Consider the following 112,957-nt stretch of genomic DNA (forward strand, 5'->3'; position numbering starts at 1 on the left):
CGATGCTGACGCTGATTGCGGTCACGCTGATCGTGGTCCGGCTGTCGCGCGGCCAGCGGCGCGAGCTGCGGCGCGAGGTGCTGGGCCTGTCCGAGGGCCCGCGCTTCGCGGTGGTCGACGCCATGGTCCATTGCGTCTGGCGCGGCGGCGAGATCAACGAGGACCGCCTGGCCCGCGCGCTGCAGATCGCGCGCGAGGCGATCGGCATGGACTTTTCGGAGGCGCATCTGCGCGAGGCGGCGCTGCGGGCGGACCGCCTGATCGGGCCGGGCACCTTCTGGCACATGCGCGACGGCATGACCCGCGGCGAGCGGATGGTGGTGTTCAACGCCGCGCTCTCGGTCCTGCTGGAGGACGGGCCGCTGACGCCGGGCGACCGCGCGATGCTCAAGTCGCTGTCGCGCGGGCTGCGGCTGCGCCGCGACGACCTGCGCGATCTCGGGCGTCTGATCCCGCAATGACCTGGTCGAGCCCCTTCGCCGCGGTCGTCGCGGCGCTGCTCCTTCTCCTGCTGCCGCTCTCGCCGGCGCAGCTGCTTCTGTCTGACGGGATGACGACCGAGCTGCGCCGCGTCGCCACGCTGGACGGAACGCCCGACCTTGCGCTCTGCCGTCGGGTCGAGACGCGCAGCGTCGGCATGGTGCCCTACTGGGTCTCGTCCGGCGGCTACGTCCTGTCGGAGGCGGAGTGCGACCTGCAGAGGCACTGGGCGCCGCCGGCCCCGATCCCGGTGCTGAAGGCCGAGGGACAGCTGTCGCAGGCCGTGCCCGACGTTCCGCGCTTCTCGATCTGGGAGCGGATCCGGGGCCATCTGGGCCTGCTGATCCTGGCGGCGTTCGGCCTGGTCTCGGCCGGGATGTCGCTGGCGCGGTGGCGGATGCGGCTGGTCAGGATGGAGATCCTGGGCCTGCAGGACGGCCCGGTCTTCCGCCTGCTCGACGCGATGTGCCACGCCGCCGCCCTGGCCTCGCCGCCGGACCCGGACGTGGTCCTGCATATCCGCGACCTCGCACGGGAGCTGACGGGCCTGGACTACACCGGCGCCCATATCGAGGCCGCGATCGAGCGGACGGAGCCCCTGCGCAAGCCGGGTGACTTCCACCGCTTCGGCGTGTCGCTGAAGCCGCGGCAGAAGGCGATGCTGCTGGAAGGCGTGCTGAGCGTGGTGATGGTCGACGGGCGGCTGCGCGAGGCCGAGGCGCGGTTCTGCGCCGACATGGTGCGCGGGCTGGGGCTGGCGCGGTCGGAGGCCTGGGCGGCGCGATCCCGCGTGCTCAGGCGGCGAGCAGGCGCAGTCCCTGCGTGACGTCGGCGCGCACGGCAAGTCGCAGCCCGGGCTCGTCCCCCGCGCGCAGCGCGGCGACGATCAGGCGATGGTTGCGCGGCAGGTCGGTGCGATTGAGCCGGCCGTAGAGGCTGCGCATCGTGGGGCCGAGCTGCAGCCAGACAGTCTCGGCCATGGCCAGCATCGCGGGTGCCTGCGCACGCAGGTAGAGCGTCCGGTGGAATTCGAGGTTGGTGCGGATGTAGCCCGAGGCGTCGTGCTTGGCGATCTGCTCGGCGATGGCGGTATTGATCTTCTCCATCCGGTCGATCAGCGCGAAATGCGCGCGCGGAAGGGCGCGGACCGCCAGCTCCGGCTCGAGCAGGGAGCGGAGCGCGGCGAGCTCCTCGATGCGGTCGTTCGACAGCGCCGGCGTGGTGATTCGCCCCGAGGCGGAGAGCGACAGCGCCCCCTCGGCCACCAGCCGGCGCAGCGCCTCGCGCACCGGGGTGACCGAGACGCCGTAGTCGCGGCCGATGCCGCGCAGCGTGAGCGACGCCCCGGGCTCCAGCTCTCCGTGCATGATGCGGGCGCGGAGCGACCGGTAGAGCCGGTCATGCGCGGCGCCCGCGCCCTCGGGAAGGGGGTTGAGAAGCATGGCGCCCAGTGTCGCCTTTGCCGAGGCCGGGTCAACAGGTGGCATCACTCCGCCGGTTCTGGAACCGCGTCGAAGCGGATCGCATGGAGCCCCGCGCCCTCCCTGCGCAGCCAGTCGCGGCGGGGCTTCCAGTCCGGGCAGATCGCGCCGACCTGTGCCCAGAAGCGCGGGGAGTGGTCCATGTGCACCAGATGCGCGACCTCATGCGCGGCGACGTAGTCCAGCACCTCGGCCGGCGCCATCACCAGCCGCCAGGAGAACATGAGGTCCCCCCGCGACGTGCAGGAGCCCCAGCGCGAGCGCGTATCCCGCAGCGTGATCCGGCCCGCGCTTCGCCCGATGGCGGCGGCGTGGCGGTCCACGGCCTCCGTCAGGTGCGAGCGCGCCATCTCGCGCAGCAGCGCCTGGACGCGGGTGCCGGCCTGCGGGTCTTCGGGGACGGCGATCTCGGTCCCCGTCCAGCGCGCGGCGCGGCCCTGGCCCGCGACCACCGGCACCTCCCTGCCCAGAAGCGGCACGACCCCGCCGATGGCGACGCGGCGCGGCGTCGGGGCGGCGGCGACCTGCCGCGCGATCCAGCCCGCCTGCGCGGCGACGAAGGCGCGGCCCTCGGCCAGCGGCGTCCTCGCCGGCAGCGTCAGCGTGACGGCTCCGTCGGTCCGGCCGACCCGGAGCGACAGCCGCCGGGCCCGGCCCGACCGGCGGATGGCGACGGTCACGCCCGGCAGGCCGGGCAGCGCGATCGTGTCGGGCATCGGACGCCTTTCCTCGGGGTTGCCAGGACGGGGGGGCTGTGGCATGGCATCCTATTCCCCGACCGGCGGATGGTGCCGGTATGCTGTGAAGGATGCGACATGCCCAAGGATGAATGGGGCGTCAAGCGGGTCTGCCCGACGACCGGCAAGCGCTTCTACGACCTGAACAAGGACCCGATCGTCAGCCCCTACACGGGCGAGGTCGTCACCGTCGACACCGGCGCCAGGACCCGGATCCTGACGGCCGACAAGGACGACATCGACGCCAAGAAGAAGGGTGTCGAAGACGACGATCTGCTGCTCGACGATGACGACGTCGATATCGAGGACGACGACGACGCCGCCGAGACGGGCGACGACGTGCTCGATGACGAGGACGACGAGACGGTCTCGTTGGACGATCTCGCCGATGTCGACGCCGACAAGGACGACGACTGAGATCGCGGCCGATGCGCCGGACGACGATATCGACCCGCAGGGGCCCTGCCGCGCTACGCGCGTGCGGGGGCTTTTCGGGACCTCTCGGCTGGGCGATTTCGTCCGACGTTTGAATGGCTGGCGCGGGCGGGTTTTTCCGCTTGCGCCGCCCCCGCCGCGCCTTTAGGACGCGGCGCACGGATGGGGCCTTAGCTCAGTTGGTAGAGCGCTTGCATGGCATGCAAGAGGTCAGGGGTTCGACTCCCCTAGGCTCCACCATATCCTCCTTATGATTCAAGATCAGTCATTCGTCGGCCTCGTTTTGACAGGCTGGCCAGGGCATTTGGCCGACTCCTTCGTCTGCTCGTGAGGCGCTACAAGCGGGACCACGGCGGCGCCTGTCGCTTGGAGGCCATCAGGGGCCTGTGTGACGGCCTTTCGGCTCCCGGAGGCCGGGCAGGGGGCAGTTGGCAGGGACGCGTGGAATGACTTCGCGAGAATCGGCATCGTCGGCAAAGGAGCCCTCGAAAGGCCGCTGACCGCTGCGTCCGTGAAAGGCAGCTCGCCCTCTCTCTCGATCAAAGGCAAAGGGGCATCAGCATGACGGGCAGCAGCGTCCAGACGCTGGCGATCAGCGCGGCGATCCCCAGCACGAGGCTGATCCGGCGCAGGGCGGGCACGCCGGAGCCGAAGCGCTGTCCTTGCAGCGCGACGAGAAGGCCTGCCTGGAGCGAGACGGCCAGCACCATCGCGGCGACCAGCGCCGCGCGGCCAGCGCCGGAATCCAGCTCCAGTCCCGTCCAGGCGTCGGAGCAGACGAGCCCCTCCAGCCCGTAGACCGCGCTGAACGACGCGAGCCAGAGCGAGAGGGGCGCCGCAATCCGCAGAAGCTCGGTCATGTCAGCCAGCCCGGCAGCCAGATCGCCACAAGGCCGATCACCGTCACCGCGGCCGCGTGGTCGGTCCAGAGGCGCAGCACGTGGACGGGTCCGGACCGCGCCGCCGATAGGCGCGCGCGCAGCGCCGCCGCCAGGACGACCAGGCTCATCAGGCCCGGGACGCCCGCGTGCAGGATGGCGTGCCCGGCCAGGACCCAGGCCACGGCGTCATAGGCATGCGCGTCGTGGGACGTGCCGGCCATCACGGTGACCGCGGCGGCGACGAGCGCCCCGCACCCCGCCGTCACGGCGCCTAGGGGCACCAAGGGAAGCCGGCCGCGCCGCAGCCTCCGTTGGGCCAGGCGAATGCCGAGGCAGGCGAGCAGCGAGCCGATACCGGCCAGTGCCGGGCTCGCCCATCCGGAGTGAAGGTAGCTCGGCGGCGGCCAGTTCGGCGCGACGGTCCAGAGGAAAGCGTATCCGAAGAGCAGCGAGCCGAAGAGCGTGAGGCTGGTCCCGATCAGGAACAGGGAGCCCCACCAGCCTGGCGGATCGGCGGAATCCGAGGCCAGCGGCAGCCGGAGCCCGTGCCCCACCGCCTGCGGCCCGGCGTCCGCGTCGGTGCCCAGGCACCAGACCCAGCGTATGGCCATCGCCGCGACCACGAGCGCGGCCAGCGGTACGAGCCAGTAGGTCTTGAGCAGGAGGCCGAGGAAGATCCCCCCCGTCGCCGCCGACATCGCGATCGGCAGCGCCGTGTTCCCCGGAAGGACCACGACCTGGACGGGCCGTCCGCTCGCCACGTCGACCGCGAGGATCTCCCGCCGGCCTCGCTCGGCACCGGCGAGGTAGCCCTCGCCACGCGCGATGCGGACCGGCAGGTCCGGGTCGGCCCAGAGCGGATCGCGGTCGGCCACCTCGGGCAGGCTGGCGAAGTTGTAGGCGGCGGGCGGCGTCGGCATGGCCCATTCGAGCGTGCCGGCCCCCCAGGGATTCCGTGTTCCGCGGGCGGCGATCAGCGCGTTGACGAGGACGTCGAGGATCACCAGCGCGAAGCCGATCGCAAGGACGAAGCTGCCGATCGAGGCGACGAGGTTGAGGAGGCTCCAGGCGTCGTCCGGCCCGAAGGTGAAGGTCCGCCGCCGCTGGCCCAGCAGCCCGGCCCAGTGAACCGCGAGAAACGTGACGTGGAACGAGACCGCGACCAGCCAGAAGGCGATCTCGCCGATGCGGAAGAAGCGCCGCCGCCCCGTCAGGTGCGGCAGCCAGTAGTAGAGCCCCGCAAGCATCGGAAAGACGAAGCCCCCGACCAGGACGTAATGCAGGTGCGCCACGATGAAGTGGGTGTCGTGGACCTGCCAGTCGAAGGGGACGACCGCGACCATGACGCCCGTCAGCCCGCCGATGACGAAGGTGGCGAAGAAGGATAGCAGCCACAGCATCGGCAGGCGCAGCGCCGGCCGGCCCTTCCAGAGCGTGCCGATCCAGGCGAAGATCTGCACTGCCGTGGGCACCGCGACCAGCGTCGATGCGGCCGAGAAGAAGGCCAGTCCCATATGGGGAATGCCGGTGGTGAACATGTGGTGCACCCAGAGCCCGAAGCTCAGCACCCCCAGCGACACAGCGGCCGCCACGATCCAGCCGTAGCCCAGAAGCGTCGTGCGCGCGAGCACGGGCAGGACGGTCGAGACGATGCCCGCCGCGGGCAGGAAGATGATGTAGACCTCGGGGTGCCCGAACAGCCAGAAGAGGTGCTGCCAGAGCAGGCTGTCGCCGCCTTCCGCGACCTGGAAGAAGGGCATGCCGAAGGCGCGCTCGAGCTCCAGCAGGATCGAGCCGAGGATGAGCGGCGGAAATCCCGTCAGGATCATCACCGCCGTGACCAGCGCGTACCACCCGAAGATCGGCATCCGGTCGAGCGACATGCCCGGCGCGCGGCAGCGCAGCACCGTCACCGTGATCTCGACCGCGGCGCAGATGGCCGAGATCTCGACGAAGGTGATCCCGATCAGCCAGAAATCCGTGTTGATCCCGGGCGCGTAGATCGGGCCGGTGAGGGGCGGGTACATGAACCAGCCGCCATCCGGCGCGATCCCGGCCAGCAGCGCGAAGATCAGCATCGCGCCCCCGAAGGCGTAGCACCAGAAGCCGTAGGCGGTGAGGCGCGGGAAGGCGAGGTCGCGCGAGCCCAGAAGCTTCGGCAGCAGGTAGACCGCGACCCCCTCGAAGAGCGGGATCGCGAACAGGAACATCATGATGGTGCCATGCATCGTGAAGACCTGCGCATAGACCTCCGGCCCCATGAAGGCCGAGCGCGGCGAGGCGAGCTGCGCGCGGATCAGCATGGCGAGGATGCCGCCGATCACGAAGTAGAGGGCCGCGACGAACAGGAACATGCGGCCCAGATCCGTATGGTTCACGGTCGTCAGCCAGCCGCGCCAGCCCGGCTCGGAGGCCCAGACCCGCCCGAGCGCCTTGTGCAGGCGGATTGCGCTCATGTCGGCGCGTCCGCCAGGAAGGCCCGCCATGCCTCGGGATCGTGGGCCCTCACGATGAAGCCGTGCCCCAGATAGCCCGGCCCGTTATATTCCGAGCTCGCCCCCGCATAGTCGCCCGGCGCCCAGGCCTCGAGGCGCAACACGTTCACATGGCCGGGAATGGCGTCGATCTTGCCGGCCAGGCGCGGCGCCCAGAAGCTGTGGATCACGTCCTCCGTGGTGATCCGGACGTCCACGGGACGGCCGGCAGGGATGTGCAGAACGCCACGGGTCACGCGGCCCGGCGCGTCGTCGTAGGTGAACCGCCAATCCCACTGCCGCGCCACCGCGCCGACGCCGACCACCTCGGGCGCGGGCCGGGGCAGCAGCCGCTCCCCCACCCAGAGCGCGGAGGCGAGCAGCGCCGCCAGGACGGTCAGCGGGAAGCCCAGCCCGAGCCCGAGGATCCAGACGCGCTCGCGCCTCGCCCCGGCTCCGGCCTCGGCCCCGCTTTCGCGGAAGGCCAGCAGCAGGAGCGCCATGACGAGGACGAAGATGGCGCCGCCCCCCGCGAGCATGATCCACCAGAGACGGGCGATCGTCTCCGCCGCCGGACCCGCCGGATCGAGCATCGAGAAGGCCCCCTCGCAACCGGCCAGAGCCGCCGGCGTTGAGACCCAGACAAGCTGGCGCGGAAAGGAGATCCGATGGCACGCAAATCGGTGCGCAAACGGATAGAGGAACTCCAGGATCCGATCGAGGAACACCCGGGATACGAGGAGACCGAGTCGCGGGTCGGGCTGTGGGGCCATCCGCTCCACGCGATGAGCGTCGCCTTCCCCGTCGCGCTGACCTTCTGCACCTTCGGGGCGGATGCGCTCTACTGGCTCTCCGGGGAGCCGTTCTGGGCCAAGGCCGCGCTCTGGGCGGCCGGGACCGCCTTCCTCTTCGGGCTCGCCGCCGCGGCTACCGGCACGGCGGAGATCCTGCTGGTGCCGGGCATCCGCATCCGCGCGGCCGCCTGGACCCATTTCGTCATCGCCGTGCTGCTGCTGGCGCTGCTCGGGGCGAACTGGGGCTATCGCCTCTACGGCTGGGAGACGGCGGTGCTGCCCTACGGCCTGCTCCTGTCGGGCTTCAACACCGTCGTCGTGATGGTGACGGGCTGGCATGGGGGCGCGCTCGTCTTCCATTACCGCCTCGGCACGTCGAAAGGCAGCTGAACGTCCCGCGGCGCGACCAGCCAGTCCGGAAACGGAATCTCTCCCGGATCGGGTTTCGCGAGCACCAGCGCCAGGATGGCCAGGATCGGCAACGACAGCAGCAGCGTCGGCACCAGCGGCCTGGGCGGCTCGTGCGCCTGGGGTTGTTCGGCCACCGCCGAGATCGTGTGCCCGACCCAGGCGTGGGACACCACCAGGAGCGCCACGAAGATCAGCTTGGCGAACATCCAGGGCACGAAGGCCTCGCGCAGGAACACCAGAAGCGCTCCGGACGCGATCGCCAGAACGGCGGCAGGCGTGATCACGAAGATGTAGCCGTAATGCGTCGCGCGGCGGACGCGGCCGTAATCCGACTGGCTGATGGCCCGGTCGTGCCGGGACAACATCAACGGCAGCGCGAAGAGACCCGCGCACCACAGCACCAGCATCGAGATGTGCAGCGCCTTGAGATGCGCCGTCGCGGGCGACAGCCAGTCGATCAAACCGTCCCCTCCGTCAGCCCGCGCCAGCCCCGGCGCATGATCAGGGCGGCCCAGGCGAGGAACGGGATACCGGCCGGAATCCACATCAGCAGCCCGCCGAGCTGCTGGTCGCGCAGGGGCGTCAGGTCCCATTCGAAGGGCGCGAGCGCATGCGCCTCATAGAGCGGCCCCGGCGCCAGCGTCAGCAGCGCGCCCAGCAGGGCCATCTGCATCCAGGAAACGAAGATCAGCGCGAGCGCCGGACCCACGGGCCGACCCGGCGGGAGCACCGCGCGCCAGAAGGCGGTGAAGGCCCAGAGCAGCGAGAGCTGCATCGCCCAATAGGCAGGCACCCATGACAGGGCGAGATCGTAGGCCGCCGGCAGGTGCCACGCCCAGAGTATCAGCGTCGAGGCGAGAAGGGCGACGCTGCCCGCGCGCGGCACCCCCGCGGGCCAGGCCCGCGCCAGGAGCGGCGCCGCGACGCCGATCAGCAGGACATGGTGGACGACCCGCGCCGAGAACAGCGCGGCCGAAAGCGCGCAGAGAGGCGAGACGAAGGCCAGGACCAGCGCGGCGACCGCCAGCAGCCCCGAGCGGGAGCGCCTGAGCCAGAAACCGAGCGCCCCCAGGGCCAGGAGAAGCACCGGATCGAGGTTCCAGCGCAGCCAGAGCTCCGCCGGAACCGGCGCGGGGCCGCAATAGATCGTGTTCCAGGTCTCCGGCATCATCGCGGCGTCTCCGCGCTTCGGCGGATCATCGGCTTCGGCCGAATGGCATCGCGGCGAGAAGGCCGTGGGTCCCGTCCCGGCCCCGAAAGGCCCGGTTCGACCCGCCGGCATGCGCCGCCCGATCCTCCGTCATGGCCGCGGCCCGGCCCCGCCCGACGACCCGTCGTCGCGAAGGGTCCTGGGGGAGGCACGTCCGAGGCTTCCTGTGTCGAAAGGACCTGGCGCCGGATGGCGCAGGGGCCGGTGAACGGGTGGATGAACACGACTCTCGCTCGTCCCGCGCGTCAGGCGAAGGCCATGTGGATCGCCGCGAGCGCGGTCAGGACGGAGCCGGCGCTCACCGCGGCCCACCCGCGCGTGACGACGGCGGCAGTTATCCCCGCCTTCGCCCCCTTCGGAATTCGATCGGCCTGCGGCATGGTTGCGTCCTCCAAGGCGGTCCTTGCCGCGCAGGACACGCCATCCGCCTCCGCGCCCGCGACTCCTGCGCTCCATTAGGAAACGGTGGCGACCTGAAGCGGTTCCCGGTGGCGGACGCCGTAGGAGAAATTACTGCGGGCGCCGGGGCCCGCGCAACTTGCCTCGCCGAGGATGATGGCGTCCCGTCAGATCGCGAGGAGCGGCAAGCCGGTCTCCGGGTCGGTGCGACGCCGCAGGTGGTCGGGTGCGACCGTGACGAGGACCTCGAGCGTCGGATGGACGCGGCCCTCGAGGAGGTGGCCGCCATAGGCGCGCCCGTCCCGCTTCGACACGACGATATGGGGATGCAGCTTCACCTCGTCGCCCATGACGGCGAAGTCCCCGACCAGCGTGGCGACCTCGACCTGCTCGTCGAGGACGGTGCGGACGTAGTCCTTCTTCTGGAAGTCGAAGAAGCCGAGCACCACCGACGAGAAGGCGCCGAGGCCGGTGAAGCGCCCGGCGGTCACATCATGGGCCCGGGCGAAGGCGAGGAGGCTCTCGACCGCCTCGTCCCCGTCGTCGAGGGCCACCACGAAGGACGTCTCGCCCCGGGCATCGAGTTTCTTGCTGCGCATCGCCGGTCCTCCCATGATCCGAGCCTCTGCCCGGAAACAATGACCGAGCCGGAGAAATCGTTCCCTGGGGACGGGGCGCCTCAGTCGGGCCGATGCGACGATGCCGGGCCTCCGGCTCGCGCCTCCGCCGAGGCAGGCGCGCCGCCCCCCTCGCTTGCCTGCGGGGCCGCGGCGGGCGGACCGTCTCCGAGGGCGTAGAGATAGGCGGCCATGTCGCGGGCGACCGGCTCCGCGACGCCGAGATCCGGCATCGCGCTGAGCGGATCCACGGCCTGCGGGTCCATGATCCAGCGCACCATCGCCTCCGGCCGGTTGGGCAGGACGCCGGCGATGTAGCGCCGTTCGCCCGCCTCGCCCAGCGGCGGGCCGACGCGCAGGTCGGATGTCCCGACGACGCCGGGGATCACGTGGCAGGATCGGCAGCCATGCAGCCGCATCGCCATCCGCCCGCGCTCCGGGTCGGCATCCGCGAGGACGTTGGGGCCGATGGACGGAGCGGCCTCCCCGTCGGGCGGCGGCAGGGCACCCGCCTCGGAGAGCAGGGAACGATACTCCGCGGGGGACAGCGTCGGCAGCGCCTCGACCAGTGCCGTGAGCCGCCACATCTCGGCCTCGGTGAGCCGGAACCGCCAGGAGGGCATGCCGCTCATCTTCAGGCCGTCGCGGATGAACCAGAAGATTTCCCCGGGGGGACGTTCCCGCGCGGCGGCGACGAGGTTGGGAGGGGCCGGAACCATGCCCAGGGCGAAGGGGGCGGGCGGCAGGCCCGGCGCGCCGTGGCAGGTCGCGCAATGCGTCTGGAACAGGGCCGCGTCCTCCGCCGCCGCCTCGGGCCGCCAGTCCTCGGGCAGTTCGACCTCCGAGGCGTCCGCTGCCACCACCGCGTCGCGCACGAGGCCCAGGCCGCGATAGAGCCAAGGCGGATGCTGGCGCGCGGCGGAGAGGTCGTGGAACCCGCCGAGCACGAACGCGCCCGCCCCGGCGAGGACGAGGGTGACGGCGGCCGTGACCGCGATGAGGCGCAGCCGTCCGCTCATCGCTCGCCCGCCGCATGGAGATAGACCGCAAGCCGCCGGGCCTCCTCCGGCGAGAGGCCCAGATCGGGCATGGCCGAGAGCGGGTCGACTTCCTGCGGGTCGGCGATGAAGCGGGCGAGCCCCTCGAGCGTGTTCGGGATGACGCCGGCCACGTAGACCTGCCGCGCCATCGCGTCGAGCGGCGGACCGGTGCGGCCATCGGCGCCCGGGACGCCGGGGATGACGTGGCAGGTCCCGCAGCCGTGCCGGGCGATCAGGGCGCGGGCGGCCTCCTCCGCATCGGCCGGAGCCGGGGCGGCCAGCGCGGCAAGGATGAGCACGGCCCTCACGGCGACCGCTCCGAGCGGGCCTCGAGGTCGCGCAGGAGGGCTGCCACGATGGCCACGGCCGCGCCGACGAGGACCGCGCAGCACGGCACCCACATGATGAGCCCGGCCAGTTGCTGGTCCTGCAGGGGTGACAACCCCCAGGCGCCGCCCTCGTAGACCGGATACCAGAGCGTGCGCGAGGTGGTCAGAAGGGCCGCGAGCGCGCAGGACTGGACGGCGGTCGCGAACACGGCGAGCAGCGCGCGGGCGCGGCCCTCGCCTCGGGAGGGCTCGATCACGGCGGACCAGAACAGGAGCGCCGCCGCCAGGAACGACGCGTGCTGGAGGACGTGCAGGCGGAGGTCGAGTACGGCCGCCTGGTGCAGTGGCGGGGCGTGCCAGACCCAGAGCGTGACGAAGTAGACGGCCCAGGCCCCGGCGGGGGTCGACGCGACGCGCCACAGGGCCCCGATCGGTCCGCGCGCCGGGACGCTGCGCCATCGCGCCGGCAGCACCCAGAGCAGAGCGAGGCCCGGCCGGCCGAGCACGAGGAGCGGCGCGGCCAGGAGCATGAGCCCGAAATGCTGGATCATGTGCGCCGACAGGAGCCGGTCCGCCGCCCGGTCGAGCGGCGACAGCAGGAGCATGGCGGCGAGCGCGAGGCCGGCGGCGAACAGCGCCGCCCGGGTCCGCGTGACGCCGCGCCACGCCCCCGCCTGGCGGCGCAGGCGCATGAGGCCGGCGAGATAGAGCGTGCCCGCCGCGAGGATTGCCGCGGCGGCGAGAAGGTCCGGGCCCACGGCCGCGCCGCCGTCATGCGCCATGGCCGGGCCGGTGGAGAGGAGGAGCAGGGGAAGGGCATGTCTCATCGGTCGATCCCCGCGCAGACAGAAAGCCAGAAGGACGCGCCGTATTCGATGGCGATGCCGGTCAGGGCCGCGGCGCAGAGCATGAGCCCGACCAGCGCCATCATCCGCAGCCGGCCCTCCGAGCGCTCCGAGCGGACCCGGCCCGAGCGGCGCAGGGCATGCAGTGCGGCCCAGGCCCCGACCATGCAGAGGCCTGTCGAGACGACCGTGAGCAGATGGTAGGGCCAGCGTGTCCCGAGGTCGCAGAGCCAGGGCACCATCGCGTAGCCGATCCCCTGATGCAGCGCCCAGGCCGCCGGGCCGCAGACCCAGCCGAGCCAGGGCGTCAGCGCCTCGCGCCCCTCCTGCGCGGCGCGCACCTTCTCGCGTCCGTCCTTCGGGCTCGTGTCGCGTCCGAGGTGGAAGATGTCCGGCATCGCCCGCCCTCACAGCAGCCGCGGCGCCCAGTAGAGCACCAGGTAGATCGGAAGGAATACGCCCGCGACGAAGTACCAGTAGAGCGTGTCGACGACGACGCCGAGCTGCCGCTCGGGCGTGAAGTAGCCGCGCCAGGCCAGGACGGCGACGACCGCCGTGCCGACGATCGCCGAGACGACATGCGTGTAGTGGAACCCGGTCACGGCCCAGAGGATCGAGCCATAGGCGTGCTCGTCCCAGCGGATATCGAACTCGGCGATCTGGATCGAGCGGAAGACGAGGGCGAGGGAGGCGAGGCCGACGCTCGCCGTGACGCCGAGCGCGAGCTGGCGCCTGCGCCCGGCATCCGACCCCTTGCCGGCCCACCACATCGTCAGGCTGCTGAGCGGCAGCACGAACAGGACCAGCGTCGGCCAGAGCAGCGCCGGCGGGTCCACCCCGTCGGGCGGCCAGGCCTCGGCCTGCGCGGCGAGGTAGAAGTAGCTCGTCAGCAGGTTGGCCACCACGGCGGCCTCGATGGCCACGGCGCCGAGGATCCCCCACCAGAGCGGGTGATCATGCGGCGCGAAGCGGCTCAGCTCGGCGGCGTCGACCTCGATACGGTGTTCCATCCCGGTCAGTCCTCCCTCCAGGGGCGCCGCGGCCAGAACCACAGCACGAAGGTCACGAAGGCGGCGAAGAACCCCAGGACGTAGGCCCAGGGCGTGAAGATCAGCCCGAGGAACGCGGCCGAGGCCACAAGCGCGCTGACGAAGGGCCAGGGCGTCGGGCCGGGCAGGACCTGCACCGCATGCGGCCGCGCGTCGAGCACGGTGGTCACGATCGTCTCGCGCCGGTCGGTCCGCAGCCCCCCGACATGGGCGCTCACCTCCGCGCGGCGGCGGTCCCAGACGGGATTGCCGCTCTGCACGACCGCCTGCCGGGCGAAGTTGCAGTTGAGCGGCGGCGAGGTCGTGGCCCATTCCAGCGTCGGCCCGTCCCAGGGGTCGTCGCCCGCCGGCGCGCCCCGGCGCAGGCTGAGCGCGGCGTTGGCGAGCGTGATGGCGAAGCCGAGCGCCAGGATCGCCGAGCCGGCCGTGGCGAGCTGGTTGAGCAGCGTCCAGCCGGTTTCCGGCAGGTAGGTGTAGACCCGCCGCGGCATTCCTTCGAGCCCGAGCTGGTGCATGGGGAAGAAGGCGAGGTTGAAGCCGACGAAGACCAGCCCGCAGCTCCAGCGGCCAGCCCGCTCGCTCATCATCCGGCCGGTGGCCTTCGGGAACCAGTAGTAGAGCCCCGCGAGCAGCGGGAAGACCGAGCCGCCGACCAGCACGTAGTGGAAATGCGCGACCACGAAGTAGCTGTCATGGACCTGCCGGTCGAAGGGCACCGAGGCCACCATCACGCCGGTCAGCCCGCCGGCGATGAAGATGGCGAAGAAGCCCAGCACGAAGAGCATGGGCGTCGCGAAGCGGACCCTCGCGCCCCACATCGTCGCGATCCAGCAATAGACCTGCACGCCCGAGGGAATGGCGATCATGGCCGAGGCGGCCATGAAGAAGGACCGGCCCATCAGCGGCAGCCCGGTGGTGTACATGTGGTGCACCCAGAGCCCGAAGCTGACCATGCCGATGCCGACGATGGCGAGCACGAGCGCGGCGTAGCCGAAGACCGAGCGCCGGGTAAAGGTCACCACGATGCTGGTGACGATCCCCAGGGCGGGCACCAGGATGATGTAGACCTCCGGGTGGCCGAAGAACCAGAACAGATGCTGCCAGAGCAGCGGCGAGCCGCCGAGCGCGGCGTCGAAGAAGGCGGTGTCGACCAGCCGGTCCATCATCAGCAGCGCGCTCGCCACGATCACCGAGGGCATGGCGAAGAGGATCATGAAGCTCATCACCAGCACCGCCCAGACGAAGATCGGCATCCGGTCGAGCGACATGCCCGGCGCGCGCAGCTTCAGGATGGTGACGATGAGCTCGACCGCGGCGGTCAGCGCCGAGACCTCGATGAAGGTGATCATCGTGGTCCAGACGTCGATGCCGTATCCGGCGGAGAACTCCTTCGACGAGAGCGGGACGTAGTTGAACCAGCCCGCGTCGGGCGCGAGGCCGAAGGGCAGCGACAGGAAGAACACCGTGCCGCCGATCAGGTAGACGTAGTATCCGAAGGCGTTGAGCCGCGGGAAGGCCATGTCGCGCGCGCCGACCATCAGCGGCGCGAGGTAGATCGCCGCCCCCTCCATCGCCGGGATCGCGAAGAGGAACATCATCGCCGTGCCATGCACGGTCATCACCTGGTTGTAGGCCTCGGGTCCGAGCACGTCGTTCAGCGGCTGCGCAAGCTGGAGCCGCATGGCCAGCGCGAGGAGACCGGCGAGCGCGAAGAAGACCAGCGAGGTGATGATGAAGCGCCGCCCGATATTGGTGTGGTTGACATGGGTGAACCACGCGAGGAAGCCGGGCGGCGATTGCCAGGTCCGTTCCAGCTCGGCGAGCTCGGCCTCGCCCAGCCCGTCGCGGCCGCCGCGGACGTAGTCGGGCAGGCCCTCCGGCTCGGCGCCGTGGCCCCTGGCGCCGCCGGCGCCGCGGCCCCTCGTGCCGTCGGGGGCGGTCGCATCGGTCATTCGAGGGACTCCAGGAAGTCGAGCAGCGCGTGCAGGTCCTCGGGCTCGGGGATGCGGGACGGCATCTTCGCCCCGGGCTTGATCGTATGCGTCGAGGTGATCCAGCCGCCGAGATTGCCGCGGGAATTGGGGATGGTCGCCGCAGCCAGCGTCTGGCGGGACGCGAGGTGGGTCAGGTCCGGCCCGTCCTCGCCATCGGCAGAGGTGCCACGCACGGTATGGCACTCCGCGCAGCCGATCCGGTCGAACACGGCGAGGCCCTCGGGCTCGGTGACGCGATGCGGCTCGGCCTGGGCGGCGAGCCAGCGCGCGAAGTCGCCCGGTGGCTCGGCCACGACGACGAAGCCCATCAGCCCGTGCTGGAGACCGCAGAACTCGGCGCATTGCCCGCGCCACGTGCCGGGCGTTTCGGGCTCCGCGTAGAGGAGGTTGACCTTTCCGGGGATGAGGTCGGTCTTGCCCTGGAGGTTGGGCGCCCAGAAGCTGTGGATCACGTTGTCGGAGACGAGCCGCAGCCGCGCGCGCCGTCCGACGGGAAGGTGCAGCTCGTTGGCGGTGACGGCCACCACCTCGCCGTCCTCGTCGAGATAGCGGAACTCCCACCACCAGAGCTCGCCCCTGACCTCGATCCAGGGCCCGTCGGCGCCGCCCGGCCCCTCGACCTCGTCGCCGATCACGACGCCGGAGATCGCGACCGCCACGATGGCCAGAAGCGGGGCCGCCACCCCGCCCGCGACCACGAGCAGGACCGAGGCCCGGAACGAGATCCGCCGCGGCTCGCCCCGGCGGTGCAGGTTCGCGCCGACCAGCACGAGGCCGAGCGTCACGATCAGGACGAAGATCGCCGAGGCGAACATCCACCAGCCGAGCGATGCCACGAGCCGGGCGTCGGGGCTCGCGGGAGCCAGGACGCCCCCCGCACCGTCGCACCCGGCAAGGGCGAAGGCGGACGCGACAGCCGCGAGGCGGCAGACGCGCATCGGCTCAACCCACCGGATGAGCCGCCGCGCTGAGCAGCGCAAACCGTTCCGGACGACTGTCGAGGCGCGTGTGCTGGACGACGACGGGCGCGTCCGACTGGATGAGCACGGCGTAATCGGTGTCGCGCGGCACCGGCTCGGGATCGTCGAGGTCGTTGGCGCGCAGATGCAGCGTGCGCTGCGCCGGGACGGTGGCGCGGTAGGGGCCGACGGGCGGCCGGTCCGCGAAGTAGAGCGTGATCTCCAGATGCGCAGGGCTGTCGCCGGCATTCAGGAGGCAGAAGGCCTCATGGCTCTCCAGCGCCCGGTCCCCCTCGATCCCGCGGCTGGGGATGAAACCCTCCGCGATGACCCATCTTCTCGATCCGATCTCGACCATGTCGCGCTCCGCTGTTGGCCCCGCCGGTGGCCCTGCGGGACGCCTCGGCAGGCACGTCGCGCGCGCCCCGTATCCGTCCGGGTTCCAACGGCGGACCGCGCGCTCGCGTTCCGAAAAATCCGAAAAACTTCGGACCCTGACCGGGCCGGAGGGGGTTCCAGTCGCAACAGGCCGAGACAGTGCGGCACGAGGACACGGCCGCCTGCATGTCGAAGGCGAGCGCGGCTCGCATCGCACGAAGGGAGGACTGAATGGCGAAGACAACCGCAGATTTCATGCTGGAGCGTCTGTCCGCATGGGGGATCCGGCAGATCTACGGCTACCCCGGCGACGGCATCAGCTCGACGCTGGAGGCGCTGGAGAAGAACCCCGATCGGTTCACCTTCGTGCAGGGCCGTCACGAGGAGGAATGCGCCTTCATGGCCTGCGCCCATGCCAAGTGGACGGGCGAGCCGGGCGTCTGCCTCGCGACCTCCGGTCCCGGGGCGATCCACCTTCTCAACGGGCTCTACGACGCGAAGCTCGACCATCAGCCGGTCGTCGCGATCGTGGGCCAGCAGGACCGCGCCGCCCTGGGCGGTTCCTACCAGCAGGAGGTCGACCTCCACACGCTCTTCAAGGACGTGGCGCATGAATTCGTCCATGTCTGCCAGTCGCCCGAGCAGATGCGCCACCTCGTCGACCGCGCCCTGCGCATCGCCAAGGCCCGCCGCTGCGTCACCGCCATCATCCTGCCCGACGACGTCGGCATGGAGAAGGCCGTGGAAAGCCCCCCGCACGAGCATGGCACAGTCCATTCCGGCATCGGCTACGCACCCGAGCCGCGCATCCTGCCGCCCGAGGAGGAGCTGCGCCGCGCCGCGGCCGTGCTCAACGACGCGAAGCGGCCTGCGATCATGATCGGCGCGGGCGCGCTCGGCGCCGGCGCCGAGGTCCGCGCGGTCGCCGAGCGGATCGGCGCGGGCGTCTGCAAGGCGCTGCTCGGCAAGGCGGCGCTGCCGGACGACCTGCCCTACGTGACCGGGCAGATGGGGCTTCTCGGCACGACCCCCTCCTATGACCTGATGATGGATTGCGACGCCTTCCTGATGGTCGGGTCGGGCTTCCCCTATTCGGAGTTCCTGCCCAAGGAGGGCAAGGCGCGGGGCGTGCAGATCGACATCGACCCCGGGATGCTGTCGATCCGCCATCCGATGGAGGTCAACCTGCTCGGCGACGCGCGGACCACCCTGGCCGCGCTGCTGCCGCTCCTGGAGGAGGCGCGCGACCGCTCCTGGCAGGAGGGGATCGAGCGGGACGTCGCGAAATGGTGGGAGGGCGTCGAGAAGCGGTCGCTGCACGAGGGCGATCCGATCAACCCGCAACGCCTGTTCTGGGAATGCTCGCCACGCCTGCCCGACGGGGCGATCATCTCCGCCGACAGCGGCAGCTCGGCCAACTGGTTCGCCCGCAACATCCGCATCCGCGAGGGGATGAAGGCGTCCCTCTCGGGCACGCTGGCCACGATGTGCCCGGGCGTGCCCTACACGACGGCCGCGAAGTTCACCCATCCCGACCGCGTGGCGGTGGGGTTCGTGGGTGACGGCGCGATGCAGATGCTGGGCAACGCCGCGCTCATCACCATCGCCAAGTACTGGCAGGCGTGGTCCGACCCGCGCTGCGTCATCGCCGTGCTGAACAACGGCGACCTCAACCAGGTCACCTGGGAGATGCGCGCGATGGGCGGCTTCCCCCGGGTCGAGGAGACGCAGAAGGTGCCGCCCTTCGACTACGCCGCCTATGCCCGCTCGCTGGGTCTGGGCGGGATCCGGGTCGAGCGCCCGGAGGATGTCGGGCTGGCCTGGGACGAGGCCTTCGCCGCGGACCGGCCGGTGGTCATCGACTGCCTGTGCGATCCCACCATCCCGACCCTGCCGCCGAAGGTGACGCTCGACCAGCGCATCAACTACTTCAAGACGCTGATGAAGGGAGACCCGGACGAGCGCGCGATCGTGAAGAACTCGTTCAAGCGCTACTTCACGACATGAGCCGGCGCGAAGCCCCGATCGTGGGCCTTCGCGCCGCCGCCTACCGGGTGCCGACCGAGGCGCCCGAGGCCGACGGCACGCTCGAATGGGATGCGACCACGATGGTGACGGTCCATGTCGAGGCGGGTGGTGCGACGGGCTTCGGCTACAGCTACGCCTCCCGCGCGGCCGCGGTGCTGGCGGTCGAGCTGCTCGTCCCCGTGCTGGAGGGGCAGGAGGCGCTCGACACCGCGGCGCGCTGGCGCGACATGATCGATGCGCTGCGCAATCAGGGGCGCATGGGGCTTGCGGCCTGCGCCGTCTCGGCCTGCGATGCGGCGCTGCACGATCTGCGGGGAAAGCTTCTGGGGGCCCCGCTTGCCGACCTTCTGGGCCGGCGCCGGGACCGCGCCCCGCTCTATGCCAGCGGAGGCTTCACCAACTGGGTGGACGACCGCCTGCGCGACTGGACCGACGAGATGCGCGAGGCCGGTTTCGAGGCCATCAAGATCAAGGTCGGTGCCGAGATCGGGCGTGAGGCGGCGCGCCTCGCGACCGCGCGGCAGGCGGCCGGGGAAACCGCGCTGATGGCCGATGCCAATGGCGCCTGCGACCGGAAGGGGGCGCTCCGCCTCGCGGAATGCCTGGCCGATCACGGGGCGGTCTGGTTCGAGGAGCCGGTCTCGTCGGACGACCTCGACGGGCTGCGCCTGCTGCGCGACCGCGGGCCCGCGGGGCTGGAGATCGCGGCGGGCGAATACGCCTACGATGCCTGGGGCTTCCGCCGGCTGCTCGAGGCCGGGGCGGTCGACGTGCTCCAGGCCGACGCGACTCGCTGCTGCGGCATCACCGGGCTGATGCAGGCCGATGCGCTGGCCTGGGCGCATGGCGTGCCGCTGTCGATCCACTGCGCCCCGGCGCTGCACCTCCAGCCGGCGCTCTGCCTCCAGCGGCTGCGCCATGTCGAGTGGTTCCACGACCATGCCCGGCTGGAGGCGATGCTGCTCGACGGCGCGCCGGAGCCCGAGTCGGGCATGGCGGCGCCCGATCCCGGCCGGCCGGGCCTCGGGCTGGAGCTGCGGGAGGCCGATGCCGAGCATTTCAGCGTCTGGCAGGGCAGGGCGGCATGAGCCCGGCGGCGGCCCCCCCGGTGCCGAGTCGGAGCGCCCCGGTCGAGGGGTACCGGCCGCTTGCGCAGGCCACGCTGGTCCTGGCGGGCGCCGCCGGGCTGGTGGCGCTCGGGGCCCTCCTGCCGCGCCTCGCTCGGCGCGCCCGCCCGGCCCCGGCCCCGGCCGCCCGCCTGCGCCGCGGCGCCGCGGTCCTTTCGGCCAGCGTCCTTGCCGACAGCGCGACCGAACATTACCGCGGCAGCTACCACCACCGCGCCATGTTCGCGGCACCCGCCATGGCGGGCGCGACCCTTGCCTCTCTCGGACCCGGAACCGGGGGGCCGGGCGTCCGGAGGGCGACGCAACGCAGCGCGATCGCCACCGGCCTTGCGGGCAATCTCTTCCACCTGCGCAACGCCATGCGCCGCCCGGGCGCCCCGTCCTGGGAGACGCTGTTCTACGCCGCCCCCCTCGGCGCCCCGGGGGCGCTCGCGATGGCGGGCATCGGCGGCCTCGTCGCCAGCGGGCTTGAGCAGGCCCCGCCCGGGGGCGAGACGGCCCGGCGCCTCGGCCGGCGCCTCGCCCTCGGCACCTCGGCCGGTCTGGCCGCCACCTCGGCCGAGGCGGCGCTGCTGCACTTTCGCGGCGCCTTCCACGCGCCGGCCATGTGGCTTCCGGTGACACTGCCGCCGGTCGCGGCGCTGGCGCTGGCGGGGGCCGCGTGGCGGCCCGGCGAGCGCGGCATCGGGCGGGCCCGGGGACTCCTGCGGGCGACGGCGGCGATGGGGCTGCTCGGCATGGCGTTCCACGCCCGCGGCGTGGCGCGGAACATGGGCGGCTGGCGCAACTGGAGCCAGAACCTGCAGGTCGCGCCGCCGATGCCAGCGCCCCCCGCCTTCGCCGGGGTCGCGCTCGGCGGCCTCGCCGCGCTGGACCTGATGGAGGCGCCGTGACCCGCTATCCCGGCTATGACGTGCTCGCCAAGCGCGACACCCCGTCCTGGGACGAGGCGACGCGCCGCGTCGTGGACGCGCGCCTCGCCGGGCCCGCTGCACGGCCTGTCCTCGAGGAGCGCGACTACCGGACGCTTGCGGCACTCTGCGACGCGGTCGTCCCCCAGCCGGACCGGGCCGAACCGATCCCCGTGGCGCCCGTCGTGGAGGCTGCGATCGCCGAGGATCGCACGACCGGCACGCGCTTCGAGGGCCTGCCGACCATGCGCGAGGCGTGGGGCCGGGGGCTCGCCGCGCTCGAGGCCGAGGCGCGGCTCCGGCACGGCACGGCATTCGCGGACCTGACGCCCGAGACGCGCGAGGCGCTGCTGCACGCGGTGGATGCGGAGGAGGTCGAGGCGCCCGAATGGGACGGGCTCGCGCCCCGGCGGCTGTTCCGGGACGTGATGGCCGACGAGATCCTGCGGGTCTACTTCGCCCATCCCGCGGCCTGGAGCGAGATCGGCTTCGGCGGCCCGGCCTCGCCGCGCGGCTACGTCCGGCTGGGCGCCGGCCGGCGCGACGCCTGGGAGGCGCCGTTCGCCCCTCCGCCGGACGGGGGGGAGAGGTGAGCCGGCCGCTCGGCACCCTGGATCCGTCGGCCGAGACCGCCCCGCGCGCCGCCGGCGGGCGGGCGCCCGACGTCTTCTCGCGCGAGGGCTGGGTGCCGATGCGGTGCTTCCGCGACGAGGACGAGGTCGACTTCGCCGTGATCGGCACCGGCGCCGGGGGCGGCGTGCTCGCCGCCAGGCTGGCCGAGGCGGGTTTCTCGGTGGTCGCCCTCGACGCCGGGCCGTTCTGGCGCCCGCTCGCCGACTTTGCCTCCGACGAGCGCGAACAGGACAAGCTCTACTGGAGCGAGGAGCGCCTCAGCACGGGCGGGGACCCGCTGCAGTTCGGCTCGAACAATTCCGGCCGCGCCGTGGGCGGCTCGACGGTCCATTTCCAGATGGTGACGCTGCGCTTCCGGCCCGAATGGTTCCGCGCGCGCTCCGACCTCGGCTACGCGCGCGACTGGCCGGTCGATCCGGACGCGATGTGGCGCTACTACGCGGAGGTGGAGGCCGAGCTCGGGATCGCCGGTCCCGTCCGCTACCCTTGGGGGCCCCGCCGCGGCCGCTATCCCTACCGGCCGCATGAGGTGAACGCCGCCGGGCACGTGCTCGCCCGCGGCGCGGAGGCGGTCGGGATCGACTGGTCGCCCACGCCGCTCGCCACGGTCTCGGCGCCGCGCGGCAAGGCGCCGCCCTGCGTCTATCGCGGCTTCTGCAAGATCGGCTGCTCGACCAACGCCAAGCAGAGCGTGCTCAACACCTTCATTCCCCGGGCCCTGGCCGCGGGGGCGGAGGTTCGCGACCTGGCGATGGTAGGCCGCATCGAGACCGACCGGACGGGCCGCGCCACCGGGCTGCACTACCACCGCGGCGGCCGCTGGCGCTTTCAGCGCGCGCGCGCCGTGGCCGTGGCGGGCTACTCGATCGAGACGCCGCGGCTTCTGCTCAACTCGGCCGGGCCGGCCCATCCGGACGGCATCGCCAATGCCGAGGGGCTGGTGGGGCGCCATCTCATGCCGCATGTCAACGACGCGGTCTGGGGCGTGATGGACGAGGAGATCCGGTGGTACAAGGGACCGCCCTCGATGGCGGTTTCCGAGCACTGGAACTACACCGACGACCACCCCTCCAAGGACTTCCCCGGCGGCTACGCCTTCATGAGCCAGGGGCCGATGCCGGCGGATTTCGCGACCTCGCTCGTCTCCAACACCGGGATGTTCGGGCAGGCGCTGCGCAACCGCATGGCCCTCTACAACAACATGGCCGGGCTCAAGTCCGTCGGCGAGGTCCTGCCCGATCCCGACAACCGCGTCGAACTGGCCGAGGAGCGCGACGCGCTCGGCCTGCCGCTGGCGCGCGTGACCTTCTCCTACGGCGAGGAGGACCGGGCGCTGTCGCGCCACGCCCGCGCCTTCCAGCGCGAGGTGCTGGAGGCCGCTGGCGCACGGGATCTCTTCGAGACCACGGGCACCGCGCATCTGATGGGGGGCTGCGCGATGGGCGCCACGCCCTCCGAAGGGGTGGTGGACGGCGACGGGCGCGCCTGGTCCTGCCCCAACCTCTGGGTCTGCGACGGTTCGGCCATGCCGACGGGCGGCGGGGTGAACCCCGCGCTGACGATCATGGCCAACGCGGCGCGCATCGCCGACACGATCATCGCCGAGCGCGCGCCAGACCGCAGAGGGTGAGGGGCCCCGGTGCGATGATCGCCCGTCTCCCGGGTCGCCATTCCCCGCGGTCAAGCGCACCGAGGAGGGCAGGGGGCGCCTCCGCTTCCGCCGGCGCGGCCCGGCGATCGGGGCGAGGGCGGTCGCGTCACGTCTCGAAAGACCGAGGAACAAGGCCGGCCCGGGCAACCGCGTCGTCGTGATCCGACCCGCCCCTCAGGATTGGCCTGCCGTAATCGGGCCAGAGCGTCCCGCCCCTGACGAGTTGCGCCTCGCCTGCTGCTGGTCCTACGCGCCCGTTCCCCGCAGCCGCTCGGACCGGCGGCGGAGCACCTCCAGCGTCAGAAGCAGGGCGATCGACAGGACGACCAGCAGCGTCGCCACGGCCAGGATCGTCGGGTTGATCTGCTCCCGCAGGCCCGAGAACATCTGGCGCGGGATCGTGCGCTGCTCGGGTCCCGCGAGGAACAGGACCAGCACGACCTCGTCGAAGGAGGTGACGAAGGCGAAGAGCCCGCCCGAGATGACGCCCGGCCGGATGAGCGGGATCACGACATCCCAGAACACCTTGACCGGCGACGCCCCGAGGCTCAGCCCCGCGTTGAAAAGCGACCGGTCGAACCCGGCCAGCGTCGCCGTCACGGTGATGATGACGAAGGGCACGCCGAGCGCCGCGTGGGCGATGATGAGGCCGAGATAGGTCCCGACCAGCCCGAAGCTCGTGTAGAAGAAGAACATGCCCGCCGCGATGATGATGAGCGGCACGATCATCGGCGACAGCAGCAGCGCGGTGATCAGCCGCTTGAACGGCATCCAGGGCGAGGCGAGCCCCACCGCCGCCACCGTCCCGAGTAGCGTGGCGAGCAGCGCGGCCGCGATGCCGATGAGGAAGCTGTTGCGGATCGCCAGCGTCCAGCGCTGGTCCGTCGCGACCTCCTGGTACCAGCGCAGCGAGTAGGCCTCGGGCTCGAGCGCGAGCATTCCCGGCGTGAAGGTGAAGAACGGCTCGGCGTTGAACGAGAGTGGGACGATGACAAGGATCGGCAGGATCAGGAAGGCCAGCACGAGCCAGGCGACGAGGCGAAGCCCGTAATGCCCCGCGATGTGCCAGATGGTGAAGTATTCGGGGAATCGCCGCATCGTCCTTATCCGAACTTGATGTTCCCGGCCCCGACGAAACGGTCGTAGAGCCAGTAGAGCGCGACGATCAGGAACAGCAGCAGCGAGCCGAGCGCGGCCGCCAGTTCCCAGTTGTTCGACTGCTGCATGTGGAAGGCGATGATGTTCGAGATCATCTGCCCGTCGGTCCCTCCCACGAGCGCGGGCGTGATGTAGTAGCCGACCGAGATGATGAACACGAGCAGCGCCCCGGCCGAGAGGCCGGGCAGGCTCATGGGAAGGTAGATGCGCAGGAAGGCCGGGATCGGGCGGCTGCCCAGCGACATCGCGGCGCGCATGTAGCTCGGGTCGATCCCGCGCATGACCGAGTAGAGCGGCAGCACCATGAAGGGCAGCAGGATATGCGTCATGGCGATGATCGTCGCGAACTGCGTGTAGAGCAGCTCCAGCGGGTCGCGCGTCAGGCCGAGCGTGATCAGCGTCGAGTTGACCACCCCGTTCGTCTGCAGGAGCGCGATCCAGGAGGTCGTGCGCACCAGCAGCGAGGTCCAGAAGGGCAGCAGGACAAAGACCATCAGGAAGTTGGCATGCGCCGTCGAGCTGTGCGCCATGTGGAAGGCCAGCGGGTAGCCCAGCACCAGCGTCAGCACCGTGATGATCAGCGCCATCCAGAGCGTCTTGCCGTAGAGCTTGAGGTAGATCTGCGTGTCCCGCGGCTGGATCGTGCCGTCGCGGGTCATCTCCAGGTCCAGCGCCGTCAGGTAGTAGCTGGCGGTGTAGACCTGCCCGGACTTCCGGAGCGCGCGCCAGATGCCCGGCTCGCCCCAGGCATCGTCCGCCTCGAGCAGAAGGTTTGCGCCGCCCTCGGCCAGCGCGGCGTCGTCGGCGCGGCGCAGCGACCGCGCTGTGGACTTCACCACGCTCGACGTGCCCGGCAGGTAGCGGTTGACCTCCTCGGCGAGCTGGCCCGAGGTGCGCTCCTCCGCGAGGCGCTTCAGGTCCACCGCGAAGCGCGTGAGCACCGCGTCGGGGGGGCGCGCCTCGCCGTCCCAGTCCTCCAGCGCCTCCAGCGTGGCGGGCACGAGATCGGCCACGGTCGGGTTGTAGGCGCTGCGGAACAGCATCGAGGCGATTGGCGCCACGAAGGCGAAGAGGATGAACGCCAGGAGCGGCGTCACGAACAAGAAAGCACGCAGTCGCTGTGCGCGCACCTCGCGCGCGGCGTTCCGGGCATCCTCGGGGGCGAGGCGTCGCGCCGCGCGGGGCGGCGCCGCCGTGATCTCGGCCATGCGCGTCTCCTGGGGGTCGGGGTCCCGCGCGCGAGGGCCGCGCGCGGGACGTGGAGCGTCAGCGGCTTACTGCAGCAGCCACTCGTTGAACTTCTCGCCCAGCGACTCGCCGTAATCGGCCCAGAAGATGCCGTCGGCCTTGATCCCTTCCTCGAGATGCGCGGTGGGCAGGTTCGCCTTCACCTCCTCGGGCAGGAGCGCCTGCGCCGACCGGCGCGTCGGGCCATAGGCCACGTCCTGCATCCCCGAGAGCGGGACGGTCCGCGTGGCGAACTTGATGAAGTCCAGCGCGGCCTCCTCCTGGTCGGTGCCGTTCATCACGGACCAGACGTCGAGGTCGTAGACATGGCCGTCCCAGACCATGGTGAAGGGCGCGTCCTCGTCCTCGATCGCGGCGTAGATGCGGCCGTTGGCCGACTGCACCATCTGCGCGCCGCCGTCGTTGAGCAGCACGGGCGCCTGGGACCAGCTGTCGAACCAGACGATGTCGTCCTTGATCGTGTCGAGCTTGGCGAAGGCGCGCTGCTGCCCCTCTTCGGTGGCCAGCAGCTCGTAGACCTCCTCGGGCGCGACGCCGTCGGCGAGCAGCGCCCACTCCATGTTGACCTGAGGCCGCTTGCGCAGGCCGCGCTTGCCCGGGAAGGCCTCGGTGTCGAAGAAGTCCGCGATCGTCTGCGGCCCGCCGTCGGCGAAGGCGTCCTCCCTGTGGGCGAAGATGACCGACCAGACGATGTTGCCCACGCCGCATTCGTGCAGCGCCTCGGGGATGAAGTCCTCCTCGGCGGGGGTGCCGTCGTCGCCCGGCGGCAGGATCGAATGGTCGATGACCGCGACGTATCCCTCGGAGCAGGCCCGCTCGAGGTCGATCACCTCGATATCGACCACGTCCCACTGGATGTTGCCCGACTCGCTCTGGGCCTTCATCTCGGCGACGCCGCCGCCGTAGTCCTCGAACAGGATGTTGGCGCCCGTCTCGGCGACGTAGGGGTCGATCATGTGTTCTTTCTGGGCGGCGCCGTAGGCCCCGCCGAACGAGGTGACCGTCAGGTCCTGCGCCGCCGCGCCCTGCGCGCCAAGGGCGAGCGCGCTCGCCAGTAACAAGCTGCGGTGTTTCATCTTCGTCCTCCTTGTTGGTCCCGGGATGAAGTCAGGGCCCGGGTTACCCTGCGACGTCCGGCATCTTCCCGCCATGGGGAAAGGCGATGCAGTCGGACGTGAGCCAGTGAAGGCGCGCCGTGTCCCCTTCCGCGAACTCGGGCGCGGAGAGGTCGTTGAGCACCTTGACGACGATCTCCGACCCGTCGGGCAGCCGGAAATAGTAGCGGATGAAGTCGCCGACATAGATCCGGGCGACGAACCTGACCTCGATCTCGTGGTCATGCGCATGTTCGGAGGGGTGAATGAACAGCTTTTCTGGCCTGATCGAGACGATGCAGCGCCCGCCCGCCTCCAGCCCCGCCGCCGCCTCGGCCGTGACCGTCCCCTCGCCCCGGATCGAGACGACCGCATGGCCGCCCTCGATCCGCTCGACACGACCGTCGATGAAGTTGTTCTCGCCGATGAACTCCGCGACGAAGGCGTTGGCGGGCTTCTCGTAGAGCTGCGCCGGCGGCGCGCATTGCTGAACGACGCCGTCGTTGAAGACCGCGATCCGGTTCGACATCGACAGCGCCTCCGCCTGGTCGTGGGTGACGTACATCACCGTGAAGCCGAGTTGCTCGTGCAGGCGCGTGATCTCGTACTGCATCTGCTCGCGCAGCTTCTTGTCGAGCGCGCCCAGCGGCTCGTCCATGAGGATGAGCGTCGGCTCGAAGATCATCGCGCGCGCCAGCGCCACGCGCTGCCGCTGCCCGCCCGACAGCTGCCCCGGATAGCGGTTGCCGAAATCGTCGAGCTCGACGAGGCGCAGGTACTCGGCGATGCGCGCCTTGCGGTCGGCCGCCCCCATGCCTCGCACGCCGAGCGGGTATCCGAGGTTCTCGGCCACGGTCATGTGCGGGAACAGCGCGTAGTTCTGGAACACCATCCCGATGTTGCGCTTGTAGGGCGCCGTTTTGTTGATCGACCGCCCCTGGATCGAGATCGTGCCGGAGGTCACGCTCTCGAAGCCGGCCAGCATCATCAGCACCGTCGTCTTGCCCGACCCCGAGGGCCCGAGCAGGGTGATGAACTCGCCCTGCTCGACCGAGATGTCGAACCCCTTCACGACGAGCGACCGCTGGTCGTAGCTCTTCTTGACGTCGTTGAATTCCAGGAAGGTGCCGTCGTAGGTCTTCGCCATGCCCTCTCGCGTCCCCAGCGGCGGCGTCCGGCCATCGCCGACGGCCGTCGTCCCTCGAATGCCCTCGTTCGGGGCCGATCCTAGGCGCCGAAGCCCTTGATCCGCAATCGGGGAGTGCGCGATTGCCTCGAATTCCGGCGCGGCGGGCGCGTATCCTGCGGCATCAGCACGATGATCCGTCCGGGAGCCCGGGGCTCCACCTTGCCCGTGTTTCCGTTCGCTCCCGATATCCGCCTCGGGGCGTCGGATGGCCGCGGCCCCCAGAGTTGCGTTGCCGGACGGCGCCGGCTTGCTAGCTACTGCGGGATCGGGCGCCTCGCCCCCTCGGAGACCCATGCAGGACCGACCCGCCCTTGCTTGCGCGACATGGAACGTGCATCGCGCCGTCGACATGGCCGGCCGGCGGGTGCCGGACCGCTGCCTCGACGCCATTGCCGAGGTCGTCATGCCCCAAGGCCCGCGCGTGCTGGCCCTGCAGGAGGCCGACTCTGACGACCCGCCGCATGAAGCCCTGCTCGACCCCGCGCGCCTGTCCGCGATCACCGGCCTGCGCAGCGTCCATGACGGCGACGACATGCGCTGGACCCGGGAGGGCGGCGGCTTCCTCGGCAACGTCCTGATGCTCGACCCGGCCATCGAGCTCCGGACCCGGCGCATCGTCGACCTGCCCGGCGCGGTGCCCCGCGCCGCCGTGCTGGCCGAGACCGTCACCGACGGGGCGCCGCTGCGCATCGTCTCCTGCCATTTGTCGCTGCTGCAGGCCCTGCGCGCGGTGCAGCTTCGGACCCTCGGGCAGGTGATCGCGCGGGCACCCGCGATGCAGACGATCCTGCTGGGCGACCTCAACGAATGGCGGCCCTGGGGCGGGCTGGCGCTGTCGCGGCGGATGACGGGGCTCGCGCTCTCGGGGCCGGCGCGGCGGACCTTCCCCTCGCGGCGGCCGCTTCTGCCGCTGGACCGGATCCTGACGGATCGCGGCGGGCGCGTGGAGGGGCTGCGCGTGCTCTCGGTCGCCGGCTGGCGCGACGTCTCGGACCATCTACCGCTCATCGGGCGGGTCACGCGCGGGGCGGCATCGTGACGCTGCGTGCGGACATGCCGGTCCTGCCGCAGCAGCGGCTCGCCCTTGCCGGTCTGGCGATGGGGCCGCTGCTGGCCCTGCTGGTGCCCGAGCCGACGGTGCGCAGCCTGCTGCCCGCCCTGCTGGGCTATGCGCTGGGCCTCTGGCTTGCCGTGCGCGCGATGGCGGGTGCCTATCCCCATGGCCGGATCGGGTGGTGCAACCTGGTGACGACGCTGCGGCTGGCGCTGGTCGGCGCCATCGCGGCGGCGGGGATCGGCGCGGCGCCTGGTGCGCCCGGCTGGACGATCTTCGCGCTGGCTGCGGTCGCGCTCCTGCTCGACGGGGTCGACGGATTCGCGGCGCGGCGGCAGGGGCTGAGCTCTGCCTTCGGGGCGCGCTACGACATGGAGGTCGACGCCGCGCTGGCTGCGACGCTCGCCGTGATCCTGCTGGCGACGGGCCGCGCGGGGGCCGAGCTGCTGGTGCTGGGCTTCGCCCGCTACGCCTTCGTGGCGGCAGCCGCCTGGTGCCCCTGGCTCGCCGCGCCCCTGCCCGAGAGCGTCGCGCGCAAGACCGTCTGCGTCCTCCAGATCGGCGTGCTGGCCGCGCTGACCGCCCCGGCCTTTCCCGAGGCGCTGGCGCGTCCGCTGGCCCTGACTGCGGCGGCGCTTCTGCTCTGGTCCTTCGGCCGCGACATTCGGTGGCTGGCGGCGCGGCGATGAGGGCGGCGCTCCGCCTCCTGCTGCCGGTCCTGCTGATCGGCCTGTGCCTCTGGGCCTTCGAGGCGGCCGAGATCGGCACCCGTCTCGCCGCCGCCGACCCGGTCTGGATTGCCGCGGCGGTCCTCCTGCTGCTGGGCCAGACCGTGCTGATGGCGCTGCGCTGGCGGCTCGTCGCGCGCTGCCTCGGGATCGGGATGCCGCTGGGCTGGGCCTTACGCGAATACCTGGCGAGCCAGGCGCTGAACGCGACGCTTCCCGGCGGCGTGCTGGGCGACGCGGCGCGGGCCGTCCGCACGCGCGCCGGCCCGGCGGGCCTGAAGGGCGCCGCGCAGGCCGTCGTGGTCGAGCGGGCGGCGGGGCAGGTCGGGCTGGCCGCGGTGCTGGCGATCGGGCTGGCGGTGGCCACCGCGAGCGGGGCGCTGCCCGGGATGTGGCTCGCCGCGCTCGCCGCGGGGCTCGTCACCCTCGCAGTCGCCGCGGTCCTGGCCGCCTCCAGCACGCGCCTCGCCGCCCTGGGTCGGCGCTGCCTGCCGACGCGGAGGGTGGCGGCGGTGCAGGCGGGGCTGTCGCTCGGCGCGGCGGTTCTGAACGTGGCGGCCTTCGCCGCTTGCGCGAAGGCGACGGGGACGGACCTGCCCGCCGGGTCGGTGCTGGTGCTCGTGCCTCTGATCCTGACCGCCATGCTGATCCCGCTGACCGTCGGCGGCTGGGGCTGGCGCGAGGGCGCCGCCGCCGCCCTCTTCCCGCTGGCCGGCGCCGCGCCGGAGGCGGGCGTCGCCGCCGGGATCGCCTTCGGCGCGACGATCCTGCTGGCGACGCTGCCCTTTGCCGCAGTGGCGCTTTCGGGTCGACCCTCCCGGGGCGTCCGGTCTATCGATGACGCGGGCAAGGCGAAGGTGGCCAGATGATCCGAGAGCGCGCGCTGACGATCCTGGCCTTCGCCGGGGCCTTGCTGCTGCTCCACGCGATCCTGGTGATGCCGTCGCACCCGGCGGGCCTGTCGCTGGCGCGCATGATCCGCCCCACCTGGGAACTGCCGGCGATCGTCCTCGCGCTGGCCTTGGCGCGGGGGCCGTGGATGCGCGGGCTGGTGGTGGCGCTGGCGCTGGCGCTGGTGGTGTTGCGCGCCGCCGATCTCGGCTCCTTCCTCGCCTTCAGCCGCCCCTTCAACCCGCTGCTGGACCTTCACCTGATGGTGTCGGGCTGGGCGCTGCTGTCGGGCAGCGTCGGCCGCGGCGAAGCGCTGGCGATGATCGCCGCCGTGCTGGTCGTGCTGGGTGCGCTGGGCCTTCTGCTCTGGCTCTGCCTCGCGCGGGTGGCGCGGACGGCATTCCCCTGGCGCGGCGGCGTCGCGGCGCTGCCGCTGGCGGTCGCGCTGGTGGCGATGACGGTGCCGGGCTGGTTTCCGCTGGCCGTGACGCCCGCGGTGGCCAGCCAGATCGCCCGGATGAGCGACGGGGTCGCCGATCTCGCCGTCTTCACCGCCGCGCTCGACCGCGCGCCGGAACGGAGCCCGGGCTTCGCGGCGCTCGAGGGCCGGGACGTGATCCTGGCCTTCGTCGAGTCCTACGGCCGCTCCTTCGTCGAGGACGCGGAATATGCCGCGGTCTCGCGCCCCCGGCTCGCCGCCGTCGAGGCGCGGCTGGCCGAGGCGGGATGGTCGGCGCGCAGCGCTTGGCTCGCCGCGCCGACGCGGGGCGGGCAGAGCTGGCTCAGCCACGCGACGCTGCTGTCGGGCCTCTGGGTCGACGGGCAGATCCGCTACGACCGGCTGATGGTGTCGTTCCATCCCTCGCTCAACAGGCTGTTCCGCGAGGCGGGTTGGCGCACCGGGGCGGCGATGCCCGCCATCACGCTCGATTGGCCCGAGGGGGCCTGGTACGGCTATGACGTGACGCTCGACGCGAAGGGGCTGGATTACCGGGGCCAGCCCTTCGAATGGGTGACGATGCCCGATCAGTATACCTGGACCGCGATGGACCGGAAGCTGCGCGGCGGCGCGCCCGCGATGATCGAGCTCGCGCTCATCACCTCGCACGCGCCCTGGACCCCGCTGCCGGAGATCGTCCCGTGGGAGGCGGTCGGCGACGGGGCAATCTTCGACGGCACGCGGCGCAAGGGCGGCACCCCGCGCGAGGTCTGGTCGAACCCCGAGACGATCCGCAGCCAGTATGCCCTGGCACTCGACTACGCGCTGGAGGTCATGGGCCAGTACATCGCCCGCGAGGGGCGCGGCGCGCTGTTCGTCGTGCTGGGCGACCACCAGCCCGCGCCGCTGTTGACCGGGCAGGACGCCTCGCCCGACGTGCCGATCCACGTCATCTCGCACGACCCGCGCCTGCTGGACCGCCTGCCCGAGACGCTGTTCGGCCCGGGCCTCGTCCCGGGTCCCGACGCCCCGACCCTGCCCATGCAGGATTTTCGCGCCATCTTGACGACCATCTACGAGACCCCGCTTGCCAGCCGATAGGAGATCACCATGAGAACGACCGCCCTCGCCGCAATGGCCCTGACCGCGCTGCCGCTGGCCGCGCCCGCGCAGGACCTGGTGACGCGCAACCGCGTTGGCCTGCCGGACGCGCCGAACACGATGACCTTCCGGCTGACGCCCTACGACCTCTACTCCGCCGATCCCGCCACGGCCGAGAAATTCGCGGAGCTCTTCTCGGACTTCATCCGCACCCGCCCCGACTGGAAGATCGAGACCCAGCTCCAGACCGGCAATATCGGGCAGGAGCAGGCGCGGCTGCTGCAGCAGACGCAGGCCGGGCGTGGGCCGGACTGCGCGATGGTCGATTCGAGCCAGCTCGCCCTCTTCAAGGAGAACGGCGTGCTGAAGCCGATGAACGCGACCTTCTCCGACGAGGAGGTGGCCGACCTGTTCCCCTATGTGCGCGAGGCGATCACGAACGAGGCCGGCGACGTGCTGGCCTGGTGGTGGTTCACCGACCTGCGCGTCCTCTATCGCGACACCTCGGTCGTGCCGGATGCCCCGCAGACCTGGGCCGAGACGCAGGAGGCTGCGCTGGCCGCCGCCGAGGCGGGCAAGGAGGGCATCCTGTTCAACGCCGGGCGTTGGGAGGGCACGGCTTTCGACTGGCTCGCCAATTTCTGGGCGCAGGGCGGCGAGCTCGTCGACGCGGAGGGCGCCCCCGTCTTCGGCGAGGGCGAGAACCGCGACAGGATGCTGGCCGCCATCGTCTATGCCGAGAACCTGGTCGAGAGCGGCGCCGCCCCCAGCCGCGTGACCTCGATCACCAATTACGACGCCTTCAACGCGGCCGCCGCCGCAGGCACGGCGGCGATGTTCGTTGGCGGCAACTGGCAATACGGCCAGCTGCGCAACACCCTGCCCGAAGAGCAGTTCGCCAACTGGGCCGTGTCGGAACTGCCCGGCCCCACAGCGGACCAGCGCGCGACCGGCACCGGCGGCTGGGCCATCGCCGCGCTGACCGACGACCCGCAGAAGGCGGCGCTCTGCGGCGAGATGGCGAAGGAGATCTATGCCGGCCCCGGCAACGCCTATCAGGGCCTGCTGCCGACCTCGGCCGCGCTCTATGACGAATACGACGCCTACGAGGGGCCGGAGTTCAATCTCTTCGCCGAGGCGCTGCAGAATGGCGTGGCCCGGCCCGGGGCGGCGATCTATCCCGAGATCTCGAACCAGATCCAGATCATGCTGGGCGACGTGCTGTCCGGCGCGGCGGAGCCGAAGGCCGCGCTCGACGCCGCCTTCGCCGCCGCGCAGGCCGCCTACGAGCGCCAGTGAGCGCACGCGGCCCGGCGCCCGCCGACGGACGGCCGCTGCCCTGGCTGGTCCCGGCGGTCGCGATGCTGGCGCTGTTCTACGCGGTGCCGGTGCTGGACGTGGCGCGGCTGGCCTTCAGCGACGCGACGCTGGTCCGCGCGCCCGAGGGCTGGTCGCTCGCCGCGCTGCGCGCGCTGCTGGCCGATCCGGCGCTGGGCCAGGTGCTGGGCACGACGCTGATCTTCACGGCGATCAACGTCGTCGCGCTGCAGGTCTTGGGGTTGGCCATCGCGCTGACCGTCGTGCGTGGCGAGGCGCGGGGCCTGAGGGGCATGACCGCCTTCCGCACGCTGGTGCTGGCGGCCTGGGTCGTGCCCGGCATCGCCAACGGGCTGATCTGGCAGATGCTGTTCGACGAGGCGCCCTACGGGACGCTGAACTCCATGCTGGGCGCGGTGGGGCTCGGGCCGGTGGCGTGGTTGTCGGACCCGAACATGGCGCTCGCCTCGGCGACGATCGCGAACCTGTGGCAGGGCACGGCCTTCTCGATGATCGTGTTCTACGCCGCGCGGCGGGGCATCGACCCGGTGCTCTACGAGGTGGCAGCACTGGACGGGGCCTCGCCTTGGCGGACCTTCCGGTCGATCACGCTGCCGCTGCTGCGCACGGCCATCGCGGTCAACACCGTGCTCGTCAGCGTGCAGACGCTGAACACCTTCGACTCTATCCTGGCTTTGACCGGCGGGGGGCCGGGACGGGCGACCGAGGTGCTGGCGCTGTTCACCTTCAACACCGTCTTCCAGAACCTCGACCTCGCCGGCGGGAGCGTGCTGGCCCTGCTGCTCTTCGCGATCAGCATGGCGCTGGCGGCGCTGGTCCATGGCTGGCTCGGGCGGGCCCCGGCATGAGCGGGCGGGCGGGCGATGTCCTGACCTATGCCGGGCTGGGCCTGCTCGCGGTCTTCTTCGCCACGCCGTTCGTCTGGCTGACGAGCCTCGCCCTGCGCACCCCCGCCGAGATCTATCTCGGCGCCGCCCGCCTCATTCCCGAGGCGCCGACGCTGGACAACTTCGCCCGGATCCTCTCGGACCCGGCCTTCCTGATCTATCTCTGGAACGGGCTGAAGCTGTCCACCTTGGGCGGCGCGCTGGCCGTCGCGCTGGCGGTCCCGGCGGCCTATGCCTGCTCGCGCCTCGACTTCCGGGGCAAGGGCGCGGTGCTGGTGGGGATCCTCGCGGTACAGATGATCTCTCCACTGGTGATCCTCGTGCCGCTCTACCGCTGGATGGAGGCGCTGGGCCTGCTCAATCTCCACGCCTCGGTCGTGGCGATCTACGGGGCGCTGGGGATGCCCCTGGCGGTCTGGCTGCTGAAGGTCGCCTTCGACGCCATCCCGCGCGAAATCGAGGAGGTGGCGATCGTGGACGGCGCCTCGCGCTGGCAGGTGCTGACGCGGATCACGCTGCCGCTGGCGCGGCCCGGCCTCGCCTCGGCCTTCGTGCTGGCGATGGTGATGAACTGGTCGCAGTTCCTCGTGCCGTTCATCCTGCTGGAGCGGGACGCGGACTGGCCGATCTCGGTCGCGATCTTCAGCTTCGCGGGCTCGGTCAGCGCGTCCACGACGCAGCTTCTGGCCGCAGCCTGCCTTGTCGCGGTGGTGCCGGCCGTTCTGGTCTTCGTGGCGCTGCAGCGGATGATCGTCTCGGCGCTGATCGCGGGGGCCGTGAAGGGGTGAGCACCGGTCCGGGCGAAGCCCGGCGAAAGGTCCGGGGGACCTTTCGAGGTGCGAAGGGGCGGAGCCCAGGGAGAGCAGCGATCGATCCCGTCGGTCAGACACCGTCGGGATGGTTGGTCAAGGATGCCCCGGGCGGGTCCGGGCGCGCGCATTGCCGGGCCGCGGCGCGGCGAGCCGACCGCCGAGCGGCGCGGTTTATCCCGGCCAGGTCAGGACGACCTTCGAGCTACGCCCTGAGCTTCACCAGATTGCCGTGCCGTCCGGGCGGCCCGGCGATGCGCGGCATCCGCCTTTGGCGGATGCTGTTTTCGCGCTGGGTTCATGGCTTGAGGTCGCCGTCCCCGTCACTCCACCCGCATCGCCTCCGTCTCGATGATGAGCGAGACCTCGTCGCCGACCAGCCCGTTCTCCACGCCATAGGTCATCCCCCAGTCGCTGCGGTTCAGCGTCCCGCGGACGGTCAGGCCTAGGGTGAAGCGGCGGTGCCCGAAGGGATACTCCTCGGCCTTGTTCAGCGTCACGTCCAGCGTCAGCGGACGGGTCTCGCCGCGCAGCGTCAGCTCGCCCTCGACGGTGCCGGTGGTCTCGCCCGTGGGCGTGCCGCCCGAGGCGGTGAAGACCATCTCGGGATGGGCCTCGGCATCGAGGAAGTCGCCGGAGCGGACGTGATTGTCGCGCGCGTCGTTGAAGGTCTCGAGGCTGGGAAGGTTCACCCTGACCTCGACCTCGCCCAGTTCCTGCGTCTCAGCGTCGTAGACGAAGCCGCCCGAGACCTCGGTGAAGAAGCCCAACGTCGCGGCGTAGCCGACATGGGACACGAGGAACGACACGGTGGTGTGCTCGGGGTCGAGTTCGTAGCGGGCGGGCTCCGCCAGGGCGGCGGTGGACGCGACGAGGAAGGGGAGGGCGGCGAGGAGGGGGCGCATGACGGAAGCCTCATTGGTGCGGTGCGCGCCATGAGCTAGCTGCCCGCGCCTGCCGATCCAGACGGCTCACGCGGGCGTCATCCCGCCCGGCCCCGAGGAAGGGGCGGGCGGGACCTTTGGCCGGGTCAGGCGACGGCTTCGCCCTGCATCATCTCGCGCACGTCGGTCAGGCGGCCGGTGACGGCGGCGGCGGCGGCCATCGCGGGCGACATCAGGTGGGTGCGGCCTCCACGGCCCTGCCGGCCCTCGAAGTTGCGGTTGGAGGTGGCGGCGCAGCGCTCCCCGGGGGCAAGCTGGTCGGGGTTCATGGCCAGGCACATGGAGCAGCCCGCCAGCCGCCATTCGAAGCCCGCCTCGCGGAACACGTCGGCCAGCCCCTCCTCCTCGGCCTGCGCGCGCACGAGCCCCGAGCCGGGCACGACCATGGCGCGCATGCCGTCCTTGATCTTCCTGCCGCGAAGGATCTCGGCCGCGGCGCGCAGATCCTCGATCCGCCCGTTCGTGCAGGAGCCGATGAAGACCGTGTCGATCGGGATCTCGGACAGCGGCGTTCCCGGCGTCAGGCCCATATAGGCCAGCGCGCGCTTCGCCGCCTCGACCTTGCCGCCCTTGAAGTCCGACGGCGCGGGGACGGAGGCCGTGATCGGCAGCACGTCCTCGGGCGAGGTGCCCCAGGTCACGACCGGCGCGATGTCCTCTCCGGCGATGGTGACGACCTTGTCCCAATGCGCGTCCTCGTCGGACCTGAGCGTCTTCCACCACGCCATCGCGGCTTCCCACTGGGCGCCCTTGGGCGCATGGGGCCGGCCCTTGCAGTACTCGAAGGTCTTTTCGTCGGGGGCGATGAGCCCCGCCCGCGCGCCGCCCTCGATAGCCATGTTGCAGACCGTCATGCGGCCTTCCATCGACAGGTCGCGGATCGCCTCGCCCATGTATTCGATGACGTAGCCGGTGCCGCCGGCCGTGCCGGTCTTGCCGATCACCGACAGGGTGATGTCCTTGGCCGTGACCCCGGGGCGCAGCTTGCCGGTGATCTCGACCTTCATGTTCTTCGACTTCGACTGGATCAGGGTCTGGGTGGCCAGCACATGCTCCACCTCGGACGTGCCGATGCCGTGGGCCAGCGCGCCGAAGGCGCCGTGGGTGGCGGTGTGGCTGTCGCCGCAGACCACGGTCATGCCGGGCAGGGTCCAGCCCTGCTCGGGCCCGACGATATGGACGATGCCCTGCCGGATGTCGGAGACCGGGTAGTAGTGGATCCCGAATTCCTTCGCGTTCCGGTCGAGCGCGGCGACCTGGATGCGGCTGTCCTCGGTCATCTGCGCCGGGTCCTCGCGGCCCATCGTCGTCGGCACGTTGTGGTCGGGCACGGCGATGGTCTGCATCGGGCGGCGCACGGTACGGTTCGACATCCGCAGCCCCTCGAAGGCCTGGGGGCTGGTGACCTCGTGCACCAGGTGGCGGTCGATATAGAGCAGGCTGGTGCCGTCCTCGGCCTCGTGGACGAGATGGGCGTCCCAGATCTTGTCGTAGAGCGTCTTGCCAGTTTTCGTTTGGCCGGTCATCGGAGCGGTCCTCGAAAGGGGAATGTCGGTGGGTGTGTCGGGCAGGCTGTCCGGGCGGCGGGCCTCAGCCCCGGGCCGTGACCCCGTGGGCACGGCCGTAGAACCGCCAGGGCAGGAACGCGTGATCGCCGAGGTCGTGCATCCGTCTCATGGCCCGCAGGGATACGCCCGGCAGCGCCCGGTCGCAAGGCGAAGCGCACGGGCTGCGCGATCGGCGCGCATTGCTCAGCGCCGCCCGGCTGGCCCATAGAGGTCCGATGGACCCGACGCTTCTCGAAAACCTCGCCATGCAGGAGGAGCTGGCCCGCGTCTGGGCGCAGCTCGTGCTCTTCGCCGAAGGGCTGCTGCGACCCCGGGCGCTGTGGCAGCTTCTGGTGATCGCGCTCGTCGGCGGGCTGGCCTGGCTGCTGCGGCGCTGGGCGGCGGACCGGATGACCGCCTGGATGCGGACGCAGACGGGGCGGCCGAAATGGCAGCTGCGCGCGCTGGTCATCCTGCGCAACCGGCTGGGGCTCGTGTTCTTCGCGACGCTCGCCTGGGCCGCCTATTTCCTGATGCTCAACATCTTCCGCTTCCCGTCCTGGAGCTATTACGTCGAACTGGCCGCGACCATCGCCACTGCCTGGATGATCGTCAGCTTCGTCGCCCGGCTGGTCCGCAACCCGTTCCTGCGCAAGATCGTGACCTGGGCGCTCTGGGCCTATGTGACGGTCTTCTACCTGGGCCTTCTGGACGAGGCGGAGGCCGCGCTCGACAGCCTCGCGCTGGAGATGGGGGAGTTCCGGCTTTCGCTGCTGGGCCTTCTGACCGGCCTCGTCGCCATCGGCATCTTCCTGACGGTCGCCCGCTTCCTGTCGCGGACCACGACGGCGCGGCTCCAGAGGAACGAGGATCTCAGCCCTTCGATGAAGGTGCTGATCGTCAAGATGCTCCAGATCGTCCTCTATGCGGGGGCGTTCTTCCTCGGGCTGAAGGTGGTGGGCTTCGACCTGACCGGCCTCGCCGTGCTGTCGGGCGCCATCGGCGTGGGCCTCGGCTTCGGTCTCCAGAAGGTCGTGTCGAACCTCGTCTCGGGGGTGATCATCCTGCTCGACAAGTCGATCAAGCCCGGCGACGTCATCTCGCTGGGCGAGACCTTCGGCTGGGTGACGACGCTGACGGCGCGCTACGTCTCGATCACGACGCGGGACGGGAAGGAATACCTGATCCCGAACGAGGACCTCATCACCGGGCAGGTGGTGAACTGGTCCCATTCCAACAGCTTCGTCCGGCTCGACATCTATTTCGGTACCGCCTATGGCGACGACCCCCACCTCGTGCGCCGCGTCGCGGTGGAGGCCGCGGCGGCGACGAGGCGCGTGCTGTCGAGCAAGCCGCCGGTCTGCCACATCGTCGGCTTCGGGGATTCGTCGGTGGACTACATCCTGCGCTTCTGGATCAGCGACCCGACCGGCGGGCTGACGAATATCCGGGGGAATGTCTACCTGGCGCTCTGGGACGCGTTCCAGGAGCACGGCATCTCGATCCCCTTCCCGCAGCGCGAGGTCCGGCACCTGAACCAGCCGCCCGCCGCCGAGGCGCGCGACGCGACGGAGTGACGGCGGCGCAGAGTTCCTTTGACCGCATGGAGACGGCAGGGCTACCGTGCCGCAGGGTTAACCATTTGAGCGGGATATTTTCGACATGACCGATTTCGTTGTCACGACGGCCGAGGACGAGGTCGCCGACAATGGCCTGCTGAGCCTGCGAGAGGCGGTCGCCGCGGCCGCCCGCGACGGGGGAACCGTAGCCTTCGCGGAGGGCATCACGGGCGTGAACCTCTCGCGAGAGATCGAGATCGAGTTCGGCCGGGTGATCGTGGATGGCGACACGGACGGCGACGGCATCGCCGACGTCTACCTCAACACCGACGCGCATCACTTCACCGTCGGGGACGGCGCGGTCGTGACGCTGCGCGATCTCGAACTGTTCGGCGGCAGCAAGTTCGCCGCTGCGGGGGATCGGGGCGAGAGCGGCCCGCAGGTCGCCGAACCGGCGGCGGACGGGCTGGATGGGGAGACGGTCGTGGCGGACCCGATCCCGGACGACGTGAAGGGTGAGGACGCCATACGAGCCGCGGACCGTGCCCGGATCGAAAAGGCCGCTGGCGAACTCGCCTTGGCTCGGCTGGATGGCCTGCCGGGACAGGCGGGCGCCGACGGAGTCGATGGCGCCATCGGCCAGAATGGCGAGACGGCGGCCGGGTCCATCGAGAATTTCGGCGACCTGACACTAGAGCGGGTCGGGTTCTACGCCAACAACGCATTCGGCGGGAATGGCGGCGACGGCGGGACGGGCGGGCGCGGCGCGGCGGGCGGCAAGGGGGGCGACGGCGCTAGGGGCCGGTGGGAATGGCCCGGCCGCGACTTCGAGTTCGTCGATCCCCGGAATCGCGATGGGGGCGATGGCGGTCGCGGCGGCAACGGCGGCGACGGGGGCGACGGCGGAGCGGGCGGTCGCGGAGGCGACGCCGCCGCGGCCGTGCTGAACTACGGCTCCGGCACGGTCAAGCTGATCGACGTGGCGGTCGGCGGGCGCACGCCCTTCGGATCCCTGACGGACCAGTTCGGCATGACCGCGCGTGCCGGGGATGGCGGCCAGGGCGGCAACGGCGGAGTCGCGGGGATCGCAGGCCTCGGCGGGCGCGGCGGCGATGACGCCATCACGAAATGGCCCGTCGGCGAGCGGGCTGCCGTGGACCAGAGCCTCCGGACGGGGGACGTCTACCAGTACTACAACAGGGGCGGCGGCACGAGCGACCCGCTTCTGTTCTACCGGACATGGCAGGACGGCACCTATCGCGAATGGCTGGCCCAGGCAGAGGTTGTCCGTCTGGAAACCACCGCAGGCGGCACCGGCGGCGGCGGGGGCAGCGGCGGATCCGGCGGGTCCGGCGGCGCGAACGGCGGGGGCGGCAACGCAGCGATGATCGTGAACTACGGCACGATCACCGGAAATCTCGCCCGGGGCACCGCCAACGAGGCGGAAGCCGGGTTCGGTGGGAAGGACGACCTTCTGTTCACGGTGTCGGAGGGTCAGGACGGACGATCCGGCGAGGAGGGCAATGTCGGCGGCGACGAACAACGGGACTGGCGCACCTTCGATCTGAGCCACGAGGGCGAGCCGGTCGTGAACCAGTTGACCGGGACGTTCATCAAGTCGTCTTCGGGGCGGTTCATCGAGGAGCGCGTGCTCCGGCCGAACCCGGCCGACACCTGGGACGGACCGCCGAACGCCCAAAGCGGCGGCCGCGGTGCCGATGGGGAAAACGGCGAGGACGGCGCGCTGGGCAAGCTCGGCCAGGCCCGGAGCGGCGTCTACTCCGATGGCTCGGCCTCGGTCGAGGAGGCGGATGGCCTCGTCTACCTCACCGGCCTGCGGCAGTCCGACGACCTCACGAAGCTGCTCTTCTCGATCGTGCGGGTGGGCGACACGTCGGACGAGGTGACGGTCCGCTACAGCCTGGCGCCGGGCGAGGGGAACAGCGCGGGGCGCGAGGATTTCTCGGACCTCCGTCAGGCCCGGGGCGAAGTCACCTTCGCGGCCATCGACCAGGGCGCGAGTACCTTCGACGCTTCGGGCGCCGGCGTGCATCACGTCGAAATCGACATCGCCGCCGACGGTCTGTCGGAGGCGCCCGAGACCTTCGGCGTTCGGCTCTTCTCCGACGGGGCCACTCTCGGCACGTCGCGCCTGTCGGGCACCCTTCTGGATGCCGACGTCGCCGTCACCGTCATCGATGGAAGCGCCGAGGATGACCGGGACCTGGAGGGCACGTCCGGCGACGACCTGATCCGGGGCTTCGACGGCAGCGACCGTCTGGATGGCAGGAACGGAAACGACATCCTGCAGGGTGGCGCCGGCGACGATCTGCTTCGGGGTGGCGCGGGCGACGACACACTGACCGGCGGGGAGGGGGCGGACACCTTCCTCTTCACCGGCGCGCGGGGCGACAACGTCGTCACCGATTTCGAGGACGGGGACACGCTGCTGCTGGACGTGCCCGAGGGGATCACGGCGCAGGACCTGCTGCCCTTCGTGTCGGTCACGGGGAACGGCGTGCTGCTGGAGGCGGGCGGCTTCTCGTTGCTGCTGGAGGGGACCACCAGCCTTCGCGGCCTCGCCGACGACGTGGAGCTGATGTGACCGGCGACGAGGCCGCCGACCGCTCCGCGCTCTGGCAACTGACGGCGATGCGCACGGCGCGGCTGGACGCGCGAGACCTGATGGACGCGACCCTCGCCCGGATCGCGGTCAGCGACCTCAACGCCATCGTCTCGCTGCGCGAGCGCGACGCGCTCCTGGCCGAGGCCGCCTCACCGCGCCCCGGCCCCCTGTCGGGCCTGCCGATGGCGGTGAAGGACCTGGCGGACACGGCGGGCATCCGCACGACCTACGGCCATCCCGCCTTCGCCGACCATGTGCCCGAGGCCGACGCGCCCATGGTCGCGCGGCTGCGCGCGGCGGGCGCCATCGTCATCGGCAAGACCAACACACCGGAATTCGGCCTCGGCTCCCACAGCTACAACCCGGTCCACGGCACCACGCTGAACCCCTTCGACCGGACACGCAGCGCCGGCGGATCGTCGGGCGGGGCGGGGGCGGCCCTGGCCGCGCGGCTTGTCTCGCTGGCAGACGGGTCGGACATGATGGGCTCCTTGCGCAACCCGGCCGCCTGGAACGACGTCTTCGGGATGCGGCCGAGCTGGGGGCTGGTGCCGCCCGCGCCGCAGGGCGACCCGGTCCTTCACGCGCTGTCGACCGACGGCCCGATGGCGCGCGACCCCGACGACCTGGAGCTGCTTCTGTCGGTCATGGCCGCGCCCGATCCCCTGGTGCCCGGCTCCGGCCCCTACCGCCCCGCCGCGCCGCGCCCGCTCCGGATCGGCTGGCTGGGCGACTGGGGCGGCGCCTACGCGATGGAGCAGGGCGTGCTCGCGCTTTGCGAGGCGGGCCTCGACGGGCTGGCCGAGCCGATGGCGCCGCCCTTCCCGGCCGAGGCCCTCTGGGAGGCGTGGACAACGCTCCGCTCCTTCGCCATCGCGCAGAAGATGCGGCCGCTCTGGACGGATGCCTTCGCCGCCGCCTCCAAGCCCGCCCTCGTCTGGGAGGTGGAGCGGGGCAGGGCGCTCACCCTCGACGCCGTCGCCCGTGCCTCGTCGATCCGGGCCGACTGGACCCGCGCCATGGCCGCCCTGCCGGTCGACGTGATCGCCCTGCCCTCGGCGCAGTGCTTTGCCTTCGAGGCGACGCTCGACTGGCCGAAGCGGATCGCGGGCCGCGAGATGGATACCTACCACCGCTGGATGGAGGTCGTGGTGCCCGCCTCGCTGGCCGGGCTTCCGGCGATCTCGGTGCCGGTCGGGTTCCATGACGGCCTGCCGATGGGCGTGCAGCTGATCGGGCGGCGCGGCGCCGACGGGGACCTGATCGCGCTGGCCCGGCGGCTCTGGCGGGCGGCCGCAGGCGAGCGCCGCATCAGCGGCGCTTGAGATCGCCTTCAGGAAATCTGATTTGACGCGGCGCGGGCGGGCGGGAATGTCTTCCGCCGAGGAGACCGCCATGACCGACGCCCGGACCGCTTCCACCCCGCTCATCACCCCCGTCCTGATCGGCGGCTGCATCGTCCTGATGATCGGCTTCGCCATCCGCGCCAGCTTCGGCGTGTTCCAGATTCCCATCGCGGAGGAGTTCGGCTGGCTCCGGGCCGAGTTCTCCCTGGCCATCGCCATCCAGAACCTAGCCTGGGGCATCGGCCAGCCGATCTTCGGCGCCATCGCCGACCGCTTCGGGGACCGTAAGGCCATCGTGCTGGGCGTTCTGTGCTATGCGGCGGGGCTGGTCGCGTCCTCCTTCGCGGTCACGCCCGGGGCGCATCAGCTGCTTGAGATCCTCGTGGGCTTCGGAATCGCCGGCATGGGCTTCGGCGTGATCCTCGCCGTGGTGGGCCGCGCCGCCTCGGACGAGAACCGCTCGATGGCGCTGGGCGTGGCGACTGCGGCGGGCTCGCTGGGGCAGGTCTTCGGCGCGCCCCTGGCCGAGGCGCTGCTGGCCGTCTATTCCTGGCAGCAGGTCTTCGTGATCTTCGCGGGGATCGTCGGCCTGTCGCTCTTCGCGCTGCCGATGATGCGCGCGCCGGTCGCGTCGAAGCCCCAGATCGCCGAGGCGATGGGACCGATCCTAGCCCGCGCGATCCGCGATCCGTCCTTCGGGCTGATCTTCATCGGCTTCTTCTCCTGCGGGTATCAGCTGGGCTTCATCACCGCCCACTTCCCCGCGATGGTGACCGAGATGTGCGGCCCGATCGACCCGAACGGCGTGCTGTATTCGCTGGGGATCACCTCGACCTCGGCGCTGGGCGCCATCGCCATCGCGCTGATCGGTGCGGCGAACGTGGCCGGAACGCTCTATGCCGGGTGGCTGGGCAAGCGCTACAGCCGCAAGAAGCTGCTGGCGGGCATCTATCTTGGCCGGACGGTCGCCGCCGCGCTGTTCATCGCCATGCCGATCACGCCGACCAGCGTGATCCTGTTCTCGGTGGCGATGGGCGCGCTGTGGCTGGCCACGGTGCCGCTGACCAGCGGTCTGGTCGGCTATATCTACGGGCTGCGCTACATGGCCACGCTCTACGGGCTCGTGTTCTTCAGCCACCAGCTCGGCTCGTTTCTCGGCGTCTGGCTGGGCGGATCGCTCTACGACACGACCGGCAGCTATGTCGCGGTCTGGTGGATCGGGGTGGGGGTCGGGCTGCTGTCGGCCATCGTTCATCTGCCGATCCGGGAGGTGCCTCTCGACCGTCGCACAACCTCAGGGGTTGTTCCCGCGTGATCCTGGGTCATGATCGGGAAACCTGACAGGAGGACTTCCGATGCGTATCCTACTCGCAATCAGCCTCGCGGCCTCGTCCGCGCTGCCTCTCGCGGCGCTGGCGCAGACGGCCGCCGACGCGGTCGCCCCCGAGGCCGCGACCGGCCTCGCCCCCGAGGCGCCCGCCCCCGTCACCTCGGATGACTGGATGGTCGCCGCCGCCAACCCGCTGGCCGCCGAGGCGGGCGCCCGCGTCCTGCGCGAGGGCGGCACGGCCGCCGACGCCATGGTCGCCGTGCAGGCCGTGCTGGGGCTCGTCGAGCCGCAGAGCTCGGGCCTCGGCGGCGGCGCCTTCCTCGTCTGGTACGACGCGGAAACCGGGGAGCTGACCACGCTCGACGGGCGCGAGACGGCGCCGCTGGCCGCGACGCCGACCCTGTTCCAGGTCGACGGGGAGCCGATGGGCTTCTTCGACGCCGTCGTCGGCGGCCTGTCGGTCGGCACGCCCGGCACGCCCGCGCTGATGGAGGCGGCGCATCGCCGCTGGGGCCGCGCCAACTGGGGCAGCCTGTTCGAGGAGGCCATCGCCCATGCGGAGGACGGGTTCGAGGTCTCGCCCCGGCTCGCCACGCTGGTCGCGGACGACATGGACCGGCTGACCGTCAGCCAGGCCACCGCCGACTATTTCTATCCGAACGGTGAGCCCATCGCAGAAGGCTCCACGCTGGTGAACCAGGCCTATGCCGACACGCTGCGCGCCCTCGCCGCCGAGGGGGCCGAGGCCTTCTATACCGGCGAGATCGCCGAAGGCATCGTCGCCACCGTGCGGGGCGCGGCCAAACCGGGCCTTCTGTCGATGGAGGACCTCGCCCTCTACGACGTGGTCGAGCGCGACGCGGTCTGCGCCGCCTATCGCGGGGCGGAGGTCTGCGGCATGGGCCCGCCCTCGTCGGGTGCGCTGACCGTGGGCCAGATCCTCGGCCTGATCGAGCCCTACGACATCCCCGGGATGGGCCCCGACAGCCCCGAGGCCTGGCGCCTGATCGGCGACGCCTCGCGCCTCGCCTTCGCCGACCGGGGCCGCTACATGGCCGACAGCGATTTCGTGCCGATGCCCACCGATGGCCTCGTCGACCCGGCCTACCTGGCGGAGCGCGCGCGACTGCTCGAAGGGGACGACGCCCTGCCCGAGGTCTCGCCCGGCTCGCCGCCCTGGGATCACGCGATGCTGCTTGCCGACGACCGGAGCCTCGAGCTGCCCTCCACCTCGCACATCTCCATCGTCGATGCGGAAGGCAACGCGCTCTCCATGACGACGACCATCGAGAACGGCTTCGGCTCGCGGCTGTTCACGCCCGGCGGCTTCCTCCTGAACAACGAGCTGACCGACTTCTCGTTCAGCACCCATGACGAGGGCGTGCCCATCGCCAACCGGGTGGAGCCGGGCAAGCGGCCCCGGTCCTCGATGGCGCCGACCATCGTGATGCGCGACGGCGCGCCCGTGCTGGTCGTGGGTTCCCCCGGCGGGTCGCGGATCATCGGCTACGTCGCGAAGACCATCGTCGCGCACATGGACTGGGGGATGGACGTGCAGCAGGCTGTCGCCCTGCCGCATCTGGTCAACCGCTTCGGGACCTACGACCTGGAGGCGGGCACGGCGGCCGAGGCGCTCGCCGGGCCGCTGGGCGAGATGGGGTTCGAGACGAACGTCACCGACCTGACCTCCGGCCTGCACGCGATCGCGCTGAGCGAGGACGGGCTGACCGGCGGGGCGGACCCGCGCCGCGAAGGCGTGGCCATCGGCGACTGAGGGCAAGCGGGGGACTTCGGTCCCCCGCACCCCCTTTGGAATATCCCGGGAGTATTTTCGTCCCTTGGAAGGAGGCTACGGCGCCCCGCAGTCTTCTTCCCCGCGCAGGCAGGCGAGCGCCTCGTCCAGCGCCTCGGGCGTCGCCGTCAGGGCGAATTGGGGGCAGGGGCCTTCCAGCAGGACATAGGTGTCGCCGCGCTTTTCGAGGAAAAGCAGCACCTCGCCTTCCGGCACGCCGCCGCACCAGGGGCCCGCGCAATAGGTCTCGACCTGCACCGGCACTGAGATCGGGCGGTCGAAGCCGCTCAGCGAGGCGAGATGGCCGTCGAGCCGCGCGCGTTGGACCGAGGATACCTGCAGCGACTCCCTCGGAACCGGCCTGGCCGTGCCGGGAAGCGGTGTCATCCGCCCGGTCGCGAGGACGTAGGTCAGCGGGCTTTCCTGCGCATGGCCGAAGCTGGAGGCGACCGAGGGCTGCAGGCAGGACAGGGCGGCGGCGGGCTGGGCGAGGGTGGCCGCCATGAGGGCGGCGAGGATCGTGCGCATGAGGTCTCTCCGGATTGCAGGCGCCCCGAGGATAGGGCGGCCCGGCGCCGTCATGCGATGACGCGACCTTGTCAGAGCAGGCCGAACCGCGTCAGCACCGCCCGGTAGATGTCGCGCTTGAAGGGAACGATGGCGTTCAGGATGTCGGTCGCCGGCATCCAGGCCCAGCGGGAGAATTCGCGCTCGTGGTAGTCGAGGTCGACCGCCTCGTCCGGCCCGTCGTAGCGCATCAGGAACCAGTCCTGCATCTGCCCCCGGTAGCGGCCCTTCCACATCCGGCCCACCAGCTCGGGCGGCAGGTCGTAGGGAAGGGGCGCGTCGAGCCGGTCGATGAGTTCGACGGAGGCGGCAGGCAGGCCCGTCTCCTCCGTCAGCTCCCGCCAGGCGGCGGCCTCGGGCGACTCGCCCGGGTCGATGCCACCCTGGGGCATCTGCCAGGCGCCGGGGAAGTCGAGACGTTCCCCGGCCCAGATCAGCCCGTCCGGGTTCAGCAGGCAGACCCCGGCGCAGGGCCGGTAGGGCAGCGCCGCGATCTTGTCCGGGGTCACGTCGTCAGCCCTTGTCGCCGTCCCGGGCCCGCTCCCGCTCGATGGCCGAGAGGCCCTTCAGGATGTCGATGGCATAGGCGAGCTGGTAGTCCTCGTCCCGCAGCCGGGCGACCTCCTCGGCCTGCTCCTGCTCCAGCCGGATCTGCTCCTGCTGGTCCTCGGTCAGGCTGTCGTTCGTCAGCGAACCGCGCAGGTTGCGCTCGGTCCGGCGCAGGGCCGCGGACGGGGTCTCCTCCTCGGTCGCGCCCTCGGCCTCGGCCTCGGGATCCCGGGGCGGCTGGACCACCACGATGTCGGGAGAGATGCCGAGCGCCTGGATCGAGCGGCCCGACGGCGTGTAGTAGCGCGAGGTCGTCAGGCGGATCGCGCCGTCGCCCTGCACCGGCATGATCGTCTGGACGGAACCCTTGCCGAAGCTCTTGGTGCCCACGACCACCGCGCGGCGATGGTCCTGCAGCGCACCCGCGACGATCTCGGAGGCGGAGGCCGAGCCGCCGTTGATCAGCACGACCATCGGCAGGCCCTCGATCGCGTCGCCGGGCTTCGCGCCGAAACGGTCGCCGTCGACCACGTCGCGGCCGCGGGTCGAGACGATCTCGCCCTGCTCCAGGAAGAAGTCGGCAAGATCGACGCCGGCGTTGAGCAGGCCGCCGGGGTTGTTGCGCAGGTCGAGCACGACGCCGTTGATCGCGTCGAGTCCGCCCATTTCCTCCAGCACCTCGTCGAGCCCCGTCTGGACGTTCGGCATGGTCTGGTCGTTGAAGGTCGAGACGCGGACGACGACGCTGTCACCCTGCTGGCGGACGCGGGCCGCGGTCAGCTTGATCGTGTCACGGGTGATCGCGATGTCGATGGGCTCTTCCAGCCCCTCGCGGACGACGGTGATCAGGATCTCGGAGCCGATCGGCCCACGCATCATCTCGACCGCCTCTTCCAGGGTCAAGCCCAGCAGGCTCTCGCCATCGACGGCGGTGATGAAGTCGCCCGCCTCGACGCCCGCCTCGAAGGCGGGGGTGCCGTCCATGGGCGTGATGACCTTGACGTAGCCTTCCTCCTGCGTGACCTCGATGCCGAGGCCGCCGAACTCGCCGCGGGTGTCGACCTGCATGTCCTCGAAGTCGCGCGGCGGCAGGTAGGAGCTGTGCGGGTCGAGCGAGGTCAGCATGCCGTTGATCGCGGCCTCGATCAGCTCGCCCTCGTCGACCTCCTCGACATACTGGTTGCGGATGCGCTCGAACACGATGCCGAACAGGTCGAGCTGTTCGTAGACCGACGCCTGCCGCGCCTCCTGGGCGAGCAGAGGACCCGCGACCTGCGTGGTCGCGAGGATGCCGGCGACGACGCCGCCGGTGGCGGCCAAGGCGAACTTTCTCATGTCTCTTCCCTACTCCAAGGCGAACCATTCGGACGGGTCCGCGGGCGTGCCGCCCTCTCTGACGTCCACATAAAGCGTCTTCCGCCGGGATGCGCCAGCACCTGCGGCACCGTCGCGCAGGGCCTCCGCGGCGCCGGGCGGTCCGTCGCCCATCGCCGCCAGCCGCGCCCCGGCGGGTACGACCTGTCCCGCCGATACATAGACCTTCGCCATCCCGGCGAAAACCAGAAGCACGCCCGGCCGGGGCTCCAGCAGGATCACGAGATCGTAATCGAGCAGCGGGCCGGCATAGCGGATCGTGCCGCCGGCGGGGGCCGTGACCTCGGCGCCGGGCGCGGTGGCCAGGATCGCGCCGGGGCGGCGGATGCCCGCGGCATCGGCCTCGCCCGGGCCGCGCAGCAGCGTGCCCTCGACCGGCAAGGGCAGCGGCAGGGCAAGCGGCGCGGCGTCGGCCTCGGGCAATTGGGCGAAGCTGCGCGAAACCTCCTCCAGCGTGTCGATCCGGGCGCGCAGCGCGTCGAGATCGGCGCGCCGGTCGGGCAGCTCGGTCCGGTCGGCCATGGCCTGCGAGACGGCGAGCCGGGCCTGCTGGATGCCGTCGAGCCCCGCGCGCAGCTCGGCCGCGGCGCTTTCCTCGACCTCGCGGATCGCGTCGAGCACGGCGAGGTCGCGGCGCAGCGCTTCGGCCTCGGCGCGCAGCGCGGGGGCCGCGTCGGTCAGCATCATCGCCGCACGGGCGGCCCCGCGTCCGCCGGAGGGATGCAGCAGAAGCCGCGCCTCGGGGTCCTGGCCAACCGCTGCCAGCACGCCCAGAAGGCGCGCGACCTCCTCCTCGCGGGCGGCGAGATCGGCGGTCAGCGCCCGCTCCTGCGCGGCGACCTGGCGCAAGCCGTCGCGCAGCGCGGCAAGCCCCTGCTCGTAGCCCCGCACCACCTCGGTCAGGGCGGCGACCCGGTCCGAGGCGCCGCGCGCCGCCTCCAGCCGCACGGCCGCGTCGGCCAGCATCGCGGCGGCGCGGCGTGCGGTCTCGGCGCCGTCCTGCGCGGCGGCGGGCGTCGCCAGCGCCATCAGGAGGAGCGCGCGCCGGATCATGCGATCAGACTCTGCCCCGTCATCTCCGCGGGCGGCTCGATCCCCATCAGCGCAAACAGCGTCGGCGCAAGGTCGGCAAGCCGGCCGTCGCGCAAGGTCGCCCCCTTCGGCCCGCCCCAGAGGATCACCGGGACGGGGTTCAGCGTGTGCGCCGTGTGCGGCTTGCCCGTCTCGGGATCGACCATGGTCTCGCAATTGCCGTGGTCGGCGCAGATCAGCAGCGCGCCATCGGTGCCTTCCAGCGCGTCGAGCACCGCGCCGAGCCCCGCATCCACGGCCTCGCAGGCGGCGGCGGCGGCCTTCAGGTCGCCGGTATGGCCGACCATGTCCGGGTTGGCGTAGTTCACCACGATCAGGTCGTAGCCCTTGCCGATGGCTTCGACGAAGCGCTCGGTCACTTCGCCCGCCGACATCTCGGGCTGCAGGTCGTAGGTCGCCACGTCGGGCGATTTCGGCATGTAGCGGTCCTCGCCCGGCTCCGGCTCTTCCTTGCCGCCGTTGAGGAAGAAAGTGACGTGAGGGTACTTCTCGGTCTCGGCCAGGTGGAACTGCGTCAGCCCCTTGCCGGCAACCCAGTGGCCCAGCGTGTTCTCGACCGGTTCCTTCGGGAAGACGCTGGTCATGTAGGCATCGTGCTTCGTCGAATAGTCGACCATCCCCAGCATGTGCAGGGTCGGGCGCTTGCCGGTGGCGAACCCGTCGAAATCCGGGTCGGCCAGGGCGGCCAGGATCTCGCGCGCGCGGTCAGCGCGGAAGTTGAGGCAGAAGACGCCGTCACCGTCCTGCATCCCCTCGTAGTCGCCGATGACGGTCGGCTGGATGAACTCGTCGCTCTCGTCCCGGTCGCGGGCGGCGGCGATGGCGGCGGCGGGGTCGGCGACCGCCTCGCCCTCGCCCCAGACCATCGCGGCCCAGGCGCGCTGCACCCGGTCCCAGCGGTTGTCGCGGTCCATCGCGAAGTAGCGGCCCGTGACGGTGGCGACGGTCACGCCCTCGGGAAGCTCGGCCATGAGGTTGCGCACGAAGCCCTCGGCCGAGCGGGGTGAGACATCGCGCCCGTCGGTGATGGCGTGAAGCGCGACGGGAACGCCTTCGCGTGCGACGGCGCGGCAAGCGGCGATGACATGGGCGAGATGCCCGTGCACCCCGCCATCCGACATCACGCCCATGAGGTGCGCGGTGCCGCCGCTCTCCTTCAGCTTGGCGATCCAGTCGGTCAGCGCGGTGCGTTTCTCGAATTCGCCGGTCTCTATGGCGTGGTCGATCAGGCCGAGATCCATGCGGACGACGCGACCCGCGCCGATATTCATGTGCCCGACCTCGGAATTGCCCATCTGCCCCTCGGGCAGGCCGACATCGGGGCCGAAGGTGGTCAGCGTGGCGTGGGGGCATTCGGCCATCAGGCGGTCGAAATTGGGCGTGTCCGCGACGTCGGGGGCCGATTGCTCGGGCCGGTCGGAAATTCCCCAACCATCGAGGATGCACAGGATCACGGGTTTCTTCTGCATGGGCGCCTCCGCTGGTCCGGCCCCTTCTAGGGCGGTCTCACGCGCGATGGTAGGGCGACCCGGCCAAGATCGAGGCCGCGCGGTAGAGCTGCTCGGCCAGCATGACGCGGACCAGCATGTGCGGCCAGACCATCGCGCCGAAGCTGATCTGCAGGTCGGCGCGGGCGCGCAGCTCGGCGGTCAGCCCGTCGGCGCCGCCGATGACGAAGGCGACGTCGCGGGCCGCGTCGCGCCAGCCGCCCAGCCGGTCGGCAAAATCCGGCGAGTTGATCGTCGCGCCCCGCTCGTCCAGCAGCACGAGGGTGGCGCCCTCGGGCAGGGCGCGCGCGATGGCCTCGGCCTCGCCGCCCTGTCCCCGGCCCTCGACCTCGGCCAGGGTCACCGGCGGCAGGCCCAGTCCGCGCCCGACCTTCGCGAAGCGGGCGAGGTAGTCGTCGACCAGCTCCCGCTCCGGCCCGCGCCTGAGGCGGCCGACCGCAACGAGCGTCAGGCGCACCCTAGTTCGGGCGCTTCGGGGCCTGCTCGGGGTCCTGCCACATCTTCTCGATCTGGTAGAACTCGCGCACTTCGGGGCGGAAGACGTGGACGATCACGTCGCCCGCATCCACGAGCACCCAGTCGCCCTGGTCCTTGCCCTCGGTCCGCGCGGCCTGGCCCAGGATGGGCTTGAGCCGTTCGGACAGCTTCTCGGCGATGGACGTCACCTGCCGGGTCGAGCGCCCGGAGCAGACCACCATCCAGTCCGCGACCGAGGACTTGCCACGCAGGTCGATCTGCGCGACGTCTTCGGCCTTGTCGTCATCGAGGGATTGAAGGACGAGTTGCAGGATCTCGTCGCTGCGCCCGGCCTGGGCGCGGAGATTGGTCGTATTGGCCTCCTGGGCCAGCAGGGTGTCGGCGGTCAGCGTCCGATCCTCCGGTTTGGGCGGGCCATGCGGCCCTTGGAAAAGCGTAGCACCGGGGTCATGGCCGGGCAATCGCGTCCCTTTCAGATAGGGTGGCCGCCTGTGGCATTCAAACAGCGGAAAATGGCCGAGTGACGGCGCGGCGCCGCGTGGCTAGGCTCCGCCGCGACTCGCCTATGTCAGGAAGCCGCTTGCCCGCCGCCCCGCCCCCTTCGGACCTGCACGTGGCCCAGTTCGGCCTGTGCTATTCTCCCAATCTCGGGGACGGCGTGATCGCCGAATGCCTGGGCCACGGGCTGCGCGCGCGCCGGCCGGGCGTCGAGGTGACGCATGTCGACATCGCCGGACGGCAGGACTTCGGGCATGTCACGATCCGGGGGCGCCGGCTGATGCTGGCGGCGCTGCACCTGCTGCCGCAGGCGCTGCGCCAGCCCCTGGCGGAGCGGAAGCTGAACCGCATCGTCGACGGCGTGGCCCCGGAATGGCGCGCGGCGGCGCGCGCCGACCTGGCCGTGATTGGCGGCGGGCAGGTGCTGTCGGACGCCAACCTGAACTTCCCGGTCAAGATCGGCCGCGCCGCGCGGATGATCGCCGAGGCGGGGACTCCGGTCGCGATCCATGCGGCGGGCGTGTCGCGCAACTGGACGCCGCGCGGGCGGGACCTGTTCCAGGCGCTCGCCGCCTGCGACCTGCGCCTGGTCGGCACGCGCGACGCGGCCTCGGCCGAGGCGTGGTCGGCGCAGTTCGAGGGCGGCCCTGCGCCCGAGATCGTGCTCGATCCGGGCCTTCTCGCCGCCGATTGCTACGGGCCTGTCGCGGCGGAGGTCGGGCTGGTCGGGCTCTGCGTCACCGATTTCGCCCTGCTCGGCCACCATGCCGACGGCGTGGTCGCGGGGGGCCAGGACGGCGTCCGCTTCTACGAGCGGGTGGCGCGGGCGCTGATCGCGTCGGGCCGCAAGGTCCGGCTCTTCACCAATGGGGCGGCCGAGGACCGGGCGGCGCGGGTCCGGGTCGTCTCGGCGCTGGGCGACGTGGCCGACCGGCTGGACCTGCCCCCGGACGCGGAACGCCCGGCCGAGCTGGTCGCGCAGGTCGCCGGCTGCGAGGTGGTGGTGGCGCACCGGCTCCACGCCTGCATCGTCGCCTATTCCTACGGGCGCGGGATCGTGGGCTTGGGCTGGGACCGCAAGCTGCAATCCTTCTTCGAGACGGTCGGGCGCGAGGACGCCTTCGTCGCCGAGGCCGACAGCCCGGCCAATATCGCGACCCTCGTCCAGGCGGCGCGGCCCGCCGACGACGACCCGCGCCATGCCGAGGTGATCGCGGGCGCCTGGGCCGGGATCGACCGGCTTCTGGCCTGCGTCAGGGACGCCGAAGGGTGAACCGGTAGGCGGTCACGTCGCCGCCGGCCGTCGCGCCGGGGCCGACGGCGATGTCCAGCGTCTCGCCCGCGGAGAGCGCGATCGGCAGGCTTTCGGCCAGCGGGTCGGTCACGATCCGGTCGAGGCGCGTCGCGTCGCCCGCCGTCACCGTCAGCCGCACGCCGTCCGCGCTGCGCCGGGCGGGGGCGAGGCTCAGGTCGAGCGCGAGTTCCATCGCCTCGGGCGCGGTGAAGCGGTGGACGATCTCGACCGGGAAGTCCCCCGACCCGGCGGGCAGCAGCGTCTCGGACAGAAGCCGCACGCCCGGGTCGTCCGGTCGGCCCAGATAGGGCGTCCAGGGCACGCCCGGGCGGCCCTGGCCCGGCATCGTAACCAGCGGCTGCTCTCCGTTCAGGGTGCGGGCGAGGCGGGCGAAGCCGGTGCCCGGGTAGCCGAATTGGAGGAAGCTGTCGGCCACGCGGTCGCTCGGCCCCAGCACCGGATCGGGGCCTAGGACGATCAGCGGGACATCTTCTGACAGGACGGCGGGTGCGGGTTTCCCCTGCGGCGTGACGGCCCGCGCGCCCTGGGGCAGGGTGACGGGCCGGGGCGCCCCCCAGATCACCGTCGCCGCGTCGCCGTAGCGGCAGCCCCGCGCGAAGGCATCCGGCGTGGCGTCCGAAACCGGCAGCCCGGCCAGCCTGTCCTGCACGAACAGGTAGGCGCGGCCCAGGTCGGTCACCTCGCCCTCGCGGGTCAGGACCGGCACGAAGCCGTCGCCGCGCGGATGCAGCGGGTACCAGGCGAGCCGCGTCACCCCGGAGAGCGCGGCCATGCAATGCGCCTTGAGCAGCAGGCCCGGCGCCGCCGCGTCATCGGGCGTCCCGTATTCCGTGATCTCCAGCGGCATCGTCGCCAGCGCAGGCAGGCGCCGCAGCTCGGCCACCTCGGCGGGCAGCATCTCGGGCGGCGTATCGTAGGGGTGGAAGGCGAGCGCATCCATATGCGCGAAGGCCCCGGCCCGGTCCAGCAGCGCGACATAGCCCGTCGGCACCGAATGGAGCCCGCCGCCGAGGATCCGCACCTCGGGGCGCGCCGCGCGGACCTGCCGCGCCACGCTTTCGAGGAGCGCGGTATAGCCCTTCGCCCTCCGCTCCAGCCCTCCCTCCCGCAGGGGGCCGGTGACGAAGTTGGCGGAGTTGACCTCGTTGCCGACCTCGACCGCGTCGATCGACGGGAAGCGGGCGACGGTCTCGGCGGCGTGGCGGCCGAAGGCGGCGATCCCCTCGGGCGTGACCGGTGTCGCGCCGTCCTCCCATGCCGGATGGCCATTGTTGACCGTCAGGCTCATGCGCGGCAGGCGGGCGGGAAAGACGTCGCGGGGACGGCTGAAGTCGAAGCGCCCGTCCGCCCCCTCGACCCGGTCCCAGTAGACCGCGTCGCGGAAGTCGCGAATCCCGGCCTCGACCGCCGCGCGCAGCAGGCCGGAGGGCAGGCCCTGCCCGAAATTGGAGGCCACGGCGAGGTCCGGGCCCCGCATCTCCTGCGCGTCGGCGGCGAGGGCGGAGGCGAGGAAGATGGCAAGGGCCCAACGCATTTCGATCTCCGGTCACCACGAGGTCCGAAAACACTTGCCCAAGGAGGGCGGCTGAGGCCAGCAGGTTCTCATGCAGCTCTTCCCCACCTCGCTTCTGGTCGCGCTTGCGCTGGCCGTGCTTGTCACGCGCGGGCCGCTGCGCGGATTCTGGGCCTTCATGGCCCTGATCCCCTTCGCGGCGACGGCGGCCTTCAACCTGCCCGCGGTGGGCGGGGCATCGATCCTGCTGGCCGATATCGGCGCGATGGCGATGATTGCCTTCCTGCTGGCGCGGCCCGGTGGGCTGGCCGCGGTCGCGGGGACGATGCGGCCGGGCCAGCCGGGCTTCTGGCTCGCGCTGCTGACGCTCTGGGCGATCTTCGCGACGCTGACCCTGCCACGTCTCTTCGCGGGCGAGACGCAGGTCTTCTCGATCGCGCGGGCGGGGAACGAGAACGGCGTCGTGTCCTCGCCGCTCCGTCCCAGCACCGGCAACCTGACGCAGCTTTTCCGGCACCTGCTGGGCGTCAGCATCTTCCTCGCCGCCGCCACCGTCTTCCGCCTGCGGCCCGATCCGGGCACCGTGCTGCGCGCGCTCGCGGTGGCGACCGTGCTGCACGCCGTGCTGGGCGTGGCCGACGTGCTGACCTATCACGCGGGGCTCCAGGCGCTGATGGAGCCGTTCCGGACCGCCAACTACGCGATCCTCTGGAACCACGAGATGATCGGCATCAAGCGGATGATCGGCGGCTTCCCCGAGGCGTCGAGCTTCGGCTACCTGAGCCTCGGCCTGATGGCGGTCTGGCTGCATCTGTGGCTCGAGGGGGTCCGCCGTGTCCTGTCGGGCGCGCTGCTTCTGGTCTCGCTCGGCTGCCTGCTCCACTCGACCTCGTCCTCGGCCTATGTCGGACTGGTGGCGTTCCTGTCGCTCTACGGGACGGTGCGGATCCTGTCGGCGCTGGGGCGTCGGGTGTCGCGGCGCGGCGCCTCGATCGCAGGGATGGCGATCGCGGGCCTGTGGCTCGGGGTCGTGGCGCTCTATGCCGCCTACATCTTCGTCGAGCCGGTTCAGGCCTTCTTCGACCGCGCGCTGTTCGACAAGCTGGAGGGCGCATCGGGGCAGGAGCGGGGCAGTTGGAACGCCCAGGCCCTGGTCAACTTCGCCGACACCTGGGGCCTCGGCGCGGGGCTGGGCAGCGTGCGCGCGTCCAGCTGGATCGTGGCGGTGCTGTCCTCGCTCGGCGTGATCGGCGCGGTGCTCTACGCAGGATTCCTGCGCGGGCTGTTGCTGGGGCAGGGCGCGTGGCGCGGCGGCGACCGGCAGGCAGTGACGGCGGACGCGATGCGCGCGGGCTGCGTGGCGCTGCTGGTCTCGGCGGTGCTGACGCTGCCGACGCCGGACCTGACGCTTGCGTTCTACGCGATGGCTGGCGCCGCGGCGGGGCTCGCCCGGGGTGCGGCGCTGGCGCGCCGGGCAGCCGCGTCGCCACGAAGCCTTCACCCTGCCGCCTGAATTCCCACATGGAAACGGTGTTTGTGGTAATCGTCGGTAATGGAGCCGTTTTGGACATGGTAGAGGGAGTCACCTGGGCGAGTCCGTTGCCTGCGATGCGTGTCATCGGGGGGTTCCCCGCATGAAGACGTTCAAGGGCCGCAGACGCGCGCGCCGCGTCACGCCCGCCCGCCGGGCGCCACGGGAGGTGAGCCGCATGACCCACGAGGTCGCCGATTTCGAACGCGAGGGACTGTCCATGTCCCGCTTCGTCCCCCGGGGCGAGGAGCTGTTCGACGGCATCGACCCGCGCGAGCTTCTGTCCGGAATCTGGGCGGGGCGCTGGATCATCGCGGGCTGCGCGCTGGCCTTCGCGGTCGTGACGTATTTCCTCGTGTCGCAGATGACGCCGGTCTATGGCTCGATGGCCAAGATCCTGCTCGACCCGCGCGAGAGCACCTTCGTCAGCGATGATCAGGTCGTCGGCGATCTCGACCTGTCGAGCGAGGTCGTCGCCTCCGAGATCTCGATCCTGCGCTCCAACGTCCTGCTGGAGGACGTGGTGCGCACGATCCTCGAGACGCGGCCCGACCTGCTGGAAGCCCTGATCCCGTCGAGGCCGAAGGACGCGGGCGGCGGCTGGTTCGGCTTCGGCGCGTCCGAGCCCCCGAGCGAGCTGCAGACCGAGCTGTCCGACGCCGCGCGTGTCGACGCGCTGGTCTGGGCGCTGCGCAAGGCGACCGAGGTCTGGCGCGACGGCGACGCCTACATCATCTCGGTCTATGCCGAGACGCCGGATCCGGTCCTGTCGGCCACCATCGCTGGCACCCTGGTCGAGCGCTACATCGAGCAGCAGGTCGAGGGCCGGCAGGAGACGGCAAGCCAGGCCACCGCGCGCATCGAGGCGCGCATCGCCGACCTGCGCGAGCAGGTCGAGCAGGCCGAGCAGGCCGTCGAGGACTACCGCGCCTCGACCATCGCGACCAACGGCTCTAGCATCGACATCCTGTCGCAGCGGCTGATCTCGCTCAACGACGAGCTGGTGAACGCGCGCATCGAGCGGGTCGCGGCCGAGACCCGGTTCGACGAGATGCAGCGCCTCGTCGAGGCGGGGGGGGGCGTGGCGCTGGCCAACATGGTCACCTCCGACGCCATTGTCGAGCTGAACGCCCGTCGCCTGGAATTGCAGGCGCAGGACGCCGAGTGGACCCGCCAGCAATACCGCGAGGATCACCCCGAGCGCCGCAAGATCCTCGCCCGGCTGCGCGAGGTCGAGCAGAGCATGGAGGTGGAGGTCGCCCGCGCGCTGGACGCCCAGCGCAACGAGGCCCGGATCGCCCGCGTCCGCGAGGAGACCATGGCCGAGGCCCTCGAGGAGGTCGAGGCGGACTACCTGGAGGCATCGCGCTCCACCATCGGGCTGCGCCAGCTGGAGCGCGAGACCGAGGCCGTGCGCGACGTCTACAAGGAGCTTCTGACCCGCGTCGCCGAGACCCGCACACAGGAGAACTTCCAGCTCGCCGACGCCCGCATCATCGAGCGGGCGACCGTCCCCGGCGCGCCCGCCGCGCCCCGGCCCAAGCTGCTGTCGGCGATGGCGCTGGTCGTCGGCGGCGCGCTGGGCTTCGCGATCGTCCTGCTGCGCCGCCTGACCAGCCGCACCTTTCGCGACCTCGACGAGGTGGAGCGGGCGACCGGCCTGCCCGTCGTCACCGTCCTGCCCGAGAGCAAGTTCTCCTCGATGCAGGCCGCCGTCGACGAGATCGTCTGCAACCCGATCGGCCATACCGCCGAGGCGGTGCGCGCCCTGCGCAACCACCTGAACGCCGGCGCGCCCGACGCGCTGAGCCGGTCCATCGCGCTGGTCTCGCCGCTGTCCGGCGATGGCAAGACGACGGCCACGATGCTGCTCGCCCGCCTCGCGGGCCTTGCCGACGAGCATGTCGTCGTCGTCGACATGGACCTGCGCCAGGATACCATCGCGCGGGAGTTCGGGCTGGGCCGCCGCGCGGGGGTGGGCGACCTGCTGCGCGGCGACTGCGCGCTGGACGAGGCGATCCACAGCTCCGACGATCTCGACTTCGACGTCATCACCGCGGGCCGCCCCGGCGCCCGCGCCACCGATGCGCTCCGGATGGGCAGCCTTACCGCGATACTCGACGAATTGAAGGAGACCTACGACGTCGTGCTGGTCAATACGCCCGCCCTGCTGCAGGCCCCCGACGGCGCCGTCATCGCGCGGGCGGTCGATCAATGCGTGCTGCTGGTCCGCTTCGACCAGACCCAGCATTCCGCCGTGCGCCGCTGCATGTCGGTGCTCAACTCGCACGAGGCCCATGTCGAAGGGGTCGTCATGACCCGCGCCGATCTGGAGCATGTGCCCGACGGATACCTGTTCAGCTACGGATATGCGTGACGTTCCGCGCGTCGCGCTGATCCATTACTGGCTGACGGGGATGCGGGGCGGCGAGAAGGTGCTCGAATCGCTCTGCCGGATGTATCCGCAGGCCGACATCTTCACCCATGTGGTCGACCACCCGGCCATCTCGGACACGCTGCGGGCGCATCCGATCCGCCAGACGTGGATCAGCCGCCTGCCCGCCGCGAAACGGCGCTACCAGGCCTATTTGCCGCTGATGCCCCGCGCGCTGGAGGCGCTGGACCTGACCGGCTACGATCTGGTCATCTCGTCCGAGGCGGGTCCGGCGAAGGGCGTGATCGCGCCGCCCGACGCGTACCACCTGTGCTACTGCCACTCGCCGATGCGTTACATCTGGGACCAGTATCACACCTATCGTGACGACACCGGACCGGTGCAGCGCGCCGCGATGTCGGTTTTCGCCCACCGGCTGCGGCAATGGGACGTGACCAGCGCCGCGAGAGTCGACGCCTTCGCTGCGAACTCCAACCACGTCGCCGCGCGGATCGGGAAATACTGGCGCCGGGACGCGACCGTCGTGCATCCGCCCGTCGCCGTCGAGGACTTCGCACCATCGCCCGAGACCGGGGACTTCTACCTCTGGGCCGGAGAGCTGTCGTCCTACAAGCGCCCGGACATGGCGGTGGAGGCATTCAACCGTCTCGGCCTGCCGCTCGTCGTGATCGGCGGGCCTGACCCGACGGTGGAGAGGCTGAAGGCCCGGGCGCGATCCAACGTCACCTTCCTCGGCCGCACCCCGTTCGCGACGCTCAAGGACCATCTCGCCCGCTGCCGCGCCGTGATCTTCCCCGGAGAGGAGGATTTCGGCATCGTTCCGGTGGAAGCCATGGCCTCCGGCCGCCCGGTCATCGCCTATGGGCGCGGTGGCGCGCTCGACACCGTGGTCGATGGCGAGACGGGGCTCCTGTTCCCCGAGCAGTCGGTCGACGCGATGGTCGCCGCCATCGAGCGGTTCGAGGCCGAGCGTCTCTGGGACGTGGACCCGGCGCGGCTTGTCGCCCATGCGCAGGGGTTCTCGGAAGACGCCTTCCGGCGCGGCATCCGCGCCATGCTGCCCGCGGGGCTGGGCTGAGCGTCCGTCTCTATCTCTGGCGGCTGGACCAGTCTGCCGCCGAGGTGGCGCGGCTCGCCGCCCATCTCTCGCCCGCGGAGGCTGCCCGCGCCGCCCGCTTCGCGCGCGCCGGGCTGGGGAATGCCTTCCGCGTTGGGCGCGGGCGGATGCGCGAGATCCTGGCGCGCTGGACCGGCTCCGCCCCCGACGCGTTGCAGTTCGAAGAGGGCGCGGCGGGCAAGCCGCGCCTTCAGCAGGGGCCCTGCTTCAACCTGAGCCATTCGGCCGGGATCGCCTGCCTTGCCGTCCATCCGGACCGGCCGCTCGGCGTCGATATCGAGGCGCCCCGCCCGGTCGAGGAGGGGGTCGCCGCGCGTTTCTTCTCGGCAGCCGAGCGGGCCGAGCTGGCGGCGCTGTCCCCGGAGTTGTGGCGGGCAGGCTTCTTTCGCTGCTGGACGCGAAAGGAGGCGGTGGTCAAGGCGCTGGGCCTCGGCATGGGCGCGCCGCTCGACCGGTTCGACGTGACGCTGACGCCGGGTTCGCCCGCGCGCGTGACCCGCTGCGAGATCGGGCCGCCGGGCGACTGGCACCTGACCCATCTGTCGCTTCCCCAGGGCATCGTCGGCGCCGTCGCCCTGCGGGGCGCGCCCCTGCCGGTGACGGTCGCCGAGGCGCCGCCGGAGCTATGCTGCACGCCCTGCGCGGGGGCCTGAGCCCCGTCAGGCCATCGGCCGCCCGGCCCGCGCATCCTCGCAGAACCGCGTCAGTTCGGCGCCGAAGGCATCGACCCCCTCGCGCCTGCCCTCTCCGACCGAGACCCAGGGCAGGTGGACCGTCCGCAGCAGCTTCGGCGGAACCACATCCTCCCATCCGATGGAGGGCTTCCAGCGGGGGCCCCGCGGCGTGGCCCGGGTGACGACGTGCAGCACCGGGAAGTCAACCGGGCCGGGCCGGTAGACGTCGCGCGCCCGGCAGAGCTCGACAACGAAGCGCTCGAAATCCGCCTCCAGGTCGGTGAGCCGCCCATGCTCCATCAGGCCCGAGGCGGCGAGGGCGCGGACGACGCCGGTGCGGTGGAAGATGGAATAGCTGCGCAGGAAGGCGGTGGGCGACATCTCTCCGGTGCGGACCGCCCGCAGGCGCAGGCGCAGGTGATGAAGGCGGTTCTGGCGCCGGAGGCCCGCGTCGGCGGCGACTTCGGCGGCGAAGGCTGGGGCCCAGACCTCCTTCATGGCGACGCCGGTGATCTCGGCCCCGTCGGCGGCCAGGTGGCGGGCCGCCTCCAGCGCGAGGTTGCCGTGGACGCAATGGCCGTACAGGAAATAAGGCCCCTGCGGCTGGTAGAGGCGGATGCGGTCGGCGAAGCCGCGCGCGACCTCCTCGAAGCTGGCGTCGCCGATGCCCGCGCCCGGATCGGCCGCGACGACGCAGCCGATGGGCCGGTCCTGACCCGGCAGGGTCGAGAGCGCGGTGGCCGTCGCCCTGTTGTTGACGATGACCAGCGGATGGTTCGGCCCGTCGCTGCGGATGCGCAGCAGGCCCGGAACGGCTCCGGGCGCGCGGCGTCCGCTCCGTGCCGTCGCGATCCTGGTGGCGAGGTCGCGCAGGCGCGGCGCCTCATAGACGTCGGTGAGGTCCAGCGGCACGCCCCAGCGATCGCGCACACGGGCCAGCAGCCGCATGACCAGCAGAGAATGACCGCCCAGGTCGAAGAAGTGGGACGCGCCGTCGACCTCGACCCGCAGCAACTCTGCCCAATCTCGGGCCAGCTCCGCCTCGGTCTCGGCCTGGAGATCGGCATTCGCGGCCTCGGCCGGGGCGCGGAGCATGGACCGGTCGACCGTGCCCGTCGCCGTGCGGGGCAGGGCAGCGAGGACGCTGACCCCCGCCAGCCCCAGCCCCGGCAGGTCGGCGCGGAGCGTCTCCGGCAGGGCGTCGAGCGGCAGCAGCCCGACCGCCCCCGGCGTGACGAAGGCCCAGGGACCGGAGGGGCCGTCGATCAGGACGGCCTCGCCCACGAGCCGGTGCGCCGCCAGCGTGGCCTCGGCGGGCGCGACCTCGGGGGCGCCGCCGGGCCGGGCGGCGCGGACCAGCGCCGGCAGCGCCGAGATCGGCGTCTCCGGCGCGTCGAAGGCCTGGGCGAAGGCGTCGGCGGTGGCGCGGGTCAGGGCCTCGGCTGTCTCATGGGTGAAGAGAGCGGCGGCGTATTCCAGCACGATCTGCCAGCCACCGGGACGCTCCATGACCGACAGGTCGAGATCGTGCAGTGTGCCCGGCGCGTGCGACGCGACGGAGCGGAAGCCGAGGCCGGCATAGGTCCGGCTTTCCATGAAGACGCGCTGCAAGCTGAAATTGGTCGAGACAAGCGGCGTGCGGGCCGGGTCGCGGGGCGGGTTCACCGCCTCGACCACGCGTTCGAAAGGCGTCTGCTGGTGGATCAGCGCGGCCTCGACGGTGCGGCCCGTCGCGGTGGCATGTTGCGCCAGGGTCAGCCCCGGCTCGGGGCGCAGGCGCAGCACCAGCCAGTTGATGAAGACCCCGATAAGGGGGTCGAGCTCCGCCTCCAGCCGTCCGGCGACGGGTGTGCCCAGCGCGATGTCGCGCGCGCCGGTGGCGCGGTGCAGCACCGCCGAGAAGACCGCCGCACCGAAGGCGAAGGGCGACACGCCCGCCGCCCGCGCCGCCGCGCCGAGCCGCGTGCCGAACCCCTCGGGCAGGTCCAGAGCGACGCGGCCCACCGCCGTATCGCGGCGGGGGCTGCGCGGCCGGTCGGCCTCCAGCTCGAAATAGGGCACGCCGTCCAGCGTCTGCCGCCACCAGTCCAGGTCGGCACTCCCGGCCTCGGCCTGCGCGGCGCGTTCCCAGAGCACGTAATCGCCGTAGTGCAGTTCCGGCTCGGGCAGGGCGCGGCCTTCAAGGGCGGCGCCGACCTCGCGCCCCAGCACGCCGATCGAGGCGCCGTCGAAGACGATGTGATGCGCGGTCAGGCAGAGGATGGCGCGCTCTCCGGTAAGCCGCACGAGCGTCGCGCGCAGCAGGCCCGGCCGCGACAGGTCGAAGGGCCGCGCCGCCGTCTCGCGCGCGATGTCGTCGAGCCGGGCCATCTGGTCCGGCTCGGGCACGCGGCGCAGGTCGACCAGCGACAGCTGGAACGGCGCCTCGGCATGGACGCGCTGGACGGGTCCGTCCTCGCCGTCCTGGAACGAGGTCCGCAGGATCTCGTGCCGGGCGATGACCTTCCGGAAGGCCGCTTCCAGGTCGTCCTCGCGCAGCGGGCCCGTAATCTCCCACCGGACGGCGATGTTCAGCGTCTCGGTCCCCGGGCTGGCGCGGTCGACGATCCAGCACCGGGTCTGGCTGGCGCTGAGCGGGAACTCGGCGACCGGCTCGGGGGTGGGCAGGGGGTCGCGCTCGCTCATGACGCGGCACTGCCGGAGCGGCGTGCGCCGCGGCGGAAGTCCGACAGCCGCGGGCGGCTGGGCGTGGACGGGCCGCGCGTCTCGTGGAAGGTGGCGAGCGCGCGGACCGTCGGATGCTCGAACAGGTGCCGCGCCTCGATCTCGTAGCCTTCGGACAGCAGCCGCGCCGCAAGCCGGAAGATCGACAGGGAGTCGGCGCCGAGTTGCATCAGCGTCGCCGTCGCGTCGCTCACCTCGCGGCCCAGCACCTCGGACCAGACCCTGGCGAGCCGCTTCTCGGTCTCGCTCTCGGGCGGGGTCAGGATCGCGGCGACGACCTGCAGCGCGACGGGCGCGGGCAGCGCCTTGCGGTCGAGCTTGCCGTTGCCGGTCTGCGGCAGGGCGTCGAGCCCGACCCAGGCCGTCGGCACCATGTAGTCGGGCAGGACGGCGCGCAGCCCCTCGGCCAGCGCCATCCCGTCGGGCGCGCCGCCGGTGACGTAGCCGACCAGCTGCGGGTCGCCGTCCGCCCGCTTGTGCAGCGCGACGGCGGCCTGCGTGACGCCCGGCAGGGCGCGCAGCGCAGCCTCGATCTCGCCCAGGTCGATGCGGTAGCCGCGCAGCTTGATCTGCCCGTCCCGGCGGCCCAGCACCTCGATCTCGCCATCGGCGCGGCGGCGGGCCAGATCGCCCGTGGCATAGAGCCTGCGGGCCACACCGCCGATCTCGACATCGCGGAAGGCCTGCGCCGTCCGCTCCGGCTGGCCGGCATAGCCGATGGCCAGCCCGGCGCCGCCGATGTTCAGTTCTCCCTCGGCGCCGACCGGGCAGGGGCGGCCCTGCGGGTCGAGCACGTGCAGTTCGGTCTTCGCGACGGGCTGGCCGATGGTGATGACCGCGCCGGGCGTCAGCCGCTTGGCGGCGGACCAGATCGTCGTCTCGGTCGGGCCATAGAGGTTCCAGAGCTCCGCGCCCTTCGCCATCAGCTTGCCGGCGAGGTCGGAGGCCAGCGGCTCTCCACCGGCCCAGGCATGGAAGCCTGCGGGCGGGGTCCAGCCGGCGATGTCGAGCATCGCCCAGAGCGTCGGCGTCGCCTGCATGTGGGTGACGTCGCCCCGCTCCAGCCGGTCAGCCAGCTTGAAGCCGTCCATGACGGTCTCGGCGGGTGCGATCTCGACCTGGCCCCCGGCGAGCAGCGGGCCGAACATCTCGAGGATCGAGATGTCGAAGGCCGGCGTCGTGACCGAGAGGAGCTTCGTGTCCCCGTCCATTCCCGGCGCCTCGGTCATGCTGTCGAGCAGGCTCGTCAGCGCGCCATGCGGCACCTCCACGCCCTTAGGCGTGCCGGTCGAGCCGGAGGTGTAGATGACGTAGGCAGGCGCGTCCTTGGCGAGCGTGACCGGCGCCGGGGTGCCTTCGGCGCCCCCGGGCGTCAGCCCGGGCAGGTCGAACCGGTCCGGCGTGTCGGTGACGATCAGCGCGGGGGCCGCGTCGTCGAGGATCTTGCCCAGCCGCGCATCCGGCTGATGCGGGTCGAGCGGCACGAAGGCGCATCCCGCCCGCATGACGCCCAGCGTGGCCGCGACCAGTTCGGCCCCCCGGGGCAGGCAGATCGCGACGCGGGCGCCCGGCGTCGTGCGCGCCTGAATGGCGGCTGCGAAGGCGCCGCTGCGCTCCCAGAGCCGGGCATGGGTCAGCGCTCCGTCCTCGCCGGTGACGGCGGGGTGGTCGGCGCGGGCGCGCGCCACCTCGGCCAGACGGTCGGGCAGGGGCGCGCCGCCCTCGGTCGGGGCGGGTGCCGCCGCCTCCGTGCTCATCGGCAGGGCGGAGAGCGGCGTGGCGGGCGCGGCGGCCATGGCCCGCAGCAGCGCCTCGTAGGAGGCCGCCCAGGCCCGCACCGTGGCCGCGTCGAACAGGTCGCTCGCGTAATGCGCCTCGATCCGCAGGCCGGTTTCGTCCTGCGCGAGGTTGAAGAACAGGTCGAAGGTGACGGCGGCCTTGGGGTTCGTCTCGAACCGGGCGGTGGCGCCATGCCACTCGGTCGCGCCCGCCTGCTCCAGGTTGAACTCGACCGAGGTCAGCGGCGTGCGGTCGAGGCTGCGCGGCACCTGCGCCAGTGTCAGGATCTCGCCGAAGGTCAGCCCGTCATGGTCGAGCGCCTCGCCCACCTTGCCCGACATGGCGCGCAGATGCGTGGCGACGTCGGCCTTGGGGTCCAGCCCGGCGCGGATCGGCAGGAAGTTCACCAGATGCCCGGCCAGGTCGGCTGGCGCGGTGCTCTGCTGCGTGGCCGTCGGCACGCCCAGCACGATGTCGGTGGCGCCGGTCAGGCGGTGGACCAGAAGCTGCATGCCCGTGAAGGCTGCGGCGAAGAGGGTGCAGCCGTTCTTCGCGCCGACTGCCTTCAGCCCCTCGATCACCTCGACTGGCATGTGGTGGACGATCGTGGCGCCGGGCCGGTCGGCTGCGGGCAGGCGCGGCCGGTCGCTGGGCAGGTCCACCGGCGTGGGCAGGTCGGCATAGACGCCCTTCCAGTAGGTGGCATGGGCCTTCGGCGCCGGGGCCACGGTCCGCGCATGGTCGGCGAGGCTGGGCACCGGGGGCAGGCCGGCGTCCCGGCCCTGCACGGCGGCCGCATAAAGCGCCGACAGGTCGTCCACGATCAGCCCGAAGGACCAGCCGTCGAGCACGATGTGATGCGCCGTCAGCACCAGCGCGTGCCGGTCGGGCGCGAAGCGGACCAGCTTGACCCGGAACGGGGCCTCCGCCGTCAGGTCGAAGGGCGTCGCGGCGTCCTCGGCCAGCAGCGCCTCCAGCGCGGCGGCATCGGGCAGCTCATGCTCCTCGACCGGCACCGGCGCGGGGTCGGCTACGGTGAAGCCGCTGCCGTCCCGCGCGAAGCGGGCGCGCAGCGCATCGCGACGCGCCTCCAGCCCGTCGAGCGCAACCTGCAAGGCGGCGCGGTCCAGCGGCCCCTCGATCCAGAGCGTCCCGCTCTCGTTGAAGCTGGCCGCGGCCAGTCCGCCCAGCTGGTGGCGCATCCAGATCTCGCGCTGGCCGGGCAGCAGCGGCGCAGGGCCCGCGACCCGGGCGGGCAGGGGCGGCGCGTCCTTGGCACGCTCGTCGGCGAGGATGCCGACCGAGAGCAGCTCGTCGAGCGATTCCTCGAAGGCGCGGACGACATGGTCGACCTCGGCCTCGCCGTGCTCGGTCGTCAGGAACCAGCAGAAGCCGTCCATGACGTGTACGTCGCGCAGACGCATCAGCGGGTAGAGCAGCGTCGCCCGCGGATCGCGGTCCGAGGCGTCGACATAAAGCCAGGTCGAGTAGTCCTCGATCATGTCCGGCAGGCCGCGGGCGGCGAGCGCCGCGCGCATCCGGGTCGCCATCCCGGCAAGACGCGCCGGGGCGTGGACGAAGAGTTCGTCGCCATTCGCCTCCAGCTCGTCCAGCACGGACTCGACGGCGGCCAGGACCAGCGGATGGCGCACGAAGGTGCCGGCGACGAAGGTGGGCATCGCCTCGGGGCGCGAGTCGTCGCCATAGCGCCAGGTGCCGCCGTCCAGCGCATCCATGAAGCGGGCGTCGCCCGCGACCACGCCGATGGGCATGCCCCCGCCGACGACCTTGCCGTAGACCGCGATGTCGCCCTGGATGCCCCAGACCCCCTGCATCCCGCGCGGGCCGGTGCGGAAGCCGGTCACGACCTCGTCGATGATGAGGGCGGCGCCGCTCTCTCGGGTGATCTCCTTGATTCGGCGCACGAAGGCTTCGGGGCGGCTGGCCGGATAGCGCGAGCGCACCGGCTCGATCAGCACGGCGGCGACCTCGTCCGGGTTGGCCGCGATCCAGTCGAGCGAGGCGGGGCTGTCGTAGTCGAGCATGACCACGTTGCCCATCGCCCCGCGCGGGATGCCGGGCACCGAGGGCAGGGCGGCGGCGTTCTTGCCGGGCTTGGCCAGAACCTCGTCGTGCTGGCCGTGATAGGACTTGTCGAACAGCACGACCTTGTCGCGCCCGGTGGCGGTCCGGGCGATGCGGCAGGCGGCGATGATCGCCTCGGTCCCGGTGTTGCAGAAGGTGACCCGCTCGTGGCCGACGGCCCTGGCGAAGCGTTCGGCCAGGGGCCCCGCGCGCTCGGCCTGCGGGCCGATGGCATAGCCCTTTTCCATCTGCGCGGCGACGGCGCGGCCGACGAAATCCGGCGCGTGGCCGAAGGCGGTCTGGCCGAAGCCGTTGACGAGGTCGATGATCGCGTGCCCGTCGAGGTCGTGGATATAGGCCCCCTTGGCGCGGTCGGCGACGATGGGGAAGGCCAGCTCCTTCCAGTCGGCATGGAAGCCCGCGGCGGCGCGGGGGTCGGCGAGGCGCGTGCGGTGCCGGTCGGTATAGGCTTTCGACGACGGGAAGCGGTCGGAATAGCGGCGGGCGAGGTCGCGGGCGAAGACCTTCTGCTCGGGCGTCAGCTCCGCGTTCGACTGCAACTTTGCGCGGCGCCGGACCTCGGGCTTCGGCGCGGGGGCCTCGGGCTCGGCGGCCTGCGCTGCCGCGGGCTGCGGGACGGGCGCCGCGACGGGCTGCGGGGCGGCTTGCGCGACGGGGGCGGGCTGCGGGGCGGGCGCGGGCTGCGCCCCGCCCAGCGCGGCGAGCTGTTGCGCGAACAGCGCCTGCATCGTCTGCATCTGCGCCTGCATCACGGCGGCCACGTCACCGGTGGCCTGCGGCGCCGCCGGCAGCAGCGGCGCGGGGGCTACCGCTTGCGGAACCGCCAGCAGGGCCGGTGCCGCGGTCGCCGCGACAGGGGCAGGCGCGGCGGCGGGCGCGGCCTCGGGGTTCTCGGCCAGGATGAAATCGGCCAGCGCCTGCGGCGAGCCCAGGTCCGAGGTCAGCCGCCGGAAGCCGAAGCGGACCTTGAACTCCTTCCCTACTTCCTGCGTGAGTTGGCCGAGGAACAGCGAGTCGAGTCCCAGTTCGAGGAAGCTGGTCGAGGCCTCCTCGGGCGTCAGGTCCAGCCCCGACATCTCGGAGACGAGATCCATCACTTGCGGCAGGACGGAGGGAGCGGAAGCGGTCATGACATCACCAACGGGCAAAGGCGGCGCGGCAGGCGCCGGAAGGGAAACAGGAAGCGCGGCGGGTGCGGAGGGCACGGCGCGGGGCGCGTCGATCCAGCAGCGGATCCGCGCAAAGGGATAGGCGGGCAGAGGCACCTTGCGGACGCCCTCGGGCAGGCCGGCGGACAGGTCCACCGCGACCCCCGCGCGCCAGAGGCGCAGGGCGGCCTGCGCCGCGATGGCCTCGCCCTCGGCGGCCTGGGCGGCCTGGGCGGCGTCGGCGAGGGTCTGGATCGCGTCGAGACAGGCCTCGGGCGCAAGGCTCTGTGGCGCGAGCGCCGAGAGCGTGCGGCCCGGCCCGACTTCCAGCAGGACCGAGGGCGTCCCGTCCAGCGCGGCCAGCGCGCCGGTGAAGTCGACGCAGGCGCGGGCTTGGCCGGCCCAATAGTCCGGATCGGTCGCCTGCGCGTCGGTCATCGGCTTGCCGGTGACGGTCGAGATCAGCGGGATCGTCGGGGCGTGCAGGTCGAGACGACGCGCCACCTCGCGCAGGTCGGCCACGATCGGGTCCATCATGCGCGAATGGAAGGCGTGGGAGCTGCCGAGGCGGCGCGACTTCACGCCCTCCGCCTCGAGCCGTGCGGCGAGCCTGTCCAGCGCCTCGGGCGGCCCGGCGACGACGCTCTGCTCGGGTGCGTTGCGCGCCGCGAGGTCCAGGTCGGCGCCGAGATGCGGGGCAAGCTGCGCGGCCGAGGCGGCGACGGCCAGCATCCCCCCCGGCGGCTGCGCCTGCATCAGCGCGCCGCGCCGGGTGACGAGACGCAGCGCGTCCTCGAAGGACATGACGCCCGCGATCACGGCGGCGGCGATCTCTCCGACGGAATGGCCGATCAGCAGGTCGGGTGTGACGCCCCGGCTGCGCCACATCTCGGCCGTTGCGATCTCGAGGATGAGCAGGGCGGGCTGGGCGAGCCGGGTCTGGGCGAGGGCGCGCGCCTGCTCCTCCGACCTGGCATCGCCCATCATGAGGGGGCGCAGGTCGGCCGCGACCTCGGCGGGCAGCGCCGCGAGGCCGCGCGCCAGAAGCTCCGCGAAGACGAGGTCGCGCGTGGCGCGGCCCATCCCGGGGAACTGCGCGCCCTGCCCCGGCATCAGGAAGACGCGGCGCGGCGATCCCTCGACCGCCGGACCCGGCCGGAGGCGCTTGAGCGCGCGCACCGCCTCGGCGGGATCGCGGGCCACGACGCCCGCCCTCAGGTCCCAGGCGCGGCGCCCGGTCTGGAGCGTGTGAGCGACGTCGGCCAGGGCGGGCGCGTCCGGCCCCTCCAGCAGGTCGGCGAGCTCCGCGCCCATCCGCTTCAGCGCCTCGGGCGTCTTCGCCGAAAGCGGCAGGATAACCGGCGCCTCCGTGGCGGCGGCGGGCACCCGGGCGGGTGCCTCTTCCAGCACGACATGGGCGTTGCTGCCGCCGACGCCGAAGGCGCTGACCCCCGCGCGGCGGGGCGCGTCGGAGACCCAGGGCGCCGGCGCGGTCGGGATGCGGAAGCCGGTGCCCGTGAGGTCGATCTGGGGGTTCGGCACGGCATGATGCGCGACCGGCGGCACCGTCCGGTTCCGCAGGACCAGCACCGCCTTGATCAGACCTGCGATGCCGGCCGCCGCGTCCAGATGGCCGAGGTTTCCCTTCACCGCCCCCAGCGCGCAGGGGGCGGTCGCTCCGGCGAAGGCACGCTTCAGCCCGGCGATCTCCACCGGGTCGCCCAGCGGCGTGGCGGTGCCGTGGCACTCGACATAGCCGATATCGTCGCCGGTCAGCCCCGCATCGGCCAGAGCCTCGGCGATGGCCTCGGACTGGCCCGTGGCCGAGGGCGCGGTGAAGGACATGCCTCGCCCGCCGTCGTTCGACTGTCCGGTCCCCCGGATGATCGCGTGGATCGTGTCGCCGTCCCGCTCCGCATCGGCCAGCCGCTTCAGCACCACGACCCCGGCACCGTCGCCGAAGATCGTGCCGTTGGCGCGCGCGTCGAAGGGACGGCAGGTGCCGTCCTGCGAGACCATGCCCCCTTCCTGCGAGAGATAGCCGCGCTTTTGCGGGAAGGTGATCGACACCCCCCCGGCCAGCGCCGCGCCGATCCGCCCCGCCCGCAGCGCGTCACAGGCCGCGATCACGGTGGCGAGCCCGGTGGAGCAGGCCGTGGTGATGCTGATGGCGGGACCGGTCAGGCCCAGCTTCTGCGCCACGCGGGCGGGAATGTCGTCGCCCCCGTTCCCCGCGAGGTTGGTGTAGTCGATCTGGAACTGGCTGGTGAAGTCGCGCAGCGCGCCCGGCTCGCCCAGCAGGTTCTCCAGCAGATAGGTCGACATTGACGCGCCGGCATAGACACCGACCCGGCCCGGCGCCCGCTCGGGGTCCAGGCCCGCGTGATCGAGTGCCTGCGCGCACAGCTCCAGGAACAGCCGCGCCTGCGGGTCGGTGCGCGCGGCCTCGCGCGGGGTCATGCCGAAATGCTTCGCGTCGAAGAGGTCCACGTCGGACAGGATCGGCCGCGCCGCGACGAAGTCGGGACGGGCGCGGGTGGCGGCGTCGAAGCCGTCCTCCAGCTCCTCGGGCGAGAAGCGGGTGATCGTGTCGCGCCCCTCCAGCACGGCCTTCCAGAACGCGTCGAGATCCGTGAGGCCCGGAAGGCGCGCGGCGAGCCCGACGATGGCGATGGCGTGGTCGGTGGCCCGCGCGGACGGGGCGGCGACGGCGACCGCGCCGTTAGCGAGGAACGCGGTCAGCGCGCCGAGCGAGGGATGATCGAACATCGCTGCCACGTCGAAGCGGCGGCCGAGGGCCGTCTCGATCCGCGCATGCGCCTCGATCAGCTGCAGCGAGGTGCCGCCCAGGTCGAAGAACCGGTCGCGCGGGCCGGGCCTGCGGCCGAGCAGGTCCTGCCAGATCGCGGCGACCGTCTCGGCCGGATCGGCGGCGGGGGCGGCGGGCGTGGCCTCGCCGGAGGGCAGCGACGCCAGCAGCGCATCCCTGTCTACCTTGCCGTTGGGGCGCAGCGGGAAGCTGTCGCAGGCGATGATGTGGCGCGGGAAGACATGCGGGTGGATATCCGCGGAGGAGGTCTGTTCGCGCAGCAGCGCGGGCAGGTCGCCCGGCCCGGCGGGGATGACGAAGGCCACGAGCGCGTCGCCGACCTTCTCGACCACCGCATCGGCGGCGGCAGGCGCGGCGCGCAGCGCGGCCTCGATCCCGTCCAGTTCCACCCGGCGGCCCGCCAGCTTGACCTGACGGTCGGCGCGGCCCCGGAACTCCAGCACGCCGTCGGGACGCGCGACGCCGAGGTCGCCGGTCAGATAAAGGCGTCCCTCGCGTCCCGGGCGCGGGTCGGGGATGAACTTCTCGGCCGTCGCGTCGGGCCGGTTCAGGTAGCCCAGCGCGAGGCCCGTGCCGCCGATGGCGATCTGCCCGGCCTCGCCCGTCCCCACCGGAACCAGGTCCGGGCCGAGCAGCACGACCTCCTCCCCGGCAAGCGGACGACCGATGGGCAGCGGGCCGCCCAGATCGTCAGGCGTGACGCGATGGGTAAGGCTGACGCAGCAGGTCTCGGTCGGGCCGTATTCGTTGATCAGCGCGAGCTTCGGATGCGCCGTGAGCACGGCGCGGGCGCGGGCCGGATCCATCGCCTCTCCACCCGCCATCAGCAGGCGCAGGCCGGCGAGGTCCGCGACGCGGTGGTCGATCACCAGATGCAGCAGCCCGGTATAGAGCGTCGCGACCGTTACCCCGTGGCGCGCGATGGTCTCGGTCACCGCCGAGGCGGAGGCGAGGCCGGCAGGGACGATTGCGACCGAGGCGCCACGCAGGAGCGGGGTGAGCATCTCTTCGATGGCGCCGTCGCAGGCCGGGGTCGAGACGTGCAGGACCACGTCCTCGGGGCCGACGGCGAGGTCGCCCGGGCCATGCTCGAAGCTGGTCACGGCGCGGTGCGGCAGGACGACGCCCTTCGGGCGCCCGGTGCTGCCGGAGGTGTAGAGGACCAGCGCCGGATCTCCGGGCGCGCGGGGGACGGGCACGGCCTCGGGGCCATCGGTCGGGGTGACGACGGGGCAGGACGCCGCGGCCTCCGCGTCCGCGCGCAGGGCTGCAGGGGCGAGCATCGCGACCGGCGCCGCATCGGCGAGGATGGTCGCGATCCGCTCCGCCGCAAAACCGGGGTCGAGCGGGACGGCCACCGCGCCCGCGGCGAGAATGCCCAGCATTCCCTCGATCGTTTCGGCCGAGCGCCCGCCCCAGAGCGCGACATTGTCGCCGGGCGCCACGCCGGCCCGGATCAGGTCATGGGCGACCCGTCGGGCGCCGCGGGTCAGGTCGTCGTAGGACAGAGCACGCGCGCCACGTATTGCTGGTGCCGCCGGCCGCAGCGCGGCCTGCGCCTCGACCTGCGCGAAGATTCCGGGCGCGCCGTCGCGCGGCGGGAGGCCTGCGCTCAGCGGGTGCATCCGGCTGGCCAATCGAGAAAACGGGACGACACCATGATACAACCCTCGAGGCTGGCGGCGAAGGGGCGATCACCCTGATTCCCTGCCGCCGTCGCATCTGCACAGTCTACGTGCTTGCGTGGCCGATACCATGCAAACTCTTGTCCCGACGAAGGCATTTCCGTGGCATTCGCCCCGGAGGCTAGACGGTCTCGCCTTTGGGCGCGGGATTGTCGCCCGTGTCTCGACGGGCGGTCAGGGCGAAGCCCCAACTCTCGCTCTCGCCCAACCAGGGGTGAGTCGGGATGCGGTGCGACAGGTCGGGGATGCGCCAGCTGTCCACCGTGTCGTAGCCGAGCCTGTCGAGCTCCCGCGCCCAATCGCCATGACCGCGTATGCGGTAGGGCACGCGCACATCCCCCAGCCGCTCATGAGTGATGATCTGGGGGCCGGGGCGCAGCGCAACCTTGTTGAGCAGGATGTGCCGGGGGCGGGCGGGCAGCGCCTCCACGATCTCGGTCAGGGAGCGGTCGACATACTGCATCAGACCCGAGGCCAGCAGCAGGTCGGTCTCGGGCGGCGCGCCCGAGGGGGCGACGAAGGCGAGATCGGCGGGGATGCGCCCCGCTGCCTGCGCGGCGCGGGCCGCGGCCACGATGCCCGGCGTGTCGAGCACGGTCCAGGTCACGCCCTCGAGGTCGAGCAGCGGGCCGAAGGCGATCCGCTTCGTGCCCATGTGCCCGCCCGCGTCCAGCAGGCGCGGGGCTTCGGGCAGCCAGCGATGCAGCCAGTGGAGCACGGGATAGTCCCAGACCTCCCTTTGGCACATCGCCTCGAACGAAACCTCGGCGATCCCGGGATCGTCGTAGCCGCGTGTCTCGGCCGGGGGCAGGGCGGCCAGCGCCGCTTCCCGCGTATCCCAGGCGCCCGAGAAGCGGGGCACCCGGCCCAGCGCCATTCGCGCCCGCGCGGCGGCGAGCCCCGTCCCGAAGCGGGCGGCGCGGAGCAGGGCCCGCATCAGGGCGTCACCGCCCGCGGGCGCCCGATCAGGGCGCGCAGGACCGACGGGGCGAGCAGTGCGAGCGCGCCGGCATAAACGGTGCCCGCGAAGAGGCCCGAGACGACGGTCTGGCCCAGCGGCGGCAGCAGGTCCTGCCTCGACAGCGCCCAGTCGGCCAGAAGCAGGGCCGCGACCCCGACCACGAGCGGCGGGATCAGGGTCGACAGCTCCCGCAGGATGCGCAGCGGGCCGACCCCCGCATGGTCGTCGAACAGGCGAAGCGTCACCACCATCAGGATGGCCGACGCCCCGACCTGCCCCCAGACGACCGCGTGCAGGCCGAAGGGCACCGCGACCAGGGCGGCGACGGTGAAGGTTGCGAGCGTCAGCAGCGACAGGCGCGGCAGGACGCGGGACTGACCCAGCAGGGACATCAGCGGCTCGGTCGCGACGCCGAAGGTGATCAGCAGGCGCGCCAGCGCCAGCAGCAGCACCAGCGGCACGGCCGGCAGCCATTCCTCGCTGAGCAGGCCCGCGACCAGCACGTCGCTCGTCAGCATCAGCCAGGCGAAGAGCGGGACCGAGATCGCCCAGATCAGCCGCTGGAACGTCACCAGCCCGTCGCCGACCCGCACCCGTGCGGCCAGCGGGTCGCCGGTGTCGCGGGCGGTCTTGAAGGCGGCCCAGCCCAGGATCTGGGCGGGCACCACGATCACCTCTCCGATGGCGCCGACCAACCGCTCGGCCACGCGCAGGTAGCCGACCTCCGTCGGCCCCAGGGCGCCGCCCACGATGAAGGTCGCGACATAGAGGCGGATGTTCGAGAGCATCCGGCTGAAGAAGAAGTCCCGCGAGAAATCGATGAGCTCCGTCATTCGCTCCAGGCGGACGCGGAAGTCGGGCAGCAGGCGGGTCACCGCGAGGCTGAGGGCCAGGTGGACGATCTGATAGGCCAGCCGCCCGAAGACCAGCGCCAGCACCCCCCAGCCGGTCCAGAGCGCACCGAGCGCCACGGCCAGCCCCGCCAACTCGCCCGTGATCTCGCAGACGGCGGAGGAGCGCAGGCGGTGCATCCAGATCATCATCCCCTTTTGTGCCGATGACACGGTCGCCAGCACCACCCAGAGCGCGAAGAGCTCCGCCAGGGTGACGGTCGTTCCCTCGAGCCCCAGCAGCCCGCCCAGCGCGGCGCCGAGGAAGCCCAGCGCTCCCGCCACGACCCCGCTGAGCACGGCGAGCGCCAGGACCTGGCGCGGCACCGAGGCGTCGCCTGACCAGCACATGATGTAGGGCGCCCAGCCGACCTCGGCCGCGCGCATCAGCAGGATCGCGCAGGCCGAGACCAGCGCGAAGGTCCCGAACTCGGCGGGGCCGAGCGCGCGCGCGGCGATGACGAAGATGGCGAACTGGCAGATCTGCGCCACCACCCGCTCGGTGGCCGAAAGCGCCCCGGCCCCGACCAGCGGGCTGGAAGTCGCGGAAGTGGTCATTGCGGCTCGGCGCCTTTCATGTGGTCACCCGGATTGGGGCGGAAAGAGAATCGTTTCATGGCATTGGCAAGGCAAGCTGTGGCCTTCTTCGGGCAAGCCGGTGCCAATTGTTCGGAGCGTCGCCACAATCCAGTTCTCGCTGAAGAATTCGGCACGAGTTGGGCCGTAACTTTCTTCCTTGACAGTTAAAAGGCAGTTTACCGGCGCTTCTTCGGCATGATATCTGAGAGGGGTGTAGTCTTGTCTCTGCCGGACAATCTCAGACCAGTAACTTGGGGGGGAGGGCCCTCTAGCCTTTCCGTGTAATATGCAGTTTGGTTCCTCGACGGAACCGGGCGATCTGTTTCGTCCGGATCTGGGTTTTCGTGCCACTCGTTCCCGGCGCGGAAGTGGCGTCTTCCAGAATTTCGGGAAGTCCCTGTTCGACCGAGTGGTCGCCGCCGTGGCGTTGTTGATCTTCCTGCCGCTCTTCGTGGCGGTCGCGTGCGCCATCATGATCACCGATGGCCGGCCCGTGTTCTTCGGGCATGCGCGCGTCGGCAAGGACGGGAAGATGTTCCGCTGCCTGAAGTTCCGCACCATGGTGCGCGACGCCGAGGCGCGGCTTGACCAGCTTCTGGCCTCCGATCCCACGGCCCGCCACGAGTGGGAGCAGATGCGCAAGCTGACGCACGACCCGCGGGTGCTGCCCTTCGGCATCTTGCTCCGCAAGCTCAGCATCGACGAGCTGCCGCAGTTCTGGAACGTCCTCAAGGGCGACATGAGCCTCGTCGGCCCGCGTCCCGTCACCTCCGACGAACTGGCCCACTACGGCGCTGGCGCGGCGGCCTACGTGTCGGTTCGGCCGGGGGTCACGGGGCTTTGGCAGGTGAGCGGGCGCAGCTCGCTCGACTTCGCCGAGCGCGTGCGCATGGACATGGCCTATGTCGCCGACCGCAGCTTCCTCGGGGATATCCGCATCGTGCTGAAGACGCCGGCAGTCGTCCTGCGTGGTTCGGGCGCGTGCTGACGACGACGGCCCCGCCGGTCCCGGTTCTGCTGGCGATCGCGTCGGCCGGGCGCGGCCCGGTGCTGGAGCAGACGCTGCGCCAGATCGCCGGGCTCGCGGACCGGCCGGATGAGGTCTGGCTGTCGGTCCCCGCCGAAGAGGTGTCCGACCCTGACGCGCTGGCCGCCGAATTCGGAGCGCTACTGCCGATGCCGCTGCGCGTGCTGTCCGGGCCGAGGGGGCTCTGCGCCCAGCGCAACGCCGTGCTGGAGGCCGCGTCCGAGGAGGCGGTCGTGCTGTTCCTCGACGACGACTTCCTGCTCGGCGATGGGTCGGTGACCGCCCTGCGCGACCTGTTCATCGCCCGGCCCGACGTCGTGATGGCCACCGGCCGGGTGATTGCTGACGGCATTGGCGGACCCGGCTTCGACCATGCCCGCGGCCTCGCGCTGCTGCGCCGCCCCGACGGCGAGGGGCTCGCCCCGATTTACAACGCCTATGGCTGCAACATGGCGCTGCGCATGGCCACGGCCGGGCATCATGGCGTACGCTTCGACACGGAGTTGCCTCTCTACGGCTGGCTCGAGGACGTCGATTTCAGCCGCGCGATCGCCCGGCACGGAGAGATCGTCCGCTGCGACGGGCTCTGGGGCGTGCATCTCGGGACCAAGAAGGGACGGTCGCGCGGGGTGCCGCTGGGCTATTCGCAGATCGCGAATCCGATATACCTCATCCGAAAGGGCACGATGTCCCCGCGCCGCGCCCTGCGCCTGATGGTCCGCAACGTGATGGCCAATACCGGCCGCGCGCTCTGGCCGGAGCCCTGGATCGACCGGGTCGGGCGGCTGCGCGGCAACCTGACGGCCCTGGTCGACCTGCTGTCCGGTCGGCTGTCTCCGACGAGGATCCTGGACCTGTGACCGCCCCGATGCGCCCCCGCCCCTATCTGCCCGCGACCCGCGATCTGCCCCATGTCGTCGTGCTGAACGATGCCAGCGTGGCGCGGGGCGGGGCGACGGGGCTGGCGCTGCTGTCGGCGCGGCGGCTGCGGATGCGGGGGCACCGCGTCACCTATATCTGCGGCGACCAAGGCGATGACGGCACGCTGGAGCGGTTGGGCGTGCGCCTGATCGCGCTTGGCGGGGCGGCGCTGCTCAAGCGGGGCAAGCTGCATGCCGCCCGCAAGGGGATCTACGACTCCGAGATGCGCGATGGGATCGCGCGCGCCGTGGCCGAGATCGACGGGCCGGACACCGTCTGGCACCTGCATGGCTGGACGCAGATCTTCTCGCCTTCCGTCTTCGATGCGTTGGCACCGGTCGCAGCGCGGACCTTCCTGCACGCCCATGACTACTTCCTGGCTTGCCCGAACGGCGCCTATTTCGACTTCCCGCGTGGGGAGGTCTGCACCCGCACGCCGCTTTCGGCCGGCTGCCTGGCCACGAATTGCGACCGCCGGTCCTTCGCGCACAAGCTGTGGCGCGGCGTGCGGCAGGCGCAGGTGCGCCGCGACGTGGCCGGACGGGGCTGGGCCGGGATTCTCCAGCTCCATCCCGGCATGGAGCAGAATCTCGTGCTCGGCGGCGTCCCGCGCAGCGCGATCCGCACCGTCCGCAATCCGGTGGAGCCCTGGTCCGCCACCCGCATCCGCGCCGAGAACAACCGCCGGCTCGCCTATGTCGGCCGGATCGAGAGCGGCAAGGGCGTCGCCCTCCTCTGCGAAGCCGCGCGCCGAGCGGGCTTGCCGCTGCGCGTCGTCGGCTCGGTCGACGGTCGTCCCGATCTCGTGCGGGCCTACCCGGAGGTCGAGTTCGCCGGCTGGACCGCCCGCGACGCCATCGCTGCCGCCGTTTCCGACTGCCGCGCGCTGGTCATGCCCTCGCGCTTCGCCGAGCCCTTCGGCCTGGTCGGGGCGGAGGCCTGCCGGTCCGGCCTGCCGGTCGCGGTCTCGCGCGTCGCGCTGCTCGGGCCCGACATCGCAGCGGCGGGCCTGGGCGTCGCGGTCGACGTGAGCGGCCCGGACGCGCTGGCCCGCGACCTGCGCGCCTTCATGGACCGGCCCGATGCCGAAATCGCCGCGATGAGCCGGGCGGGCTTTGCCGGGCAGGGCGACGTGGCGCAGCCTCCCGAGGCCTGGATCGACCAGCTTTCGGGCCTCTACGACGCGGCCCTCCAGACCGCGGGATGAGCGCCGCCGCCACCCGCTACGACGCGGTCGACGGCGTCCGCACCGTCGCGATCCTCTGGGTCGCGATCTATCACTACGCGGTCTTCTGGACTCCGGCGGGCAAGGGGCTGGAGCTCGTGCCTTACGGCGACGCGCTGGCCTGCATCCCCTGGGCGCAGCTCGGGCATCTGGGCGTGTCGATGTTCTTCGTCGTCTCGGGCTTCGTCATCGCCTTCTCGCTGGAGCGCAGCACCTCGGCGCGCGACTTCGCGGGCAGGCGGATGCTGCGGCTCTGGCCGACGCTTCTGCTCTGCGGGACGCTGACCTTCGCAGCAACCTCGTGGTTCGGCCCGCCGGAGCTGGTGCGCGGCCCCGTCGAATACGCCACCAGCCTGATGTTCCTGCCGCCAGAGCATGTCGGCCGCGCGCTGGGCCTGCCGGGACTCGAGTGGCTCGACGGCGCCTATTGGTCGCTCTGGGTCGAAGTGCGGTTCTACGGGGTCGCGGCGCTTCTGTTCTGGCTCGCCCGCCGCCGCTTCCTGCTGGCCTGGACCGGCTTCGCACTGGCCTGTGCCGCGGTGCAGGGCGTGCTGGGCGCAGATCACGCCGTCTCCGGCCTTCTCTTCACCGAGTTCCAGCCCTTCTTCACCCTCGGCATCGCGCTGGCCGCGATGCGCGCGCAAGGCGTGAAGCCGGGGCCGCTGGCGCTGTTCCTGCTGGGCGCGGTGCAGGCCATCGCCTACGCCCCGCCCGAGGTGGGGCATCTGGCGGCGCTCCTGGTAGTCATCGGCCTGCCCAGCCTCGCCTGCCTGTCGCGCCGCCCGGTGCCCGTCCTCTCGGCGGCGCCCGTCGCCCGGATCGGACGCGCCTCCTATGCCTATTACCTGCTCCACCAGAACCTCGGCCTCGCGCTGCTGGCGGGGCTGGGCGCACTGGGCGCGGGGCTCGGCATCGTGGCGATGCTGGCGGTGCAGGCGGCGATCCTTGCCCTGTCGATCCTGCTGACGGAGCGGGTCGAGGTGCCGCTACGGCAGCGCCTCCGCCCGCTGCTGTCGCGTCCGCGCGCCGTCGCCTGACCGGGGCGCCGAGGCTGGCGACTTCCGGCCCGGCGCCTTATCCGTGCCTCCCATGACCCTGAAAGAGCTCTACGACGCGCGCGTCACCGACGGCACCCTGACCCGAGACCCCGCGCAGGAGGCCGCGCTGGCCCCGCTGGAAGCCGTGCGCACCAAGCTGACTGAGAAGCCCCCGAGGCGCGGCTTCTTCGGCCGCACGAAGCCGCCCGAGGACCCGATGGGCGCCTATCTCTGGGGTGGGGTCGGGCGCGGCAAGTCGATGCTGATGGACCTGTTCCACGAGGCCGCGCCCGTCCCTTCGCGCCGCGTCCATTTCCACGCCTTCATGCAGGAGGTCCACGAGGCCATGCACGAGGCCCGCGCGAGGGGCGTGCGCGACGCGCTCGGCCCCTTCGCGGAGGGCGTGGTCGCCCGCGTCCGGGTCCTGTGCTTCGACGAGATGCAGATCACCGACATCACCGACGCGATGATCGTCGGGCGGCTGTTCGAGAAGCTCTTCGCCGGGGGCGTGCGGGTGGTGACGACCTCGAACCGGGTGCCCGACGACCTGTATCTGAACGGGCTGAACCGCTCGCTCTTCCTGCCCTTCATCGAAATGGTGAAGACCCGGATGATCGTCCATCACCTCGAAAGCCCGCGCGACCACCGGCAGGACCGCCTCGCCGGGGAGCCGAGCTATTTCGTCGGCGGCGGTCCGCTGGACGAGGTGTGGCAGAAGCTGTCGGGCGGGCGGTCCGAAGGGCTGACGCTCCGGGTGAAGGGGCGTGACCTGCGACTGGACGACTTCGCTTCGGGCGTGGCGCGGGCGTCGTTCAGGGATCTTTGCGGCAAGCCGCTCGGCGCGGCGGACTACCTCGCGCTGGCGCGGGCGGTGCGGGTGCTGATCCTGACCGACGTGCCGGTGCTGGACCGCACCCATGGCAACGAGGCGCGCCGCTTCGTAACCCTGATCGACGCGCTCTACGAGGCGCGCGTCCGGCTGATCGTCTCGGCCGAGGCGGAACCGGAAGACCTGTCCTCCGGCGAGGTCTTCGAGTTCGCGCGCACCGCCTCGCGCCTGCGGGAGATGCAGGGCGCCGACTGGGGGAGGTGAGCCGGCGACGGGACGCGCTCAGACGGCCTCCGCCGGGTCCAGCAGCCCCTCGGCCACCAGCCGGTCGGCCCAGCCCTGCGGGCCATCGAACAGGTGTCCCCGCCAGCCGCGCGCCTCGGCGGCGGCTATGTTGTCGGCCCGGTCGTCGGCGAAGAGCAGGGCTCCGGGGGCGAGCCCCGTAGCCGTCTCGACCGCCGCGAAGATCTCGGGGGCGGGCTTGATCACCCCCAGATGGCCGGACACGAAGGCGCGGTCGAACTCGGACAGGAAGTCGTATTCCGTCTGCGCCAGCGCGAAGGTCTCGATGCCGAAATTCGACAGCGCGAAGACCGGCACGCCGCGGGCGCGCAGGGCGCGCATCAGGCGCACCGAATGGGGGATGGCGGGGGAGGCCAGCTCCAGCCAGCGATCGTGCCACATCGCGATCTCGGCCGCGAAGTCCGGATGGGCGGTCCCGGTCGCCCGGAGCACGGCCGAGAAGTTCTCGCCCGAGTCGATCCGGTCGTTCATCCCGCGCAGGTCGACGGCGGCGAACATCGCGCGGCGGCGGGCCTCGCCGACCTCGCGGTCGAAGAAGCGCTCTGGCTGCCATTCGATCAGCACGTTGCCGATGTCGAGGACGACCGCCCCGACGGTCATCCGAGGTGCTCCGCGTGGAAGGCGACATGGGCGGGCGCGAAGCTCGACACGAAGAAGTAGCTGTGATCGTAGCCCTCGCGCAGCCCGACCGCGGCGGGGGTGCGCGTGCGGGCCAGCGCGGCGAGGAAGGCTCCGGTGCCGAGCTTGTCCCAGAATTGGTCCGACGTGCCGGTGTCGATCATCAGCGGCGCGGCGAGGCCGCGATCCTCCAGCAGCAGGGTGGCATCGTGATCCCCGGCCCCGCCGGTATAAGCGGTCAACTGCGGCAGGCCCCAGTCCGAGGCGGAGGGGTTGCAGATCGGCGCGAAGGCCGAGACTGAGCGGAAGCGGCGCGGATACTTCATCGCCAGCGTCAGCGCCCCATGCCCGCCCATCGAGTGACCCGTCACGGCCTGCCGATCGGGGTCGAGCTCGAAGGCGGCGAAGACCGTCTCGGGCAGATCCTCGGCGATGTAGCTCTCCATCTGGAAATGCTCGGCCCAGGGGCCTTCGGTCGCGTCGACGTAGAAGCCTGCGCCCTGGCCCATGTCGAAGGCGTCGTCGTCGGGCACGTCCTCGCCGCGCGGGCTCGTGTCCGGGAAGACGAGGGCGAGACCCTCCTTGGCGGCCAGCGCCTGCATCCCGGCCTTGGTCATCGCGTTCTCATGGGTGCAGGTCAGGCCAGACAGGTACCACAGCACCGCCCCCGTGGGCCGCGGCGGCATGTAGAGGCCGAAGGTCATCTGCGTCCCCGTCGCGTCGGAGGCATGGGAATAGACGCCTTGCGTGCCCCCGAAGCAGGCGGTCTCGGATACGGTCTTCATGGGCTTCCTCCGGTGAGCAGGGCGATCACGGCCGAGAGCGTCAGGATCGACACGGCCGTCGAGACGAGGATGGCGGCGCTGACCCGCTGCGGGGCGACGCCGTAGTGCTGCGCCAGCATATAGACGTTCCCCGCGACCGGCATCGCCGCCGAGGAGATCATGACCGTGGCCGCGAAGGAATCCTCCAGCGGAAAGATCACCAGTGCCGACAGGGCGACCGCGGCGGGGTGCAGCACCAGCTTGCAGAAGCTGAGCCAGCCGGCCACGGCCATCCGCTCGGCCGTCTTGCCCGCGAGCGAGGCGCCGATGGCGAACAGCGCGCCGGGCGTGGCGGCGGCGCCGAGGATCGTCAGGAACTCGTTGACCGGCTGCCACAGGTCCCGCCCGGTGGCCGACCACGCGATGCCCGCCGAGATCGAGACGATCATCGGGTTCCTGACCAGCCCCAGCCCCACGATGCGCAGCGTCGCCAGCGTGACCCGGCCCTCGCGCGAGCCGGTGATGAGGATCACGATGATCGAGGAGAACACGATCAGGTCCGTGGCCAGAACCATCAGCATCGGCCCTGCGCTTTCGGGACCGAGGATCAGGACGAACATCGGGATGCCGAGGAAGCCTACGTTGCCGATCGTCGCCACCTGCGCCTCGACCGCGCATTCGGCGACCGACAGCCCGCGCCACAGGCCGACCGCGGTGGCGATCAGGTAGACGATGAAGCAGCCCCAGAGATAGGCCCCGATGAAATGCCAGTCGAGGATGTCGCCCAGGGTCAGGTTGGCGGCGAAGCTGAACAGCATCGCCGAGAGCGCGAAGTAGAAGACGAACTTGGTCAGGTAGGCCGTCGCCTCGGGGGTGAAGAACCGCGTCCGGCCCGCCATGTAGCCCAGACCGATCAGCGCGAAGAAGGGAACGGTCTTGAGGAAGATCGCGAGCATGGCGCAGGGCTAGAGCCTTTCTCGGCCCTTGGAAAGCCGGGCCGGGTCTGCTGCACCTGAGGATAATGAACCGAACGGTTCAGTTTTTTCTTGCAGGCTGACGACGATGCCGTTAGGTCGGCAATATGAACTGAACGGTTCGGTTCAGAAACAGCAGGAAACCCGCCATGACCAGGATCTTTCTCGCCGCCCTCACCGCCACCGCCCTCGCGCTTCCGGCCGCCGCACAGCGGATCGACATCGACGACGACGGCTGGAGCTATGTCGAGGCGCCTGCCGCCCTGCGCTCGGCCGTCGATATCGACGACGATGGCTGGTCGCGGGTCGACCTGCCCGTCGCCGAGGTCGGCCGCGCCGCGATCGCGACGGACGGCGACTGCACCCAGCTCGAGCGCTCCGCCGGGGTTGCATCCGGCGCCTGCGGGACGCTCGACCTGAACGCGCTGTCGTTCCTGCAGGGCGACGACTGACCCCTCCGCGCGCCCCCGGAGGGCAGCGCGGGCCGGGTTCCTCCCCGCCCGGTCCGCGCACCGCGCGCCCGCCCGAAGCGGGCGGGCGTTGCCGTCGCGTGACCGGCCGCGGGGCGGCTTCGGCCGCAGTCGGCGCTTGTGCAGGCGACGCCGCACCCTCTAGGTTGCATCCCAAAGTGGGGGGCGGAATGGGCGACGCGACGCCGGTCAAGAAGGGGCGGAAGTTCGATCAGGTGCTCGAAGGCGCGCGGACGGTCTTCATGTCCGACGGCTACGAGGGCGCCAGCGTCGACGCCATCGCCCGCGCCGCGGGCGTCTCCAAGGCGACGCTCTATTCCTATTTCGCCGACAAGCGCCTTCTCTTCATGGAGGTGGCCAAGGCCGAATGCAGCCTCCAGATGGAAGAGGCCGACGCGGTGCTGTCCGACCATTCCAGCCCGCGAGAGGTTCTCTGCGTCGCGGCGGACCGGATGCTGGGCTTCTTCCTGTCGTCCTTCGGACAGAGCATCTTCCGCATGTGCGTCGCCGAGAGCGACCGCTTCCCCGAGCTCGGGCGCGAATTCTACGAGACGGGACCCAAGCGCTTCCGCGCGCGGATGGCCGAATACCTGCGCTGCGCGGTGGCCGAGGGCGATCTGGCCATAGAGGACCCGGAATTCGCAGCCGACCAGTTCGCCGAGCTGTGCAAGGCGCGGCTCTTCCACGAGCTGATCTTCGGCATCCGCAAGTCCGTCTCCGCCGAGGAGAAGGCCCGCGTCATCGACGGCGCGGTCGACACTTTCCTCGCGCGTTACGGCGTGCCCGGCCGGGACTGAGCGCTGGTCCCCGGCTCGGCGTTGCGTCCGGGCCTCAGCCCGGCTTCACGCTGGCCGTGACGTAGTTCACCGACAGGTCGCGGTCCGACAGGCTCCAGGACCAGAGGATCGGGTTGAACACGAAGCCCATCCGATCGACCGGGGCCATCCCGGCCTTCTCCAGCAGCGCGAACAGCTCGTCCGGGGTGATGAACTTCGACCAGTCATGCGTGCCCTTCGGCAGCCAGCGCATCACGCGCTCGGCCCCGACGATCGCCATCATGTAGGATTTCGGGTTCCGATTGATCGTCGAGCAGATCATCAGCCCCCCGGGCCGCAGCAGCGCCTGGCACGCGGTCAGATAGGCCAGCGGATCGGCCACATGCTCCACCACCTCCATGTTGAGGACGACGTCGAAGGGTGGCTCCTGCCCCACCAGCGCCTCGGCGGTGGTATGGCGGTAGTCGATCTCGAGCCCCGACTGCGCGGCATGGGTCCGCGCGACGGGGATGTTCCGCTCGGCGGCGTCGACGCCGACCACGGTCGCGCCCAGCCGGGCCATCGGCTCCGACAGAAGGCCGCCGCCGCAGCCGATGTCGAGCAGGCGCAGGCCCTCGAAGGGCCGCCCGGCGCTCAGGTCGCGGTCGAACTCTCCGGCGATCTGGCGGGTGATGTAGTCGAGCCGGCAGGGATTGAGCATGTGCAGGGGCTTGAACTTGCCCTCCGGGTCCCACCACTCGGCGGCCATGGCCTCGAACTTGGCGATCTCGGCAGCGTCTACGGTCGTCGTCATCGCGGGGCCTTCCGTCGGGAAATGGTCATGGTGCGGCGCGCCATCCCGCCTATATAGGACGGCAATGGACAGGACCACGCATCAGGCCCCGGCGAATTCCCTGCACCCGCCGATCGACCCCTTCGACCAGCGCATGATCGAGGTGGGCGAGGGCCATCGCCTCTATGTCGAGCAATGCGGCAATCCCAAGGGGCTGCCGGTCATCGTCCTGCATGGCGGCCCCGGCGGCGGGTGCAGCCCGATGATGCGGCGCTTCTTCGATCCCGCGATCTGGCGCATCGTGCTGTTCGACCAGCGCGGCTGCGGCCGCTCGCGCCCCCATGCCAGCGTCGCCGACAACACGACGTGGCACCTCGTCCGCGATATCGAGCTCATCCGCGAGACGCTGGGCATCGACCGCTGGGCCGTCTTCGGCGGGTCCTGGGGCGCGACGCTGTCGCTGATCTACGCCATCACCCATCCCGACCGCGCGGCCCACCTGATCCTGCGCGGCGTCTTCCTGATGGAGCGGCGGGAACTGGAGTGGTTCTACGGCGGCGGCGCGGGCCAGTTCTGGCCCGACCAGTGGCGACGCTTCCAGGCGCTCATCCCCGAGGAGGAGCGGGACGACCTGATCGCCGCCTACAACCGCCGCCTCTTCGACACCCCGATGCACGAGCAGACCCGTTTCGCCCGCGCCTGGGCCGGGTGGGAGAACGCGCTGGCCTCGGTCCGCAGCCAGGGCCAGACCGGAGAGCCGAATGGCGAATATGCCCGCGCCTTCGCCCGGCTGGAGAACCATTACTTCAGCCATCTCGGATGGCTCGACGGAGACGAATGGATCCGCCGCAACCTGGACCGGATCGCCCATATCCCCGGCGTGATCGTGCAGGGCCGCTACGACATGATCTGCCCGCCGCTCTCGGCGCAGCTGCTTGCCGACGGATGGCAGGGTGCAGCGCTGCACATGGTGCCCTTCGCGGGCCATGCCCTGTCCGAGCCGGGGATCTCGGACCAGCTTGTCCGCTCGCTCGACCGGATCGGGCGCGACCGTCTGTCCGAACTCAGCTTCGCTTGAGGCCAGGGGCCCGCGGGGGTCAGCTGCCCCCGACCGAGCCTGCGGTGTTCACCAGGCCGAAGGTCGAACCAATGATCGAGAACACGCTCTGCGTGGCGACGACCGGGCTTTCGGTAACGTAGACCATGTCGCCCGGCGCGATGCGGAAGTTGCGCGCCGCGAACAGCCCGTCGGCCGAGGTCAGGTCCAGCGTGAACACCACCTGCTGCGTGCGCGGCCCGCGCACCCCTGCCGCAAGCGCGTCGCGCGGATATTCGCGCAGGATCAGGATGCCCTGCGGGTTGGCGCGGTTGTCGACGACCCCGCCGATGATCGACACGGCCTCGGCGGCGGTGACGACATCATCGGGGAAGGAATGGATCGTCTCGGTCCCGGCGGCGCCGATCGACAGGAACGTCCGCTCGTCGGCCTGAACGATGACCTGATCGCCGTCGTCGAGCAGGGTGTCGAGCCGCGGCTCGTCATAGAGCCGGTCGACCGACGTGCCATAGAGGCGCCCATCGCGCTTGAGCCGGATCTGCGGATTCGGCAGCGCGGGCGAGACGCCTCCACCGGCCGCGATCAGGCTGAGCACCGTGAAGTTCCGGTCAGGCAACGGATAGGCGCCGGGCGCGGCCACACCGCCGATCAGTTCGACCGAGTTGCCGCGGCCTTCTGTCATCGTCAGCTGGACCTGCGCCGACGGGGCGATGGGCTCCAGCGCGGTCTGGACCCGCTGGCGGGCGCTCTCGGGGCTGAGCCCGCCGATACGCACGTCGCCGACATAGGGGATGAAGATCGACCCGCCGGGCGAGACCGGCAGATTCGGCAACTCGACCGCGGGCGCGCCTGGCGACGTCAGCAGGGAGTTCTCGCTCGAGTCCCAGATGGTGACCGACACCGAGTCGCCGCCCTGCACGATCCTGCCGCGCGACCCGGTCGAGGTGGTGATCCAGCCCAGATGCTTCTCGCCCACGGTGGGCCATTCGGCGATGGTCGGGACCAGCGCACGGGTGACAGGATAGACCGAGAAGCCGACCTGATCGCTGCTGGAGCCGCGCAGGACCTCGCGCTGGACCCCTGCTCCGCGAGGGAGGGCGCAGGCCGCGACCAGCAACAGGACGACGCCCAAGGCGGCGAGGCGGAAAGGTCTCGTCATGAATGCACCCGGTCCCACGGACTTGATCGCCGACTTTTCTGGCCGACGTCCGGACGCCAGCGGGGGCAGGTTACATTTAGAGAGTCGCAGGTCAACGCGATGGCCGTGGCGCAGAGCCGTGTCGGGGCGACAGGCGGGAACCTGCCGATCAGGCATCCGGAGGTTGTGCTGCAGTGCAGAAAGTCATAGCCTCCCGGTATTATTGGGTAAGGTGCGGCACGGCATCGCCCGTACAGGGGTTGAATTGGGGATACGCATCATGTCTGCCACGTCTTGGCGTCGGCTCGCCCGGCTCCGGCGCCGCGTCCATCGGGGATCGGGTGCGTTGGAATGTTGAGACTGTTGAAGGCAATGGACCGGCGGCAGAAGTCGGCGGTCTTCTTTGTGCTCGACATCCTGCTGATCAGCGCCGCGCTCGGCGCCTCCCTGATGGTGTCGCCGCCGCTGCCCGAATCGCTTGATGCCGCCACCATCCTCGTCGTCGGCATCCCCTATGTCCTGATCCTCGGCGGCGGGCTTCTGGTCTTCCTTGGCATTCCGTCGATGCAGCTGTCCGACCTGGACGGCCCCGCGACGGGCAGCCTCGCACTGATGGCCATACTGCTCGCGATCGGAACGACCGTCCTGACCGCGCTGATGGGCTACGCGCTGCCGCCGATGCTGCACCTGATGTTCGGTATCTTCTCGTTCCTGTTCATGCTGATCGCGCGGGTGATCCTGCTGCAGGTCGTGCTCGCCATCTATCGGCGTGGCGAGTCTGTCTGCCGGGTGCTGATCTACGGCGCCGGGACGACTGGCGTGCAGCTGGTCCAGGCCTTCAAGGCGCACCAGGACATCGATCCGGTCGCCTTCGTCGACGACAACCGGACCATCCAGGGCATGACGATCAGCGGCCTGCCGGTCCTGTCCCCGGTCCGCATCCGCGAGATCGTGCGCGACCGCAAGATCGACCGCGTGCTCCTGGCCATCCCGTCGCTGAGCCCGCCGAAGCAGGCGCAGATGGCGCGGCGGCTGCAGAAGATGGGGCTGGAGGTGCAGATGGTGCCCTCGTTCAGCCAGCTCATCGGGCAGGAAGCGCTGATCGACAAGCTGACGACGCTGAACCCGCAGATGTTCCTCAACCGCGCCGAGGTCGATGCCGCGCTGGGCGAGGGAACCGAGAGCTATGCGGGCAAATGCGTGCTCGTCTCCGGCGCCGGCGGTTCCATCGGATCGGAGCTCTGCCGCCAGCTGATCGAATGCCGGCCCCGCAAGCTGGTCCTGTTCGAGTTGTCGGAGCTGGCGCTGTTCACGGTCGAAGGGATGCTGCGCACGCTCGCCCGCGATGCCGGGGTGGAGCTGGCGCTGGTGCTTGGCTCGGTCACCGATCCGCGGCAGGTCAGGCACGTGCTGGCCCATCACGGCGTCGAGGTCGTTCTCCACGCCGCGGCCTACAAGCATGTGTCCCTCGTCCAGCAGAACCCGCTGGCCGGCATGGCCAACAACGTGCTGGGCACCCACACGCTCGCCACCGCCGCCGTCGCCGCGGGGGTCGAACGGTTCACGCTGATCTCGTCGGACAAGGCCGTTCGCCCGCGCGGGGTCATGGGCGCCTCGAAGCGCTTCGCCGAGATGGTGATTCAGGACCTCGCTTCCCGCGTGCCTGAGGGCGAGGGCCCGGTCTTTTCGATGGTGCGCTTCGGCAACGTCCTGGGGTCCTCGGGCTCGGTCGTGCCGATCTTCCACGACCAGATCCAGAAGGGCGGTCCGGTGACGGTCACTCATCCTCAGGTCACGCGCTTCTTCATGACCATCCAGGAGGCCGCACGCCTCGTGCTGAAGGCCGGCGCGATGGCCGAGGGGGGCGAGGTCTTCCTTCTGGACATGGGCGAGCCGGTGAAGATCGTCGACCTTGCCACGCAGGCAATCGAGGCCTCAGGGTACTCGGTCCGCACCGACGCCAACCCCGACGGCGACATCGAGATCACCTTCATCGGCCTCGGCCCCGGCGAGAAGCTGGAGGAAGAGCTGTTCCTCGACGGCTCGGAGAAGCCGACGGCGCATCGCAAGATTTTCCGTGTCAAGGAATCGACCCTCTCCGAGTTCGAGATGGCCGGCACCCTGCGCGCGCTGCGCCACGCGCTCGCGGCAGGCGACGAAGCGCGCGTGCTCGACATCGTCGCGCGCCGGATCGAGAGCTTCGAGCCGAAGGAGGCCTCGGGTCCCGCCCCTCGCCCGGTCCCTGTACCCGCCCCCGCCTCGCTGACCGATCCCGCTCCGGCCTGACAGGCGTCCCGTCTCTCGATTCGGGGCGCCGCTGCCGCCGGGCTTCACCGGTTTGACAGTGCCACGCCGCTGCGCCACAGGAACGCCATGTCACGTCATGCCCTTGTCACCGGAACCGCGGGGTTCATCGGCTTCCACATGGCCCGCGCGCTCCTCGAGCAGGGCTGGACCGTGGCGGGGGTCGACGCCTTCACGCCCTATTACGACCCAGACCTCAAGCATCGCCGCCACGCGCTGCTGGCGGAGCATCCGGGTTTCCAGCCGGTCGAGCAGGACATCGCCGAGCCGGGCGCCATCGCCGCGTTGCTCGCCACGCGGCCCGCGGACACGGTGATCCACCTCGCCGCCCAGGCTGGAGTGCGCTATTCCATCGACGTGCCGCGCGACTACGTGCGCGCCAACATCACCGGCACCCACGAGGTGCTGGAGGCGGCGCGCGCGCATCCGCCCCGGCACCTCCTGCTCGCCTCCTCCTCCTCGGTCTACGGCGCCGAGACCGAGATGCCCTATCGCGAGACGCAGAAGGTCGACACGCAGATGTCGTTCTACGCGGCGACGAAGAAGGCGAACGAGGCGATGGCCCACAGCTATGCCCATCTCTACAATGTGCCGACGACGCTGTTCCGCTTCTTCACCGTCTACGGCCCCTGGGGCCGGCCGGACATGGCGCTGTTCAAGTTCGTCGCCGCGATGCGCGCGGGCCGTGCCATCGATGTCTACAACCACGGCCGGATGCAGCGTGACTTCACCTATGTCGACGACCTGGTGACCGGCATCGCCGGGCTGATCGACGTGCCTCCCGGCACCACGCCGGTCGGCCCCGGCGACAGCCTCAGCCCCGTCGCGCCGTTCCGTGTCGTCAATGTCGGCAACGGCGAGCCCGTCATGCTGGGCCGCCTGATCGAGGCGATCGAAGCCGCCCTGGGCCAGACGGCCGAGCGCAACCTGATGGACATTCAGCCCGGCGACGTGCCCGCCACCTGGGCCGACGCCTCCCTGCTCGAGGCGCTGCTGGGCCACCCGCTGCCGCGGACCAGCGTGGAGGACGGCGTGGCCGCCTTCGTCGACTGGTATCTCACGGAATACGAAAAGAACTAGGCCCTGCCCAAGGGGACTCGCCATCCCGCGGCGTCCGGGGCAGTCTCGGCCGCGATCCACGCCAAAGGCCCCTCCATGCCCCTTCTCTTCGACCTGCCCCCCGTCCCGACCCTCGCGCTCGGCGGCGACGCCTATCCCATCGCCCGCATCTTCTGCGTCGGGCGCAACTACGCCGCCCACGCCGCCGAGATGGGCAACGAGGTCGACCGCGAGGCGCCCTTCTACTTCACCAAGAACCCCCGGCACGTCGCCCTGTCCGGCGCCACGCTGCCCTATCCGCCGGGCACCGAGGATTATCACCACGAGATGGAACTGGTTGTGGCCATCGGCGCGCCGCTCTTCCGCGCGACGCGCGAGGAAGCGGCGGCGGCCGTGCTGGCCCATGGCTGCGGGCTCGACATGACGCGGCGGGATCTCCAGGCCGCGTCCAAGGACAAGCGCCGCCCCTGGGACACCGGCAAGGACGTCGAAGCCTCCGCCATCCTCGGGCCGCTGGCCCCGGCAGGCGACCTCACGGGCCGCGCGATCCGGCTGACGGTCAACGGCGAGACGCGGCAGGACGCCTCGCTCGACGAGATGATCCACGACGTGCCCGCGATCCTGTCGGACCTTTCCCGGCTCTATCACCTCACGCCCGGGGACCTGATCCTGACCGGCACCCCTGCGGGCGTCGGCCCGGTGCGCCCCGGCGACCGGCTGGTCGGGTCCATCGACGGGTTGGAAGACGTGACCGTCACGTACGCCGATCCGGAATGATGCCGTGAAGATCCTTCTCGTCCACCAGAACATGCCCGGCCAATACCGCGAGATGCTCGACTGGCTGATCGCGCAGGGCGGACACGATCTGGTCTTCCTGACCCAGCGGCGCAACTACCCGGAGCTTCCCGGGGTCCGGAAGGTGGTCTACGCGCCGCATCACCGGCCCGCCCAGGACGCCTACGGCCTGTCAAAGGTCTGGGAGGAGGCGACGGGCGCGGGCTATGGCGCGGCGATGGCCGCGCAGGCCCTGCGCGGCGAGGGCTTCACGCCCGACATCATCCTCGGCCATACCGGCTGGGGCGAGCTTCTGTTCATGAAGCAGGTCTGGCCGGACGTGCCGATCCTCGGCTTCTTCGAGTATTTCTACCTCTCGAAAGGCGGCCCCGTCGGCTTCGATCCCGAGGACCCGCCCTCGGAGGTGTCGCCCTTCCTGCTGCATGCCCGCAACGCCGTGCCCTTCGCCAACCTGCATGTCGCCGACCGCGGGATCGTGCCGACGATGTGGCAACGGAACTGCTTTCCCGAGATGTTCCACCCGAAGCTCGATGTCTGCCACGACGGCATCCGCACCGACCGGCTGGGCCCCGATCCGGACGTATCGCTGACGCTGGGCCGGGTCGGGCGCATCACCCGCAAGGACGAGATCTTCACCTATGTCGCCCGCAACATGGAGCGGACGCGCGGCTTCCACACCTTCATGCGCGCGCTGCCCCATATCCAGAAGGCCCGGCCGAACGCCCGCGTGCTGGTGGTCGGCGGCAACGACGCCTCCTACGGCAAGAAAAGCGATCTGGCGGGCGGCTTCCGCGCCGAGATGGAGCGCGAGGTGGGCCATCTGATCGACTGGGACCGCACCCATTTCCTGGGCCAGGTGCCCTATCCCGACTTCCAGAAGATCGTGCAGATCTCGCGCTGCCACATCTACCTGACCATGCCCTTCGTGCTGTCCTGGTCGCTGCTCGAGTCGATGGCGATGGAGGCGACCATCGTCGCCTCGGACGTTCCCCCGGTGCGCGAGGCGATGACGGATGGCGAGACGGGGCTGCTTACCGACTTCTTCGACCCGCCCGCGCTGGCCGAGAAGGTATCCGCCGTGCTGGCCGAGCCGGAGCGCTTCGCCCATCTGGGCAAGGCCGCGCGGCGCCATGTGGTCGAGACCTACGACTTCCTGACCGTCTGCCTGCCGCGCCAGATCGGCTTCATCAACGCGCTGGTGCCCGAGGACCGGCGCATCGCGATCTGAGCGCCCCACCGAACCGGCCCCGCCCATGCCGCTCCGATCACCTCCGCGGCAAGATCGACCTGCGCCCCCTTTCGATGCTCCCCAAATACGCCGGGGGAGCGCCGAAGGCGCGGGGGCAGAGCCCCCTTCCCCCCCTCTCGACCCGCGCGTCCGCCGAAGGCGTCCGGCAAGCCAACCCCCGTTGCGCCGCTGCGCCTCGCACCCTATCTCCCGCTCCCATGATCGACGTCACCGAGACCGGCCGAGAAGTCCTGCGTACCGAGGCCGCCGCGCTGGTGGCCCTGGCCGAGGCGCTGCCGGAGGGCTTCGGCGAAGTGGTCGCGCTGATCGCCGGGGCCCCGGGCCGAGTCATCGTCACCGGGATCGGCAAGTCCGGCCATATCGCCCGCAAGATCGCCGCGACACTGGCCTCCACCGGGACCCCCGCGCTCTTCGTCCACCCCGCCGAGGCGAGTCATGGCGACATGGGCATGATCGGCCAGGGGGACGTCGTGCTGATGATCTCCAACTCCGGCGAAGCGGCGGAGCTTCGGGACATGATCGCGCATACCCGTCGCTTCTCGGTGCCGCTGGTGGGCCTGTCGTCGCGTCCCGACTCGACGCTGATGCGCGCCGCCGACCATCACCTGACCATCCCCGCGCTGCCCGAGGCCTGCGGGCTGGGCGTGGTGCCCACGACCTCGACGACGATGACCCTGGGACTCGGCGACGCGCTGGCCGTGGCGCTGCTGCGTCGGCGCGGCTTCCGGGCCGAGGATTTCGGCGTCTTCCACCCGGGCGGCAAGCTCGGTGCGCAGATGGCGCGGGTGTCGAAGCTGATGCACGCGGACCTGCCCGCCGTCGCCGCCGACACGCCCATGTCCGAGGTGCTGCTGGCGATGACCTCGGCGGGGCTGGGCCTCGCCGTAGTGGTCGAGGACGGATGCCTGGCGGGCGTGATCACCGATGGCGACCTGCGCCGCAACATGGAGGGCCTGATGGACAAGCGCGCCGCCGACGTGGCCACGAAGCGGCCCCTGACCGTGCCTCCCGACATGCTGGCCGCCAAGGCGCTCGCGATCCTGAACGAGCGCAAGATCAACGTCACCGTCGTCTGCGACGGGCCGCGCCCGGTCGGCATCCTGCACCTCCACGATCTGCTGCGGGCGGGCGTGGCATGAGGACGGCGATCCTGATCCCGGCGCGCTATGCCTCGGCCCGCTATCCCGGCAAGCCGCTGGCGCGGCTGCGCCAGGGCGACGGGACGACGAAGACGCTGATCCGGATGACCTGGGAGGCGGCGATGCAGGTCCCGGGCGACCACGCCGTCCATGTCTGCACCGATGACGACCGCATCCGCGAGGAGGCCGAGGGCTTCGGCGCCTCGGTGCTGATGACCTCCTCCGAGGCGCGCAACGGGACCGAGCGCTGCGCCGAGGCGCTGGCACAGATCGAGGCCGACCTCGTCGTCAACCTGCAGGGCGACGCGCCCCTGACCCCGCCCTGGTTCCTGACCGCGCTGATCGAGCGGATGGAGGCCGACCCGCAGGCGCAGGTCGCCACGCCCGTCCTGCGCTGCGACCGCAAGACCTACGACATGTTCGTCGAGGACCGGAAGGCCGGTCGCGTCGGCGGCACGACCGCCGTCTTCGACGCGAACGGCCACGGGCTCTATTTCTCGAAGGAAGTGATCCCCTATGTCACGCCCGGCAAGCTGCCGAGCCCGGTCCCCGTCTTTCACCATGTCGGCGTCTACGCCTACCGGCCCGAAGCGCTTGCCGCCTACATGGGCTGGCCCGAAGGCGCGCTGGAAAGGCACGAGGGGCTGGAGCAGCTGCGCTTCCTCGAGAACGGCGCGACCGTCGCCTGCGTCGAGGTCGACGCGAAGGGCCGCCTCTTCTGGGAGCTGAACAACCCCGAAGACATCCCCCGCATCGAAGCCGTCCTGGGAGGCGCCTGATGGACCCGCTGAAATCGAGCCCGATCGACGTCTCCGGCATCCCGATCGGCGGCGCCCATCCCTTCGCGCTGATCACCGGGCCCTGCCAGCTGGAAAGTCTGGACCACGCCCGGATGATGGCCGACCGCATTGCCGAAGCCTGTGCGCCGACCGGGACAAGGTTCATCTTCAAGGCGAGCTACGACAAGGCGAACCGCTCGTCGCTGAAGGCCCAGCGCGGCCTCGGAATGGAGGAGGGGCTGTCGATCCTGTCGAAGATCCGCGACGAGTTCGGCTGTCCGGTCCTGACCGACGTGCACCTGCCCGACCATTGCGCGCCCGCGTCCGAGGCCTGCGACGTGCTCCAGATCCCGGCCTTCCTCAGCCGCCAGACCGACCTGCTTCTGGCCGCCGGAGAGACGGGCGCCGCGATCAACGTCAAGAAGGGGCAGTTCCTTGCGCCCTGGGACATGCCGCATGTCGCCGCCAAGATCGCCTCGACGGGCAACGACCGGATCCTGCTCTGCGAGCGGGGGACGAGCTTCGGCTACAACACGCTGGTCAGCGACTTCCGCGGCCTGCCGGTGATGGAGGCGACGGGCTATCCCGTCGTCTTCGACGCGACCCATTCGGTGCAGCAGCCGGGCGGGCAGGGCACGTCCTCGGGCGGGCAGCGGGAATTCGCGCCGGTGCTGGCGCGCGCGGCCTGCGCCGTCGGCGTGTCGGCCCTGTTCATCGAGACGCACGAGGACCCCGACAAGGCCCCTTCCGACGGGCCGAACATGATCCCGGTGGACCGGATGGCGGGCCTCATCGGCGAGCTGCGCGCCTTCGACGCGCTGCGCAAGGGCAACTGAGCGCCGACCGGGGGTGAGACCCGGCGCGCAGGGGAAAATAGCATGTTCGACGTCATCGTCTCCGTCATGGATGCTGGAGGCACGTTCGGGGTGGCCGTCCTGATGTTCCTCGAGAACGTCTTCCCGCCGATCCCCTCGGAGCTGGTGATGCCGCTTGCCGGCTTCACCGCCGCGCGAGGCGACATGACGCTCGGGGGCGCGATCCTCGCGGGGACGGCCGGCTCCGTCGCAGGGGCGCTGCTGTGGTACTGGATCGGGCTCAAGGTCGGGGAGAAGCGGCTCTACCGCCTCGTGGAACGCTACGGTCACTGGCTGACCGTCGACGAAGACGATATCGGGAGATCGACCGCCTGGTTCCGCAGGCATGGGGAATGGGCCGTGTTCCTCGGGCGGATGGTGCCGGGGATTCGCACCTTCATCTCGATTCCGGCGGGGCTCGCGGGGATGAAGATGACCCCGTTCCTTATCTACACTACGCTGGGCAGCGTCCTCTGGACCGCCGTGCTGGCGGGGCTGGGCTATCTGCTCGAGTCGCAATACGACCGCGTCGCGGCCTGGCTCGACCCGGTGACCTGGCTGATCATCGCTGCGGTCGTCGGGGCCTATCTCTGGCGGCTGTCGCAGGGGAAGGGCCGGAAGGCACGGCCGGACTCCTGAGGTCGGGCCCAGGGTGCGCGGTCGCCGGCTCGCGGCACGCTCTCCGAAGCTCGGCGTCAGCGCGGCGGCGGGTTCGACGCCGTCTTGTAAGCCGACCAGTCTTCGATATCGGGATACCACCGGCGCCGCCATTCTCGCACCCGCGGGTTCATCATCCGGCGCCAGACCGGCGGGACCATCGCCGCAGCCGTCATCACCGGGTAGCCGGCGGGCAGCTGCGGCGCCTCGTCCGCCGCATAGGTCTGGAGCAGGGGGAAGGGTCGGTCGGGCTTGTAATGGTGGTCGGAATGGCGCTGCAGATTGATCAGCAGCCAGTTCGACGCCTTCTGCGCCGAGTTCCAGGAATGGTGCGGGCGCACCGGCTCGTATCTTCCGTCGCCGAGATGTCGGCGGGTCAGGCCGTAATGCTCGATGTAGTTGACCAGTTCCAGCTGCCAGATCGCGACGCCCGCCTGCACCAGCACAAGCACGACCCCAAGGCCACCGCCCAGCGCGAAGGCCAGCGCCAGCACCGCCGCCTGCAGCGCCGCATAGCGCCAGAACGGGTTGGAGCGGTGCCAGCGGCCCAGCCCCTTGCGCGCCAGCATCGCCGCCTCGGCCTGCCAGGCGGAGACGAGGCATTGCCGCAGCACGCGCGGATAGAAGCGGTGGAAGCCCTCGTTGTAGCGCGCCGTCACCGGATCGCGCGGCGTGGCGACGTAGCGGTGATGGACCAGCAGATGCTCCGACCGGAAATGGGAATAGAACACCATCGCCAGCAGGATGTCCGCCATCCAGCGGTCGAGCCGGGGCTTCTGGTGCATCAGTTCGTGCGCGTAGTTGATCCCGACCGTGCCCGACAGGATGCCCATGCCGAAGAACAGGCCGAACAACTCCCACCCGCCGAGATGCTCGGCCCGGGTCGCGTACCAGATCAGCGCGAACAGCGTCGCCGCCTGCACCGGCGCCCAGACCAGGGTGATCGCCCGGTACCAGCCGAGGCCCGCACGGTCCATCTGCGGGTCGGCATTCCCTTCCTCCAGCCCGGCCAGCGCGTCGAGCAGCGAATAGGCCCCCCAGGAATAGAGCGGCACGATCAGCACCCACCAGCCGCCCAGCAGCGCAGCCGCCCAGACGATGGGGACCAGCGTCAACGAGATCCAGAACGGCAGCGCGCGCAGCGGGTTGCGGATCGTCTGGTCGGGGAGGGCGTGGACGGTCATGGGCGCTCCGGTGCTCCGGCGCAGGATACTCCTCGCCGCGGTTCCGCTCAATCGCCCCTTTCGCGACGTTCCGTCACCAGCCTGTGCGCCTTGCGGAACACCGTCGGCAGGTTCGACGGATCGAGCGGCGCGAAGGCCCCGCGCGAGGGCGGGCCGGGCCGGTCGGCGGTCAGCACGCGCAGGATCAGGTGGAAATGGGTGAAGGTATGGCGGACCTCGCCCGCCTCCTTCCAGTCGGCCAGGGCGGGCGGCGCGGGGCGCGGGGTCTCGGACCAGTCCGAGGTCGGGAAGGCCAGCATTCCGCCCAGCAGCCCCTCGTCGGGCCGCTGCTCCAGCAGCCACTCGTCGCCGCGCCGGGCGAGGTAGAGAAGGCCGCGACGGACGGGCTTGGCCTTCTTCGGCGCCTTCGCCGGCAGCGTCTCGGCCACGCCCTCCAGCCGCGCGGCGCAGGCTCCGCGCCAGGGGCAGAGCATGCAGCCCGGCGCCTTCGGCGTGCAGATCGTCGCGCCGAGGTCCATGACGGCCTGCGCGTAGTCGCCGGGGCGCGTAGCGGGGGTCAGCTCTGCCATGGCGGCCCGGATCGGCGTCTTGGCGGCGGGCAGAGGCGTGTCGATCAGGCGCAGCCGGGCCATGACCCGCTCCACGTTGCCGTCGACCACGACCGCCGGCCGGTCGAAGGCGATCGCGGCGATGGCGGCGGCGGTGTAGGGGCCGATGCCTGGCAGGGCGCGCAGGCCCTCCTCGGTGTCGGGGAAGCGCCCGCCATGCTCGAAGGCCACGACGCGGGCGCATTTGAGCAGGTTGCGGGCGCGCGCGTAGTAGCCGAGGCCCGCCCACTCCCCCATCACCTCCGCATCCTCCGCGGAGGCGAGGTCGGCGACGGTGGGCCAGCGCTCGGTGAAGCGCAGGAAGTAGGCCCGCACGGCGGCGACGGTTGTCTGCTGCAGCATGACCTCGGACAGCCAGACGCGGTAGGGGTCGGCCTGCCGCGACGACCCGGGTGGCACCCGCCAGGGCAGGACGCGCGCGTGGCCGTCGTACCAGTCCAGTAACGCGGCCGTCAGATCGTCACGCATTGGTGATGGTCTCCCTGTTCCCCGCGTCGCGGCGTGATGTAGGATGCCGCCGAACCCGGAGGAACCCCGCTTGCGCACCATCCGAAAAGGCGCCCGCCGCATGGGCTCTCTGATCGACGGCGACGTCCGGCGGATGAGCCAGACGCGCGGCTTCTCGGAGACGCGGCTGCTCACCCATTGGGCCGAGATCGCAGGCGCCGACATCGCCGCGATCTGCCGCCCGGTAAAGGTCGGCTACCCGCGCGGCGGTTTCGGCGCGGTGCTGACGGTGCTGACGACCGGCGCGCAGGCGCAGATGCTTCAGATGAAGCTGCCGCAGCTGGTCGAGCGGGTGAACGCGACCTATGGCTACAACGCGATCAGCCGGATCGCGATCACGCAGACGGCGGCGACCGGCTTCGCCGAGGGCCAGGCCGAGTTCGCGCCGAAGCCCCGCGCGCCCGACGCGCCTCCGCCCGAAATCATGGCCGAGGCGCGCGACCGCACCGCCGGCGTCGGCGACCCGGACCTGCGGCAATCGCTTGAACGGCTGGCCGCCAACATCATATCGAAGCGACGAAATTGAGAAGTCGGAGACACCCATGGCGAGCAGACGCACCTTCCTGACCCTTCTGGCCTCGGGCACCGCCCTCGGCGCGGGCGCCCTGTTGTGGCCACGCGGCAACGGGCTCGCCCTGCCGGATCTCGGCGCGGCGTATGCCCAGGGCGCGGCCGACGTGGCCGAGATGACGCTCGGCGACGAGAACGCTCCGGTGAAGGTGGTCGAATATGCCAGCTACACCTGCCCGCATTGCGCCAGCTTCCACGCGGACACGTTCAAGGACTTCCGGTCCGAATACATCGAGACCGGCAAGGTCCACTTCACCTATCGCGAGGTGTATTTCGACCGCTACGGGCTCTGGGCGTCGATGATCGCGCGCTGCGCGGGTCCGGACCGGTTCTTCGGGGTGAGCGACCTTCTCTACCAGAACCAGGGCGAATGGGCGCGCCAGGGTGATCCGGCCGCGGTGGCCGAAAGCCTGAAGCGCATCGGCCTTCAGGCCGGGCTGGACCAGGCCGAGGTGGATGCCTGCCTGCAGGACGCGGAGAAGGCCGAGGCGCTCTATGGCTGGTACCAGGCCAATGCGGAGCGGGACGGCGTGCAGTCGACGCCTTCCTTCCTGATCAACGGCGAGATGCATTCCGGCAACATGAGCCTGTCGCAGATCGGCCGTCTCGTGGACGAGGCCGCCGGCAGCTGAGCCCGGCACCGGGGGTGGGCATCGCGATGCCCGCCCTCAGAGGCCGAGCCGCGCCAGCGCCGCGTCGAGCGGCGCCCAATCCTCCAGCCTCAGCCGCACCGGCAGCGTCATCACCCGTCCGCGCAAGGCAGGGGGCAGGCGCACCGCGTCCTTCTCGGTCGTCACGGGCTGCGCCGAAAGCCGCGCCGCCCGCTCTCCCAGACGGTGCAGCAGCGCCGGGGTCAGCGGCTGGTGGTCGGACAGCGCCTCGGTCCCCTTCAGGTCGACGCCCAGCCCGCGCAGGGTGTCGAAGAATTTCTCGGGCCGCCCGATCCCGGCGAAGGCGAAGACCGGCACGCCCGCCCAAGGCATGCCGGTCTGCAGCGGCTCGAGCCGGCCGCGCAGGCGCGGCGGCGGCTTCGGCAGGGACAGCTTCGCCTGCTGCGCGTCCGACCCTATGGACAGCGTGAAGTCGGCCCGGGCCAGCCCCGCCGCCACCGGCTCCCGCAGCGGGCCCGCCGGGATCACCCGGCCATTGCCGAAGCCCGCCCCGGCATCGACCACGACCAGCGACAGGTCCTTGACGAGCGCCGGGTTCTGGAAGCCGTCATCGAGCAGGATCACATCCGCCCCGGCCTCCGCCGCGGCGCGGGCGCCCGCCAGACGGTCCTTCGCGACCCAGACCGGCGCGAAGGCCGAAAGCAGCAGCGGCTCGTCCCCGACCTGTGCTGCGTCGTGGCGGGTGGGATCGACGCGCAGCGGCCCCTCCTCCGACCCGCCATAGCCGCGCGAGACGATTTGGGCGGCTACGCCCCGGGCCGTCAGCCGCTCAACCAGGGCGATGACGGTCGGCGTCTTGCCGGTGCCGCCCGCGCTCAGGTTGCCGACACAGATCACCGGCACACCGACCCGGGCGCCGGGCCGCGCGACGCGCCGGGCCGTGGCCGAGGCATAGAGCGCCCCGAGTGGCGCCAGCGCCGCCGACAGAAGGCCCGGGGGGCGCGACCAGAAGCCCGGCGCGCGCATCAGCCCGCCGTCCGATGCGCGCGACCCGTGGCGGCCCCGCCGGGACCTTCGCAGGGCGACGCGAAGCGCAGGGCCGCCCGGCGCATCAGTCGACCCCGTCGAGCATCGCGAAGAGCAGGTCCATCGCCGCCTCGGTCACGTCGCCGCCGGCCGAACAGACCTCCCAGGCGGCATGGGCCATGCGCGCGGCCTCGTCCGGCTCCAGCACGCGGGCGAGCGTGGTGCCCAGATCGTCCCAGTCCTGCACTTCGCGCGCCGCGCCGGCCTCGCCCAGCCGGGCGAAGATGTCGGCGAAGTTGTGGACGTGGGGCCCGTGCAGGATGGCGCTGCCCAGCGCGGCGGGCTCGAACGGGTTGTGGCCGCCGACCGGCACCAGCGATCCGCCCATGAAGCTGACGGGGCAGAGCCGGTACCACAGCCCCATCTCGCCCATCGTGTCGGCGACGTAGATCTCGGTATCCGCCTCGATCGCCTCGCCCTCGGAGCGGCGGGCGACGCGCCAGCCCTCGAGCCGCAGACCATCCACGATCTCGGTCGCGCGGTCCGGGTGGCGCGGAGCGATGACCAGCAGCAGCTTCTGCCAGGCGCGCCGCGCCTGGGCGTGAGCCTCGGCGGCGCCGGCCTCCTCGCCCTCATGGGTCGAGGCGGCCAGCCAGCAGGGTCGGCCCTGAAGCGCCGCCGCCAGCGCGACGCGCTCGCGTTCGTCATGGGGCAGGGCCTTGGAGCCCTCCTTCAGCGTGCCCGTCACCTCCAGCCGCTCGGGCGGCAGGCCGAGATCGAGCAGCCGGTCGGCGGTCGCCCGGTCCTGGGCCTGGACATGCTCGATCCGGTGCAGCAGCGCCCGCGCGGCGCCGCGCGCGAAGCGGCGCCACTTGCGATGGGCGCGGTCGGTCATGCGGGCGTTGACCATCGCGACCGGCAGCCCGCGCTTGGCCGATTCGTGGAGCAGGGCGGGCCAGATCTCGCCCTCGGCCAGCACGGCCAGGTCGGGGCGCCAGTGGTCGAGGAAACGCCGCATCCAGGGCCGCACGTCGAGCGGGACATACTGGTGCAGCGAGCGCGGCGGCATGCGCCCGGCCAGCACCTCGGCGCTGGTCACCGTGCCCGAGGTGATGAGGAAGGACAGGTCGGTGCGTTCCTCCCCCATGCGGCGGATCATCTCGAGCAGCGACACGCTCTCGCCAACGCTGGCGGCATGGAACCAGACCAGCGGGCCGTCGGGACGGTCGAGCGAGGCGATCCCCCGACGCTCGCCGATGCGGGCCGGGTCCTCCTTTCCCGCCGCCTGACGCTGGCGCAGCTTGCGCATGCCGTAGCCCTCCGCCCGTTCGGACCAGGCGAGATAGGCGCCCAGCACCAGGGAGTGGCGGCGGGGCATGGGGTCAGCCCAGCTCCTCGGTGGGAGAGCTGGGCGTCTCCTCGTCGCGCAGGCGGTGGATATGGGCGATGAAGTAGCGCGCATGGGCGTCGTCGACGGTGCGCTGCGCCGCGGATTTCCAGGCGGCATAGGCGGACTGGTAGTCGGGGAACATGCCGACGATGTCGATCTTGGTCGGATCGGCGAACTGGGTGGAGCTCGGATTGACCAGCTCACCGCCGAAGACGAGATGCAGACGTTGGACCATGGGGGCCTCCTCTGGGTCGTTCGGGGGCCGTGTAGCGGTTGCGGCGCGGCGGGGGAAGCGGGCCGGTCAGCCGCGGCGCAGGGCGCCGCGCAGCTCGGCCAGGCGCAGCGCGCCGATCCCCTGCCCGATGGCGAAATAGGCGACGGCGCCGGTCGCGACCAGGATCAGCAGCGCCACGCCGCTCAACCCCACGCTGAAGAGCGGGGCGAGCGCCACGTTCGCCGCCCAGACCACGACCCCCATGGCGAGCGAGGCCATCACGATCCGCCCCGCCCGGCGGCGCGCGCGGTCGTCGAGCCGCGCCACCTCGCCCATCCCGCGCACGCCGAGCCAGAGCAGCAGCACCATCGCCCAGGCCGCCAGCGTCGTGCCCAGCGCGGCGGCGGCGAAGCCGATGAACGGGGCGAGGCCGATGGCCACCCCCGCGTTCACGACCAGCGACACGAGCGCGTAGCGCAGCGGCGTGCGCGTGTCCTCGCGCGCGAAGAACAGCGGCTGCAGCACCTTCTGGAGCACGAAGGCCGGCAGGCCCAGCGCGTAGATCATCAGCGCGAGGGCGGTGTGCGCCGTATCGTCGGCGTCGAAGGCGCCGCGCTCGAAGAGGACCGAGACCAGCGTGCCCGGCACCACGAGCAGCGCGACCGCCGATGGAACCGTCAGCAGCAGCGAGAACTCGGCCGCGCGGGAATAGGCGTTGCGCTGGCCCTGGGTGTCGCCGCTGCGGACGCGGCGCGACAGGTCCGGCAGCAGCACCACGCCGATGGCGATGCCGACCACGCCGAGCGGCAGCTGGTAGAGCCGGTCGGCATAGCTGAGCCAGGCGACGGCCCCGTCGAAATAGCTGGCCACCTGCCGCCCGACCAGCATGTTGACCTGCACCACCCCGCCCGCCAGGGCGGCGGGGGCGGCGATGACGGCGAGGCGCTTCAGCTCCGGCGTGATCCGCGGCAGGCGCCGGGGGATCAGCCGGTGGCCCGCCCGATGCGCGGCCCAGAGCACGAGGCCCAGCTGCAGCGCGCCGCCGAAGGGCACGGTCCAGATCAGGGCCTCGCCATAGATCAGCTCGGGCACGGGTGTGGCGAGGGGGATCAGACTCGGGTTGAGCGCGACCAGAGTCAAGGCCACGATGAACGCGATGTTGAGCAGCGCGGGCGCGGCGGCGGCGGCGAGGAATCGGCCATTCGCGTTGAGCACGCCGCAGACCAGAGCGCCCAGCGAAATCAGCAGGATGTAGGGGAAGGCGATGCGGCCGTAGGTGACGGCGAGGGTGAAGCGGGCGTCTTCGACGAAGCCCGAGGCCATGGCGAGGACGAGGGCGGGCATGAAGACGATGCCGAGCACGGTGAAGGCGGTCAGGACAACGACCATCATCGCCACCGCGTCGCGCGCGAAGGCGTCGGCGTCCTCGTCCGGATCCTCCAGCTTCTTGGCGTAGAGGGGGACGAAAGCCATGTTGAACGCGCCCTCGGCGAAGAAGCGTCGGAACATGTTGGGTAATGAAAACGCGACGAAAAATGCCTCTGCCGCCGCGCCCGTGCCGAGGAATCGCGCGATCAGGATGTCGCGGACGAAGCCGAGGACGCGGGACAGGAGGGTCCAGCTGCCGACGGTGAGGAAGCCTTTGATCATGGGGTGCCCGCGACTGTCATGGCGCCCGTGTAAAGGGGTTGCGAGAGGGGCGGAACCGGGATGTTCGAGGGGTTTGATCTTCCGTCTGACCTGCGTCTGACGGGGGTCCGGTCCGGGTCATACCTAAAAATCGCGCCAAGGAGTGCGGGCCGAAGATCGAGGGTGCGGTCCTGTTCGCGCGGTGCGATGCGCCGTCGACTGGCCAGGTCCGCTGCCGTTCGCCCCAGCCTGTCCAGGGTCCGCCGGGTCCGGGATCCGATGCCCCGGCAGGACGGAGATCCCGGGACGCCACGAAGGTCCGGTTCGGCCCCGAACCCGGCGTTCAAGCCCCCGCCCGCTCCGCAGCCCTGTCGATGGCCACCCGCAGCTTCTTCTCGAGCGAGTCCTGTTTGGACTTGGACCAGAGCTTCAGACCGAAGATGTCCTTGACGTAGAACACGTCCACGACCTGCGCCCCGTAGGTCGCCACCACCGCCTGGCTGATCTGGATGTTGGCCCCCGCCAGCGCCTGGGTCAGGTCGTAGAGCAGGCCGGGGCGGTCGCGGGTATCGACCTCGATCAGGGTGTAGATGTCCGAGCCTTCGTTGTCGAAGCTGATATTCGTGGCGACCTGGAACTTGCGCTCGCGCTTCTTGATCTCGCGCCCCTCCAGCGCGAGGCGGGTGACGACCTCGCCGCGCAGCGTGCGCTCGATCATCGAGCGCAGGCGCGGCAGGCGCGATGCCTCGTAGGGATGGCCCTCGGTGTCCTGCAGCCAGTAGACCGTCACCGCGTAGCCGTCCTTGGAGGTGTAGCTGCGCGCGTCCACGATGTTGGCGCCGACCAGCGATACCGCCCCCGCGAGGCGCGAGAAGACGCCGGGATGGTCCTGGCAGGCCATCAGCGCGCGGGTGGCGTCGCGGTCCTCGTCGGCTTCCAGCTCGACCCGGACCTCGCCGTCGGGCAGGTCCTTGAGCAGATGCGCAAAGCGGACCTGCGCGGCGGTCGGGATGCCCTGCCAGTAGGGGCCGTAATGGCGGCCGATCTCGGCACGCAGCTCCGCCTCGGGCCAGTCCATCGCCTCGCGGAAGAGTTGCTTGGCGCGGGCCTCGCGGGTCTCGCGGTTGACGTCCTCCAGCCCGTTCTCCAGCGCCGAGGCCGTGGCGCGGTGCAGCGCGCGCAGCATCTGCGCCTTCCAGTTGTTCCAGACGGAAGGCCCCACGCCGCGGATGTCGCAGACCGTCAGCACGGTCAGCATGTCGAGCCGCTCGCGCGTCTTCACCGCCTTGGCGAAGTCGCGGATCGTGCGCGGGTCCGAGATGTCGCGCTTCTGGGACATGTCGGACATCAGCAGGTGATGGCGCACCAGCCATTCCACCGTCTCGCATTCCTTGGGCTTCAGCCCCAGCCGCGGCGCGACCGAGCGGGCGATGCGCGCGCCTAGGATCGAATGATCCTCGGGCCGGCCCTTGCCGATGTCGTGGAGCAGCATCGCCACGTAGAGCACGCGGCGATTGACGCCGTTCCGCAGGATCTCGGACGAGAGCGGCAGGTTCTCGACCAGTTCCCCGCGCTCGATCTGCGAGAGGTTCGAGATCACCTGGATCGTGTGCTCGTCGACCGTGTAGCTGTGATACATGTTGAACTGCATCATCGCGACGATCGGTGCGAATTCGGGGATGAAGGCCGAGAGGATCCCGAGCTCGTTCATCCGCCGCAGCGCCCGTTCGGGATTGCCGTGCTTGAGAAGCAGGTTCAGGAACAGCCGCCCCGCCTCGGGGTTCTCGCGCATGCCGCGGTCGATCAGATGCCTGTTCGCCGAGAGCAGCCGCATCGCCTGCGGGTGCAGCAGCAGGCCGGTGCGCAGCGCCTCCTCGAAGATGCGCAGGATGTTGAGCTTGTCGGAGAGGAACGCCGCCTCGTCCTCGATGTCGAGCCGGCCCTGACGTTCCCGGTAGGGCGGCTTGACCTTGCGGCGGCGCTTGAAGAAGCCCAGCAGGGCCGGGACCTGCTTGGTGTTGTCGGCCTCCAGCGCGGTCAGGAGGATGCGCGTCAGCTCTCCGACGACGGTGGCGTGGCGGAAATAGGCCTGCATGAAATGCTCGACCGCGCGGCGCCCGGCGCTGTCGGAATATCCCATGCGGGCGGCGACCTCGACCTGCATGTCGAAGGTCAGCATGTCGGCGGCCCGGCCCGCGATCAGGTGCAGGTGGCAGCGTACGCACCACAGGAAGCGCTCGGCGGCCTCGAAGGCGGCGAACTCGTCCGAGGCGAAGACGCCGAGGCTGACGAGGTCCTTGGTCTCGGACACGCCGTAGCGGTATTTGGCGATCCAGTAGAGCGTCTGAAGGTCGCGCAGCCCGCCCTTGGCCTCCTTCACGTTGGGCTCCAGCATGTAGCGCTGGCCGCCCTGCTTGCGGTGACGCTCCGCCCGTTCGGCCAGCTTGGCCTCGATGAACTGCGGCACCGTGCCCGAGAAGAGCTGGTCCCAGAGCGTGTCGTGGAGGTGTTGTGCCAACGCGGCGTCGCCGCAGATCGGCCGCTGCTCCAGCAGGGCGGTGCGGATGGTGATGTCCTCGCCCGCGAGGCGGACGCATTCCTTCACGGTGCGGGTCGCGTGGCCGACCTTCAGCTTCAGGTCCCAGAGGATGTAGAGCATCGACTCGACCACGCTCTCGACCCAGGGGGTGACCTTCCAGGGGGTCAGGAACAGCAGGTCGACGTCGGAATGGGGCGCCATCTCGCCGCGGCCGTAGCCGCCGACGCCCAGCACCGCGACGCGTTCCCCCTCGGTCGGGTTGGGGCAGGGATGCAGATGGGTGGTGGCGATGTGCCAGACCGCCTGGACCAGCCGGTCGGTCAGGTAGGCGTAGCTGTGGGTGATGCGGCGCGCGCGGGTCGGGTCCTGGGCGAAGCCGGTCGCGATGACGTCGCGCCCATGCCTGCGGGCGTCGCGCAGGATCCCGACGGCGGCGCGGCGCGCGGCCTTGGCGTCGGGGGCCGCGCGCACCGCCTCGGAGAGGGCGGGCAGCACGGCCTCGGCGTCGAAGATGGCGTCCGGCGCCGCGATCAGGGCGGCGGCGCCGGGCTTGGCCGAGGTTCCGGCGCAGGGCCGGATCGGAAAGGCCGGGGCTTCAGGAGCCGGGGCCGAAGCGGTTCGGGGCAGGGGACACCACCTGGACTTGACGGTTCACGATCTGAGCGACGGCCAGCCCGCGCTGGATCGAGCCGTCGGGCAGAAGCCGGAATACCCCGCCCGTGCCCGCGAAGCCAGAGGGCGCGGTGAGCGTGCTGCGCCCGACCACATTGCCGCGGCGCGAGATCGCACCGATCGCAGCCATCCCGTCATAGGCAAGGCCCGCCAGCGGATGCGGCTCGGACCCGTAGGCGCCGCGGTAGCGGGCTTCGAACTGCTGCTGCGGGCCGGGGTCGGGCAGGGTGAAGTAGCCGCCCTGCAGGCCCGGCAGCGACCGCGCCTCGGCCGGGATGTCCCAGCGGGTGAGGCCGAGATAGCGGAACTGCTCGCCGCCGATCCCTGCCTCGGTCAGAAGCTGGGCGATGACCGGCAGGTCCCCCGCCGTGTCGCCGGTCAGGAAGATGGCGTTGGAGTTGGTCGAGCGCGCCTGCTGCGCGATGGTCGGCACGGCGGCGGTGATCCCCGCCTGGCTGAGCTGGTAGGACACGTTGCCGGTGATCTGCGCGCCCGTGCCCGGCGCCGCGCGGGCGATGGACTGGGCCGCGACCTGGCCCGCCTGCTCGTTGTTGTGGGTCACCAGGACGCGGTTGCGCCCCTGGGCCGCGGCGAATGTCAGCAGGCGCTGGGCCACGTTCTCGTAGGTGTTGCCGAGGACCCAGACATTGCCGCCCGCGACGGTCGTGTTGTTCGAGAAGCTCAGCACCGGAACGTTCGAGGCCGCCGCCGCGACGCCCACCGCCGCTGCGTTGTCGCCGTAGAGCGGGCCGAGGATCACCTGCGCGCCCGCCGCGAGGGCCTGCTGCGTCGCCGCCTGCGCACCGCCGACGGTCCCCTGGGTCGGATAGACCTCGACCGCGACCGCACCGCCGAGATCGGCCGCCGCCAGCCGCGCCGCGTTCTCGAGACTGCGCGCGACGGTGGCGTCGGTGGCCCGCGCCGAGCCGTAGGGCACCAGCAGGGCGACCCGGGTCGGTCCCTCGCCGCGCACCCCCGCGCCGCCGCCGCCTCCGCCGGGCGAGGCGACCTGACAGGCGGCCAGTGCCGCCGTCATGGCCACCAGAAGGACGGCCTTGCGCGCCCGGCGCAACAGTGAGACGCCTCGCGTCCAGAGGGAATGAGTTGTCAGGCTTGTCATGGGATCGACCCCCGGGCTTGAGCCGCGCGTGCAGTCGCGCGGCAGTCGCGGGCAAAACTAGGCCCGGGGGCGGGCAGAGTAAACGGCGGAACGCGGAAGGGGCGGATCATGGGCGACGGAGGGGCGATCGAGCCGGGGCTGCACCTCGTCGCCGTGCCGATCGGAGCGGCGCGCGACATCACGCTGCGCGCGCTGGACCTGCTGCGCGGGGCGGATGTGCTGGCCGCCGAGGACACCCGGTCGCTGCGCCGCCTGATGGAGATCCATGGCGTGGCGCTCGGCGACCGTCCGCTCATCCCCTATCACGACCATAACGGCGCCGAGGCCCGGCCCAGGCTGCTGGCGGCTTTGCGCGAGGGGCGGTCGGTGGCCTATGCCTCCGAGGCGGGGACACCGCTGATCGCCGATCCGGGCTTTCAACTGGGCGCGGCGGCCCGCGCCGAGGGGATCGCGGTGCGCGCGGCGCCGGGGGCCTCGGCGGTGCTCGCGGCGCTCTGCGTCGGCGGGCTGCCGACCGACCGCTTCACCTTCGCGGGCTTCCTGCCGCCGAAGGCCGCCGCGCGCCGGGCCGCGCTGGCGGAGCTGGAGGCGGCGCCGGGCACGCTGGTCCTCTACGAGTCGCCGCGCCGGCTCGGCGCGCTGCTGGCCGAGGCGGCCGAGCGCTACGGTTCGCGCCGCGCCGCGGTCTGCCGCGAGCTGACGAAGCGCTTCGAGGAGGTTGTCGAGGGCACGCTGCCCGAGCTCGCCGCGCGCTTCGCCGAGGAGGTTCCCAAGGGCGAGATCGTGGTGCTGATCGACCGCGCCGCGCCCGCCCCGGCCGACGAAGCGGCGCTGGAGGCGCTGCTGGCGGAGGCGATGGAGACGATGTCGCTAAAATCCGCTGTAAAAGATGTTTCCGCGAGGACCGGTGTCGGGCGTAACGTGGTCTACGAGGTTGCGTTGCGGGTGAGGGACGGATCATGAGGCGGATGCGCGCGGCCCGCGGGGCCACGGCCTACCATTCCGGCCTCGCCGCCGAGGACCAGGTCGCCCGACATTACGTGAAGGCGGGCCACGAGGTCGCGGCGCGGCGCTGGCGCGGCTCCGGCGGGGAGATCGACGTCATCCTCCGCGACGGCCCCCGAACCGTCTTCGTCGAGGTCAAGCGCAGCGCGAGCCATGCGCAGGCGGCCGAGCGGCTGGGGCCGCGGCAGATGCGTCGGCTGTTCGACTGCGCGGGCGAATACATGGGCACCCTGCCGGACGGCCAGCTGTCCGAGGTGCGGTTCGACGTGGCGCTCGTCGACGCGACGGGCCGGATCGAGGTGATCGAGAACGCGCTGGCCGCCTGAGCGGGCCGCCGCGGGGTCCCCTGCATCGACGCACATTGCCCCGGGCCGGGGCTTCGGGCATCTGCTGCGGGGACCGCATTGCCCGCCCGGAGGTTCCCATGCCCGCACCGACCCCGCTGAAGGTCGCCTTCCAGATGGACCCCATCGAGGGCGTGAACATCGAGGCCGACAGCTCCTTCCGCCTCGCGCTCGAGGCGCAGGCGCGGGGGCATTCTCTGTTTACCTACACGCCCGACCGGATCGCCTATGTCGAGGGCCGCATCCTCGCCCGCGGGCGCGACATGGAGCTTCGGCGCGAGACGGGGAACCACGTCACCTTCGGCGAGCGGCGGGAGGTCGACCTGAGCGAGTTCGACGTGATCTGGCTGCGCCAGGACCCGCCCTTCGACATGAGCTACATCACCACGACCCACCTGCTGGACCGGCTGTCGCCCGGCGTGCTGGTCGTCAACGACCCGACCTGGGTGCGCAACTGGCCCGAGAAGCTGATGGTCCTCGACTTTCCGGACCTGACGCCGCCGACGCTGGTCTCGCGCGACCTGCAGACGCTCAAGGACTTCCGGCGGCGCCATGGCGACGTGATCCTGAAGCCGCTCTTCGGCAACGGGGGCGCCGGCGTGTTCCGGCTGACGCCCGAGGATCGCAACCTCAACTCGCTGCACGAGATGTTCTCGGCCATCAACCGCGAGCCGTTGATCATGCAGAAGTTCCTGCCGGACGTGGCCAAGGGCGACAAGCGCGTGATCCTGGTCGACGGGGAGCCGGTCGGCGCGATCAACCGCGTCCCGGCCGAGGGCGAGACCCGGTCCAACATGCATGTCGGCGGTCGGCCGGAGCCGATCGGGCTCAGCGACCGCGACCGGGAGATCTGCGCCCGGATCGGGCCGCGGCTGGCCGAGCGGGGGCAGATCTTCGTCGGCATCGACGTGATCGGCGACTACCTGACCGAGATCAACGTCACCTCGCCCACCGGCCTGCAGGAGCTGGAGCGCTTCGACGGCACCAACGCGAGCGCGATGATCTGGGAGGCGATCGAGAAGCGGCGGGGCTAGTCCGCGCCGCTCAGCGGCGTCGGCCCTGCAGCTTCTCCAGCACGGCCTCGCGGGCGCGGTCGCGGGCATGGGCCTCGCGCAGGGGCTGGGCCTTCGCCTCGGCGAGGGCGAGGCGCATCGACAGGCGGCGCATCTCTTCGGCGCGCCACCGGTCGTGGCTGTCCTGCACCATCGCCTGCGTGATGTCCGCCACCTCGCCCCGCGGCGCCTCGCGCAGGGCCGCCACATGTCCGCGCAGCGCATCGGCCTGCGCCCGGGCGGGGGCAAGCCGCGCGGCGGAGCGCAGGCTGCGCAGCGCCGCGAGCTGCGCCAGGCGGGCGAGCCGCGGGTCGGTCACGTCCGGCCCCCGGCCTTGTCCCGCATCTCCTGTGCGAAGCGGATCGCGGTGGCGACGGCGGCGAAGTGCTCGCGGTCGATCGGCGCGCCGATCTCGACCCCGGCATGGAGCGCGCGTGCCGTGGGCGGGTCGCGGTGGATCGGCACGCCGTTGGCGCTTGCGACCTCGCGGATGCGGGCGGCGATCTCGTCCACGCCCTTGGCCACGCAGACCGGGGGCGTCGGATCGGTCGGCGACCATTTCAGCGCCACCGCGTAATGGGTCGGGTTGACGACGACGACGGTCGCCTCGGGCACGTCCCGGAGCATCCTGTTCGTGGCCAGCTCGCGGGCGCGTTCCTGCCGACGGGACTTGAGATGAGGGTCGCCCTCGGATTGCTTCATCTCGTCGAGCACCTCCTGCCGGGTCATGCGGTTTCTTGCGACATGCGACTGCGCCTGCCAGGCGTAGTCGATGGCCGCGATGGCCGCGGCGACCAGCATGACGGCGATCAGGAACTCTCCGGTCAGGGCGGGGACGAGCCCCGCAACCTTGCGCGGGTCGAGCGCGGCGGCGGCGATGATCTCGTCGGCGTGCCGGGTCAGGAACCAGACCAGGAGACCGCCATAGACGGTCATCTTGACGGCTGACTTGGCGAACTCGAACAGGCCGCTGGGGCCGAACTTGTTCCTGGCGTTCGCGATCGGGCTGATCCGCGAGAGCTTCGGCTCCAGCTTCGAGGGCGCGACGACGAAGGCGCGCTGCGCCACGATCGCGGTCAGCACCAGCGCCGCGGCGGGCGCGACGAGCAGCGTGCAGAGCCGCAGCGCCTCGGCAAGGACCGTGCCGGAGATCCCGGGGCCTTCGTCGGCCAACGGGCGCGAGAGTCGGTCGGCCCCTTCCAGCAGCGCCCCGCCGAGATCGAGCAGGTCCCGCGCCACCCCGCCCGCGACCAGCGTCAGCGTCAGCAGCGCGCCGAGATAGGCGGCGGCGACCATGACGTCCTGCGACCGGACGATCTCGCCCTTCCTGCGCGCCTCCTGCAGCTTCTGCGGCGTCGGCTCGTGGCTGCGTTCGGCGCCGTCGTCCTTCCCGCTCACGGGAGGGCGCCCCGGATCGGGTCGGCCAGGACGGCGAACACCGCCGCCTTCCAGGCCAGCAGGATGACGGGCGCGGCGAGCAGCAGCAGGACGCCCGCCGCCCCGGTGATCGCGGGCGCGCCCACCAGCGCCACCATCAGCTGCGGCATGGCCCGGTTGATGACGCCCATCGCGAGGTTGTAGAGGATCGCGAGCAGCGCGAAGGGCGCGGCGAGCCCGAAGGCCAGCGCGAAGCCATGCGCCAGCCGCGACACGCCCCAGAGCGCGACATCGGGTCCGGGCATGACGGCGCCCATCGGCAGCACCTCGTAGCTGCGCACGATCGTCTCGACCAGCCAGACAGGCAGGCCCGCCGCCATGAGCAGGCAGAGCCCGGCCATGTTGAGCAGGTTCCCGATGGCCGAGGACGGCTCCACGCTGCCGAAGAGCTGGGCGAGCGAGGTCAGCTGCGCCGCCATCGTCCCCGCCATCAGGAGCGCCTGCGCGGTGAAGCGCAGGACCGCGCCAAAGGCCAGGCCGATGGCGCCCTCGGTGGCGACCATCGCGGCATCGATGGGCCCCGGCGGCGGGACCGCCGGCGTCGCCCCGACGGCGAGCGCGAAGCCGGTCGCGAGGCGGACCTGGGTCGGGATCAGCCGGTCGCCGAAGCCGGGCAGCAGCAGGATCATCGCGCCGACGCGCAGGAAGACGGCGAGGAAGGCCAGGACATGGGGCATCGCCAGGTCGTGCAGGATGAGCAGCGCCTCGGTCATGCGGCGACCGAGCCGACGATCGAGGGCACGGCGACCGACCCGATCTCCTCGTAGGAGATCACGGGGTTCGGCAGGCCGCGCGTCTGCAGCACCGCCTGGACGAAACGGCGGCGGCGGGCGGTGGTGACGATGGCGGGCGAGGTGCCCTGCTCGGCCGCGCGGCCGATGCCCTCGGCCATGTTGGCGGCGAGCCGCTGGAACAGCTCCGGCGGCAGGGCCACGTCGCGGCCGGCGCCGGGGCCGTCGATCTGGTGGCGGGCGAAGGCCTCTTCCCAGCCGGGGGCCAGCTGCAGCAGAGGAACGGTGCCATCGGGGCGCCTGAGCTCGGCGGTGA

At 71.3% G+C, this 112,957-nt stretch carries 99 protein-coding genes and 1 tRNA gene (2 of these 100 only partly in view); 48 read left to right on the forward strand and 52 right to left on the reverse strand.

All coding sequences use genetic code 11. The features are described 5' to 3' along the window. Nucleotides 1-461 carry the 3' portion of a hypothetical protein gene (locus tag DR046_RS09620; RefSeq protein WP_135227283.1) on the forward strand. The gene continues 169 nt to the left of window position 1, outside the view, so 461 of the gene's 630 nt are visible here — the last part of the coding sequence; the start codon falls outside the window, past its left edge; its stop codon occupies nt 459-461. Continuing rightward, nucleotides 458-1,306, forward strand: a complete 849-nt coding sequence (locus tag DR046_RS09625) for a hypothetical protein (protein ID WP_115382171.1) — start codon at nt 458-460, stop codon at nt 1,304-1,306. Before DR046_RS09620 ends, DR046_RS09625 begins: the two co-directional genes overlap by 4 nt. Here DR046_RS09625 and DR046_RS09630 read toward each other — a convergent pair. After that, on the reverse strand, nt 1,275-1,922 hold the full coding sequence (locus tag DR046_RS09630) for a GntR family transcriptional regulator (protein ID WP_115382172.1): 648 nt from the start codon (nt 1,920-1,922) through the stop codon (nt 1,275-1,277). The two genes, DR046_RS09625 and DR046_RS09630, sit on opposite strands and share 32 nt — an antisense overlap. A 44-nt stretch (nt 1,923-1,966) precedes the next feature. Next, the gene (locus tag DR046_RS09635) at nt 1,967-2,677 is read right to left on the reverse strand and encodes a M48 family metallopeptidase (RefSeq protein WP_115382173.1); all 711 of its coding nucleotides are present in this window, start codon (nt 2,675-2,677) and stop codon (nt 1,967-1,969) included. Between the two features lie 99 nt (nt 2,678-2,776). Here DR046_RS09635 and DR046_RS09640 point away from each other — a divergent pair, with 99 nt between their 5' ends. Both DR046_RS09640 and DR046_RS09645 read left to right on the forward strand, forming a co-directional pair. Next, entirely contained in the window at nt 2,777-3,115 is a 339-nt protein-coding gene (locus DR046_RS09640) for a TIGR02300 family protein (protein ID WP_115382174.1), read from the forward strand. Between the two features lie 182 nt (nt 3,116-3,297). Continuing rightward, nucleotides 3,298-3,373 (forward strand) — tRNA-Ala (locus DR046_RS09645). Between the two features lie 299 nt (nt 3,374-3,672). Here the strand turns inward: DR046_RS09645 and DR046_RS09650 are convergent. Genes DR046_RS09650 through DR046_RS09660 form a run of 3 tightly spaced genes read right to left on the reverse strand, consistent with a single transcriptional unit; the run spans nt 3,673 to nt 7,081 of the window. Further along, nucleotides 3,673-3,993 carry a hypothetical protein gene (locus DR046_RS09650; RefSeq protein ID WP_115382175.1) on the reverse strand — a complete coding sequence of 107 codons (321 nt, stop codon included), beginning with the start codon at nt 3,991-3,993 and terminating at the stop codon, nt 3,673-3,675. Beyond that, nucleotides 3,990-6,470 (reverse strand): cytochrome c oxidase subunit I, encoded by a 2,481-nt coding sequence (gene ctaD / locus DR046_RS09655; protein ID WP_115382176.1) that lies wholly within the window; start codon nt 6,468-6,470, stop codon nt 3,990-3,992. The genes DR046_RS09650 and ctaD (DR046_RS09655) overlap by 4 nt, the downstream gene beginning before the upstream one ends. Next, nucleotides 6,467-7,081, reverse strand: a complete 615-nt coding sequence (locus tag DR046_RS09660) for a cytochrome c oxidase subunit II (RefSeq protein ID WP_245190890.1) — start codon at nt 7,079-7,081, stop codon at nt 6,467-6,469. Before DR046_RS09660 ends, ctaD (DR046_RS09655) begins: the two co-directional genes overlap by 4 nt. Nucleotides 7,082-7,156: 75 nt before the next feature. Between DR046_RS09660 and DR046_RS09665 the strand changes: the two genes are divergently transcribed. Continuing rightward, a complete protein-coding gene (locus DR046_RS09665; protein WP_115382177.1) occupies nt 7,157-7,672 on the forward strand; it encodes a DUF2231 domain-containing protein in 516 nt (171 codons plus the stop codon). Here the strand turns inward: DR046_RS09665 and DR046_RS09670 are convergent. The 12 genes from DR046_RS09670 to DR046_RS09720 all read right to left on the reverse strand — a co-directional run bounded on the left by DR046_RS09670 (nt 7,642) and on the right by DR046_RS09720 (nt 16,493). Next, the gene (locus DR046_RS09670; RefSeq protein ID WP_115382178.1) at nt 7,642-8,154 is read right to left on the reverse strand and encodes a CopD family protein; all 513 of its coding nucleotides are present in this window, start codon (nt 8,152-8,154) and stop codon (nt 7,642-7,644) included. The two genes, DR046_RS09665 and DR046_RS09670, sit on opposite strands and share 31 nt — an antisense overlap. After that, on the reverse strand, nt 8,151-8,864 hold the full coding sequence (locus DR046_RS09675; protein WP_245190891.1) for a cytochrome c oxidase assembly protein: 714 nt from the start codon (nt 8,862-8,864) through the stop codon (nt 8,151-8,153). The genes DR046_RS09670 and DR046_RS09675 overlap by 4 nt, the downstream gene beginning before the upstream one ends. Nucleotides 8,865-9,148: 284 nt before the next feature. After that, nucleotides 9,149-9,283, reverse strand: coding sequence for a hypothetical protein (locus DR046_RS24615; protein WP_280652831.1), 135 nt, complete (start codon nt 9,281-9,283; stop codon nt 9,149-9,151). A gap of 186 nt (nt 9,284-9,469) precedes the next feature. Beyond that, the gene (locus DR046_RS09680; RefSeq protein WP_115382179.1) at nt 9,470-9,901 is read right to left on the reverse strand and encodes a PPC domain-containing DNA-binding protein; all 432 of its coding nucleotides are present in this window, start codon (nt 9,899-9,901) and stop codon (nt 9,470-9,472) included. 80 nt (nt 9,902-9,981) lie between these two features. Next, nucleotides 9,982-10,938 (reverse strand): c-type cytochrome, encoded by a 957-nt coding sequence (locus tag DR046_RS09685; protein WP_115382180.1) that lies wholly within the window; start codon nt 10,936-10,938, stop codon nt 9,982-9,984. Then, entirely contained in the window at nt 10,935-11,267 is a 333-nt protein-coding gene (locus DR046_RS09690) for a c-type cytochrome (RefSeq protein WP_115382181.1), read from the reverse strand. The genes DR046_RS09685 and DR046_RS09690 overlap by 4 nt, the downstream gene beginning before the upstream one ends. Further along, a complete protein-coding gene (locus tag DR046_RS09695) occupies nt 11,264-12,115 on the reverse strand; it encodes a cytochrome c oxidase assembly protein (RefSeq protein WP_115382182.1) in 852 nt (283 codons plus the stop codon). Before DR046_RS09695 ends, DR046_RS09690 begins: the two co-directional genes overlap by 4 nt. Then, nucleotides 12,112-12,531 carry a hypothetical protein gene (locus DR046_RS09700; RefSeq protein ID WP_115382183.1) on the reverse strand — a complete coding sequence of 140 codons (420 nt, stop codon included), beginning with the start codon at nt 12,529-12,531 and terminating at the stop codon, nt 12,112-12,114. The genes DR046_RS09695 and DR046_RS09700 overlap by 4 nt, the downstream gene beginning before the upstream one ends. A 9-nt stretch (nt 12,532-12,540) precedes the next feature. Beyond that, nucleotides 12,541-13,143, reverse strand: coding sequence for a cytochrome c oxidase subunit 3 (locus DR046_RS09705; RefSeq protein WP_115382184.1), 603 nt, complete (start codon nt 13,141-13,143; stop codon nt 12,541-12,543). A 5-nt stretch (nt 13,144-13,148) separates the two neighbouring features. After that, the gene (gene ctaD, locus DR046_RS09710; RefSeq protein WP_115382185.1) at nt 13,149-15,134 is read right to left on the reverse strand and encodes a cytochrome c oxidase subunit I; all 1,986 of its coding nucleotides are present in this window, start codon (nt 15,132-15,134) and stop codon (nt 13,149-13,151) included. Then, nucleotides 15,131-16,012 carry a cytochrome c oxidase subunit II gene (locus DR046_RS09715; RefSeq protein ID WP_167767039.1) on the reverse strand — a complete coding sequence of 294 codons (882 nt, stop codon included), beginning with the start codon at nt 16,010-16,012 and terminating at the stop codon, nt 15,131-15,133. The genes ctaD (DR046_RS09710) and DR046_RS09715 overlap by 4 nt, the downstream gene beginning before the upstream one ends. A 106-nt stretch (nt 16,013-16,118) precedes the next feature. Next, the gene (locus tag DR046_RS09720) at nt 16,119-16,493 is read right to left on the reverse strand and encodes a sensory rhodopsin transducer (RefSeq protein WP_115382187.1); all 375 of its coding nucleotides are present in this window, start codon (nt 16,491-16,493) and stop codon (nt 16,119-16,121) included. A gap of 251 nt (nt 16,494-16,744) precedes the next feature. Here DR046_RS09720 and DR046_RS09725 point away from each other — a divergent pair, with 251 nt between their 5' ends. The 5 genes from DR046_RS09725 to DR046_RS09745 are packed head-to-tail and all read left to right on the forward strand — an operon-like array spanning nt 16,745 to nt 22,842. Then, nucleotides 16,745-18,520: a thiamine pyrophosphate-requiring protein gene (locus tag DR046_RS09725; protein WP_115382188.1), complete on the forward strand. Its 1,776-nt coding sequence runs from the start codon at nt 16,745-16,747 to the stop codon at nt 18,518-18,520. Beyond that, the gene (locus tag DR046_RS09730; protein WP_115382189.1) at nt 18,517-19,629 is read left to right on the forward strand and encodes an enolase C-terminal domain-like protein; all 1,113 of its coding nucleotides are present in this window, start codon (nt 18,517-18,519) and stop codon (nt 19,627-19,629) included. Before DR046_RS09725 ends, DR046_RS09730 begins: the two co-directional genes overlap by 4 nt. After that, a complete protein-coding gene (locus tag DR046_RS09735; protein WP_209313568.1) occupies nt 19,626-20,561 on the forward strand; it encodes a hypothetical protein in 936 nt (311 codons plus the stop codon). The genes DR046_RS09730 and DR046_RS09735 overlap by 4 nt, the downstream gene beginning before the upstream one ends. Beyond that, complete coding sequence (locus tag DR046_RS09740) at nt 20,558-21,172, forward strand: gluconate 2-dehydrogenase subunit 3 family protein (protein ID WP_115382190.1); 615 nt, start codon at nt 20,558-20,560, stop codon at nt 21,170-21,172. The genes DR046_RS09735 and DR046_RS09740 overlap by 4 nt, the downstream gene beginning before the upstream one ends. Continuing rightward, nucleotides 21,169-22,842, forward strand: a complete 1,674-nt coding sequence (locus tag DR046_RS09745) for a GMC family oxidoreductase (protein ID WP_209313569.1) — start codon at nt 21,169-21,171, stop codon at nt 22,840-22,842. The genes DR046_RS09740 and DR046_RS09745 overlap by 4 nt, the downstream gene beginning before the upstream one ends. 267 nt (nt 22,843-23,109) lie before the next feature. Here DR046_RS09745 and DR046_RS09750 read toward each other — a convergent pair whose 3' ends face one another. From DR046_RS09750 to DR046_RS09765, 4 genes are all read right to left on the reverse strand, one after another. Further along, the gene (locus tag DR046_RS09750; RefSeq protein ID WP_115382191.1) at nt 23,110-23,961 is read right to left on the reverse strand and encodes an ABC transporter permease; all 852 of its coding nucleotides are present in this window, start codon (nt 23,959-23,961) and stop codon (nt 23,110-23,112) included. A 5-nt stretch (nt 23,962-23,966) separates the two neighbouring features. Continuing rightward, nucleotides 23,967-25,229 carry an ABC transporter permease gene (locus DR046_RS09755; RefSeq protein ID WP_115382192.1) on the reverse strand — a complete coding sequence of 421 codons (1,263 nt, stop codon included), beginning with the start codon at nt 25,227-25,229 and terminating at the stop codon, nt 23,967-23,969. 66 nt (nt 25,230-25,295) lie between these two features. Next, on the reverse strand, nt 25,296-26,345 hold the full coding sequence (locus tag DR046_RS09760; protein WP_115382193.1) for an ABC transporter substrate-binding protein: 1,050 nt from the start codon (nt 26,343-26,345) through the stop codon (nt 25,296-25,298). 43 nt (nt 26,346-26,388) lie between these two features. Continuing rightward, nucleotides 26,389-27,510: an ABC transporter ATP-binding protein gene (locus tag DR046_RS09765; RefSeq protein WP_115382194.1), complete on the reverse strand. Its 1,122-nt coding sequence runs from the start codon at nt 27,508-27,510 to the stop codon at nt 26,389-26,391. A 334-nt stretch (nt 27,511-27,844) separates the two neighbouring features. Between DR046_RS09765 and DR046_RS09770 the strand changes: the two genes are divergently transcribed. The 7 genes from DR046_RS09770 to DR046_RS09800 are packed head-to-tail and all read left to right on the forward strand — an operon-like array spanning nt 27,845 to nt 34,778. After that, entirely contained in the window at nt 27,845-28,591 is a 747-nt protein-coding gene (locus DR046_RS09770; protein WP_115382195.1) for an endonuclease/exonuclease/phosphatase family protein, read from the forward strand. Further along, on the forward strand, nt 28,588-29,295 hold the full coding sequence (locus DR046_RS09775; RefSeq protein WP_245190893.1) for a CDP-alcohol phosphatidyltransferase family protein: 708 nt from the start codon (nt 28,588-28,590) through the stop codon (nt 29,293-29,295). The genes DR046_RS09770 and DR046_RS09775 overlap by 4 nt, the downstream gene beginning before the upstream one ends. Next, on the forward strand, nt 29,292-30,203 hold the full coding sequence (locus DR046_RS09780; protein WP_115382293.1) for a lysylphosphatidylglycerol synthase transmembrane domain-containing protein: 912 nt from the start codon (nt 29,292-29,294) through the stop codon (nt 30,201-30,203). Before DR046_RS09775 ends, DR046_RS09780 begins: the two co-directional genes overlap by 4 nt. After that, a complete protein-coding gene (locus DR046_RS09785) occupies nt 30,200-31,765 on the forward strand; it encodes an alkaline phosphatase family protein (protein ID WP_115382196.1) in 1,566 nt (521 codons plus the stop codon). The genes DR046_RS09780 and DR046_RS09785 overlap by 4 nt, the downstream gene beginning before the upstream one ends. 9 nt (nt 31,766-31,774) lie before the next feature. After that, complete coding sequence (locus tag DR046_RS09790; RefSeq protein ID WP_115382197.1) at nt 31,775-33,064, forward strand: extracellular solute-binding protein; 1,290 nt, start codon at nt 31,775-31,777, stop codon at nt 33,062-33,064. After that, entirely contained in the window at nt 33,061-33,951 is an 891-nt protein-coding gene (locus tag DR046_RS09795) for a carbohydrate ABC transporter permease (protein WP_245190894.1), read from the forward strand. The genes DR046_RS09790 and DR046_RS09795 overlap by 4 nt, the downstream gene beginning before the upstream one ends. Continuing rightward, nucleotides 33,948-34,778, forward strand: a complete 831-nt coding sequence (locus tag DR046_RS09800; RefSeq protein WP_115382198.1) for a carbohydrate ABC transporter permease — start codon at nt 33,948-33,950, stop codon at nt 34,776-34,778. The genes DR046_RS09795 and DR046_RS09800 overlap by 4 nt, the downstream gene beginning before the upstream one ends. Nucleotides 34,779-35,122: 344 nt before the next feature. Here DR046_RS09800 and DR046_RS09805 read toward each other — a convergent pair whose 3' ends face one another. Next, on the reverse strand, nt 35,123-35,704 hold the full coding sequence (locus DR046_RS09805) for a YceI family protein (RefSeq protein WP_115382199.1): 582 nt from the start codon (nt 35,702-35,704) through the stop codon (nt 35,123-35,125). A gap of 125 nt (nt 35,705-35,829) precedes the next feature. Then, nucleotides 35,830-37,269, reverse strand: coding sequence for a 3-isopropylmalate dehydratase large subunit (gene leuC / locus DR046_RS09810; protein WP_115382200.1), 1,440 nt, complete (start codon nt 37,267-37,269; stop codon nt 35,830-35,832). A 257-nt stretch (nt 37,270-37,526) separates the two neighbouring features. Between leuC and DR046_RS09815 the strand changes: the two genes are divergently transcribed. From DR046_RS09815 to ggt, 5 genes are all read left to right on the forward strand, one after another. Further along, nucleotides 37,527-38,867 (forward strand): mechanosensitive ion channel family protein, encoded by a 1,341-nt coding sequence (locus DR046_RS09815; protein ID WP_115382201.1) that lies wholly within the window; start codon nt 37,527-37,529, stop codon nt 38,865-38,867. Nucleotides 38,868-38,952: 85 nt separating this feature from the next. After that, the gene (locus tag DR046_RS24620) at nt 38,953-41,454 is read left to right on the forward strand and encodes a hypothetical protein (protein WP_115382202.1); all 2,502 of its coding nucleotides are present in this window, start codon (nt 38,953-38,955) and stop codon (nt 41,452-41,454) included. Further along, complete coding sequence (locus DR046_RS09825) at nt 41,451-42,800, forward strand: amidase (RefSeq protein WP_280652832.1); 1,350 nt, start codon at nt 41,451-41,453, stop codon at nt 42,798-42,800. The genes DR046_RS24620 and DR046_RS09825 overlap by 4 nt, the downstream gene beginning before the upstream one ends. 70 nt (nt 42,801-42,870) lie before the next feature. Beyond that, on the forward strand, nt 42,871-44,136 hold the full coding sequence (locus DR046_RS09830) for an MFS transporter (protein WP_115382296.1): 1,266 nt from the start codon (nt 42,871-42,873) through the stop codon (nt 44,134-44,136). A 40-nt stretch (nt 44,137-44,176) separates the two neighbouring features. Beyond that, a complete protein-coding gene (ggt, locus tag DR046_RS09835; RefSeq protein ID WP_115382203.1) occupies nt 44,177-45,925 on the forward strand; it encodes a gamma-glutamyltransferase in 1,749 nt (582 codons plus the stop codon). A gap of 75 nt (nt 45,926-46,000) precedes the next feature. On the opposite strand, the gene DR046_RS09840 is transcribed toward ggt, so the two are convergent. The 7 genes from DR046_RS09840 to rsfS all read right to left on the reverse strand — a co-directional run bounded on the left by DR046_RS09840 (nt 46,001) and on the right by rsfS (nt 51,971). Continuing rightward, nucleotides 46,001-46,471 carry a hypothetical protein gene (locus tag DR046_RS09840; RefSeq protein WP_115382204.1) on the reverse strand — a complete coding sequence of 157 codons (471 nt, stop codon included), beginning with the start codon at nt 46,469-46,471 and terminating at the stop codon, nt 46,001-46,003. A gap of 71 nt (nt 46,472-46,542) precedes the next feature. Continuing rightward, nucleotides 46,543-47,019, reverse strand: a complete 477-nt coding sequence (locus DR046_RS09845; RefSeq protein WP_115382205.1) for an RNA pyrophosphohydrolase — start codon at nt 47,017-47,019, stop codon at nt 46,543-46,545. Between the two features lie 4 nt (nt 47,020-47,023). Continuing rightward, nucleotides 47,024-48,394 (reverse strand): S41 family peptidase, encoded by a 1,371-nt coding sequence (locus DR046_RS09850; RefSeq protein WP_115382206.1) that lies wholly within the window; start codon nt 48,392-48,394, stop codon nt 47,024-47,026. A gap of 9 nt (nt 48,395-48,403) precedes the next feature. Next, on the reverse strand, nt 48,404-49,486 hold the full coding sequence (locus tag DR046_RS09855; RefSeq protein ID WP_115382207.1) for a murein hydrolase activator EnvC family protein: 1,083 nt from the start codon (nt 49,484-49,486) through the stop codon (nt 48,404-48,406). After that, nucleotides 49,483-50,994 carry a 2,3-bisphosphoglycerate-independent phosphoglycerate mutase gene (gpmI, locus tag DR046_RS09860; protein ID WP_115382208.1) on the reverse strand — a complete coding sequence of 504 codons (1,512 nt, stop codon included), beginning with the start codon at nt 50,992-50,994 and terminating at the stop codon, nt 49,483-49,485. Before gpmI ends, DR046_RS09855 begins: the two co-directional genes overlap by 4 nt. A 37-nt stretch (nt 50,995-51,031) precedes the next feature. Next, complete coding sequence (gene rlmH / locus DR046_RS09865; protein WP_115382209.1) at nt 51,032-51,490, reverse strand: 23S rRNA (pseudouridine(1915)-N(3))-methyltransferase RlmH; 459 nt, start codon at nt 51,488-51,490, stop codon at nt 51,032-51,034. A gap of 1 nt (nt 51,491) precedes the next feature. Beyond that, nucleotides 51,492-51,971, reverse strand: a complete 480-nt coding sequence (gene rsfS, locus DR046_RS09870; RefSeq protein WP_370816004.1) for a ribosome silencing factor — start codon at nt 51,969-51,971, stop codon at nt 51,492-51,494. Between the two features lie 152 nt (nt 51,972-52,123). Here rsfS and DR046_RS09875 point away from each other — a divergent pair, with 152 nt between their 5' ends. Next, the gene (locus tag DR046_RS09875; RefSeq protein WP_167767041.1) at nt 52,124-53,281 is read left to right on the forward strand and encodes a polysaccharide pyruvyl transferase family protein; all 1,158 of its coding nucleotides are present in this window, start codon (nt 52,124-52,126) and stop codon (nt 53,279-53,281) included. On the opposite strand, the gene DR046_RS09880 is transcribed toward DR046_RS09875, so the two are convergent. Next, nucleotides 53,262-54,857 carry a hypothetical protein gene (locus tag DR046_RS09880; protein WP_115382211.1) on the reverse strand — a complete coding sequence of 532 codons (1,596 nt, stop codon included), beginning with the start codon at nt 54,855-54,857 and terminating at the stop codon, nt 53,262-53,264. The two genes, DR046_RS09875 and DR046_RS09880, sit on opposite strands and share 20 nt — an antisense overlap. Nucleotides 54,858-54,927: 70 nt before the next feature. On the opposite strand from DR046_RS09880, the gene DR046_RS09885 reads away from it, so the two are divergent. The 4 genes from DR046_RS09885 to DR046_RS09900 all read left to right on the forward strand — a co-directional run bounded on the left by DR046_RS09885 (nt 54,928) and on the right by DR046_RS09900 (nt 60,532). Continuing rightward, the gene (locus DR046_RS09885) at nt 54,928-56,349 is read left to right on the forward strand and encodes a hypothetical protein (protein ID WP_115382212.1); all 1,422 of its coding nucleotides are present in this window, start codon (nt 54,928-54,930) and stop codon (nt 56,347-56,349) included. A gap of 196 nt (nt 56,350-56,545) precedes the next feature. Further along, on the forward strand, nt 56,546-58,744 hold the full coding sequence (locus tag DR046_RS09890) for a GumC family protein (RefSeq protein ID WP_167767043.1): 2,199 nt from the start codon (nt 56,546-56,548) through the stop codon (nt 58,742-58,744). Beyond that, nucleotides 58,737-59,840, forward strand: coding sequence for a glycosyltransferase (locus tag DR046_RS09895; protein WP_115382214.1), 1,104 nt, complete (start codon nt 58,737-58,739; stop codon nt 59,838-59,840). The genes DR046_RS09890 and DR046_RS09895 overlap by 8 nt, the downstream gene beginning before the upstream one ends. A 44-nt stretch (nt 59,841-59,884) precedes the next feature. Further along, a complete protein-coding gene (locus DR046_RS09900) occupies nt 59,885-60,532 on the forward strand; it encodes a 4'-phosphopantetheinyl transferase family protein (RefSeq protein WP_115382215.1) in 648 nt (215 codons plus the stop codon). Nucleotides 60,533-60,538: 6 nt separating this feature from the next. Here DR046_RS09900 and DR046_RS09905 read toward each other — a convergent pair whose 3' ends face one another. The 4 genes from DR046_RS09905 to DR046_RS09920 all read right to left on the reverse strand — a co-directional run bounded on the left by DR046_RS09905 (nt 60,539) and on the right by DR046_RS09920 (nt 75,234). Beyond that, on the reverse strand, nt 60,539-63,238 hold the full coding sequence (locus DR046_RS09905; RefSeq protein ID WP_115382216.1) for a condensation domain-containing protein: 2,700 nt from the start codon (nt 63,236-63,238) through the stop codon (nt 60,539-60,541). After that, nucleotides 63,235-72,765 carry a non-ribosomal peptide synthetase/type I polyketide synthase gene (locus DR046_RS09910; RefSeq protein WP_115382217.1) on the reverse strand — a complete coding sequence of 3,177 codons (9,531 nt, stop codon included), beginning with the start codon at nt 72,763-72,765 and terminating at the stop codon, nt 63,235-63,237. The genes DR046_RS09905 and DR046_RS09910 overlap by 4 nt, the downstream gene beginning before the upstream one ends. 181 nt (nt 72,766-72,946) lie before the next feature. Then, nucleotides 72,947-73,762 carry a methyltransferase, TIGR04325 family gene (locus DR046_RS23630; RefSeq protein ID WP_167767045.1) on the reverse strand — a complete coding sequence of 272 codons (816 nt, stop codon included), beginning with the start codon at nt 73,760-73,762 and terminating at the stop codon, nt 72,947-72,949. Beyond that, entirely contained in the window at nt 73,762-75,234 is a 1,473-nt protein-coding gene (locus DR046_RS09920) for an oligosaccharide flippase family protein (protein WP_115382218.1), read from the reverse strand. The genes DR046_RS23630 and DR046_RS09920 overlap by 1 nt, the downstream gene beginning before the upstream one ends. Nucleotides 75,235-75,541: 307 nt before the next feature. Here DR046_RS09920 and DR046_RS09925 point away from each other — a divergent pair, with 307 nt between their 5' ends. From DR046_RS09925 to zapE, 5 genes are read left to right on the forward strand one after another with little or no spacing between them, the layout of a single operon-like run. Continuing rightward, nucleotides 75,542-76,243, forward strand: coding sequence for a sugar transferase (locus tag DR046_RS09925; protein ID WP_115382219.1), 702 nt, complete (start codon nt 75,542-75,544; stop codon nt 76,241-76,243). After that, nucleotides 76,237-77,142, forward strand: a complete 906-nt coding sequence (locus DR046_RS09930; protein ID WP_115382220.1) for a glycosyltransferase family 2 protein — start codon at nt 76,237-76,239, stop codon at nt 77,140-77,142. The genes DR046_RS09925 and DR046_RS09930 overlap by 7 nt, the downstream gene beginning before the upstream one ends. A gap of 8 nt (nt 77,143-77,150) precedes the next feature. Continuing rightward, nucleotides 77,151-78,410 (forward strand): glycosyltransferase family 4 protein, encoded by a 1,260-nt coding sequence (locus DR046_RS09935; protein WP_115382221.1) that lies wholly within the window; start codon nt 77,151-77,153, stop codon nt 78,408-78,410. Beyond that, entirely contained in the window at nt 78,407-79,465 is a 1,059-nt protein-coding gene (locus DR046_RS09940) for an acyltransferase family protein (protein ID WP_115382222.1), read from the forward strand. Before DR046_RS09935 ends, DR046_RS09940 begins: the two co-directional genes overlap by 4 nt. 52 nt (nt 79,466-79,517) lie before the next feature. After that, the gene (gene zapE, locus DR046_RS09945; RefSeq protein ID WP_115382223.1) at nt 79,518-80,558 is read left to right on the forward strand and encodes a cell division protein ZapE; all 1,041 of its coding nucleotides are present in this window, start codon (nt 79,518-79,520) and stop codon (nt 80,556-80,558) included. An 18-nt stretch (nt 80,559-80,576) separates the two neighbouring features. On the opposite strand, the gene DR046_RS09950 is transcribed toward zapE, so the two are convergent. The 3 genes from DR046_RS09950 to DR046_RS09960 are packed head-to-tail and all read right to left on the reverse strand — an operon-like array spanning nt 80,577 to nt 82,935. Next, a complete protein-coding gene (locus DR046_RS09950; RefSeq protein WP_115382224.1) occupies nt 80,577-81,197 on the reverse strand; it encodes an HAD family hydrolase in 621 nt (206 codons plus the stop codon). After that, nucleotides 81,194-82,000: an S-formylglutathione hydrolase gene (fghA, locus tag DR046_RS09955; RefSeq protein WP_115382225.1), complete on the reverse strand. Its 807-nt coding sequence runs from the start codon at nt 81,998-82,000 to the stop codon at nt 81,194-81,196. Before fghA ends, DR046_RS09950 begins: the two co-directional genes overlap by 4 nt. Then, nucleotides 81,997-82,935, reverse strand: a complete 939-nt coding sequence (locus DR046_RS09960; RefSeq protein ID WP_115382226.1) for an AEC family transporter — start codon at nt 82,933-82,935, stop codon at nt 81,997-81,999. Before DR046_RS09960 ends, fghA begins: the two co-directional genes overlap by 4 nt. Before the next feature lie 167 nt (nt 82,936-83,102). Between DR046_RS09960 and DR046_RS09965 the strand changes: the two genes are divergently transcribed. Both DR046_RS09965 and DR046_RS09970 read left to right on the forward strand, forming a co-directional pair. Next, nucleotides 83,103-83,405 (forward strand): hypothetical protein, encoded by a 303-nt coding sequence (locus DR046_RS09965; RefSeq protein ID WP_115382227.1) that lies wholly within the window; start codon nt 83,103-83,105, stop codon nt 83,403-83,405. Nucleotides 83,406-83,593: 188 nt separating this feature from the next. Continuing rightward, nucleotides 83,594-84,220 carry a TetR/AcrR family transcriptional regulator gene (locus DR046_RS09970; protein WP_115382228.1) on the forward strand — a complete coding sequence of 209 codons (627 nt, stop codon included), beginning with the start codon at nt 83,594-83,596 and terminating at the stop codon, nt 84,218-84,220. A gap of 34 nt (nt 84,221-84,254) precedes the next feature. Here the strand turns inward: DR046_RS09970 and ubiG are convergent, their stop codons facing one another. Continuing rightward, nucleotides 84,255-84,992 (reverse strand): bifunctional 2-polyprenyl-6-hydroxyphenol methylase/3-demethylubiquinol 3-O-methyltransferase UbiG, encoded by a 738-nt coding sequence (ubiG, locus tag DR046_RS09975; protein ID WP_115382229.1) that lies wholly within the window; start codon nt 84,990-84,992, stop codon nt 84,255-84,257. A 64-nt stretch (nt 84,993-85,056) separates the two neighbouring features. On the opposite strand from ubiG, the gene pip reads away from it, so the two are divergent. After that, nucleotides 85,057-86,049 carry a prolyl aminopeptidase gene (gene pip / locus DR046_RS09980; RefSeq protein WP_115382230.1) on the forward strand — a complete coding sequence of 331 codons (993 nt, stop codon included), beginning with the start codon at nt 85,057-85,059 and terminating at the stop codon, nt 86,047-86,049. Between the two features lie 19 nt (nt 86,050-86,068). Here pip and DR046_RS09985 read toward each other — a convergent pair whose 3' ends face one another. Continuing rightward, nucleotides 86,069-87,187: a polysaccharide biosynthesis/export family protein gene (locus tag DR046_RS09985; RefSeq protein ID WP_115382231.1), complete on the reverse strand. Its 1,119-nt coding sequence runs from the start codon at nt 87,185-87,187 to the stop codon at nt 86,069-86,071. Between the two features lie 330 nt (nt 87,188-87,517). Here DR046_RS09985 and DR046_RS09990 point away from each other — a divergent pair, with 330 nt between their 5' ends. From DR046_RS09990 to DR046_RS10025, 8 genes are all read left to right on the forward strand, one after another. After that, on the forward strand, nt 87,518-89,452 hold the full coding sequence (locus DR046_RS09990; RefSeq protein ID WP_115382232.1) for a polysaccharide biosynthesis protein: 1,935 nt from the start codon (nt 87,518-87,520) through the stop codon (nt 89,450-89,452). A gap of 87 nt (nt 89,453-89,539) precedes the next feature. Beyond that, a complete protein-coding gene (locus tag DR046_RS09995; RefSeq protein ID WP_115382233.1) occupies nt 89,540-90,550 on the forward strand; it encodes an NAD-dependent epimerase/dehydratase family protein in 1,011 nt (336 codons plus the stop codon). A gap of 75 nt (nt 90,551-90,625) precedes the next feature. After that, nucleotides 90,626-91,306: a fumarylacetoacetate hydrolase family protein gene (locus DR046_RS10000; protein WP_115382234.1), complete on the forward strand. Its 681-nt coding sequence runs from the start codon at nt 90,626-90,628 to the stop codon at nt 91,304-91,306. 4 nt (nt 91,307-91,310) lie between these two features. Next, on the forward strand, nt 91,311-92,552 hold the full coding sequence (locus tag DR046_RS10005) for a glycosyltransferase family 4 protein (protein ID WP_115382235.1): 1,242 nt from the start codon (nt 91,311-91,313) through the stop codon (nt 92,550-92,552). A 218-nt stretch (nt 92,553-92,770) separates the two neighbouring features. After that, entirely contained in the window at nt 92,771-93,712 is a 942-nt protein-coding gene (locus DR046_RS10010; RefSeq protein ID WP_115382236.1) for a KpsF/GutQ family sugar-phosphate isomerase, read from the forward strand. After that, nucleotides 93,709-94,491 carry a 3-deoxy-manno-octulosonate cytidylyltransferase gene (locus DR046_RS10015; protein ID WP_115382237.1) on the forward strand — a complete coding sequence of 261 codons (783 nt, stop codon included), beginning with the start codon at nt 93,709-93,711 and terminating at the stop codon, nt 94,489-94,491. Before DR046_RS10010 ends, DR046_RS10015 begins: the two co-directional genes overlap by 4 nt. Beyond that, complete coding sequence (gene kdsA / locus DR046_RS10020) at nt 94,491-95,327, forward strand: 3-deoxy-8-phosphooctulonate synthase (protein ID WP_115382238.1); 837 nt, start codon at nt 94,491-94,493, stop codon at nt 95,325-95,327. The genes DR046_RS10015 and kdsA overlap by 1 nt, the downstream gene beginning before the upstream one ends. A 42-nt stretch (nt 95,328-95,369) precedes the next feature. Continuing rightward, nucleotides 95,370-95,984 carry a DedA family protein gene (locus DR046_RS10025; protein WP_115382239.1) on the forward strand — a complete coding sequence of 205 codons (615 nt, stop codon included), beginning with the start codon at nt 95,370-95,372 and terminating at the stop codon, nt 95,982-95,984. Nucleotides 95,985-96,040: 56 nt separating this feature from the next. Here the strand turns inward: DR046_RS10025 and DR046_RS10030 are convergent, their stop codons facing one another. Further along, entirely contained in the window at nt 96,041-97,186 is a 1,146-nt protein-coding gene (locus tag DR046_RS10030; RefSeq protein ID WP_115382240.1) for an alkane 1-monooxygenase, read from the reverse strand. Between the two features lie 47 nt (nt 97,187-97,233). Beyond that, complete coding sequence (gene mutY, locus DR046_RS10035) at nt 97,234-98,262, reverse strand: A/G-specific adenine glycosylase (protein ID WP_115382241.1); 1,029 nt, start codon at nt 98,260-98,262, stop codon at nt 97,234-97,236. 100 nt (nt 98,263-98,362) lie between these two features. On the opposite strand from mutY, the gene DR046_RS10040 reads away from it, so the two are divergent. Together DR046_RS10040 and DR046_RS10045 are read left to right on the forward strand one after the other, a co-directional pair. Next, nucleotides 98,363-98,827 carry a DUF721 domain-containing protein gene (locus DR046_RS10040; RefSeq protein WP_245190895.1) on the forward strand — a complete coding sequence of 155 codons (465 nt, stop codon included), beginning with the start codon at nt 98,363-98,365 and terminating at the stop codon, nt 98,825-98,827. A gap of 16 nt (nt 98,828-98,843) precedes the next feature. Continuing rightward, on the forward strand, nt 98,844-99,503 hold the full coding sequence (locus DR046_RS10045) for a DsbA family protein (RefSeq protein WP_115382243.1): 660 nt from the start codon (nt 98,844-98,846) through the stop codon (nt 99,501-99,503). 36 nt (nt 99,504-99,539) lie between these two features. Here the strand turns inward: DR046_RS10045 and lpxK are convergent, their stop codons facing one another. The 6 genes from lpxK to DR046_RS10075 all read right to left on the reverse strand — a co-directional run bounded on the left by lpxK (nt 99,540) and on the right by DR046_RS10075 (nt 108,072). After that, the gene (gene lpxK / locus DR046_RS10050; protein ID WP_115382244.1) at nt 99,540-100,508 is read right to left on the reverse strand and encodes a tetraacyldisaccharide 4'-kinase; all 969 of its coding nucleotides are present in this window, start codon (nt 100,506-100,508) and stop codon (nt 99,540-99,542) included. Nucleotides 100,509-100,593: 85 nt separating this feature from the next. After that, nucleotides 100,594-101,886, reverse strand: coding sequence for a 3-deoxy-D-manno-octulosonic acid transferase (locus DR046_RS10055; RefSeq protein ID WP_115382245.1), 1,293 nt, complete (start codon nt 101,884-101,886; stop codon nt 100,594-100,596). Between the two features lie 4 nt (nt 101,887-101,890). Further along, nucleotides 101,891-102,133 carry a DUF4170 domain-containing protein gene (locus DR046_RS10060; RefSeq protein ID WP_115382246.1) on the reverse strand — a complete coding sequence of 81 codons (243 nt, stop codon included), beginning with the start codon at nt 102,131-102,133 and terminating at the stop codon, nt 101,891-101,893. Nucleotides 102,134-102,199: 66 nt separating this feature from the next. Then, nucleotides 102,200-103,762, reverse strand: coding sequence for a murein biosynthesis integral membrane protein MurJ (gene murJ, locus DR046_RS10065; protein ID WP_115382247.1), 1,563 nt, complete (start codon nt 103,760-103,762; stop codon nt 102,200-102,202). Nucleotides 103,763-104,084: 322 nt separating this feature from the next. Beyond that, a complete protein-coding gene (locus tag DR046_RS10070) occupies nt 104,085-106,859 on the reverse strand; it encodes a [protein-PII] uridylyltransferase (protein WP_115382248.1) in 2,775 nt (924 codons plus the stop codon). Nucleotides 106,860-106,875: 16 nt separating this feature from the next. Further along, the gene (locus DR046_RS10075; protein ID WP_115382249.1) at nt 106,876-108,072 is read right to left on the reverse strand and encodes a penicillin-binding protein activator; all 1,197 of its coding nucleotides are present in this window, start codon (nt 108,070-108,072) and stop codon (nt 106,876-106,878) included. A gap of 108 nt (nt 108,073-108,180) precedes the next feature. Between DR046_RS10075 and rsmI the strand changes: the two genes are divergently transcribed. The 3 genes from rsmI to gshB all read left to right on the forward strand — a co-directional run bounded on the left by rsmI (nt 108,181) and on the right by gshB (nt 110,455). Further along, the gene (gene rsmI, locus DR046_RS10080) at nt 108,181-109,035 is read left to right on the forward strand and encodes a 16S rRNA (cytidine(1402)-2'-O)-methyltransferase (RefSeq protein WP_115382250.1); all 855 of its coding nucleotides are present in this window, start codon (nt 108,181-108,183) and stop codon (nt 109,033-109,035) included. Continuing rightward, nucleotides 109,032-109,403, forward strand: coding sequence for a YraN family protein (locus DR046_RS10085; protein ID WP_115382251.1), 372 nt, complete (start codon nt 109,032-109,034; stop codon nt 109,401-109,403). Before rsmI ends, DR046_RS10085 begins: the two co-directional genes overlap by 4 nt. 98 nt (nt 109,404-109,501) lie before the next feature. Continuing rightward, nucleotides 109,502-110,455 (forward strand): glutathione synthase, encoded by a 954-nt coding sequence (gshB, locus tag DR046_RS10090; RefSeq protein WP_115382252.1) that lies wholly within the window; start codon nt 109,502-109,504, stop codon nt 110,453-110,455. 10 nt (nt 110,456-110,465) lie between these two features. Here gshB and DR046_RS10095 read toward each other — a convergent pair whose 3' ends face one another. The 4 genes in view from DR046_RS10095 to DR046_RS10110 are tightly spaced (each overlapping or abutting the next) and all read right to left on the reverse strand, a layout consistent with a single transcriptional unit that may run on beyond the window. Next, complete coding sequence (locus DR046_RS10095; RefSeq protein WP_115382253.1) at nt 110,466-110,792, reverse strand: hypothetical protein; 327 nt, start codon at nt 110,790-110,792, stop codon at nt 110,466-110,468. Continuing rightward, complete coding sequence (locus DR046_RS10100) at nt 110,789-111,871, reverse strand: EscU/YscU/HrcU family type III secretion system export apparatus switch protein (RefSeq protein WP_115382254.1); 1,083 nt, start codon at nt 111,869-111,871, stop codon at nt 110,789-110,791. Before DR046_RS10100 ends, DR046_RS10095 begins: the two co-directional genes overlap by 4 nt. Then, entirely contained in the window at nt 111,868-112,623 is a 756-nt protein-coding gene (locus DR046_RS10105; RefSeq protein ID WP_115382255.1) for a flagellar biosynthetic protein FliR, read from the reverse strand. The genes DR046_RS10100 and DR046_RS10105 overlap by 4 nt, the downstream gene beginning before the upstream one ends. Then, on the reverse strand, nt 112,620-112,957 hold the 3' portion of the coding sequence (locus tag DR046_RS10110; protein WP_115382256.1) for a flagellar biosynthesis protein FlhA. The gene runs 1,720 nt beyond the window's last position; 338 of the gene's 2,058 nt are visible here — the last part of the coding sequence; the start codon falls outside the window, past its right edge; the stop codon is at nt 112,620-112,622. The genes DR046_RS10105 and DR046_RS10110 overlap by 4 nt, the downstream gene beginning before the upstream one ends.

It is taken from the genome of Jannaschia formosa (assembly GCF_003340555.1).
Lineage (GTDB): Bacteria > Pseudomonadota > Alphaproteobacteria > Rhodobacterales > Rhodobacteraceae > Jannaschia > Jannaschia formosa.

Excerpts from the sequence above, each read along its gene's own strand:
- DR046_RS09960 (WP_115382226.1), bottom strand. The coding sequence starts at position 82,935 with ATGCTCGCGATCTTCCTCAAGACCGTTCCCTTCTTCGCGCTGATCGGT.
- DR046_RS09790 (WP_115382197.1), top strand. The coding sequence starts at position 31,775 with ATGAGAACGACCGCCCTCGCCGCAATGGCCCTGACCGCGCTGCCGCTG.
- DR046_RS09815 (WP_115382201.1), top strand. The coding sequence starts at position 37,527 with ATGGACCCGACGCTTCTCGAAAACCTCGCCATGCAGGAGGAGCTGGCC.
- DR046_RS09625 (WP_115382171.1), top strand. The coding sequence starts at position 458 with ATGACCTGGTCGAGCCCCTTCGCCGCGGTCGTCGCGGCGCTGCTCCTT.
- DR046_RS09965 (WP_115382227.1), top strand. The coding sequence starts at position 83,103 with ATGACCAGGATCTTTCTCGCCGCCCTCACCGCCACCGCCCTCGCGCTT.
- DR046_RS09940 (WP_115382222.1), top strand. The coding sequence starts at position 78,407 with ATGAGCGCCGCCGCCACCCGCTACGACGCGGTCGACGGCGTCCGCACC.
- DR046_RS09660 (WP_245190890.1), bottom strand. The coding sequence starts at position 7,081 with ATGCTCGATCCGGCGGGTCCGGCGGCGGAGACGATCGCCCGTCTCTGG.
- leuC (WP_115382200.1), bottom strand. The coding sequence starts at position 37,269 with ATGACCGGCCAAACGAAAACTGGCAAGACGCTCTACGACAAGATCTGG.
- DR046_RS10000 (WP_115382234.1), top strand. The coding sequence starts at position 90,626 with ATGCCCCTTCTCTTCGACCTGCCCCCCGTCCCGACCCTCGCGCTCGGC.
- DR046_RS09635 (WP_115382173.1), bottom strand. The coding sequence starts at position 2,677 with ATGCCCGACACGATCGCGCTGCCCGGCCTGCCGGGCGTGACCGTCGCC.
- DR046_RS10060 (WP_115382246.1), bottom strand. The coding sequence starts at position 102,133 with ATGGTCCAACGTCTGCATCTCGTCTTCGGCGGTGAGCTGGTCAATCCG.
- DR046_RS09995 (WP_115382233.1), top strand. The coding sequence starts at position 89,540 with ATGTCACGTCATGCCCTTGTCACCGGAACCGCGGGGTTCATCGGCTTC.
- DR046_RS09805 (WP_115382199.1), bottom strand. The coding sequence starts at position 35,704 with ATGCGCCCCCTCCTCGCCGCCCTCCCCTTCCTCGTCGCGTCCACCGCC.
- zapE (WP_115382223.1), top strand. The coding sequence starts at position 79,518 with ATGACCCTGAAAGAGCTCTACGACGCGCGCGTCACCGACGGCACCCTG.
- DR046_RS09630 (WP_115382172.1), bottom strand. The coding sequence starts at position 1,922 with ATGCTTCTCAACCCCCTTCCCGAGGGCGCGGGCGCCGCGCATGACCGG.
- DR046_RS09880 (WP_115382211.1), bottom strand. The coding sequence starts at position 54,857 with ATGCGTTGGGCCCTTGCCATCTTCCTCGCCTCCGCCCTCGCCGCCGAC.
- DR046_RS09780 (WP_115382293.1), top strand. The coding sequence starts at position 29,292 with ATGAGGGCGGCGCTCCGCCTCCTGCTGCCGGTCCTGCTGATCGGCCTG.
- DR046_RS10075 (WP_115382249.1), bottom strand. The coding sequence starts at position 108,072 with ATGACAAGCCTGACAACTCATTCCCTCTGGACGCGAGGCGTCTCACTG.
- DR046_RS09840 (WP_115382204.1), bottom strand. The coding sequence starts at position 46,471 with ATGCGCACGATCCTCGCCGCCCTCATGGCGGCCACCCTCGCCCAGCCC.
- gpmI (WP_115382208.1), bottom strand. The coding sequence starts at position 50,994 with ATGCAGAAGAAACCCGTGATCCTGTGCATCCTCGATGGTTGGGGAATT.
- ggt (WP_115382203.1), top strand. The coding sequence starts at position 44,177 with ATGCGTATCCTACTCGCAATCAGCCTCGCGGCCTCGTCCGCGCTGCCT.
- DR046_RS09650 (WP_115382175.1), bottom strand. The coding sequence starts at position 3,993 with ATGACCGAGCTTCTGCGGATTGCGGCGCCCCTCTCGCTCTGGCTCGCG.
- DR046_RS09910 (WP_115382217.1), bottom strand. The coding sequence starts at position 72,765 with ATGCACCCGCTGAGCGCAGGCCTCCCGCCGCGCGACGGCGCGCCCGGA.
- DR046_RS09680 (WP_115382179.1), bottom strand. The coding sequence starts at position 9,901 with ATGCGCAGCAAGAAACTCGATGCCCGGGGCGAGACGTCCTTCGTGGTG.
- DR046_RS09720 (WP_115382187.1), bottom strand. The coding sequence starts at position 16,493 with ATGGTCGAGATCGGATCGAGAAGATGGGTCATCGCGGAGGGTTTCATC.
- ctaD (WP_115382185.1), bottom strand. The coding sequence starts at position 15,134 with ATGACCGATGCGACCGCCCCCGACGGCACGAGGGGCCGCGGCGCCGGC.
- DR046_RS09925 (WP_115382219.1), top strand. The coding sequence starts at position 75,542 with ATGCAGTTTGGTTCCTCGACGGAACCGGGCGATCTGTTTCGTCCGGAT.
- DR046_RS09695 (WP_115382182.1), bottom strand. The coding sequence starts at position 12,115 with ATGAGACATGCCCTTCCCCTGCTCCTCCTCTCCACCGGCCCGGCCATG.
- DR046_RS09990 (WP_115382232.1), top strand. The coding sequence starts at position 87,518 with ATGTTGAGACTGTTGAAGGCAATGGACCGGCGGCAGAAGTCGGCGGTC.
- DR046_RS10105 (WP_115382255.1), bottom strand. The coding sequence starts at position 112,623 with ATGACCGAGGCGCTGCTCATCCTGCACGACCTGGCGATGCCCCATGTC.
- DR046_RS09890 (WP_167767043.1), top strand. The coding sequence starts at position 56,546 with ATGACCCACGAGGTCGCCGATTTCGAACGCGAGGGACTGTCCATGTCC.
- DR046_RS10055 (WP_115382245.1), bottom strand. The coding sequence starts at position 101,886 with ATGCCCCGCCGCCACTCCCTGGTGCTGGGCGCCTATCTCGCCTGGTCC.
- DR046_RS09970 (WP_115382228.1), top strand. The coding sequence starts at position 83,594 with ATGGGCGACGCGACGCCGGTCAAGAAGGGGCGGAAGTTCGATCAGGTG.
- DR046_RS09950 (WP_115382224.1), bottom strand. The coding sequence starts at position 81,197 with ATGACCGTCGGGGCGGTCGTCCTCGACATCGGCAACGTGCTGATCGAA.
- DR046_RS09735 (WP_209313568.1), top strand. The coding sequence starts at position 19,626 with ATGAGCCCGGCGGCGGCCCCCCCGGTGCCGAGTCGGAGCGCCCCGGTC.
- DR046_RS10045 (WP_115382243.1), top strand. The coding sequence starts at position 98,844 with ATGGCGAGCAGACGCACCTTCCTGACCCTTCTGGCCTCGGGCACCGCC.
- DR046_RS24620 (WP_115382202.1), top strand. The coding sequence starts at position 38,953 with ATGACCGATTTCGTTGTCACGACGGCCGAGGACGAGGTCGCCGACAAT.
- DR046_RS09665 (WP_115382177.1), top strand. The coding sequence starts at position 7,157 with ATGGCACGCAAATCGGTGCGCAAACGGATAGAGGAACTCCAGGATCCG.
- DR046_RS09700 (WP_115382183.1), bottom strand. The coding sequence starts at position 12,531 with ATGCCGGACATCTTCCACCTCGGACGCGACACGAGCCCGAAGGACGGA.
- DR046_RS09770 (WP_115382195.1), top strand. The coding sequence starts at position 27,845 with ATGCAGGACCGACCCGCCCTTGCTTGCGCGACATGGAACGTGCATCGC.
- DR046_RS09725 (WP_115382188.1), top strand. The coding sequence starts at position 16,745 with ATGGCGAAGACAACCGCAGATTTCATGCTGGAGCGTCTGTCCGCATGG.
- DR046_RS09760 (WP_115382193.1), bottom strand. The coding sequence starts at position 26,345 with ATGAAACACCGCAGCTTGTTACTGGCGAGCGCGCTCGCCCTTGGCGCG.
- gshB (WP_115382252.1), top strand. The coding sequence starts at position 109,502 with ATGCCCGCACCGACCCCGCTGAAGGTCGCCTTCCAGATGGACCCCATC.
- DR046_RS09895 (WP_115382214.1), top strand. The coding sequence starts at position 58,737 with ATGCGTGACGTTCCGCGCGTCGCGCTGATCCATTACTGGCTGACGGGG.
- DR046_RS10015 (WP_115382237.1), top strand. The coding sequence starts at position 93,709 with ATGAGGACGGCGATCCTGATCCCGGCGCGCTATGCCTCGGCCCGCTAT.
- ubiG (WP_115382229.1), bottom strand. The coding sequence starts at position 84,992 with ATGACGACGACCGTAGACGCTGCCGAGATCGCCAAGTTCGAGGCCATG.
- DR046_RS09785 (WP_115382196.1), top strand. The coding sequence starts at position 30,200 with ATGATCCGAGAGCGCGCGCTGACGATCCTGGCCTTCGCCGGGGCCTTG.
- DR046_RS09730 (WP_115382189.1), top strand. The coding sequence starts at position 18,517 with ATGAGCCGGCGCGAAGCCCCGATCGTGGGCCTTCGCGCCGCCGCCTAC.
- DR046_RS09985 (WP_115382231.1), bottom strand. The coding sequence starts at position 87,187 with ATGACGAGACCTTTCCGCCTCGCCGCCTTGGGCGTCGTCCTGTTGCTG.
- DR046_RS09685 (WP_115382180.1), bottom strand. The coding sequence starts at position 10,938 with ATGAGCGGACGGCTGCGCCTCATCGCGGTCACGGCCGCCGTCACCCTC.
- DR046_RS09920 (WP_115382218.1), bottom strand. The coding sequence starts at position 75,234 with ATGACCACTTCCGCGACTTCCAGCCCGCTGGTCGGGGCCGGGGCGCTT.
- DR046_RS24615 (WP_280652831.1), bottom strand. The coding sequence starts at position 9,283 with ATGCCGCAGGCCGATCGAATTCCGAAGGGGGCGAAGGCGGGGATAACT.
- DR046_RS09750 (WP_115382191.1), bottom strand. The coding sequence starts at position 23,961 with ATGCGGCGATTCCCCGAATACTTCACCATCTGGCACATCGCGGGGCAT.
- kdsA (WP_115382238.1), top strand. The coding sequence starts at position 94,491 with ATGGACCCGCTGAAATCGAGCCCGATCGACGTCTCCGGCATCCCGATC.
- murJ (WP_115382247.1), bottom strand. The coding sequence starts at position 103,762 with ATGATCAAAGGCTTCCTCACCGTCGGCAGCTGGACCCTCCTGTCCCGC.
- DR046_RS09830 (WP_115382296.1), top strand. The coding sequence starts at position 42,871 with ATGACCGACGCCCGGACCGCTTCCACCCCGCTCATCACCCCCGTCCTG.
- DR046_RS10025 (WP_115382239.1), top strand. The coding sequence starts at position 95,370 with ATGTTCGACGTCATCGTCTCCGTCATGGATGCTGGAGGCACGTTCGGG.
- DR046_RS10085 (WP_115382251.1), top strand. The coding sequence starts at position 109,032 with ATGAGGCGGATGCGCGCGGCCCGCGGGGCCACGGCCTACCATTCCGGC.
- DR046_RS09905 (WP_115382216.1), bottom strand. The coding sequence starts at position 63,238 with ATGAGCGAGCGCGACCCCCTGCCCACCCCCGAGCCGGTCGCCGAGTTC.
- rsmI (WP_115382250.1), top strand. The coding sequence starts at position 108,181 with ATGGGCGACGGAGGGGCGATCGAGCCGGGGCTGCACCTCGTCGCCGTG.
- DR046_RS09640 (WP_115382174.1), top strand. The coding sequence starts at position 2,777 with ATGCCCAAGGATGAATGGGGCGTCAAGCGGGTCTGCCCGACGACCGGC.
- DR046_RS09675 (WP_245190891.1), bottom strand. The coding sequence starts at position 8,864 with ATGATGCCGGAGACCTGGAACACGATCTATTGCGGCCCCGCGCCGGTT.
- DR046_RS10030 (WP_115382240.1), bottom strand. The coding sequence starts at position 97,186 with ATGACCGTCCACGCCCTCCCCGACCAGACGATCCGCAACCCGCTGCGC.
- DR046_RS09935 (WP_115382221.1), top strand. The coding sequence starts at position 77,151 with ATGCGCCCCCGCCCCTATCTGCCCGCGACCCGCGATCTGCCCCATGTC.
- DR046_RS09850 (WP_115382206.1), bottom strand. The coding sequence starts at position 48,394 with ATGAGAAAGTTCGCCTTGGCCGCCACCGGCGGCGTCGTCGCCGGCATC.
- DR046_RS09885 (WP_115382212.1), top strand. The coding sequence starts at position 54,928 with ATGCAGCTCTTCCCCACCTCGCTTCTGGTCGCGCTTGCGCTGGCCGTG.
- DR046_RS09705 (WP_115382184.1), bottom strand. The coding sequence starts at position 13,143 with ATGGAACACCGTATCGAGGTCGACGCCGCCGAGCTGAGCCGCTTCGCG.
- lpxK (WP_115382244.1), bottom strand. The coding sequence starts at position 100,508 with ATGCGCGCGCCGGGCTTCTGGTCGCGCCCCCCGGGCCTTCTGTCGGCG.
- DR046_RS10040 (WP_245190895.1), top strand. The coding sequence starts at position 98,363 with ATGGGCTCTCTGATCGACGGCGACGTCCGGCGGATGAGCCAGACGCGC.
- mutY (WP_115382241.1), bottom strand. The coding sequence starts at position 98,262 with ATGCGTGACGATCTGACGGCCGCGTTACTGGACTGGTACGACGGCCAC.
- fghA (WP_115382225.1), bottom strand. The coding sequence starts at position 82,000 with ATGAAGACCGTATCCGAGACCGCCTGCTTCGGGGGCACGCAAGGCGTC.
- DR046_RS09765 (WP_115382194.1), bottom strand. The coding sequence starts at position 27,510 with ATGGCGAAGACCTACGACGGCACCTTCCTGGAATTCAACGACGTCAAG.
- ctaD (WP_115382176.1), bottom strand. The coding sequence starts at position 6,470 with ATGAGCGCAATCCGCCTGCACAAGGCGCTCGGGCGGGTCTGGGCCTCC.
- DR046_RS10010 (WP_115382236.1), top strand. The coding sequence starts at position 92,771 with ATGATCGACGTCACCGAGACCGGCCGAGAAGTCCTGCGTACCGAGGCC.
- DR046_RS09855 (WP_115382207.1), bottom strand. The coding sequence starts at position 49,486 with ATGATCCGGCGCGCGCTCCTCCTGATGGCGCTGGCGACGCCCGCCGCC.
- DR046_RS09755 (WP_115382192.1), bottom strand. The coding sequence starts at position 25,229 with ATGGCCGAGATCACGGCGGCGCCGCCCCGCGCGGCGCGACGCCTCGCC.
- DR046_RS09800 (WP_115382198.1), top strand. The coding sequence starts at position 33,948 with ATGAGCGGGCGGGCGGGCGATGTCCTGACCTATGCCGGGCTGGGCCTG.
- DR046_RS23630 (WP_167767045.1), bottom strand. The coding sequence starts at position 73,762 with ATGCGGGCCCTGCTCCGCGCCGCCCGCTTCGGGACGGGGCTCGCCGCC.
- pip (WP_115382230.1), top strand. The coding sequence starts at position 85,057 with ATGGACAGGACCACGCATCAGGCCCCGGCGAATTCCCTGCACCCGCCG.